Below are 85,482 nucleotides of genomic sequence, written 5' to 3'. Positions count from 1 at the left end.
GCGATTTCGTCAAAGGGGTTCATGCTCATCTTGACGTTGGCGATGTCCACACCCGTGCCGTCCGACTTCACGCGGACCTTGACGTTGTAGTCCACCACGCGCTTGACAGGGACCAATACCTTCATTGCTGCGGCTCCTTAATGATTACTGCATTGACGTTTACGTAAACTGGATTCATTTTATGCGGCACCGCAACACTCTCTGCACAATTTTCCAGACAATCTGCCCGGAGATCTGTGCAGCAGCCTTCGCAGATGGAATGGCATAAAAAAGAACGACCGTTCAATTTTATGCACAAGCCTTGCGAAATCATGGGTCTCAGATGGGTCAAATCAGGGTAAAACCTAGGAATTGAGTCCATCAGTGCCATGCCTGCATCCAGATAGGCCTGACAGTAACACTGCCGAAAAGCGGCCTCGTCGTTCAAATGGACGGGCCGAAAACACAAGGTTTAGCGCGGCAAACAACGCCATCCATGCAGCTCAGCCTGCCCAACAACGAAGGCAGGAGAGCGCAAATCCAGGGTTTAAGGCCAACGAGGCCTGCGCTTTTGTGCAAAAGCCTGAGCGCCTTCCTGCGCGTAGGAATCCAGCATATTGGTTGCCATGGTCTGCCCCGCCAGCTGATAGGCTGACTCCAGGCCCATTTCACGCTGACGATAGACCAGTTCCTTGCCCATTCTGATGGCCACCCGGGGCTTGCTCACAATGGCAGACACCAGCTCCTCCACGGCAGCCTCGAGCCGCTCCGGTTCGACCACACGATTGAGCAGACCGTAGTGCAGAGCCGTCTGCGCATCGATGAACTCACCCGTCAGCAGCATTTCCATGGACTGTTTGATGGGCATGTTGCGCACCAGGGGCACGCTGGGCGTGGAGCAGAACAAGCCGTATTGAATACCGCTGGTGGCAAAGCGAGCCTCGCTGCTGGCCACGGCCAGATCACACTGCGCCACCAACTGGCAACCTGCAGCCGTTGCAATGCCCTGTACTCTTGCAATGACGGGAACGGGCAGCTTCTGAATCGAGAGCATCATGCGGCTGCACTGGGCAAACAGCTGCTGGTAGTAAGCCAGCTCCGTATGGGCCGCCATGTCCTTGAGGTTATGCCCGGCGCAAAAGGCCTTGCCTTGTGCGGCCAGCACCACTACACGCGCCTGCTCGTTCTTGGCCACAGCATCCAGCGCCGACTGAAGAGCCACGAGCATTTCACTGCTCAAGGCATTGAAACGCTGCGCGTCGCTCAGCGTGATGCGTGCCACGCCGCGCTCGTCCTGAGTCAGTTGCACCAAGGAATCGCTCATTGCTGTCACCCTGCTTTCGGACTAGATATCGGCCAATACGCGCAGATGCGCTTCCACGCTGCGCGCCAGCGGGTCCATCACGTAACCGCCTTCGAGACAGGAAACAATGCGGCCCTTCGAAAAACGCCGTGCAATGTCCTTGATGCGAGCCGTGATCCAGGCAAAGTCGTTTTCCGTCATGCCGAGCTGGCCCATATCATCTTCGCGATGCGCATCAAAGCCGGCGCTGATGAAGATCATCTCTGGCTTGAATGCCTCAAGGCGTGGAATCCACATCATCTCGATGATCTCGCGAATGTCCATGCCCTTGGTGTAAGCAGCCACAGGGACGTTGAGCATATTGGAGGCAGGATCCTTGTCGCCGCTGAACGGGTAGAACGGGTGCTGGAAGATGCCGCACATCAGCACGCGCGGATCTCCAGCCAGGATGTCTTCCGTGCCATTGCCGTGATGTACATCAAAGTCGATCACGGCCACGCGCTTGAGATGGTGGCGCTCCAGCGCATACTTGACGCCCACGGCCACATTGTTGAAAAAGCAAAAACCCATGGCCTGGTTGCGCGTGGCATGGTGACCAGGCGGGCGCACGCTGCAAAAGGCATTTTCCAGTTCGCCAGCCAGCACGGCATCGGTAGCAGCCAGTGTGGCCCCCGCAGCGCGCAGTGCGGCCTTGAAGGTGTGGCGGTTGATGGAGGTATCGGTGTCGAGCTGCCTGTGCTCTGGCCCGCCAGCCGCCAGCTCCTGCTCCAGCCGGTCGGTCAGGCCCTGCAGGGCGGCAATATGCATAGGGTCATGCGCCAGCTCGATCTCGGCCAATGATGCCAGCGGCACATTGCAGCGCTCCAGTGCATCGCCCACGCCGCTGACCAGCAGCCTGTCTTCTATCGCGTCCAGCCGCGCCGGGCATTCAGGGTGGCCCGGGCCCATCTCGTGCAACCAGCAATCCCGGTGGGTGAAATAACCTGTCTTGCCCACAGTCATGTCTCCGCTATCGCTTATTTAGGATATGTTTCTGCCATGCATGCACAGAACACAATTAATGCGCTTTTGAGTCAGCTTAACACGGTGATGGAGGGCAAGCCGGATCAGGTCAGAGACGGTGTCGCCTGTTTGCTGGCAGGCGGTCACTTGCTGATCGAAGACGTTCCCGGTGTAGGCAAGACCACCCTGGCCCATGCGCTGGCACGCAGTTTCGGCCTGCAGTTCTCACGTGTGCAGTTCACCGCCGATCTCATGCCCAGCGACCTCACGGGGGTCTCCATCTACGATCGTGGACAAGAGGCTTTTGTGTTCCACCCCGGGCCGGTGTTTGCCCAGGTATTGCTGGCCGACGAAATCAACCGTGCCAGCCCCAAGACCCAGAGTGCGCTGCTCGAAGCCATGGAGGAGCGCCAGGTCACGACCGAAGGCAAGACCCACAGCCTGCCCGCCCCCTTCTTTGTGATTGCCACCCAGAACCCTCTGGAGCAGCTGGGCACCTTTCCGTTGCCCGAAAGCCAGCTGGACCGATTTCTCATGCGCATCAGCCTGGGCTATCCCTCGCGCGATGCCGAGCGCAAGCTGCTCGCGGGCAACGGCCGCCGCGCCGCTGCCGATGCACTGCTGCCCGTCATCTCCCTGCAGCAGCTGCAGCAACTGCAGGCTGCTGCGCTTGCCGTGCATGCCAGCAACGCCCTGCTCGACTACGTGCAGGACCTGATTGCCGCCACACGCAACGGCCAGTGGTTTGCCCAGGGTCTGTCTCCACGCGCAGGCATCGCGCTGCTGCGTGCGGCCAAGACCATCGCGCTGATGGAAGGGCGCGACTATGTGGCGCCCGACGATGTGCAAGTCATATTGCCTCAGGTGATCGCCCACCGTCTGGTTCCCGTGGGCCATGCCGGCCGTGGTGCCGTGGAGCAGGTGCGCGCCATGATGCAAGCTGTGCCGCTATCTTGATGCTGCTGATGTATTTCGTCATGAATTTCATCGCATGAAGCGCTCTGCATCAAAGGGCGAGCAGCCAGAGACATCCAATATCTTCCAGCGGCTCTCACCCCGCGCCAGGGTGCGCGAGTGGATGTTTGCACGTCTGCCACGCAGCGACCAGCTCACGCTGACCCAGGGCAATGTCTACATCCTGCCCTCGCGTGCGGGCTGGGCCATGCTCGCCACGCTGATCGTGCTGTTGATTGCGGCCATCAACTACCAGCTCAACCTGGGCTACCTGCTCACGTTCCTGCTGGCAGGCAGCGCGGCCGCCAGCATGGTTGTAGGCCATAACAATTTGCGTGGCCTGCAGCTGAGCCTCAGTGGCGCAGGCACTCAAGGCAACGCGTCGGGCGGCTGTTTTGCCCATGCGCCCTGCCCCATGCATATCAGCCTGCACAATGCCCGCCGCTCGCGCCGCTGGGGCATAGGCCTCGCCTTGCACCAGACCCGGCAAAGCGCCGATCACTCCGATGCCTGGACCTGGATCGATATTCCCGAGCAGGGCAGCACCGCCGTGCAGCTGAGCTTCATGCCCACGCGCCGCGGCCGGCAGGAGCTGCCCTCCATCTCCATACTCACGCGCTACCCGCTGGGCGCATTTCGCGTCTGGGCCCTGTGGCGGCCCCAAACCTTGGTCTGGGTCTATCCCGCACCTGAAACCCATGCCCCGCCACTGCCTGCCGCCAGCCCCGAAGCCGGCGGCCGCAGCAGTGCGCAGGCACGTAGCGGTGATGAATTCGATGGCGTGCGCAGCTATCAGAATGGCGACCCGCTCAAGCTAGTGGTGTGGAAGAAAGCGGCCCAAGCCTTTGCCGCAGGCAGCCACCAGCTCGTCAGCCGCGACCGGCCCATGGCTCACCATCACAGGCTCTGGCTCGATGTGCGCCAGACCGGACTTGCCGACCATGAGGCGCGTCTGTCACGCCTTGCCGCCTGGGTGCTGATGGCTCAGCAACAAGGCCGCACCTGGGGCCTGCGCCTGCCGGGCGGGCAGGAAATCGCGCCCGCCAGCGGCGCACAGCACACCACGCGCTGCCTCGAAGCATTGGCGGCCTGCCCATGAAAGCAACTGCCTCTTCTGTCGGCAGCAACTGGCTGCAACGCCTGACGACCCTACCGCGCGATGCACGAGACACTCTGTTTCTGCTCGCCGTCATCGCCTGGATCATGCTGCCGCAGATTCAGCACACACCTTGGTGGACCAGCGCCTTTGCCGCAGCTCTGTTGCTGTGGCGTGCTCGCCTGGCATTGACCGGCGCACCTCTGCCCGGCCGCTGGGTGCTGGCGGGCGCACTAGCCATCGCCATTGGAGCTACCTGGGCCACGCACAAAACGATTGTGGGCCGCGATGCCGGTGTGACTCTGATCGTGATGCTGCTGGCGCTCAAGACGCTGGAGCTGCGCGCCCGGCGCGATGCCATGGTGGTGTTCTTTCTGGGCTTCTTCGTGTTGCTCAGCAATTTTTTCTATTCGCAGTCCCTGCCCACTGCTGCGGCCATGGTGCTGGGACTGATGGGCTTGCTCACTGCCCTGGTCAACGCCCATATGACAGCGGGCAAGCCGCCATTGATGCAGGCACTTCGCACCGCCAGCTGGCTTGCACTCTGGGGCGCTCCTGTAATGGTGGCGCTGTTTCTGTTCTTTCCACGCATGGCGCCGCTATGGGGCGTACCGTCCGACGATATGGCCGGCCGCTCGGGCCTGTCCGAGAACATGCGTGTGGGCGAAGTCGCCGCACTGGCACTCGACGATAGCGTGGCCCTGCGCATCCGCTTCGATACTCCTGGAGGCCAGGAGCCGCCCGCCAACACCCTGTACTTTCGCGGCCCCGTGCTCAGCCAGTTCGATGGCCGCAACTGGCAAGCCGACCCTGTGCTTGACGCCATGGCCATGCCTCAGCTGCGCGTGAGCGGTGAACCCGTCCGCTACCAGATGCTGATCGAGCCCAGCAAGCGCCGCTGGCTGACGCTGCTGGACGTTGTCAGGACCGAGCCCCAGATTCCGCCGGGCGCCTCGGTAGGCAGGCTGCGCATGAGCTCCAGCCTTCAGTGGCTGAGCTGGCGCCCGATTACCGATGTGCTGCGTGTCGATGCCCAAAGCTATCTCGACTTCAACCACGGACCGCTGCAGCTCACGCCCGAGCTCAAGCGCTATCTGCTGCTGCCGGCCGGCAGCAACCCGCGCACACGGGCTTTGGGGGAACAATTGCAGGCCGAACTGCGCGCCCAGGCAGGCGCGGATACGGATACGGATACGGATACGGACAGATTGATTGCCGCCGCCCTGCAGCGCCTGAAAACCGGCGGCTACACCTACACACTGGAGCCCGGCGTGGTGGACAGCATCCACACGGCCGATGACTTCTGGTTTGACAGCAGGCAAGGCTTTTGCGAGCACATCGCCTCCGCCTTTGTCGTGCTCATGCGCGGCATGGGAGTGCCCGCGCGCATCGTGACCGGCTACCAGGGCGGTGACCGCAACCGCGTGGACAATTACTGGACCGTGCGCAACAGCGATGCCCATGCCTGGACCGAAGTCTGGATTGCCGGCCGGGGCTGGGTCCGAGTAGATCCCACGGGCGCTGTTGCACCCAGCCGGGTCGGCCAGTTCCAGCGCCTGAGTGCCCCCCCCGGCGCCTTTGCCAGCGCCGTTGGCAACTTCGTCGATACCGGCACGCTTGAGAAGCTGCGCTCCGTCTGGGAGGCCGTCAACAACCGCTGGAACCAATGGGTGATCAATTACACACAAACCCGTCAGCTCAATCTGCTGCAGAGCCTAGGCTTTGAATCGCCGAGCTGGACGGATCTGATGCGCCTGCTGGCAGGCAGCTTGAGTGCGATGGCGCTGCTGTGGCTGATCTGGGCCCGCGCCACACGTCTACAGCGCGATGGCTGGAGCCAGCTCATGCACGCCGCCAGGCTGCGGCTGCAGCGCGCAGGCGTGGCGAGCGGCGCCAGCGACTCTGCACGCAGCCTCTCGCGCCGCGTGCAGGAGCGTTGGGCCGAGGAATCAGCATCTGCCCCCCTCGCTGCGGCCTTATCCGACTGGTTGCTGGACATGGAGAGGCTACGCTATGCGCCATCCTCCAGCACCGAAACCAACGAACTGAAGACCTTGCGCCGACGCTGGCTGTCCATCCGGAAGCAGCGCTGGCCCTATCTCTCAAGAAATAAAACATGAGCAGCACCCTCAATAGCATCAAGCACCTTAAAGCTACAACACTGAGTACTCTGGCCCTGTGCCTGCTGACCGCCGGCGCCATCGCCGCACCGGCCAAAAAGGTCGTCCGCAAGGCGGCTCCGGCAGCAGCAGTCACGGCTGCAGCCGCTACGGCCGTGGCCTATGCCGGCCGCAGCGACGCCATGCAACTGGCCGACGAAATCGCTGCCCGCCGCGATCTGCCTGTCGACTGGGTGCGCGCACAACTGAGCGAGGCACGCAATCTGCCCGTGGTCACACGCCTGATGACGCCGGCCGGCAAGACCTTTGTGAAGAACTGGACGGTGTACCGCAGCCGCTTCATCGACCCCGTACGCATACGCGCAGGCGTGCAGTTCTGGCAGGCCAACCGCCAGGCACTCGCGCGAGCCGAGCAGCAGTTCGGCGTGCCCGCAGAGATCATCGTCGGCATCATCGGCGTGGAAACCATTTACGGTCGCAACATGGGCAACTTTCGCGTGATGGATGCGCTGGCCACGTTGGCACTGGATTTTCCGCAGGCCCACCCTCGTGCACAAGCACGCAGCGACTACTTCCGTGGCGAGCTTGAGCAGGTACTGGTCACGGCCAGCCGCACGGGCAGCGACCCGTTTGCGCTACGCGGCAGCTATGCCGGCGCCATGGGCCTGGGTCAGTTCATGCCCACCAGCTGGGACAAATACGCGGTCGACTTTGACGGTGACGGCCGCATAGACCTGTTTAACAGCGCCACCGACGCCATCGGCTCGGTCGCCAACTACTTCGTCGGCCATGGCTGGAAGCCGGGCCTGCCCACGGCCTTTACCGTGGACATGCGCGCCCAGGGCGAGAATCTGGCAACCCTGCTGGCACCCGATATCAACCCCACGTTCACGGCCACGCAGATGGCAGAACGCGAAGTACGTGTACTGGGCGCCGACAACTATGAGCGTCCGCTGGCACTGATCGAGCTGAAGAACGGCAGCTCCGGCCCCACGGAGTACATCGCGGGCACAGAGAACTTCTACGCCATCACGCGCTATAACTGGTCGGCGTTCTATGCGCTGTCGGTGATTGAGCTGGGGCGCGAGGTACATGAAGCCTATCTGGCCAGCCAGACCGCCTCTGCTACACGCAACTAGATTAATTCGGGCTGCAGCGCTTTTTCCAACAAGCGCTGACAGCTATTGATTCAATAGTTCTCCTGCCACTCAAAAGCGCTTCATCTGGCACTGACTTGGCATCTCTGCCCTGGCTGCAGAGATCTCGCGCACTACCTTGAAGCCGTAGCCCGAGCCTTCCACATCGAAGTCCACGCCTGAGCTACCTCTCTTTTCCATCATGCCCACCACCAGCGATTGCTGAAACTGGTGGTCTGCCGCCCGCATGCTGCCCGAGCGTCCCGCCAGCTGGACCCTGGCATGCTCCAAGGCATGGGCCACGGCGACGGTGTCCGTGCTGCCAGCTTTTTCGAGGCTCTGTGCAAGAGCCTCGATCATGAGCTGCATGCGCATATGCACATAGTCGTCCTGCGGCCTGGGAAAGCGCTGACGGAAGGACTGATAGAAGGCTCGGCTCTCGGCCGTTGGCACATTGGGCAGCCAGTCGGCCACGGCCAGCACCTTGCCCACGCCGGCATCGCCCAAGGCCGCTGGAGCTCCCAAGGCATTGCCGTAGAAGGTGTAGAAGCGCCCCTCGTAGCCTGCCTCGCGCGCAGCCTTGACGAGCAGCATCAGATCATTGCCCCAGTTGCCCGTGATCACGGCCTGGGCACCGCTTTGCTTGATCTTGACCGCATAGGGCGCAAAGTCCTTGACGCGGCCCACAGGGTGCAACTCGTCGCCCACAATGCGCACATCAGGCCGTTGCATGCCAAGCTGACGCCTTGCTTCGCGCAACACGGCCTGGCCAAAGCTGTAGTCCTGCCCAATCAGATAGGCACTGTGTACGGCCTTGTCGTCCTTGATGACCTCCATCAGCGCAGCCATGCGCATATCGGCATGGGCATCGAAGCGGAAATGCCAGAAGCTACAGCGCTCGTTGGTCAGCGCCGGGTCTACGGCCGAATAGTTCAGATACAGCACACGGCGCGAAGGGTCCCGGCTGTTGTGCTTGTCGATGGCGTCGAGAAGCGCCGCCGCCGTGGCCGACGAGTTGCCCTGCATGATGATGCGTGCACCGCTGTCTATGGCCGCGCGCAGCGCCGACAGTGCCTCTTCGTTCTGGCCCTTGCTGTCATAGCGCTCTATCACCAACTCATGCAGACCGTCGGCCAGGCGCACGCCGCCGCGCGCATTCACTCGCTCGGTCGCCCACAGCACATTGCGGAAAACGGCTTCGCCCGTGTTTGCAAACGGGCCCGAAAGACTCTCCACCAGTGCCAGCTTGATGGGTTGCGCAAGCTTGGCCTTGGCTGCCGCCACAGCAGCGCCAGCAATGCCGAACGGCGCGCATAGTAGTGGCAACTGCAGGTATTTCAAGGCATCACGGCGCAATTTATTCATCAAAAAAACCTCTTGAAATGTGCTTGCCACCACCTACCTATGAACCAAGCGGCAACAACGCAAGCCGCGCAGTTTAAAGGAGTTAAACACCATGTTCTTCGCCCCTGTGATGAGCCGTAATACCTTTGTATCCCCTCGCGCCGCCGACTTGGCCCTGCAACGCTTTTTGCAGGAAACCCTGGGCGCTGCAAGCCCCGTACAACGCCAGGTTCAAGTCAGCCGCGATGACCAATTCACGACCCTGACCCTGGATGTGCCAGGCCTGGCACGCGAGCAACTCAAACTCTCGCTGGAAGGTTCCGTCGCAAAGCTTGAAAGCGTGGAAGGCGCATCCCGCCAGGTCAAATACAGCTGGGATCTGGGCCATGAAATCGATGCTGCCAAAAGCAAAGCCAAGCTCGAGCATGGAGTGCTCACGCTGACCCTGGCCAAACTTGAGCCCCAGAGCAAAGCCATGACGCTGAGCATCGAATAAGCGCTGTTTACGCCGACCGGCCAGCCTCATCCTTTCTTCCATCTCCTCTTAGCAAGAGGTCGGCCGGAAAGCACAAAGCCCGCAATGCCTATGCACTGCGGGCTTTCTTGTTGAGGCAATCTCAACGCCTATCTATAGGCCAGTGGCTCGCTTAAGAAGCGCCTGGGATAGCCATCGGCACCCGCAGTAAGCAGGTCGCCCATAAACAACTGGTTGTTGGCAATACCTAGAATTGTTTTTCCGTTATCTTCATATTCGTCCGTCGCGTGGGCCTCATCCACCGCAATATTGCCCGTCGCTTTCGAGCCGGTGTAGGTCAACTCGGCACGCACGGCCGACTTCCAGCCATCTATCGTCACCGCAGCCCAGCTGATCTTCCCAGTCAGCGTCACCGAGCCCTCCAGCTGCTTGCACTGCAAATCGGAGTAGATATTGTGCGTGTACGACATGGTGGACTCCGTGAACTCATAGCTCACCGGCATCACACCTTTCTGATCTGTCTATAACGCTCCGATGCAGGAACCACTCCCCAGTTAGCGGTGCAATAGTTGTCCGGATAGTTTTTCCAGACACCGAGAAACGGACTGACAACACCAGGAGCTGCGACCTCGGGGACGTGACTCGGCGTCTGAGGCTGTCCGTCATTGCTGCTCCCTCCTTCGAGACCTCCATCGCTCCCCCCACCGCCACAACCAGCCAGTGCAGCGGCCATCAGGCCCGCAACCATCCACCCAGTTCTTGGGTACTTCATATATCGCTCCCTCGTTTAACTATTCAGCGCCATCTTGGACTGTAGGCCTGACTCCCGTACTTAGACCAGCAACGATCACTCAGATCGCAGCGATATTGACTTTCGCAAACAATGAAGCGATTTTTAAGTCGGCATGTTTCCTTACCCAAGCGCAATTCAGGAATAGGTTTACGGCTCCTTAAAAAGTAGCAGTTCCTCCTCAATCATCAGTACCTTTGACGAAAGGCTCTTGTTTAATGCACCTTTTTGGTGCATTCGGATCTACGGGTTTGATTGGCTTGTTGACCTACAGCCATGCGCTCCAAACTTGTGGGCGCAGACGCTGTGCTCTGCCCAACAATGCTCCGCATGCCGCTAGACGGCATTCCTCCCCGGTCCCATTTTTCAAGGCTGCTCAAAATGGCAAAAGTGCTGGTTCTCTACTACTCCCTGTACGGTCATATCGAAACCATGGCGCAGGCCGTGGCCGAAGGCGCCCGCAGCGTCAGCGGTGCCGAGGTCACCGTCAAGCGCGTGCCCGAAACCATGCCCGAGGATGTCTTCAAGAACGCAGGCGGCAAGGCCAATCAGACCGCAGAGGTCGCCAGCCCAGCCGAACTGGCCGACTACGATGCCATCCTGTTTGGCGTGCCCACGCGCTTTGGCAATATGCCGGGCCAGATGCGCAGCTTTCTCGACCAGACCGGCGGTCTCTGGGTCAAGGGGGCCTTGATCAACAAGATCGGCAGCGTCTTCACTTCGACCGGCACCGGCGGCGGCCAGGAAATGACGGCCACTACCACCTGGGCGACGCTGGCTCATCACGGCATGATCATCGTGCCGCTGGGCTATCCGCTGCCCGAGCAGACCAATCTGAGCGCGGTCAAGGGCGGCAATTCGCCCTATGGGGCCTCGACGATTGCGGGCGCCGACGGTTCGCGCCAGCCTCATCCCGACGAGCTGAGCATTGCCCGCTACCAGGGCCAGAATGTAGCGAAACTGGCCGTAAAGCTTGCAGGATAAGCGCAGGCAGCCATGAAAAAAGCAGCCACCTGGGCTGCTTTTTTGCTGCACGAGCTCACCTGAGCGAATCCAGCGGCCAGCGCGGCTTCACATCAAACGCGTATTCATGCAGGGCCTGCTCGCGTCCCGCCTGTATGCGCATGGCGGCAGCCATGGCAATCATGGCGCCGTTGTCGGTACACAGATGCAGCTCGGGGTAATGCACGCGAATCTTGTGCTTGGCGCAGGCTTCATTGAGCTGCTCGCGCAGCTGCTTGTTGGCCCCCACACCTCCCGCCACCACCACGCGCTTCATGCCGGTCTGCTTGAGTGCGGCCATGGTTTTCTTGACCAGCACATCCACAATAGCGGCCTGCGTGCTGGCGGCCAGATCGGCCTTGCGCGCTTCGAGCTCGTCACCCAGCTTCTTGGCCTGGGTCAGTACGGCCGTCTTGAGGCCGGCAAACGAGAAGTCCAGATCGCCCGAATGCAGCAGGGGACGAGGCAGCTTGAAGGCTTCGGGATCGCCTGCCTCTGCCAGCTTCGAGAGCACGGGGCCGCCCGGATAGGGCAAGCCCATGAGCTTGGCGGACTTGTCGAAAGCCTCGCCCGCCGCATCGTCGATAGTTTCGCCGAGGATTTCGTATTCGCCCACGCCGTCCACACGCATGAGCTGGGTATGCCCCCCCGAGACCAGCAAGGCAACGAACGGGAACTCCGGCGGGTCGGCACTCAGGAAAGGCGAGAGCAGGTGGCCTTCGAGGTGGTGCACACCCAGGACGGGCTTGTCCAGTGCGGCGGCCATGGCGCAGGCGGCACCGGAGCCGACCAGCAAAGCCCCGGCAAGGCCGGGTCCGCGCGTAAAGGCAATCACATCGACGTTTTCGAGCTGCTCCCCGGATTCGGCCAGCACCTTCTCGGTCAGCGGCAGCACACGGCGAATATGGTCACGGCTGGCCAGCTCGGGCACCACGCCGCCATAGGCGCGGTGCATTTCAATCTGGCTGTGCAGCGCATGGCTCAGCAAGGTGGGCACACCTTGGCCGTCCGGGGTGCGCACCAGGGCCACACCGGTTTCATCACAAGAGGATTCGATTCCCAGGATCAGCAAACTCATGGCCGCAAGTGTAGGACTTGCGCCCTCCAGATGCAGAAAAGGCGGACATTAGCCCTGCCCGCCTTCACTATTCAATTAATAGCAACCTACGGTTGATTCACATTGGGTGTCCCGGAAATATAGTGTTCCAGCTGATGGATCGTGAACTGCTGGGCCGAGATGATTTCCTTGACGATGTCGCCAATCGAAATCAGCCCCTGCAGTTCGCGGGTCTCGCTGATCACGGGCAGATGGCGCATGCGATTGCTGGTCATCAGCGACATGCACTCCTCGCTGGTCTGGCGCGGCAGCACGCAATGCACCTTGCGCGTCATGACCTCGTCCACGCGCGTGCTGGCCGAGCTTCGGCCCTGCAGCGCGATCTTGCGCGCGTAGTCGCGCTCGGTCACGATACCGGCGATCTCGCCACCTTCGAGCACCAGCAGCGCGCCGATGCTTTTTTCCGCCATGAGCTGCAGCGCAGCCAGCATGGTGTCGGAGGGAGAAACGCTGTAGATAGTGCTGTTGCCCTTGGCGCGCAGAATTTCGGCGACGGTCGTCATCTGGTTCTCCTTTCTGGATCGGCCTGTCATGCAAAACGCATGACGACATGACCAGTGTGAGAATCCTGCTGCATTGCGGCAATCAGGCTATGCCCGTATACAAAAACAAAAAAAGGCAGCCAACGCTGCCTTGATACTGTCACCGAGTCCTGTGCTCAGCGCCGACCGCCCAGCAGACCCGCGCCCAGCTTGAACAGATCTCCAGCATCAAGCTTGCCGTCGCCATTCTGATCGAGCAGGCTGCCGAGGATGCCGCCCGCCATGCCGCCTTGCGACTGGATCTGGCCGCGCTCCTGATCCAGGGCATTACCCAGGTCGCCGGCTCCCATGCCCTGCGCCTGGACCCGATTGGCCAGGAAGGACATCACCAGCGGAGCCAGCAGGGCCAGCAACTGACCTGCATTGCCACCCAGGCCCGTGGCCTGACCCAGCCGGGACTCGGCCTGCTGCTGCTGACCGCCAAAGATATTGCCCAGGATGGCGCCCGCATCCAGCTGCGAGTTGCCGGCACCGGAGCCACCTCCCAGCACCGAGCCCAGAATGCTGCCCAGCCCACCCAGGCCGCCAGCCGTACCGCCGCCGCCCGCTCCGCCGAGCAGGCCACCGAGCCCGCCCAGCAAACCGCCCATATCCATCGCGCCATTGGCACTGCTGTGATCGCGCTGCAGCGCACCGAACAGATCGGCAGCTCCCTGAGGCTGGGCCGTGTTCTGGCCCAGCGCACCAAACAGCATGGGCAGCGCCACGCCCACGGCCTGCTCGGCCTGCACGGAGTCAATGCCCAATTGCTGGGCCAGGCCCTGCATGGGAGCGCCCTGCAGCTGGCCCATGAGTTCGTCGGTCAAAGATGCGTTAGCGGTCATTTCAACACTCCTCAAAAAACAGCGCACATGGTACGCGCGCCCCGTGTCCCGAAATGTGATCAATGTTCATCCACTGCGCAAGCCCCTCCCGGGCTATAGACCATTGAGGCGGCCTGCGCCCTGGACAGGGCCTCCTGCAAGCCACAGCGTCTGGCGACGACTCGGCTCAGAAGGAGTGCGAGATGCCGACCAGCAGCGAGCGCGGCTTGCTGCCCTTGGGAACCGAAGGCCCGGCATTGCTGGCGCTATTGATGGTGAAAGCTGCATCCGCCTCATTGCGGATCGCGGAGACGCCTGCATACAGCTTGGTGCGCTTGGACAGCGCATGGTCGTAGCGCACGCTCAAGGCGCGGGCATCGCTGTTCGCGCGCGCACGCCCCTGGAACTGCCCATAGGACAGCAGCACCTGCCCTGCCGCGCTGACCGGTATGGTCATGCTGGCTTCAAAGAAACGCCCGCGCTTGCTGGCGGCATCCGGCAGATCATCTTCGCGGGTGGACAGCAGCAAGGCCGCTCGCGCCAGCTTGAAGTCATAGGAGCCGCCCAGCAAGCGATAGCGGTCGGTGTTCTGGGCTGTGGTGCGACGCTCCCACAGCGAGGCCCCCAGGCTCCAGGGGCCACGCGTGTAGTCCAGCGAGCCGCCAAACTGGCGCCCGACATTGGTGCCGGCGTTCTCCCCGAACGAGTACATGCCTCGCACCACCAGCCCCGCCATGGAGGCCGACTGAAAGCGCAGCGAGTTGTCAGCGCGCAGCACCGTGCCATCACGGAAATAGTTGGCGGCATTGCCCCAGATCAGGCCCGTCAGGGCATAGGAAGCCAGCGAGGTATGAAACGTGGTGTAGTGGCGACCCACCGTCAGCTGACCCCAGTCGCCGCCCATGCCGACAAAGATCTGTCGACCAAAGGCGAGCCCGCCTTGACCGCGCTCGCCGGTATCGGCATTCAGTCCGGCTTCCATCACGTACAGCGCACGCAGGCCGCCGCCCAGATCCTCGGAGCCGCGAACGCCCCAGCGCGATCCCGCCAGGACACCGCTTTCCGCACGCAGGGTGCGGCCCGCGCCGGTGGACACCGACTCGGCGGCCATGTCCACCACGCCGTACAGAGTGACCTGGGATGTGGCGGGCGCAGCGGTCTGGGCCAGCGAACATGTGGAGATGAAGGCAGCGGCCACGGCCAAGCCTCCCGATTGCAAGGATGTCATGAAGTCTCTCTTTTTAATAATGGATGGGGCTCACGGCAGAGCCCTGCCGCTGTCGAGCCGCTGACAGCGGCATCCGCCGCAGTTGCGTGGATGCCGTGTGGGAGTCCGGCGCCTCAGATGGCGTCGGCCGCGCTCATTCGAGGCGGATGTTCTTTTGCGTGATCAGGCTGCCGTAGATGCGTGCATCGTTTTCGATGCGCCTGGCCAGCGAGGCAGCGCTGGTGTCGTCGATACGCCAGCCCTGAGCCAGCAGCTTGCTGCGGATATCGGGAGCATGAAGAATCTTCTCCAGGGCCGCAGCCAGCTTGGCGCGATGCTCGGCGGGCATGGAGGCCGGTGCCATGACCGCATTCCAGACTTCGATGTCCACATTGCCGGCACCGATCTCGGGCATGGCCGGGACGCCGGGCGCCAGCGGGCTGCGCTTGCTGGAACTCACAGCCAGGGCGGCCAGCTTGCCGGACTGGACCAGCGGCATGACGGTGGAGGCCGGCAGCAAGGCCATCTGCACCTGATCGCCCATCAAGGCGTTGACCACAGCCGGGCCGCCGTTATAGGGCACATGCTGCAGATTCAGGCCCATGGCTTCCTTGATCAGTTCCACGCCCAGATGGCCGCCGGACCCCGTGCCCACCGAGCCGTAGTTGCCCTGGGTCCCGGTCTTGAGCGCCTTGAAATAGGCGCCCGCATTCGCTGCCATGGACTTGGGAGCCACCAGCACCAGAGGGGCCGAACCGATCATGGCCAGCGGCGCCAGATCCTTGATCGGATCGTAGGGCAGCTTGCTGTAGAGAAACTTGGAGCTGGTCAGCGGGCCGTTGCCGATCACGCCTATGGTGTGGCCGTCGCTGGCCTTGGCCACGGCGTCAGCACCGATATTGCCACTGGCGCCCCCTTTGTTCTCCACCACCACGGGCTGCCCCAGGGCCTTGGTCAAGGGCTCGGCCAGCAGACGGGCCTGCACATCGGGCGAAGAGCCGCTGGCATAGCCGACGATCAGACGTATGGGGCGGGTGGGCCAGTCAGCCTTGCCCTGGGCCTGAGCCGCCAAGGGCAGGCAGGCAGCGGCGCACAGCAGCAGGGCAGCCCGGCGCACGGGCATCGATTTTCTTGTCATCTTTATGTCTCCAGAATCTCAGTCTCAGTCTCGGATCAACAATCGGCGTATCCAGCCATCAGTTCCATCAAGGGCGGCAGGCGTCCGCTGGCGGGCAGGGCCAGCTGCGAACGGCACACCCGGGTTTGCAGGCCAAAAGCCTGCTGTGCAGGCGTTTCGAGGTGATGCGCCTGCATTCGGTCGGCCCACCATTGGGCGCCTTGGGTGCATGCCGGTCCGTCCAGATGCTCGGCCAGCATGATCACCGTGACTTCCCCCTGGGCCTGCTCGGCAATGCGCTCCCCGCCAACGGGGTAGTGCAAGGAACGCTCGACCGGCACCACACCCGCCATGACCCGCAGCAGACGCCCTTGCTGCACCGCCTGCTCCGCCCAGCGGGCTGCCTGCGCGGCCCAGGCCTGTACATCGGTGGTGACGGCCTTGAGCGTCGTCAGCACCGCACCGCTGGACGCTCCAGCCTGCACCTGCAATATGCAGGGCCTTCGCATGAAGGCACTCAGGCGCGGCCTCATGCGTGCCGACCAGGGCGTGGGATTGGCGATCACATCCGCGTACTCGGCCGAGTCCAGGGCCGCCAAAGACTCCAGGCCGTAGAGCGTGAAGTATCCGCAGGCGCCGACATAGCGATGGCCGTAGACAAAGCCCGGCAAACCCACGCGCTCGGGAACATGCTCGAGGGCATGCCAAGCCTCGTATTCTGCGCGAGCCTCGGGCCGGTCTATGTCGTTCCACAAGGCCAGAAAGGCGGTGCTCATGATGCAGAACCCGCGCCAGGCTGAATCAGCACCTTGCTCGCCAGCCGCGCCCGCGCCATGTCAAACCCCTGCCCGGCCTGCGCAAGCGGCACGCGATGGGTGATCATGAGGCGCAGCTGATCCTGATGGGTCTGCATGAATGCAACGACCTCCAGCCAGCAGCGCTCCGGCGTGCGATAGGAGCCGCGCAGCTGCTGATGACGTCGCACCAGGGCCGTCAGATCCAGCGGCACGGGGGCCGAATGAATGCCGGCAATCACAAGCACACCGTGGGTCTTGAGTGCACGCAGGGCCGGCGCCAGCACGGCGGCCGCCCCGGTGGCTTCAATCACCACGTCAAAGAAAGCTTCCTGCGTATACACGGCAAGGGCTTGGTCAATGTCCTGCCCCTCGAAGTCCAGCAAATCGTCGAACCCCATGGAGCGCAGGACCTCCAGCCGCGCGGCATCGCCATGGCCGGCAACCACCACCTGGGCCGCCCCTGCGGCACGCGCAAACAGCGCAATGCCCTGGCCGATATTGCCGGGCCCCAGGATCAGCACGCGATCGCCGGGCTGGACATTGCCCGTGCGCACGGCTTCGAAGCTCACCGACAGCGGCTCGGCCAATGCGGCAACCTCGGGGTCCACGCCGTGTGGAATCGGCACGCAATTGCGCAGGGGCACGGCCACATACTCGGCAAAGCCGCCATGGCGCATGACACCGATGCCACGGCGGGTGGTGCAGGCATCGAAGTCGCCGGCACTGCAACAGGGGCATCTGCCGCAGGTGACCGAAGGCCGCACGGCCACCAACTGGCCCAGGGGCAGATGCTCGGCCCCCTCGCCTCTGGCCACGACCACTCCGCTGAACTCGTGACCCACGGTCACCGGCAGCGCGGCCTGCAAAAAGTGATAGCTCGCCGTCCAGGCATCGATATGCAGATCCGTGCCACAGACACCTGTGGAATGAACCCGCAGCAGCACCTCGCCTGCGGCAGGCGACGGCATGTCGACCTCGTTGAGCTTCAGTCCCTTGGCGGACTCGGTTTTTTGCAAGGCTTGCATGAGACAGGCAATGCATGCGTGGACATGCATCTCAAAACGAACAGGATCGGCAGTGTTGCCGCCCTTCACTCATATGTCCAACACTGATTTAATATAAAAATCATACTTTTGAAATATGGATTGATTCAGGCATGGAACTGAGACATCTGCGCTACTTCGTGGCGGTTGCCGAGCAGGGCAACGTCAGCAGGGCCGCCCGCAAGCTATTCATCGCCCAGCCGCCGCTGTCACAGCAGCTCAAGCAACTCGAGGACGAGGTCGGCGCGCAGCTCTTCACCCGCCTGCCGCGCGGCATGCAGCTCACCGCTGCGGGCGAGTCGCTGCTGGAAGATGCGCGCGTCATCTTGGCGCGCGCCGAGCAAGCCCCCTTGCGCGCGCGCGAACGAGAGCGCAGCAGCCAGACCGTGCTGCGCCTGGGGCTGGTGCCCTCGGCCATGCAGTCCCTGCTGCCCGGCTTGCTGCTGGCTGTGGCACAGGCCGGCTGTGACGTGCAGATCGAAGCCCGTGAAATGATTTCCTCGCAGCAACAGCGGGCCTTGCGCCAGGGCGAGCTGGAACTCGGCTTTGCCCGCCCCGGGCACAGGGAGGCCGACGAGCTTGAGCTGGCCAGCATCGATGACCCCTATTGCCTGGCAGTTCCGGCCTCGCACCCGCTGGCCGGAGGCAGTGGAATGCTGGATCTTCAAGCCGCCGTGCATCAACCCTTTGTGGGCTTCACCCGCTATCAGGACACCGACTACTTCGACCGCACGGTCGCGCTGTGCGCCGAGGCCGGCTTCACTCCGCTGATACGCCACGAGGCCGGTCAGCTGGTGAATGTGCTGGCGCTCGTGGCCTGCGGTCTTGGCGTGGCCATCGTGCCGGCGTCCTTTGCGATGTTCCACCGCGAGCAGATCGTGTTCCGGCCGCTTCGGGCTTCGCGCCAGGCCAGCCGGCTCGCCGTTCTGGCGTCTGCCCAAGCGCTCAAGCGCAACCCCATGCTGGAGCTTGTCGCCCAGCTCGCGCAATCCCAGCTACAGGCCCTGGCTGCACAGCTGGCGCAACAGGGAGCGACGGTTTTCCGACCACGGCCGGTTTGATTTATATAACCAAATCGTCTGACAACTCATGGTTTTTATAGCGACAATTACGTTAATCATGAGCATCAGCCACTACATCAAGGAAATCGGTCGCGGCACCAAGGGCGCGCGCTCTCTTTCGCGGGCCCAGGCCTGCGATCTGATGGGGCAGGTGCTGGACGGCAAGGTCAGCGATCTGGAGCTGGGCGGCTTTTGCATTGCCATGCGCTTCAAGGGCGAAAGCGCCGAGGAACTGGCAGGCTTTCTCGACGCCACCCAGCAACGTCTGCCTGTGTGGCCGCAGGCTCACAAAGCCCTGCCCGTGGTCGTCATCCCCAGCTATAACGGCTCGCGCAAGCTGGCCAATCTCACGCCGCTGCTGGCAGGTCTACTGGCGCAGCAAGGCCTGCCCGTGCTCGTGCACGGCAGCCATACCGAGGACAAGCGCCTGGGCACAGCCGAGGTGTGGCAGCAACTGGGCTGGACAGCCATCGAGCGCCCCGTCGCTCTGGAGCCTGGCGACAAGGTCTGGATGCAGACCCGTCACCTGCTGGCACCACTGGATCGACTGCTGCAGATTCGCCGCCAGATGGGCCTGCGCAACCCCTCGCACAGCATCGTCAAACTGCTGGACCCTATCCATGGCAGCAGCACCGCACAATCCGGGCTGGTGCTGGCCAGCTATACCCACCCCGCCTATGCCCAGCCCATGATCCAGACACTGGCCCTGCGCGCGACCAGTGCGCTGCTGGTGCGTGGCACGGAAGGTGAGGCCGTGGCCGCCCCTCACCGCGAACCCGTGAGCACGGGCGTGATCGCCGGAGAAATCTGCTTTGAGCGCTCTTCCCTGCACAGCAGCCAGCTCCCATCCGGCGCTGAGAGCAGCGCCCCCGAACAAAATCTGAATGCCGAGCAGACAGCCCGGCTGACGCAGGACATTCTGAACGGCCAGCTGCCTGTGCCGACTCCGATCGCGCAACAATTGGAACAGATACAAGCCCTGCACCAGGCCATGCAGGTCACCGGTGCCGACGCTGCCGCCAGCCGCGCCGCACTGCAAGCCTATAACCGCAGCTCCGACTGCCGCAGCCCCGACTGAGACCCCCACAATGACTGCCATTTCCCACAACCCCAATCAGCGCGGCTCCTGCACCCTGGTGGGTGCCGGCCCCGGAGACCCCGAGCTGCTGACCATCAAGGCCGCCAAGGCCATTGCCGCAGCCAGCGTGCTGTTTGTCGACGATCTGGTCAGCGATGGCGTGATGAGCCACGCCTCGCCCTCTGCCCGTGTGGTCTATGTGGGCAAGCGCGGCGGCTGCAAGAGCACCCCCCAGGCCTTTATCGAAAAGCTCATGATTGCGGCCGTGCAGGACGGCGAACGCGTGGTGCGCCTCAAGGGCGGCGACCCCTTCATCTTTGGTCGTGGCGGCGAAGAGGTCGAACATCTGCGTGAGGCCGGTATCGAGGTGGATGTCATCAACGGCATCACCTCCGGCCTCGCAGGGCTGACCAGCCTGGGCGCCCCGCTGACCCACCGCGACCGCGCGCACGGCGTGCTTTTCATGACCGGCCATGCCAAGCCTGGCGACAGCGGCCCCGACTGGCGCCAGATCTCCGCCACGGCCCATGCCGCCAAGCTGACGCTGGTGATCTATATGGGAGTGAGCAGCGTGGAGCGCATCAGCAGCGAGTTGCTCAGCGGCCTGCCCGGCAGCACGCCAGTGGCAGTGATCCAGCATGCCAGCCTGCCGCAGCAGCGCCATGCGCTGACTTTCCTGAAGGATTTGCCGCAGAGCATTGCCGACCATCAGCTGGGCAGCCCCAGCATCATCGTCGTCGGCGATGTGGTCCAGGGCATCGCCGCCTGGCAGAACCAGCCTCAGGCCTTGCAGCAATCAGCGGCGGCCTGAGCCAGCACCGTCCCGGGCTGTCCCGCAGCCCGGGCTAGCGGCGACCCGACTCAGGGTGTACGAGTCTCGGCGAAGCGCTCGGCCAGCTCCTTGCGCAGTTCCTTGCGGATGATGGCGGCGTCCCAGCGGCGCTTTTCCTCGTCGGTTTCGAGCTGCAGCGGGGGCACGGGAGCAGGCTTTTTGTCATCGTCCACGGCCACCATGGTGAAGAAGCAGCTGTTCACATGGCGCACCACCTGGCTGCGAATCTCCTCGGCAATCACCTTGATGCCGATTTCCATGGACGACTTGCCGGTGTGGTTCACGCTGGCCAGAAAAGTCACCAGCTCACCTACGTGGATAGGCTGCAGAAACATCACCTGATCCACGCTCAGCGTCACGACATAGCGGCCCGCATAGCGGCTGGCGCAGGCATAGGCGACCTGGTCCAGCAATTTCAAGATGGCGCCCCCGTGCACATTGCCGGAGAAGTTGGCCATGTCAGGCGACATGAGCACGGTCATGCTCAGCTGGTGGGATGGTGTATTCATGGGGCGCGATTCTAGAAGTGATCCAGGACGCACGCTGAGCCCTTGCGCATACCCCAATGGGACAACGGGCTGCAGGTATAAACAAGTATCGACTTACACCGTGCTGTAAGCCTCAGGAGTGCGTCTTGCAAGTTCTGTTTCCCAACCCCTTCGGCCAGCCTGCCGCCAGCGCACAGGAAGTTGCAGCGCTGCAGGCGCACATTGGCTTCTCAGATGCTTATGCGCAGTTTCTGATCACACAGAACGGCTTTTCCATGTATGCGCTGGAGCAGGCCTCAGACCACGCCAGCTATCTTCAGCACAGCACCGAGATTGCCAGCGAAAGCCACGCCAACTTTGCCGACCTCTTCAGCTTTGGCGCGCAACAGCATCAGGAAGACCTGAAGACCGTGCAGTCCGAATTTCTGCTGGCCCGCTGGTTCGTAGCCATTGGCCACGACCAGGGTGGCAACCCATTTGTGGAAGTTCTGCACGGCCGGCACAAAGGAAAGATCGGCAGTCTGGACCACGACCTTTTTCTGGGCGCCAGCGATCTGCAGGAGTTCTTCGGCGATATGGAGCTGGAGCATATTGCGGCACTCAGCCTCGCAGATCAGGCTGACGCACTGTGCGACCCCACGCTGGGCCTGATCTGGTTTCACGCCAGTGACCTGAATCACTTTACGGCCTGCTGCATTCACTGCGACGACGGTTTCTGGGGCTTTGTGGTGGACGAGCCCAAAATCTGAGGCATCTGGGACAATCGCGGCCTTGTTCTTGCTCCATCGCCCTGCCCGCCGTGTCCTCCTCTTCACAGGTCCCTTTCCAGATTTTTGACGCCATCATCATCGGCGCCGGTGCCGCCGGCCTGTTCTGCGCGGCCCAGGCCGGCCAGCAGGGCCTGAAGGTGCTGCTGATCGATCATGCGCCCAAGGTGGCCGAGAAGATCCGCATCTCGGGCGGCGGGCGCTGCAACTTCACCAACCGCGATCTGGACGTGCGTGCGCCGCACAAGCATTTTGTGGGGCAGAACCCTCAGTTCTGCCGCTCGGCCCTGTCGCGCTTCACGCCTGCCGACTTCATCACACTGATGGACAGACACGGCATTGCCCACCACGAAAAGCACAAGGGCCAGCTGTTTGCCGACCATTCGGCCGAGGACATCATCGCCATGCTGCTGGCCGAGTGCACAGCGGGCGGCGTGCAGCGCTGGCAGCCTTGCCAGGTCAAGAAAGTCGTGCTTTCGCCGTCAAACTCAGACACAGAAAGCGATTGCAGCTATCAAATTGAAACCGATCGCGGCCTGGTGCAGGCCGCCAATCTGGTCATTGCCACCGGCGGTCTGAGCATTCCCAAGATTGGCGCCACCGACTTCGGCTACCGGCTGGCCCAGCAGTTCGATCTGCCGCTGATCGAGCGCACGCCCGGCCTGGTGCCCATGACCTTCGACGGCGAAGGCTGGCAGCCCTACGCGGGCCTGGCCGGTCTGGCCCTGCCCGTGGAAATCAGCACCGGCAGCAAAAAGGAGCGCATGAGCTTCCACGAGGATTTGCTGTTTACCCACCGCGGCCTCTCGGGTCCCGCCGTGTTGCAGATCTCCAGCTACTGGAAGCCCGGCACCCCGCTTCAGATCAATCTGCTGCCTGGCGTGGATCTGGCCGAGGTGCTGGCCCAGGCCAAGCTCCACTCGCGCAAGCTGGTGGCCAACGAGCTGGCCGCCCACCTGCCCGCGCGCCTGGCCGATGCCTGGGTCAGCCGCATGCCCGAGCTGCAGCGCCCCATCAACGAGGCCGGCGACAAGGCCCTGGCCAGACTGGCCGAACAGCTGTCGCGCTGGGAGATCACCCCCACGGGCACCGAAGGCTACAAAAAAGCCGAGGTCACCTTGGGCGGCGTGGACACCAAGGTGCTGTCCCAGCAAACCATGGAGTGCAAGAGCCGGCCGGGCCTGTACTTTATCGGCGAGGTGGTGGACATCACCGGCTGGCTGGGGGGCTACAACTTCCAGTGGGCCTGGGCCAGTGCCGCAGCCTGCGCCCAGGCCATGGCGGAAAAGCAACCCGTCATGGCTTGAACGACTGGGACCGAATCGGCAGCCGCCATGAAAAAAGGATGGTTCAACCATCCTTTTTTGCGGCTGCCCCCAGACTCATCATCCGGTCAGGCGGAAAACTCCTTGCCTTCATAGTGTTCGGGGACCTTGAGCTGCCCCGAGGCGATGGCAGCCGACGCCTTGGCCACGCGCTCGCGCACAGCGGCGGCCACGCCCTGGCCCATGGTCAGACGTACGGCGGCCGGATCGCTCAGGCCGATCTTGCGAATGCCCGGGCCGGGCGCGCCGCGCTGCTGCATGTCCTTGACGGCCAAAAACGCGCCAATGCCCACATCGGCCCAGGCGGAAGCAACGAACACCTGCGGGTCCACCGTGGTCCAGTCGATCACATTGCCGATCTGGCGCGTGCCCGCCTCGCGACAGGCCTGGGTCACGCCATCGCGGCCGGAGTTGAGCATGGTGAAGATCACATCGGCACCGGCAGCCATCTGGGCCCTGGCGATGCGGTGCGACAAGGCGTTGTCGTCCTGATCGCCCGAGAAATTCGTCAACAGCTTGACCCTGGGGTCGGTATCGCGCACGCCGGCCGCATAGGCTGCGCGCCCCTTGAGCCCCGGGGGCACGCGAATGCCCGACATATGGCCGACCACACCGGTTTTGGTGGTCAGGGCCGCCAGCACGCCGGCCAGATAGGCCGACTCCTCCTGCAGCACGTCATAGCTGCAGAGATTGCTCCCCTGCACCGCGCCCTGGGTCACGACAAACTGGGTCCTGGGAAAGCGCGCCGCGACTTCGGCTGCGGCCTGATTGTTCTGCCCGCCATGGGCAATCACCAGTTGCGCCCCCTGCTCCGCGAGCTGCGCGAGAGCCGGTACCAGCAGCTCCTTCCTGGGCGCCATGCCGTCGAGAAAACGGGTCTGCACACCCAGCTCCTGGCGCGCTTTTTCCAGACCGCGCCAGCCGGCCTCCATGAAACCCTTGTCGCTGCGCGAGCCCGCAAACAGACCGCCCACCACCAGGGAACCGCCGGACGCGGCAGGCCCGGAAACTCCGGCTCTGCCGGCACATGCCGTCAATACCAGCAAGCCCGGCACGGCGACGGCCGAAGCCATCCATTGACGACGCGAAATAAATGAGCGATGAGAAGCGCTGGACAAGATGGAAGCTCCTTGAACACAGAAAAACACGGCGCGCACAGGCACGAAACCCGCTTACTCCTTGACCTCGGTCACGAAATAAAGCCTCCAAACTGTATGCAATTTTCGTGCACACAATACTCCCAAGAAACCCCTGCACCGAGCTTGGCCGTCCTGGCGCCTGGCAAGCACCGTGCTCATGCATTGCGCATCCGGCCTTGCTCTGCAATACACGCGACTTGAACGCGCCGATAGGCCAAAAGGCGCAATGGCGGTGCTTGGATCAGGCCTGCGACAACGCCCTGCCTGCAGCCGCAAAACCATGCACGCGCGGCTTACGCCGCATTGCCTCACGCCCCATTCGAGACGCAGCCCAAGTCTTGGTCTATAATGCTCGACTTTGCTGGCATTACCCCGTCGGCCATACTAGTTAAAAAGTGGCGGGGAAACCGCTGTACACGGCTCTCAGGCCCGATCTTCCCGAGAACCCTCTGTCAGCACAGATATATCTGGAAATTAAATGACTACCATCCGCGTCAAAGAAAACGAGCCCTATGAAGTTGCCCTGCGCCGCTTCAAGCGCACCATCGAAAAGCTGGGTCTGCTGACCGATCTGCGTGCTCGCGAGTTCTACGAAAAGCCCACAGCCGAGCGCAAGCGCAAGAAGGCTGCTGCCGTGAAGCGTCACTACAAGCGCGTTCGCAGCATGCAACTGCCTAAGAAGCTGTACTAATCGTTGATTAGGACCAGTCGGCCTTAAAACAGCCGCAAACCCGCGCTCGGGACGCCAGGCGCGGGTTTTTTGTTTTCTGGCCACTGCCAAGCCTGCCCGGCCGCGCAGTGACCTCCCAGCGCATGGATAGTCAACGCCGTTCACACGGCGCACCACCATTCGCCCACCCCAAGGAGAAAGCCATGAGCCTGAAAGCCCAGATTACCGAAGACATGAAGACCGCCATGCGTGCCAAGGACAGCGCACGCCTGGGCACCATCCGCCTGCTGCAGGCCGCGATGAAGCAAAAGGAAGTGGACGAGCGCATCGAGCTCGACGACGCAGCCGTCATCGCCATCGTCGACAAGCTGATCAAGCAGCGCAAGGACTCCATCGCCGCCTTCGAAGCCGCCAATCGCAGCGATCTGGCCGATGTGGAAAAGGCCGAAATGGAAGTGCTCAAGGTCTATCTGCCCGAACGCATGGGCGAAGCCGAGATCACCGCTGCCGTGCAGGCCATCGTGGCCGAGCTGGGCGCCTCCGGCCCCGGCGACATGGGCAAGGTGATGGGCGCCGTCAAGACCCAGCTGGCCGGCAAGGCCGATATGGGCCTGGTGTCCGCTGCCGTGAAGGCCGCGCTGACAAAGTAATTGGCCACCGGCCTGAGCCGCCATGCGGCATCAGGCTCAAAAACAGAAGCTGCTTGCGCTTGCTGTGCATATCTTTCAGATTCAAAAGACTCTGAAATTCATGTACATCATTCGATAGCAGCTTCTTTTTTGATAGCATTTCGAAATCCCGTGGGAGCCTGTTTGCTGAAGAACTCCTGCAGGAACTCGACGCAGACCCGCACCTTGGCCGAGCGCTCCAGCCGCGTCGGATAGACGGCCCAGATATTCGCCTGCTGCTGCCACTCAGGCAGCAACTGCAGCAGACTGCCGGCCTGCAGATCGGCCGCCACATCCCACAGCGAGCGCAGCACGATGCCATGGCCATCGCGCGCCCATTGCACGGCCATCTCGCCATGATTGGTGGACAGCGGCCCGGTCACTTTCACGCTGCGCTCCTGATTGCCCGAGCGCAGTTTCCAGACACCGAAGGGATGGTCGCGCTCCTTGATGACCAGGCAGTCATGCCCAGCCAGCTCGTCGAGCGTGCGCGGACTGCCACGCCGCTGCACATAGGCCGGGGCCGCGCACAGCACGCGGTGGTTGTCGGCCAGATGTCGCGCAATCAGGTGCGGCGCGATCTCGTCGCCCACGCGCACATCGAGATCGAAGCCCTCGGCCGCGACATCGACGATGCGGTCAAACACCTCCAGGCGCAGCTGCAGCGCCGGGTATTGCGCAATCAGCTGCGACAGCGCGGGCGCCACCACATTGCGGCCAAAGCCGAAGCTGGTGGACACCCGCAGCAGGCCGCGCGGCTGGCGACGCGTCACATCGACTTCCTGCAGCAGATGCTCGACCTCGTCCAGAATGCGCTGCGCCCAGTGGTAGACGCGCTCGCCCTGCTCGGTGACAGCGACCCGCCGTGTGGTGCGATGCAGCAGCTTCACGCCCAGCTCCTGCTCCAGCAGGCGGATGCGCTTGCTGACAAAGGCCGGCGAAGCATTGTGCGCGGCCGCAGCTTCGGCAAAGCTGGCTTTGCGCACCACGGTGGTGAAGACACGCAGGTCTTCGGGCGAAGGCATTTTCTGCACGATCTGTAAACAATCAGGCCACGATCAGTCAATTGTATTCATTTATGCAAGGTGCAAAAATACCACCAGGCACAGGCTGAGCCGCTGCCTCGCCACCCAACACATTCACGAGAGAGCACCATGTCCACTCCCAAAAAGATTGCAGTCATCGCCGGCGACGGCATCGGCAAGGAAGTCATGCCCGAAGGCCTGCGCGCACTGGAAGCCGCAGCCAGGCGCTTCGACCTGCCGCTGGAGTTCCACCATTTCGACTGGGCCCACTGCGACTACTACGCCGAACACGGCCAGATGATGCCCGACGACTGGAAGGCCCAGCTCTCGGGCATGGATGCCATCTTCTTCGGCGCCGTGGGCTGGCCCGCCACCGTGCCCGACCATGTCTCGCTGTGGGGGTCTCTCCTCAAGTTCCGCCGCGAATTCGACCAGTACATCAATCTGCGCCCGGTGCGCCTGTTCGAAGGCGTGCCCTGCCCCCTGGCCGGCCGCAAGCCCGGTGACATCGACTACTACGTGGTGCGCGAGAACACCGAGGGCGAGTACACCGCCCTGGGCGGCATCATGTTTGAAGGTACGGACCGCGAGATCTGCATCCAGGAATCGGTCTATAGCAAGCATGGAGCCGACCGCCTGCTCAAGTACGCCTTCGATCTGGCCCAGAGCCGCGCCAAGAAGCACGTGACCCTGGCCACCAAGAGCAACGGCATCGCCATCAGCATGCCCTGGTGGGACAAGCGCGCCGACGATGTGGCCAAGGACTACCCCGAAGTCACGCTGGACAAACAGCACATCGACATCCTGACCGCGCGCTTCGTGCTGCAGCCCGGCCGCTTCGACGTGGTGGCCGCCACCAATCTGTTTGGCGACATCCTGTCCGACCTGGGCCCTGCCACCACGGGCACCATCGGCCTGGCACCATCGGCCAACCTCAACCCCGACCGCAGCTTCCCCTCGCTGTTCGAGCCCGTGCACGGCTCGGCGCCCGACATCTACGGCAAGAACATCGCCAACCCCATCGCCATGGTCTGGTCGGGCGCGCTGATGCTGGACTTCCTGGGCCGCAGCGAAGGAGCCTGGCGCCAGGCCCACGACACCATCGTGGCCGCCATCGAGCACACGATCAAGGCCGGCCCGCTGACGCCCGATCTGGGCGGCAAGGCCGACACCACCGAGGTGGGCAAAGCCATCGCGGCGGCCATCGCCAACGCCTGATGGCTCCAGGCTGGCTACAGCCAGCCTGATTCAAGATGAGAAGCACCCCGTGCAGGCAGGACCCGCACTGGGGTGCTTTTACACGCCTGCACGCCCAGGGCCACCTGCTGCGGCGACCTAGGCTTCAGACCGCGGTCTGGCTTTGGCTTGCGAAGCCGGTTTTCTGGCCGCCCGGGCCTGGGCATTGCGCTGTGCGGCGGCCTGCACCAGCGCCTGAAACGCTGCGCCGTCGAGCGCATCGCCCACATGCAGGTCTATGGCCCGGCGCGTGGCGCCTTCAAGACTGGCATTGAAAAGGCCGGCCGGATCGGCCAGGGCCGCGCCATGCGCAAAGGTCAGCTTGACCACGGCCTTGTAGGTCTCGCCCGTGCACAGAATGCCGTCCTGCGACCAAACTGGCGTACCGCGCCATTTCAGCTCCTCCTCCACGGCAGGCAAAGCCTCGCGGATCAGCGCGCGCACGCGGGCCAGCGTGGCGCCGCGCCAGTCATCCAGGCTGGCAATCCTGGCATCGATCAGAGCCGAAGCCTCGGGGCCGCTGACAGGCTCGACCGGAGGTGCTGGCGTGGATGGCAAGGCAGTCATAGATGGGTCTCCATGGTTGGACCTGGAATCATGTCCGGCACAAAGCATAAGGTACAAGGCACAGGGCTCAAGACATGGGACAAGGATTGCACCACGGTAGCACGCCAGCGCAGAGCGGCCCCAGAGGGCCGGCCCGCCCTATATCAGGCTCAGCCCAGCTCCCCCGCAACCTCGCGCAGGCATTGGAGCAGCAAGCCCGTGGTCGGCGTCAGCGGCTGGCCACGCAAGGTGATCAGCCCCACGGGCGGCAGATCGATGGGCACGGCGAGATCCAGCATGGCCAGCGTACCCAGGGCGGCATGACAGCGGGCCACACCACGCGCCATGAAGGCCACGGCGCCGCGCTGGTGCACAAAGGTCAGCTGCGAGAGAAAGGACGCAGTCTCCACGATGTCGACCGGCGGGTGCAGGCCGTGGGCATAGAACTGCTGCTCCAGCTTCACGCGCAGCGAGGCCCAGGGCGGCGGCAGGACGCAGGGCTGGCCCGCCAGGGCCTGCCAGCTGGCCGCGCCCGGCGCCAGCAGTGCATGACCGGGCCGCACCACGGCCACCATGGGATCGTCATACAGCGCCTCGGTCTCCAGATCGGGCGCGGCATAGCCGGGCTCCAGCCGTCCGACGAACAGATCCAGCTCGCCCAGGCGCAGCTTGGGCAGCAGGCGTGCCAGATCCCCCTCCTCCACCATCACCGTGGTCTGGTCCGAACGCGCTTTTAACCGCTCCACCGCGCGCGCCAGCAACACGGGCGTGGCCACCACCATGGCGCCCACGCTGGTGCGCCCACGGGCACCGCTGGCCTCGGCTGCCATCTCGTCGCGCGTGCGCTCGAAACCGGCCAGCACCGAGCGCGCAAACCGCACCATGCTGACACCGGCTGCCGTGGGCTCGGTGCCGCGCGTGGAGCGCTCGAACAGCGCCATGCCGAGCATGCGTTCGACCTCGGCCAGAGTCTTGGAGACAGCGGGCTGGGTCACTGCCAGAAACTCGGCCGCACGGCCCAGGTGACGGAACTGGTCCAGCGCCACCAGCAGCTGCAAATGGCGCAGCTTGAGGTTGGAGCGCAGCACACGATCGATCTTGCTCATGGGGCTTCATTACCTAATAGTTATGAAGAGAGTCTATCTTTTCATTGGATTGTCATGGAGCAGTTTTGAACAATCGGGGCTAGCAGTTCAAATAACGACAGGAGACAAGCGATGATCCCCCCACGCAGCAGCCGGCGCAGCTTTGTGCTCGGCGCCCTCGGCGCAGCCACGCTCGGAACTTCCACCCGCCTGCTGGCCCAGACCTGGCCCGAGCGCCCCATCACCTTCATCTGCCCCTGGCCTGCAGGCGGCACGGCCGACCAGTCGATGCGCGCGCTGTGCACCGTGGCCAGCCGCATCCTGGGCCAGGCGATTGCGGTGGAAAACCGCGCCGGAGCCTCCGGCATGATCGGCTCCAAGGCCCTGGCCTCGGCCAAGCCCGACGGCTACACCATCGGCCAGATCCCCATCTCGGTCACGCGCTTTTCCCAGCTGGGCACGCTGCAGGCCGATCCGCGCAAGGACTACACCTATATCGCGCGTACTTCGGGCCAGACCTTCGGTATTGCCGTGCCGGCCAACTCGCGCTTCAAGACCCTGCAGGACTTCGTCGCCGCCGCCAAGGCCAAGCCTGGCAGCATCACCTACGCCCACGCCGGCGTGGGCGGCGCCACGCATGTGGGCATGGAGGAATTTGCGGCCGCAGCGGGCATACAGCTCAGCCACGTTCCCTACAAGGGCGGCGCCGAGGCACTGCAAGGCGTGCTGGGCGGCCATGTGGACGCACTGGCCGACTCCAGCTCCTGGGCTCCGCATGTGGAGGCCGGCAAGCTGCGCCTGCTGGCCACCTGGGGCGAGCAGCGCACGCCACGCTTCAAGGACGTGCCCACGCTCAAGGACCTGGGCTACAACGTGGTCGTCGATGCGCCCAACGGCATCGGCGCGCCCAAGGGCCTGCCGCCCGCCGTCGAAGCCAAGCTGCGCGATGCCTTCCGCCAGGCCGTGGCCAGCCCCGAGTTCAAGTCCGTGGCCGACCGGCTGGACGCGCCCTTGCTCTACCTGGACGGCCCTGACTACGCCAAATATGTGAACACGGTCTACCAGAAGGAAACCGTGCTCATCGACAAACTCAAACTGCGCGAGCTGATGCGCTGACGCGCCGCGTCCCAACCGCGTCCTCACCGCGACCCAACCGCCTCAGGCCCGCCATCCCCGGACTCCAAGATGCTCTCCTCCTCTTCTTCCCTGCTGCACCTGCACCCCAACGACAACGTGCTGGTGGCCAAGACCGCCCTGGCCCTGGGCCAGGACATTCCCGAGCTGGGAGTGCGCACGCGCGCCCAGGTGCCGGCCGGCCACAAGATCGCGGCGCGCCGCATCGCCGAAGGCGAGCAGGTCAAGAAGTACGACACGGTGATCGGCGTCGCCACCCGCGATCTGGAGCCAGGCGACTATGTGCACAGCCACAACCTCAAGCTGGTGGACTACTACCGCGACCCGTCGTTCGGTGCCGACGTACGGCCCGTGGACTACGTCCCCGAGGAAGAGCGCGCCACTTTCCAGGGGTTTGTGCGAGCGGGCGGCGGCGTGGGCACGCGCAACTTCATCGGCATCCTGTCCTCGGTCAACTGCTCGGCCACCGTGATCAAGCGCATCGCCGCGCACTTCACGCCCGAGCGGCTGGCAGCCTTTCCCAATGTGGATGGCGTGGCCGCCTTTGCCCAGAGCAGCGGCTGCGGCATGTCCTCACCCAGTGAGCACTTCGACGTGCTGCGCCGTACTCTGGCCGGCTATGCGCGCCACCCCAACCTGGCGGGCGTGCTCATCGTGGGACTGGGCTGCGAGCGCAACCAGGTCGATGCGCTGGTGGACTCGCAAGGCCTCAAGGAAGGCCAGTTGCTGCGCACCCTGGTGATGCAGGAAGTGGGCGGCACGCGCGCCACCATCGAGGCCGGCATTACTGCCATCGAAGAAATGCTGCCGATCGCCAACCAGGCGCAGCGCAGCACCGTCAGCGCCGCCCATCTCAAGATCGGCCTGGAATGCGGCGGCTCGGATGGGTTTTCGGGCATCACGGCCAACCCCGGCCTGGGCGCGGCCATGGACATTCTGGTGCGCCACGGCGGCACGGCCATTCTGTCCGAGACGCCCGAGATCCACGGCGTGGAGTTCATGCTCACGCGCCGCGCCATCAGTCCCGAAGTCGGCCAGAAGCTTCTGGACCGCCTGGCCTGGTGGGAACGCTACGCAGCCGGCCAGAACGCCCAGTTCAACGGCGTGGTCGGCCATGGCAACCAGGCTGGCGGCCTGGCCAACATCTTTGAAAAATCCCTGGGCAGCGCCATGAAGGGCGGCACCACACCGCTGCGCGCCGTCTATGAATATGCCGAGCCCATCACCGAACACGGCTTCGTCTTCATGGACTCGCCGGGCTACGACCCCGTGGCCTCTACGGGCCAGATCGCCAGCGGCGCCCAATTGATCTGCTTCACTACGGGTCGCGGCTCCATGTTCGGCAGCAAGCCCGCACCCACCATCAAGCTGGCCAGCAACACGCCCATGTACCAGCGCCTGCAGGAAGACATGGACATCAACTGCGGCGTGGTCGTCGACGGAGAGCTGACCGTGCCCGAGCTGGGCCAGCAGATCTTCGAGCAGATCCTGCACCATGCCAGCGGCGAACCAACCAAAAGCGAAGCCCTGGGTCTGGGCGACCACGAATTCGTGCCTTGGCATCTGGGCATCGTGAGCTGAGGAAAACGCATCTTCCAGAGCTTTGCGCCCTTATCCGATCTTCACTTTCTGCGATTTTCACCATGAACGCCACGCCACTCAGACTGCAACGCACCGAACTGCAGCGCAGCGCCAACTTCATCGCCGGCGCCTGGACGCCCGCTGCCAGCGGCGCCAGCTTTGCCGTGACCGATCCGGCCACCGGCAACACCATCACCAGCGTTCCCGATTCAGGTGCGGCTGATGCGCGCGCCGCCGTGGACGCTGCCCAGGCGGCCCTGCCTGCCTGGCGCAAGCTGCCGGCCAAGCAGCGCGCCGCCATCATCAAGCGCTGGAACGACCTGGTGCTGGCCCATCAGGACGATCTGGGCACGCTGATCTCGCTGGAGCAGGGCAAGCCGCTGGCCGAAGGCAAGGGCGAAGTGGCCTATGCCGCCAGCTATATCGAATGGTTCGGCGAGGCCGCTACGCGCATGAACGGCGAAGTCATTCCCGCGCCCGTGCCGGGCCGGCGCATGTTCGCCCTGCGCGAGCCCGTGGGCGTGGTCGCCGCCATCACACCCTGGAACTTCCCGGCCGCCATGATCGCACGCAAGATCGCGCCGGCCCTGGCTGCGGGCTGCACCGTGGTCTGCAAGCCGGCCGAAGACACGCCGCTGACCTCGCTGGCCCTGGTGCTGCTGGCACATGAAGCCGGCGTGCCGGCCGGCGTGCTCAACATCGTCACAGCCTCGCGCGAGCGCACGCCCGAGGTGGTGGACATGTGGCTAGACGACAGCCGCGTGCGCAAGATCACCTTCACCGGCTCCACGCCCGTGGGCAAGCATCTGGCGCGCCGCAGCGCCGACACGCTCAAAAAGCTCTCGCTGGAGCTGGGCGGCAATGCGCCCTTCATCGTCTTCGAGGATGCCGATGTGGCGGCCGCCGTGGACGGCTTCATGGCCGCCAAGTTCCGCAACGGCGGCCAGACCTGCGTCTGCCCCAATCGCGTCTTTGTGCACCGCTCGGTTTATGAGGCCTTTGCCCAGCAGCTCAGCGCCCGCGTGGCAGCCCTGCACGTGGGCCCGGCCAGCGACCCGGCCTCGCAGATCGGCCCCATGATCAATGACCGCGCGGTCGAGAAGATCGCCCGACATGTGGAGGACGCGGTGGCCAAGGGCGCCAAGGTGCTCACCGGCGGCAAGCGCCTGACGGATCTGGGCCCCACCTACTACGCCCCCACCGTGCTCTCGGGCGCCACGGCCTCCATGGCCTGCGCCTGCGAGGAAACCTTCGGCCCCGTGGCTCCGCTGACCATGTTCGACGACGAGGCCGAGGTCATCGCCGCCGCCAACGACACGCCGTTCGGTCTGGCCGCCTATTTCTACAGCCAGGACATACGCCGCATTTGGCGTGTCGCCGATGCCCTGGAGTCGGGCATCGTGGGCATCAACGAAGGCGCTCTGGCCGCAGAGGCCGCCCCCTTTGGCGGCGTCAAGGAGTCGGGCTACGGCCGCGAAGGCTCCACTCACGGACTCGACGATTACCTGCATATCAAATACGTCTGCCAGGGACAACTGGATTGACGCAACACGGTCGCTAGAACCATTCACAACAGGAGACAAACCATGAGCAAATCCCGATACCTCACCCGCAGGCCCGTGCTGGGCGCGCTGGCAGCACTGGCCCTGACCGGTGCCATGCCGCTGGCACAGGCCCAGGGAAACTTCCCGAGCAAGCCCATCACCTTTGTGGTGCCCTATCCTGCGGGCGGCGCCAATGACATGCTGGGGCGGCTGGTCGGCCAGAAGATGGGCGAGGTACTGGGAACCGCCAGCGTGGTGGACAACCGGCCCGGTGCCGGCGCCTTGCTGGGCGCTGGCATCGTGGCGCGCGCGCCGGCCGACGGCTACACGCTGCTTGTCGGCGGCCTGGCCACGCACGCCGCCAGCCCGCATCTGATCAAGACCGAGTACGACCCCGTCAAGGACTTCGAGCCCATCGGCATGATCGGTAGCGCCCCCATCATCGCCATCACCGCCAACGACTCGCCCTACAAATCGCTCAAGGATGTGGCGGAAGCGGCCCGCAAGGACCCGCAGGCCGTGATGTACGGCTCCTCGGGCAACGGCTCGCCGCTGCACCTGGCCGGCGAACTGTTCGTGTCCATTGCCAAGGTCCCCATGACCCACGTGCCCTACAAGGGCGGCAATGCCCACATCGTGGATCTGATCGGCGGGCGCATTCCGGTCATCTTTGATACCGCGACCAACTCCATGCCCCTGCTGCGCGGCGGCAAGGTGCGCGCCCTGGCCGTGGGCTCCACCACCCGTCTGCCCGAGCTGCCCAATGTGCCGACCTTCGCCGAAGCCGGCTACCCGCAGTTCGAGTTCTCGGCCTGGTACGCACTGTTTGCTCCGTCCAAGACCAGCGCCGATATCAGCGCCAAGCTCTCCGGTGCACTGGCCAAGGCCCTCAAGCAGCCAGAGGTGGCCTCCAAGCTGCGCGATCTGGGCGTGACCCCGGGCAGCGGCGACGCCACAGAGCTGCGTGCCTTCGTGCCGCGTGAATACCAGCGCGTGGGCGGTCTCATCAAGACAGCGAAGATCAAGGCCGATTGACATGCCAGAGCGGCTATGCCGCTTCCCCGCAGCAGATGAAACTCCCACGTCTACTCGCTGCGGGGTGGCACGGGCTGCATGGGCGGCACTGGCTCTTGCCAGGCCCCATCCATCGGCCCGCACCGCAAACAGGAACATTGAAGACAGCACACTGTCATGACAAACCAAGGAAAACCAATGCTTGATGGATTGCTGCGCCCACATGCCGAGGACCCGGACCGCCTGGTGGCGGACCTGCCCTCGCCCTGTGTGCAGGCCCATGCCGCCAATCTGATGGTGCTGGACGACGGCACCCTGGGCTGCGTGTGGTTCGGCGGCTCCATGGAGGGCCGCTCCGACATCTCGGTCTTCATGTCGCGCCTTGCCCCCGGTGCCGCTCAGTGGACCGAGCCCACCCAGCTCTCCCACGATGCCGAACGCTCGGAACAGAACCCCGTGCTGTTTCCCGCACCGGGCGGCGAACTGTGGCTGCTGCACACGGCCCAGCACTCGGGGCATCAGAACACCTCGGTGGTGCGCCGGCGCCTGTCTCGCGACCAGGGCCTGAGCTGGGAGCCCACCGAGACGCTGGCCGATGCGCCAGCCGGCACCTTCGTGCGCCAACCCATCCATGTACATACGGACGGCAGCTGGCTGCTGCCGGTCTTCCACTGCCGCGCCCAGCCGGGCCAGGCCTGGGACGGCAGCCACGACGACAGCGGCGTGCTGCGCTCGGCAGATCAGGGACGCAGCTGGCAGCGCATTGCCGTGCCCGGCAGCCTGGGCTGCGTTCACATGAACATCGTGCAGGCTTCGGACGGCGGCCTGCTGGCGTTCTTTCGCAGTCGCTGGGCCGACCATGTCTACCGCAGCCGCAGCGACGACGGCGGCCTGAGCTGGCAGGAGCCCGAGGCCACGGAGCTGCCGAACAACAACTCATCCATCCAGGCCCTGCGCCTGGCCGACGGGCGTCTGGCCATGATCTTCAACGCCAGCAGCGCCGCCGATGCCACTGAGCGGCGCGAGTCACTGTATGACGAGCTGGGCGACAGCTCGGCAACACCAGCCAAGGCTGCAGCCGGCGAGCGCCGTGCGTTCTGGGGCGCTCCGCGTGCGCCCATGACGCTGGCCCTGTCGGCCGACGACGGTCTGAGCTGGCCCTGGCAACGCAACCTCGAGGTGGGCGACGGCTGGTGCATGAGCAATGATTCCGAGCGCGGCCGCAACCGCGAATACTCCTACCCCTCCATCCGCCAAGGCGCCGACGGCGCGCTGCATCTGGCCTATACCGTGTTCCGCCAGCATATCCGCCATGTGCGCGTGCAGCCGGACTGGGTGAACGAACAAGCATGACCACAACCTCCACTTCATTCAATGTTCTCGTCACCGCCGAGCACTGGGCACCCGAAGCCCAGGCCGTGGTGCAGCAAGCCGGCGGACAGATCCATTTCATGGCCGAGCCCATCACTGAGCAAAGCCTGGCCCAGCGGCTGCCGCAGACCGGCGCCCAGGCCCTGGTGCTGCGCGGCTCCAAGCCTGTGAGCGCTGCCGTGTTGCGAGCAGCCCCCGACTTGCGCATCGTGGCCAAGAACGGAGCCGGCGTGGACAGCGTGGACATGGAAGCTGCGCGCGCCCAAGGCGTGGCCGTGGCCGTGGCACAGGCCGCCAATGCCCCTGCTGTTGCCGAGCATGCACTGGCGCTGATGCTGGCGCTGGTGCGCCAGTTGCCTCAGCTGGACCAGCAGGTGCGCGCCGGCGGCTGGGCCGGCAGCAACTGGCAGGGCCGCGACTTCCGCGGCGCCACGGTGGGCATCGTCGGCTATGGCGCCATAGGCCGCGCCACCGCTCAGCTGGCTGCGGCCCTGGGCGCCAAGGTACTGGTGCTGCGCCCCGCGGGCCAGGCTGACGACTTTGACTGCGAGCCCGATCTGCGCCAGTTGCTTCCCCGCGTGGACATACTGAGCCTGCACTGCCCCCTGACCGAGCAGACACGCGGCCTGATAGGCGCGAAGGAACTGGCGCTGCTGCGCCCGGGCAGCCTGCTGATCAACACAGCGCGCGGCCCCGTGGTCGACGAGGCCGCGCTGCTGGCAGCACTGGAAAGCGGCCACCTGGGCGGCGCCGGACTCGACACCTTCGACATCGAGCCGCTGCCCCAGGGCCATCCGCTGGCCCGGCTGCCGCAGGTGCTGCTGACGCCGCATGTGGCCGGCGTGACGCGCCAGGCAGCGCTGCGCGTGGCGACGCTGACCGCCGCCAATATCGTCGACCACCTGGCTGGCAGGCCGCTGCCCGCCGGCCACCTGCTGTGAACCAGTGCCTCCTGCATCGCCGTGGCCCCATGCCACGCCATGAATAGTCAAACCGAGAAAAGCATGCCTGCATACAACCCGTTCAAGACCGCCCTCTCCGCCCGCCAGCCCCAGATCGGACTATGGCTGTCCATGGCCGACCCCTATCTGGCCGAAGCCGCCGCCACCACGGGCTACGACTGGCTGCTGATCGACGGCGAGCATGCGCCCAACGATCTGCGCAGCACCCTGGCGGCCCTGCAGGCCGTGGCCCCGCACCCAGCTCAGCCGGTGGTGCGAGTCGTGGAAGGCAGCACGGCCCTGATCAAGCAGATGCTGGACATAGGCGTCAAGACGTTGCTCGTGCCCATGGTCGATACAGCAGACCAGGCCCGGGCCATCGTGGCCGCCACGCAATACCCGCCCCTGGGCGTGCGCGGCGTCGGCAGTGCCGTGGGACGTGCCTCTCAGTGGAGCAGCCGCGCCGACTATCTGAATGTGGCCGACGACGAGGTCTGCCTGCTGGTGCAGGCCGAGACCACCACGGCCCTGAAAAATCTCGAAGCCATCTGCGCCGTGGACGGCGTGCACGGCGTCTTCATAGGCCCGGCCGACCTGGCGGCCTCCATGGGCCATCGCGGCAACCCCGGCCACCCCGAAGTGCAGGCCGCCATCGAGGCAGCGATGCGAACCATCGTTGCCAGCGGCAAGGCGGCAGGTACGCTGACCTCGGACCCCGCGCTGGCACAGCGCTACCTTCAACTCGGCTGCAGCTTTGTCGCCGTGGGGGTGGATGTGCTGATGTTCGTGAATGCCGCGCGCAAGCTGCGTACCCAGTTTGCCGGCTCCACAGTGGCGGCCCCGGCGCTGCCAGGAGCCGCCTACTGAAGTCTTGAGGCACAACGTTGAAGCTGCAACCATGCCCGCATAGCCATGATGGCCATGCCGCAATGCCGCAATGCCGCAATGCCGCCAAAGCCTCGGCCGCGCCACAATACGCGCGGCCTCTCAGCCACGTCTGCGCATCACGTCATCGCTGCCGGAGCGATCTGCGCCGAACCTCGGCACCGCAAGTTCATGCGGCGACGGCGCCTTGCACGGTCGGCACCGGGGAAGCCGGGTTGGCAGCCAGCCAGTGCTCAAACTCTTTTGGAGCCAGCGGCCGGGCGAACAGAAAGCCTTGCGCCACCGGGTAGCCCTGCTCGCAAAGCATCACGCTCTGCGTTGGCGTCTCCACTCCTTCCGCCACCACGGTCAGGTGCAGACTCTTGCCAATGCCCAAAATGGCACTGCTCAACGCCCGAGCCGCCTCGTCGTGCTCAAGATCGGCCACGAAGCTGCGATCGAGCTTGAGCTCACTGACCGGCAGGCGGCGCAGATAGCTGAGGCTGGAGTAGCCGGTGCCGAAATCATCCATGGACAGGCGCACGCCATGTGCATGCACCTCGTTGATGGTCTTCATGGTGCTGGGGTTGGTGTCCAGCAAAATGCTTTCCGTCAGCTCCAGGGTCAGGTCCTGCGGCGCCAGATCGTTGCGGTCCAGCGTATCGGCGATCATCCGTGGCAAATCCAGATTGTGAAAGCTCGATGGCGACAGATTGACCGACACTGCGGGGACTTCCATTCCCTTGGCCCGCCACTGCGACAGCTGGCGACAGGCCTCTTCCAGTGCCCAGTTTCCAAGATCGGCGATCAGCCCGCACTCTTCGGCCAGCGGGATAAAGCGGGCGGGCGAAATCTCGCCAAGCTCTGCATGGGTCCAGCGCGCCAGGGCCTCCACGCCATACAGACGGCCGGTGGCCATTTCGATCTGAGGCTGATAGTGCAGGCGCAGGCCACCGCTTTTGAGCGCCTTGCGCAGGGCAGTCTCCAGTGCCAGACGCTCCTGGGCCAAGCGGTTCATTTCGCTGCTGAAGAAACAGAAACGGCCGCGCCCCTTGCTCTTGGCCTGGTACATGGCCATGTCGGCACGGTGCACCAGGGTCTCCATATCCCTGCCGTCCATGGGAAACATTGCAATGCCCACGCTGGCGGATATGGACAGCGAGGTGTCGGCAATATTCAGGGGCTCTGCCAGCAGCTCCTGCAGGCGTTCGATGGTATTGGCAACATGCTCCGCATCGCATTGCGGCAGCACGGCAACAAACTCGTCGCCCGACAAACGCCCGGCAATATCGCAGCTGCGCAGCACGCACTGCAATCGCGTCGCGACATTGCGCAGCAATTCATCCCCCACAGGATGACCCAGAGAGTCATTGACCTGCTTGAACCGGTCCAGGTCGATGAACAGCACCGCCAGCTGTTCGTCATTGCCGGCAGCTGACGCAATCGCCTGATCGGCCTTGGCCTGCAGCAGACTTCGATTGGGCAATCCGGTCAGGCCGTCGTAGAAGGCCAGCTGACGAATGCGCGCACGCGACAGCTCGCGCTCCAGCGCCAGGGCGCACAGATGGATGCAGGCATCCACCAGTTGCTGGTGAAAAGTCGAGGCACCCCCGCTCAGCTGCTCCCGGTAATAGAACGCGAAAGTGCCGATCGGCTTGCCGCCGCTGTTGCAAATGGGAGTGGACCAGCAGGCTCTGAACCCCAGCGGCAGGATCAGGTGCTTGAAATCCGTCCACAGCGGGTCATCTGCAATATCGTCCACCAGCACCGGCGCGTTGCGCCAGGCCGCCGTTCCGCAGGAGCCCACATTCGGCCCTATGGCCACCCCGTCCAGCAGCGCTGAATAAGAATGCGGCAGGCTTGGTCCGGCCAGCGGATGGAGCAGCCCCTGAGCATCCACCTCGAGAATCGATGCCGTCACCTCCGGAGCAATCCTCTCGACCTCCAGACACACCATCTCCAGCACTTCCACCAGCGGCCGCTCGCGCGCCATGGCCTCCAGCACGCGGTGCTGCAAGGCCTCATGCATCTTGGAACGCGTGATATCGGTCAGCATCGAAACCGTGTATTGCCAGCGCCCGTCCGCGTCGAGAATGGGGTTGCTGATGACCTTGGCCCAGTAGCGCTGCCCATGTTTGCCGACCACGATCTCCTCACGCCCCACAGGCTGGCCGGCGCGCAATTCCGAGCGATATTGGTCCACAAAGGCCTCGGACGCCTGAGGAGCCAGCAAGGTAATCGGCATGTGCCCCGCGACCTCCTCGGTGCACCAGCCGAACATGCGCGTAAAGCCGCCGTTGACATGCACGATGCGCGAGCTTCCATCACTGATGACCACTGCCGTGTCGGAGGCATCGGCCACCAGGGACAAGCGATGCAGGTGCTCCTGCTGCGCCTGCTCCCGGGCTCGCCGCTGCGTGACGTCGGTAGCGATCTTCAGGATATGCATCACCCGGCCCTGGGCATCCATCACCGGTGAATAGGTAGCTTCCAGCCAGCAACTGCTGCCATCGCTGCGTAGTCGCTCCACCACGCCGGAGTAGGCATTGCCTGCACACAGATGCGTCCAGATTTCCCGATACCTGGCACTGTCGGCCAGACGCGCAGAGCAAAAGCTGCGATGTGGGCGACCCAGAGACTGCTCACGCGTAAACCCCATGAGCTGCAGATAGTTGTCATTGGCACGGTGCAACGACCCATCCAGGCCAAATTCAGCCATGGCCATGACCCTGTCCAAGGCCTGCAGCTGGGCCAGCTGCAGCTCAGGAGGCATCGCGCCAATATCTCCCTCACGCATCATTATTCCTTTGCATATTCGCATCCCAGGCCGGCTCGAATCCGGAATAGGAAAGTCATGCTTTTATATGGATGATGGCAATAATAATGACGAAAACGGGGTTCAATATTCGTGATTCAGGCCGAGTGATCAAAAAAACTTTGATCGACAACAGCTATGACTTGCGAGCCTGAGCTGCAGTGGCAAAGCGCTCTGACGGGCAGTCACAGGCCGCCGCAGCAGTGCGGCGGATGTGCCCTGCTATCAGCCAGCCAGCCAGTGTCTCAGCGCCGCCATTTGCCGCCAAACTGGTTGACCACCATGCCCAGCAGAACACCCAGCGTACCCAGCCATTGCAGGCCGTTGGGGGCTTCCCCCAGCAGCAGCATGGCCGACAGCAGACCGATCACCGGCACCAGCAGCGACAAAGGGGCCACGGTGCTGGCCGCATAGCGCTGCAGCAACCGCGTCCACAGGCCATAGCCCAGCAAGGTGGACAAAAAGGCCAGATAGGCAATCACTCCAAGCTCGCTCCAGCCTATGGACTGCAGCTGCGAAGTCACCGAATCCACGCCATCCACCCACAGGGACAGCAACAGCAGGGGCAGCATGGGGAAGACGCTGGTCCAGACGATGAAGGACACCGGCTCATACGAGCCTTGCCTGGCCGCCATCCGCGTCAGCAGGTTCGAGCCGGCCCACATGGCTGCGGCGCCCACGGTCAGCACAAAACCGATCAGCGTCATATCCGATGTCCCCTCACCATGGGCTGCACCGATCAGCAGCAGCCCTGCAAGAGCGATGAGCAAGCCCATCCATTGCCAGCGCTGCGGTTTCTCGTGCAAAAACGCAGCCGCCAGCAGCATGGTAATGAAGGCCTGGGTCTGAAGCACCACGGATGCCATGCCGGCAGGCATGCCCAGCTTCATGCCGGTGAACAGCAGGCCGAATTGCCCAACCCCCTGCACCAGCCCGTAGGCGGCCAGCAAGCCCCAGGAAAGATTTTTGGGCGGGCGCACGAACAGCAGAAACGGCAGCGATGCCGCGGCAAAGCGCAGCGCGCACAGCAGCAGGGGCGAGAGCTTGGCCAGCCCCCACTTCATGACCACGAAATTAAGACCCCAGACCACGATGACGATGATGGCGCTGAGCCAGTCCGGACGACTCATGCCGGAGGTGGGTGAGGATGCAGAACTCATGACACTGACAACTGATATTGGATTTTCTAGATCAAGCCCCCTAGTATGACTTGCCATCAGTCATGGCTGGCGGCGAAAGCGGTCAAATCGAACGCCGGGACGGAAAACGGTCTTACTTGAGCAGGTACCGGTCCGTTTTGATCGGCAGCATAAGCAAGGCCTTGAATACATACAGGACGATCAAAGTGCCGCTGAAATCGCCCAGAATCATCACCAGAAGCTGGTCCAGCTGAAAGCCTTCCCCTCTGACGACGGACCAGGCCTGGTGCAGCAAGGCATTGCTCAGTCCGTAAATGACACTGAGCCACAGCAGGCGACGCGGCGTGAGATCACTGAGAGATCGCCCGAGCCCCATCCATTTGCGAGCTGCGCAATAAGTGCCATAGGGGGCAAGCGTGGCCATGATGCCGCCCGCAAATGCCCGCAACCAGTCATCCGGGAAAAAGTAAAAGTTGCAGACCAGCCATGACACGACGAAAAGCCCGACCACGCCCGCCTCCGCAAAAAGGAGGGTACAAAGCAGACGAGCACCGGCAGGCAGGTAAATCCAGTTGACGCCTCTGACAAATTCCAGTTCGGAGAAAATCCACTGATTCAGAGCCAGCATTGCCAGGAACAGCAAAGCCGTGATAACCGCCACCGAAAATTGCGTCCAAATGTTCTTCATGCGCTACCGCCGAGCTTGTTCACTGTCTGCGCAGTATTATGAGTGCCGTTTATTCGCTCTTCGTTAGCGGCACGTCGTCTGTTTTTGCCTTCTCATGCCTAAGTCCCTGTCTGCCGATATCTATCTACGCTTTCTGCACCTGGCAGCGACCATCCGCAATCTGCCCATGCTGCCCGCGCTGGATCCACTGGAGGAGCGCCTGCTGGAGCAAATTGCCAATGCCGGCACGCGTCAGGAGCGTCTTTGCGTCAGAGACCTGATGGCCCAGCGTGAACTGGGGTCTCCGGCCACGATTCACACCCGTCTGAAGTCCATGCGCCAGAAAGGCTGGATCCTGCTGGCTGATACCGAGGATGCCAGACGCAAGCAGATCGAACTCAGTGCCGATGCCCACAAGCATTTCGAGAAACTCTCGCACTGCATAGTTCAGGCCGCAGCCGAGAGCTGATGCAGAAATGAAAAAAAGCAGCCGCCTGGCTGCTTTTTTCATGGAGCGACCGACAGCGATCAGCTGCCCGCCACCTTCATGCGATTGACAAGAATGGAGCCCACGGTCTTGGCACCGTAGTTATAGGCATCGGCTCCGATGGCCTCGATGCCCTTGAACATGTCCTTCATATTGCCGGCAATCGTGATTTCGTCCACGGGGAAGGCGATCTCGCCGTTTTCCACCCAGAAACCGCTGGCGCCGCGCGAATAGTCGCCGGTCACATAGTTCACGCCCTGGCCCATCAGCTCGACCACGAACAGCCCCGTACCCAGCTTCTTGAGCATGGCATCCAGATCGTCGCCCGCCTTGGTGCGGCGCGAAGTCATGACCAGATTGTGCGAACCGCCGGCATTGCCCGTGGTCTTCATGCCCAGCTTGCGCGCCGAGTAGCTGGACAGGAAATAGCCTTCCACGCGGCCGGCATCGACCACCTTGCGGGCCTGCACGCGCACGCCTTCCTCATCGAAGGGCGAGCTGCCCTTGCCGCCCAGAATGAAGGGGTCTTCCTCGATATCGATGTGCTTGGGGAAGATGGGCTTGCCCATGGAGTCGAGCAAAAAGGTGCTTTTGCGATAGAGGGCACTGCCGCTGACAGCCTGCACAAAGCTGCCCAGCAGGCCGGCAGCCAGGGGCGACTCGAACAGCACCGGGCATTCGGTGGTCGGGATCTTGCGGCTGCCCAGACGGCTCAGCGTGCGCTCTGCGGCGTAGCGGCCCACGGCCTCTGGCGAGGCCAGATCGGCAGCATTGCGCATGGAGCTATACCAGTAGTCGCGCTGCATCTCGCCATTCTTGCCGGGCAGCTTCGCGATGGGCGCCACCGACATGCTGTGGCGCGAGCTGGCGTAGCCGCCACGAAAACCGTTGGTATGGGCCGTGAAGAAATGGCTTTGCTGGGCCGAGACACCCGCACCTTCGCTGTTGCTCACACGGCGGTGGGTCTTGAAGGCGGCCTCCTCGCAGCGCAGCGCCATCTCGGCAGCCTGCTCGCTGGTGATATCCCATGGATGGAACAGGTCCAGATCGCGGTGCGTGCCGGGCAGCGCGATATCGGCGCTGTCGGGCAGGCGGGCAAACGGGTCTTCGGCCGTGAAGCGGGCAATGTCGAAGGCGGCCTGCACGGTCTGCTTGATGGCGGCCTCGGAGAAGTCCGAGGTGCTGGCATTGCCCCGGCGCTGGCCCAGATAGACGGTCACGCCAAGCGACTTGTCGCGGTTGCGCTCCACGGTCTCCAGCTGGCCCTTGCGCACGCTGACCGACAGGCCGCAGCCTTCGGAAGCCTCGGAGCCTGCATCCGTCGCACCCAGCTTCTTGGCGTGGCTCAGAGCCTGGTCCACCAGGCCTTCAAAAAAGGCTTGGCTGAAGCTGAAACCGGCTTGCGGTGCGGATTGGGCCTGTGCACTGGAAGTGCTTGTATTGCTGGAGCGAGGTTTTTTCATAGCGGCGGATATGATAGCCGCCACTGCGGCGCCCTCTGCGCTGCCACCGATATTGCCCCCTTACCATGTCACGCAAACCCACCAAAGGCTATTTTGTTCGCGGAAAGTTCGTTGCCGAAGGCAGCGAACTGGACCTTGAACTGAAGGCCGAACTCAAAGGCACCTACGACTCCACCAAGACCGACCTCAAGCGCGAAAGTGATGCGCTGCAGGATCTGGGCAAGGAGCTGATGACGCTGCGCAGCGACCTCTTCAAGCGCCTGCAGCTATCCGATCAACTGATCGACGCGCTGGCCGAGGCCAAGCGCATCACCAACTTCGAAGGCAAGCGCCGCCAGATGCAATATGTCGGCAAGCTCATGCGCAAGCTGACGCCTGAACAGGTCGCGGCCGTGAAGCAGGCTCTGGACGAGCAGCGCAATGGCTCGGCCAGCGAAAAAATGTCGCTGCAGGTGGCCGAGCAATGGCGCGACCGCCTCATCGTCGAGGAAGCGGCCCTGTCCATCTGGCTGGAGCATTTCCCCGGCTCCGACGTGCAACAGCTGCGCTCGCTGATTCGCCAGTCGCGCAAGGACATCGAGAAAGCCAAGGAACAAGCCGCCGCAGCGGCTGCTGCCGCCGGCCCCGATGCCGAGCCCAAGGAAGTCAGCAAGGGCCGCGCCTACCGCGACCTGTTCCAGCTGGTGCGCGAGCAGCTGGCCAACGCCGGCAAGGCCGATGCGGCTGCCCAGGACGACGGCGATGAGTGATGCGCCCGTATATCTTCACGATGCCGTGAAGATCGGCATTGTCTCCATCAGCGACCGCGCCAGCAGCGGTGTCTATGAAGACAAGGGCCTGCCCGCGCTGCAGGAATGGCTGAGCCGCGCGCTCAAGAACCCCATCCAGTTCGAGCCTCGCCTGATTCCCGACGAGCAGGCCGGCATCAGCGCGGCGCTGATCGAGCTGGTCGATGCGGGCTGCAGCCTGGTGCTGACCACCGGCGGCACCGGCCCCGCGCTGCGCGATGTGACGCCCGAGGCCACTTTGGCCGTGGCCCACAAGGAGATGCCGGGCTTTGGCGAGCAGATGCGCCAGATCAGCCTGGCCTTTGTGCCCACGGCCATCCTCTCGCGCCAGGTAGCGGTGATACGCGGCAGCAGCCTGATCATCAATCTGCCGGGCCAGCCCAAGGCGATTGCCGAGACGCTGGAAGGCCTCAAGGACGCGGACGGCAAGCAAAAGGTCAACGGCATTTTTGCCGCCGTGCCCTATTGCATCGACCTGATCGGCGGCCCCTATCTCGAGACCCATGACGAGATCTGCAAGGCCTTCCGCCCCAAGACCGCGATTCGCGCGCCTCGCACGGCATAGCCTGCAGCGCCAGGTGCAATCCCTGCCAAAACATCTACCAAAGCAGCCTGCGGGCTGCTTTTTTCATGGCGCTGGCGCGGTATGGCTAGCAAGGGTATCTCGCTGCAGCCGCTATCAGAATAAAAGCACATTGCTCTTTTTACCCATAGATTTCAGCAATAAAACGATCTGAAATCGATTAAATACAAGCGATAGAAGCTATCAAAGTAGATGGATCCCTTGGGATTTCCCGCAAGTGCTTGCCCCGATGCCAGACGCAATAGCCGCCCCTAGCATGTTTGCTGCGATGCAGCGACGGTGGCCACCCGCCGACCGGATGCTGCACGCTCTCTCCACATTTCTCATAATTTTCAGGAGACTCCATGCATCGCTTGTCCCAGTCTGCGCCCACTGCTTCCCTGCTGGCTCTCGCCCTGACGGCGGCCTTCGCGGCTCCCGCCATGGCACAGGAGAAAGTCAAGATCGGCTTCATCACCGACATGTCCAGCCTTTATGCCGATGTGGAAGGCAAGAACGGTGCCGTTGCCATACAGATGGCAATTGACGACTTTGGCGGCAAGGTACTGGGCAAGCCCATTGAGCTGCTGACGGCCGACCACCAGAACAAGGCCGATATCGCGGCCAGCAAGGCCCGCGAGTGGATAGACACGCAAGGCATCAGCCTGGTGTTCGGCGGCACCAACTCCGCCACGGCCCTGGCCATGGCCAAGGTCGCCCAGGAGAAAAAGCGCGTCTTCATCGACAACGGTGCGGGCAGCTCGGCGCTGACCAATGAACAATGCAGTCCCTATACCGTGCATTACGCCTTCGATACCGTGGCCCTGGCCAAGGGCACGGGCGGCGCGGTGGTGGATACGGGCGGCAAGAGCTGGTTCTTTGTGACGGCCGACTATGCCTTCGGCCATGCCCTGGAAGCGGACACCAGCAAGATCATCGAAGCGCGTGGCGGCAAGGTGCTGGGCTCGGTCAAGACGCCGCTCAACGCCAGCGACTTCTCCAGCTTCATGCTGCAGGCACAGAACAGCAAGGCGCAGATTCTGGGCCTGGCCAATGCGGGCGGCGACACCATCAACTCCATCAAGGCGGCCAAGGAGTTCGGCGTCACCAAGAACATGAAGCTGGCCGGCCTGCTGGTCTTCTTCAGCGACATCCACAGCCTGGGCCTGAAGAACACCGAAGGCATGCAGTTCACCGCCCCCTGGTACTGGGACATGAACGACGGCTCGCGCAAGTTTGCCGACGCCTTCATGGCCAAGACCCAGCGCCGCCCCAGCGAGATCCAGGCTGCCGACTACTCGGCCACCATGAACTACCTCAAGGCCGTGGAAAAAGCCGGCACGCTCGATGCCGACAAGGTCATGGCCACCTTGAAAAGCACCAAGATCGACGACTTCTTCGGCCAGGGCTACATCCGTGAAGATGGCCGCTATGTGCACGATATGTATCTGATGCAGGTCAAGTCGCCGGCAGAGTCCAAGGGCACCTGGGACTATTACAAGATCATCAAGAAGCTGCCTGCCGAGCAGATCTGGACCACCAAGGCGGAAAGCAAATGCCAGTACTGGCGATAAAGCGTATTGGCACGGACAGATAAAACATGGGAGCTCAGGCTCCCATTTTCTTTACTGCCTTGAGCAGTGCGAATAGCAAGCCAGGGCCGTGCCGTCTGAAAACTCCGCCGCTGAAATCAATTCGCCCAAAATACCAAATCAATGAATAAGTCACATATTTAAAACATAAATTACAAAATTAAACACTCGAATTTTTCATTGAATTATTTTGCTATTGATTTAGAAGCATCAATTCTTTATCAGCATTACATTTCAATCAATTTTTTAACAAATAGTCCTGAGTCACTCAGGACTTATCAGTTATTAACAAAACACCTGGATGCAGCCTATTTCGCGATTGACATTTGTGCTGAGTCAATAACTGGTTGCCACGCCATGTTTCGGATTGGGTCGTCTCGTTGGGCCATGCTCAATAAAGCTCACGGACAGGGCTACACTGCGCCGCGCTTTATCGGCTTTACGCCCGTTTCACTACCTAAAAATAGGTAGTTTCTTTGACCGCAGCGACGCAGCATGACTGCCAGTTGCGGCGCCCTGACTTCCAAACCCATGTTTCCACGCTGGACTCTGACTCTCCTGGCAAGCCTTGCCCTGACCGCCTGCGGCGGCGGTGGCTCCGGTGACACCTCCCCTGCCACGCCTCCTGGCACCGAAACCCCTGCGCAGCCCGGCACTCCCGGCGTCCCGCCTCCCGATGTTGCGCCTCCTGAAGTCGATCCGCCTGCGGTGCTCCCGCCGGTCACCGAGCCGCCGACCAGCAGCCGCATTGAACAGGCCCTGCGCGCCGGCGACAGCCGCCTGCTGCTGGCCGAGGACCAGACGGAGCTGCTGCAATCGGCAACGCAGCTGATCCAGCAGACCCGCTTTCAGCAGCAAAGACTGCTCGCCCAGTTGCTGGACGACAGCACGGCTGCGGCCCTGGACTTCGGCAACAACAGCCAGCGCGTCAGTCCCTTGCTGTCGACCAGCGCCAGCCCACTGCTGGTGGCCAACAACGGCAACGTGCTGGCCAGCATAGCAACGGCCCAGAATGGCCGTGCGCTGGCTTATGGCAAAGATCTGATGGGGCAGCTCGCCACGGCCTCGGGCGCCAATCAGACGCAGCTGCCTCTGTTCAGACGCAGCTTCACCTGGCTGGCCACCGGCCAGGCACAGGGCCCGCTGCCAGCCACACTGCGCATGGCGACGCAGAACTACAGCCAGGCCTCGGTCACTAACCTGGTCGCCCGCCTGGGCAGCAAGGCCGAGATGGTGAGCTGCGCCATCACCGACCCCGCCAACAGCTGCTGGGAAAGCATCGATGTCTTTGTCTTCGGCCAGGACACGCCGTTCTCGGCGTCGCTGAGCAACCAGGTCAGCCGTTACCTGCAGGCCGGCAAGGGCGTGATCTATCTGCACAGCAACTGGGGCGACTCGGCCGGCGGCCGGCAGGTGCTTCAGGCCATGGGCATGGAGCTGGGCGGCTATGCCGGCAATTACTGGGCGCCCGCCGACGGCTACCAGATCGGCGGCAGGACCGCTGCCCAGCAGCGCCAGGCGGCCGATAGACTGGGAGCGCATGAGTCCGCTCTCGCAGCCCTGAAAAACGGCAGCAGTGCCGACTTCTCTGCGGACACCAGCCTGATCGGCGCTCTCGACGGCATCCGCAACGACCTGCTCGGCCAGGAAGGCCAGGGCATCAACCTGTTTGCCGACAACTACTATCTCAAGCCCTATATGGCGGCGCATCGCCGCCTCGTGCTCTGGGCCGACCTGGCACGCCAGCAGGTGGACTACGCGCAGGTTAGACGATCGGATGCCAATACTTTTCTGCGCACCATGGCGGCCGACACGCTGAGCTATGCCGTGCGCGCGCATGAAAGCACGCCGCTGAATTTTGCCGACTGGATGCCAAAGGCCTCGACCAGCCTGGCCACCAGCGACAGCTGGGAAACCATTGATGTCACCATTACCCAGACCGATGGCCGCACAGCCATAGGCCGCGGCGCCGTGCCGGGCAAGACCGTGCAGGTGCAGATCGTGGATGCCGCGGATGCAGCACTGGCGCTGCGGGTCGGCAATATCCGCACGCGTGGCAATCCCCTGGCGCAGGAAAACTACACCCGACCGCGCTTTCCCGATGGGCACCAGGCCCGCCTGAGCCCGGGCCAGACGCTGAGCTACAGCACCGCCTGGGGCGGTCCGCTGTTTCTCAACTACTCTGGGGCCAAGGCCGGCAGCGTGGTCAAGCTGCGCGTTCGTGGCAGCGTCAAATACGCGCATTTCGACTTCACGCGCAATCCCGGCGCACAGGAGATCGACGAGGCCGTGCAGGCGCTGCAACGCGGCGACTTTGGCTGGCAGACCTCCAAGATGGTGGGGGGCGAGGTACAGCAGACCATTGGCTACGCCCAAAGCGCCATCGGCAGCCACCATCCGCGCGCCTATGTCGTGGAGCGCCTCAAGGGCATGATCTTCGACAGCAACCACCTGGCCAACGGCTACAACAATATGAGTGCCAGTGCCAATGTGAACAATGTCTGCGCGACGCTGGGCTGGGACTGCAGCGGCAGCATCCAGCGCGCGCCCGGCGTGCAGCATTTTGTCGGCTGGCTCGCGGCATGCGGTTTTCTGTGCTCGGGCAATCCCTCGGATGGCGCCGCAGGCCTTGCCCCAGGTTGGGGCTGGTGGCATGAGCTGGGCCACAACACCGTGATGCGCCATATGACGCTGCTGACCGACAACGGCGGCGGCTGCCCTGTCGAATGCGACAACAACATCCTGGCCAATGCCAGTGCCCTGCGCCAGTACGCCATCACCAACGGCGCCGAGAACAATAGCGGCGAGCGCATAGACCACAAAAAGCTCTATCTGGACATCCAGGCGGCACGCGCCACGGGCAAGACCGGCGATGCTCTGCAGGCCGATATGTTCCAGCGCTTCTGGACCAAGGCCAACAAGTCCGACAACGCCATGCGCGCCGTGCACTTCCAGCTGGCCTTCATCTACACCCGGGAGCGCCTGGGCCAGGCCCAGCCGCAGCCTGCCGATGTAATCGACTTCCTGGGCCTGCTGGGTCGCGGCGAGCGCCTGATCTACAACGACGCCTACTGGAGTGCCAACAAGAACGCGCTGGGCATGAAAGACTATGCCAGCCGGAACATCAGCAACCATGAGCTGCTCTATGTGCTGTCCAGCCGCATCATCGGCCGCGACATGCGCCAGGTCTTTGCCCATTACGGCATTCCTCTGAGCCCTATCGCCCTGAGCTCGATTGCCGCGCACGGCATGGCCCAACTCGGCCCCGAGTTCTACGCCATGGTGCCGGGCAAGGGCAACCAGCTGGAGCTGGGCCGCTGGGTGGATCTGACGGGGGGCGTTCCCAGCTACCCTTTCTAAGCCGAACGCTGCATACTCTGCTCCATTACGGAGCAAAAAGGCAGGCCCTGCGGCTTGCCTTTTTCATTTCGACAACCAGTTGGCGCAGACTGCTGCCCGTCGCCGGACAATCAGCGCTTCTGAGCCCGAAAGAGGATCGCGTGCCTGCTGCGGTGCGCCTTGTGCGCTGGACTCGATAAATTCGCCTGACCCAAGATGCAACTGATCGATCAATACCTTCCCGCCTTCCAGTTCCAGGAGCGCCATACCCTCATCTCGGACCTGCCTCCCAAAATATTGCTGGATGCGGTCATGCACCCTGGCACAACGGAAGACCCATGGGCCAAGGGCTTTATCCGGCTGCGCGAGCTGCCCGACCGTCTGCTTGGCAGGCTGGGGGCAGCAAGCGAGCTGAGCCAGCGCCCGGCTTTCGGCCTCGACGACTTCATGCCCCTGGGTCGCGACGCGGATCGAGAGCTGGCCTTCGGTCTCCTGGGACGGTTCTGGCAGCGCGACTACGGTCTGGTCCGGCTGCAGGAACCTGAAGCGCAGTTTGCCCGCTACACCGAGGCCAACCTGGCCAAGCTGGTGCTCAACTTCAGCACGGAACCGACGCCCGAAGGCCGGACGAAGCTGGTGACACAAACCCGGGTGCATTGCACCGATGGCAGCGCCCTGCGCAGCTTCACCCCCTACTGGTGGTTGATCCGACCGGTCAGCGGTTTGATCCGGCGGCGCCTGCTAACCCGAATCCACAGGGTCGCAGGATCTCTCCATGAATAAGCACAGGCCGCAACAATGAGCTGGAAAAAACTGGCCGATCTGCCCGGGCAGAAAGTGATTGGCACTTACGGCAGCGAGCTCTGGACCTTGCGGGATGCCAAGGTCTGGCATCAGGGACGCAAGCTGGCGACCGCCGACGCGGCGAGCTTCGAGATTTTTGAACATCAGCCATTCATTGCCAGAGATGCCTGCAGCATCTTCCACGCCTGGAGCCGGCTGCCGAATATCGACCGGAACAGCTTTCGCCAGCTGGGCATATATTGGCAGGATCGCAGCAGTATCTATTTCGAATACGAAACCTCGCTCAAGCCGCTTGCGGGCAGCGACCCTCTGACTTTTCGCGACCTGGGCGGCGGCTACGGCTCCGATGCCCAGGCAGCGTGGTACTGGGGCAGAAGAATGAAAAACTGTACCCGCAGCCGCCATCTGCAGGTGGTGCCAGACAATGATCTCTATGCCAGCGACGGCGAACAAATCTATTGCGACGGCAAACCTCTGCGTGGTGCCGACCCTTTGCGCTGGCGGATTCTGAACTCCGGATTCTCCGGCGACGACCAGGCCATCTACTACCTGGAGCGCAAGCTGCCGCGTGCGGACCCGCCCTCATGGCAACATATTCATGGCGCGTGGTCCAGAGACAGAAAACATGTCTTCCATATGCATCTGATCGAGAAGAATGCCGTGCCGGAGTGCCCGAACCAGCCCTGCGCACCAAGCTGCGGCCGATAAGATCCCGTCCAGCGCAAGAAGCAATGACCCTGATGCGGAACGCTGCCTTGCAGCCCATACACAAGGAGAGATGATGAAGTACGACGACGCGTCCTGGCACTACGGCGGGGATTTTCCGGCCGATCTTCCGCAGGCCGCGGGCGCCACGCATATCGGCATGTTTCTGGCCTGGCTGATCCGCAACGACTACGCCAGCCAGGAGCTGGTCGAAGAAGCCGAAGAGGAAATCGAGCTGCTGAAGAGCGAGAAGCTGAGCGGCGCCCAGTTTCTGCTGCGCGTGCTCGACGAGAAGTTCACGAACCAGGAGCTGAATGAAGAGGGCAATGCCTTCGCCGTGGCCTATTACCGAGGCGAGGACCACGACAGCAGGTTTGTGGATGACTATTTCGAGGAGTTCGGTGTCGACGAACAGACCATGTATGGCGTGAGCGACGACTGGGAGCAGTTCCACCGCATTGCGCCGAAGATCAATGCCCGATATCAGGCCTGGGTTGCAGCCGGTCGCCCCGAATACGTGATCTGACCTTCGGGCTCAGCCAAGCCTCACTCGCCCCCCAAAAAAAGCGCAGCCAGGGGCTGCGCTTTTCATTGAATAGCTGCCAGCGCTTGATGACCAGGCGCTGCAGCCTCACACCATCTCAGATCAACGTGCCGTGGTGTCCGATGCGATGGGAATATAGAAATCCCCACCCGCCTTGTTGAACTCCTGGGCCTTGGCCTGCATGCCCACGGCAATGCTGTTTTCGGCGCTCACGCCTTGCTGCTTGGCAAAGTCGCGCACTTCCTGGGTGATCTTCATGGAGCAGAACTTGGGTCCGCACATGGAGCAGAAATGCGCCACCTTGGCGCTGTCCTTGGGCAGGGTTTCGTCGTGGTAGGCCTGGGCCGTGTCGGGGTCCAGGCCCAGGTTGAACTGGTCCTGCCAGCGGAAGTCGAAGCGCGCCTGGGAGAGAGCATCGTCACGCGAGCGCGCGCCCGGGTGGCCCTTGGCGACGTCGGCGGCATGGGCAGCAATCTTGTACGCAATGATGCCCTGCTTGACGTCGTCGCGGTCGGGCAGACCCAGATGCTCCTTGGGCGTGACATAGCACAGCATGGCTGTGCCGAACCAGCCGATCATGGCCGCACCGATGGCCGAAGCGATATGGTCGTAGCCGGGGGCGATGTCTATGGTCAGCGGGCCCAGGGTGTAGAACGGAGCCTCGTGGCAGTGCTTGAGCTGCTCGGTCATGTTCTGCTGGATCATGTGCATGGGCACATGGCCGGGACCTTCGATCATGGTCTGCACATCATGCTTCCAGGCGATCTGCGTCAGCTCGCCCAGCGTAGCCAGCTCGGCAAACTGGGCATCGTCGTTGGCGTCGCTGGCGCAGCCGGGACGCAGGCCGTCGCCCAGCGAGAAGCTCACGTCGTACTGCTTCATGATGTCGCAGATGTCTTCGAAATGCTCGTAGAGGAAGCTCTCGCGGTGGTGAGCCATGCACCACTTGGCCATGATGGAGCCGCCGCGCGAGACGATGCCGGTTCGGCGCTGGGCCGTGAGGTGGATGTAGGCCAGACGCACGCCCGCGTGGATGGTGAAGTAGTCCACGCCCTGCTCGGCTTGCTCGATCAACGTGTCGCGGAAGATGGGCCAGGTCAGGTCTTCGGCAATGCCGCCGACCTTCTCCAGCGCCTGATAGATAGGCACGGTGCCGATGGGCACGGGCGAGTTGCGCACAATCCAGTCGCGTGTGGTGTGGATGTTTTTGCCGGTGGACAGGTCCATGACATTGTCCGCACCCCAGCGAATGGCCCAGACCAGCTTTTCCACCTCTTCCTCGATGCTGGAAGTCACGGCCGAGTTGCCGATGTTGGCGTTGATCTTGACCTTGAAATTGCGGCCGATGGCCATGGGCTCGATTTCAGGGTGGTTGATATTGGCCGGAATGATGGCGCGGCCGCGCGCCACTTCGTCGCGCACGAATTCGGGCGTGATGATTTTGGGAATGGCCGCGCCCATGCTGTTGCCGGCCAGGCGCAGCTCGCGCGCCGCGTCCTGCTGGTACTGCGCCATCCATTCACGGCGGCCGTTTTCACGCAGGGCCACATATTCCATCTCGGGCGTGATGATGCCGCGCTTGGCATAGTGCATCTGGGTCACGTTCTGGCCAGATTTGGCACGGCGCGGCTGGCGCTGCAGCGCAGCCGCCTCGGCGCGCAGCTGGGCCACGCGAGCATCTTCCTCGCCGCGCTTGCCGCCGTCGTCCAGCGCCACGCGCTGGCGACCCACATAGTATTCGCTGTCGCCGCGCGCTTCGATCCAGGCTCCGCGCACACTTGGCAGGCCCTGGCGCACGTCGATCTGCACGGCGGGGTCGGTATAGGGGCCCGAGGTGTCGTAGACGCTGACCTGCTCTCCATTGGTGAGCGCAATATCGCGCACCGGCACACGCAGCTGGGGGTGCAGCGCGCCACTCAGATAGCTCTTGGTCGATGCCGGAAACGGCTGGCGCGACTGGGCCAGCAGCTCGGCAAAACGGGCGGCATCGGGGGCATGGCCTGCAGCAGGCGTGAAAATGGAATCAGGGGCGTTCATCGCAGTCTCCTCAAAGCGGTTGAAATGCATCAAACGCTCCGTGGAGTGCGGCCCTGCTCTGATCTTGCCCTGCACTGGCCCGGCCCACTATGGGGTATCCGGTCTGTGCCGCCGAAATTCTGCAATTTCGGCCTGGCTCTTCACGCACCGGCTGTCCAGAAAAGACAAAACCCCAGTGCGCGAGGCGCCTGGGGTTTGCTGTGCCTATGGCTTTCAGGCTTGGCACTCGTGCCAGTTGTCCTGTCAATCCACCGGCCCTGCGTCAGGGTCCCGCTCTTCTTCCGCCGGTATGAACCGGATCAAGTTCGTCGGGTTCGCCTGCACTGTTTTCACAGTGTCTGGCATCTCAGCGCTTTCGCACACCCCGGAGCTGCACGCAGTATAGGCTGGTTTTGCCACAATTTGCGCACCATTGAAGCTGTTTAACTATCCTGACCCTCAGGCGTCTAATCCGCCGTTCAATCCAGCCCCTGCAGCACCAGCCATTCGTTGCTGGCAGCACGGCTTGCGCGCCACTGGTTGATGGGCGCGCTGACATCTTCGTAGCCCAGGGCAATGCCAAAGGCAATCTGGTAGCCATCCGGCAATGCCAGCTGTTCGATCAGCATGTCGTTGTACATGCGCCAGAAGCCCTGGGCGCAGGTGGCCAGACCTTTTTCCACGGCCAGCAGCATGAAGGACTGCAGATAGATGCCCAGATCCACCCATTGCGCATAGCCCATGCGCTCCTCCACGGCCACGAAAATGCCCACGGGCGCACCGAACATCTGGCCGTTCTTGGCCAGTTGGGCCAGACGTGCGGCCTTGTCCTCGCGGCCGATATTGATTGCGCGGTACAGATCTTCGCCGTTTTCAAAGCGGCGACTGCGGTAGGGCTCCCACAAACCAGGTGGATAGGACAGGCCGGGGCGCTGCACGGCCTCGGTCTGTCTGGCCTTGGCGCACAAATCCTTGAGCGCCTGTCCGCCCACGGCGGTCACACGCCAGGGCTGCATATTGCCGCCGGACGGCGCCTGAGCTGCTGTCTCCAGCAAGTCCCGCACCGTGGCTGCAGCCACGGCCTGCGGCAGAAAGGCGCGCACCGAACGACGCTGCTGCAATGCTTGACGAATATCCATCTCTTGTTCTTTCCAAAATTGCTGCACTGCAGTGTAGAAGCTTGCGGCATTTTCCCGAGTCGCGCCGGATACCTTGTCACAGCCGCCCCGGTGCTTGCCCTGATGGCGCGCCCTGCTCCAGCTGCGACCATGCTGGCTGCCCGTCGCAGTGACCGGGCACTCACCACCTCAGGAGATGACTCTGATGAAGCCTCGCTCTGTTTGCTCCGCTACCGTTTTTTCCCCAAGAACATTGACGCTGGCACTGGGATGCCTGCTGACCGCTGCAGGCGCTCAGGCGCAGGACAAGATTCGCATCGGCTTCATCACCGACATGTCGGGCCTCTATGCCGATGTGGACGGCAAGGGCGGAGCCCTGGCCGTGCAGATGGCCGTGGACGACTTTGGCGGCAAGCTGCTGGGCAAGCCCGTCGAGGTACTGACGGCCGACCACCAGAACAAGGCCGATATCGCAGCGAGCAAGGCGCGCGAGTGGTTCGACACCCAGGGCATGAACATGCTGATCGGCGGCACCACCTCCAGTGCCGGTCTGGCCATGGGCAAGGTGGCCGATGAGAAGAAAAAGGTCTACATCATCAACGGCGCGGGCACTTCGGCCCTGACCAACGATCAGTGCAGCCCCTATTTTGTGCACTATGCCTATGACACCGTGGCGCTGGCCAAGGGCACGGGCAAGGCAGTGGTGGAGCTGGGTGGCAAGAGCTGGTTCTTTCTGACGGCCGACTACGCCTTTGGCCAGGCGCTGGAGGCCGACACCACCCGCGTGGTCAATGCCTCTGGCGGCAAGGTGCTGGGCAACGTCAGACACCCGCTGAACACAGCCGACTTCTCTTCCTTCCTGCTTCAGGCCCAGAACTCCAAGGCCCAGATTCTGGGCCTGGCCAATGCAGGCGGCGACACCATCAATGCCATCAAGTCGGCACGCGAGTTCGGCCTGACCAAGACCATGAAGCTGGCCGGCCTGCTGCTGTTCAGCTCCGACATCCACAGCCTGGGCCTCAAAGCCACGGAAGGCCTGATGTTCACCGACAGCTGGCATTGGGATCTGAACCCCGAGAGCCGCAAGTTCTCGGATCGTTTCTTTGCCAAGTTCAAGAAGATGCCCACCTCGCTGCAGGCAGCCAACTACTCGGCCGCCATGCAGTATCTGAAGCTGGCCGAGAAGCTGGGCACGACGGATGCCGACAAGATCATGGCCGGCTTCAAGGCCACGCCGCTATCGGACTTCTATGCCAAGGGCATGATCCGCCCCGACGGCCGCTACGCTCACGATATGTATCTGCTGCAGGTCAAGACGCCGGCCGAATCAAAGAAGGCATGGGATTACTTCAAGGTGCTCAAGACCCTGCCCGGCGACCAGGTCTTCACTACCAAGGAGGAGAGCAAGTGCGCTCTGTGGAAGTAGGCGGCCGGCATTGAGAAAAAGGAAGCCGGGCTGCCGCATTGGAGCCCGGCTTCGCCCCTGCGCTCCGGCATCTTTCCCGCTACTGCATGAAGAGAAGCATCCAGCACTAACTCATCCTGGATTGAAGTCAGTTTTCATTCAAAACCCCGCATCTCGCACCAGTCCCCAAGCTCGGCTCGGGTGGAGCGCCACTGGTTGATGGGTGCCCCGCTGTCCTCATAGCCCAGTGCCATGCCAAAAGCGATCCGGTAGCCCTGCGGCAGCGCCAGATGCTGGCTCACAAAATCGCTGTAATTGCGCCAGAAACCCTGGGCGCAGGTGGCCAGCCCCTTTCCGGTCGCCAGCAGCATCAGCGATTGCAGATAGATTCCCAGATCCACCCACTGCGCATGCAGCATGCGGCTCTCGACCGCGACGAACACACCCACAGGCGCGCCAAACATATGAGTGTTCCGGGCTAGCTGCAGCATCCGCCCATTCCTGTCCTCACGCCCTATGCCCAAGGAGCGATAGAGATCCTCGCCATTGTCAAAGCGGCGGCTGCGATAGGGCTCCCACAGCTGGGGTGGATAGACCAGGGGCGGGTCGGAGTTGGGGGTCGCCGCAGGCATGGCCTGGCGCAAGCCTTGAAGACTGTCCCCCGTCAGCGCTATCACACGCCAGGGCTGGAGGTTGCCGCCGGAAGCCGCCTGCCCGGCCTGCGCCAGCAAATCTCTGACCAGCGCCGCATCCAACATCCTTGGCAAAAAAGCACGCACCGAATGGCGCTGCTGCATGGCCTGTTCCACATTCATCATTGCTTGCCTCGGGTTTGAGTTGACAAGCAGTCTCGGCCGGATGGGCAAGGCTTTCGCCCCTCAAATCGACTACGGGCAAGCACCATGAAAAAAGCCAACGACAGGCGCTGGCTTTCACTGGCAGGGCACAAGCATCAGCGATTCATGGACAAGCACTTGTGTTTACTTACCCAGGATCTGATCGATCTTGTCCTTCTGGAAGGCCTCGGGGCGCTCGGACTCGCAAGGCACACAGTCCTTGACATGGCCTTGAATCGAAAGCTTCTCGATAGCGGCCCACAGCAGTGCAATCTGCTTTTCATGGCCGGCAGCGCCTTCGGACAGAGAGCGCATGGCCTGGGCCACGGGGTCGACTTCGGCCGTCACGCCATAGGCGGTGAAGCCGCTCTTGCCGCAATCCTCGTCAATCACGGCGGCCGTTTGCGCCTTGGCATCGACCTTGGGAGCCAGCTCATGCTCGGTCACATCGGCACTGTGCCCGGTCTTGCTGGGAATGATGCGCGCCGGAATGCCCACGGCCGTGGCACCTGCAGGCACTGGCTTGATGACAACGGCATTGCTGCCTATCTTGGCACCATCGCCTACCTCAAAGCCGCCCAGCACCTTGGCGCCGGCACTGACCACCACGTTCTTGCCCAGCGTAGGGTGGCGCTTGGCGCCCTTGTACAGCGAGGTACCGCCCAGGGTGACGCCGTGATAGATGGTGCAGCCATCGCCCACAACGGCGGTTTCACCGATCACGACACCCATGCCGTGATCGATGAAGACCTCGCGACCAATGACGGCACCGGGATGGATTTCAATGCCGGTGAACCAGCGCCCCATATGCGAGATGAAGCGGCCCAGCCATTTGAAGCCATGCGTCCAGCACCAGTGCGCAGGGCGCTGCAGCCAGATGGCGTGCAGCCCCGGATAACAGGTGATGACCTCCCAGGTGCTGCGGGCCGCAGGGTCGCGGTCAAGAATGCACTGGATGTCGGAGCGCAGGCGATCAAGCATCAAATAACAACGTGAGGAATGTTTAGCTTGTGAAGTCTAGCGGGTTGGTGGCTGGCTCTGCAGCATGGCTTTGGCAACACCGCGAAGAATATGGATTTCTTCCTGGGTCAGCTGCGCGCGGTTGAAAAGCTGGTTAAGCCGGGGCATGAGCTTCTTGGGCGCAGCCGGGTCCAGAAAGCCGATATGGGCCAGGGCCTGCTCCCAGTGGCCCAGCATGCCCTGCACCTGGGCCATGTCGGCGCGATGCGCCTCGGGCGTGTGCTCCACCACGGGAAAGCCACCCAGTGCCACCCGCCAGTCATAGGCAACGACCTGAATGGCCGAGCCCAGATTGAGCGAGCCGAACTGTGGATTGGACGGAATCGACAGCGCCACATCGCAGCGGTAGACATCGTCGTTGCTCATGCCAAAGCGCTCGCAGCCGAACAAAAAGGCCACGCCCTTCTGGTTGCAGACTGCGCCCGGCGTGGCGGCGCTATCCGTCAAATCGCCATCCACTGCAGGCACAGAGCGGACATCCAGCTCACCTTTGAGGAGCAAATCGAAATGCTCGCGCGGAGTGCGTGTGGGCGGGCCGAAGTCGCGTGGCGTCATCGCCGTCGCGCACATATGGCTGATGCCGTCCAGGGCTTCCTCCAGGGTGTCGACCACGCGAGCCTTGTCCAGCACATCCAGTGCGCCACTGGCACGCTGAATGGTTTCTTCCTTGCGCAGCACGTTCTTGTAGCGCGGGCGCACCAGCACCAGGTCGTCGAAGCCCATGGTCTTGAGCGCTCGGGCAGCTGCGCCCACATTGCCGGCATGGCTGGTTTCAATCAGTACGAATCGGGTTTTCATCAACGCAGAACAATGCAAAAGGCCCCACTTGTGGCCTTGATAAGACAGCAGACTACGCCACCTGTTCTCTCTCGCATCCGCAAGCGCCGCAGAGAAGACCCTCGGGTCGCCGGGACGAACAAGCAAAAAAAGCGCAGGCTGGGTAGAATTGCGCCCATTGTCGCCGCCCCGCATCGCCGGTCGCGGCTTTTACGTTCTTACCCGCGTAGTTCAGCCCAGTTTTGCTCCGGGCTGCATCGCCAACGCACTCACAATTTATGTCGAACTCCCTGCACCCCATGCTCAACGTGGCCATCAAGGCTGCTCGCGCCGCTGGCGCCCTCATCAACCGTGCCGCACTGGATGTGGAATCGGTGCGCGTTGCGCAAAAGCAGGTGAACGACTTTGTGACCGAGGTAGACCAGGCGGCCGAGCGCATCATCATCGAGACGCTGCTCAACGCCTACCCCCAGCATTCCATCCTGGCCGAAGAATCGGGCAGCGAGCACGGTGCCAAGAACTCCGACCATGTCTGGATCATCGATCCCCTGGACGGCACCACCAACTTCATCCACGGCTTCCCCGTGTACTGCGTGAGCATTGCCCTGGCCTACAAGGGCAAGATCGAGCACGCCGTGATCTATGACCCCAGCCGCAACGACCTGTTCACGGCCACCAAGGGCCGTGGTGCCTATCTGAACGAGCGCCGCATCCGCGTCTCCAAGCGCACCCAGCTGCGTGATTGCCTGATCTCCACAGGCTTCCCCTTCCGCCGTGGCGACAACTTCAAGCAATACATGCTGATGCTGGGCGAAGTCATGCAGCGCACGGCCGGCGTTCGTCGCCCCGGCTCCGCCGCCCTGGACCTGGCCTATGTGGCTGCCGGCTTTGCCGACGGCTTCTTTGAATCCGGCCTGTCCATCTGGGACGTGGCTGCCGGCTCTCTGCTGGTCAGCGAAGCCGGTGGTCTGGTGGGCAATTTCACAGGCGAAGCTGACTTCCTGGAACAACGCGAAATCCTGGCGGCCAACCCACGTATCTATGGCTCGCTGATTCCCGTGCTGGGCAAGTTCAGCAAGTTCGCCACCGCTGGCGAAAAAGCGGCTGTGCGTCAGGCTGTCAAGACTGGCGAATTCGAAGCCCCCGCCGAAGAAGACACCGAAGCGGCGGCCGAAGAAGGCCAGAAGAGCGCAGAATAAAAAAGGCGGTCGCCCCACGACTGCGGAAAGGGCCTGGTCCGGTGGACCGGGCCCTTTTTTTATGCCGCCAGGCCGCCCCCAGGCAATAAACACTGCTTGGGGGCCGAGTCCACAAGCAGTGGACAAGCGCTGGAGGTGTACGTCTCTCCACAGAATCCACAAACTCCCGGTCCAGAATCTGCCCGACGATAAACGGGCACAACAATATGATGGACTTCTTCAGCCAGCACTGGGCGCTGGCCATTGACTGGGTATCCGTGCATGCGGTGACTCCCGTGGTCAACGCACTCCATATTGCCGAGGCAGCGGGCGATCCGCGCGAGATAGCCGCCGGCATCCTGATCGCGCTGCTGCAGCTGTTTCTGATCGGCTGTGTGATGCGGCCGCTGGAGAGCCTGATTCCCGCCGAACGCTGGGCCGACCGCCGCCACACCACGGTGGATCGCAACTACACCCTGCTCATGCTGCTGGGCCTGTTTCCGCTGTTCAGCTTTTTGATCCTCATGCCGGTCGCCCATATGCTGGGCGGGGGCCCGTCCACCTCGGAAGCCAGCGGCCTCAAGGCCTGGCTGCCCTGGTTTGAAGACCACCCCTATGTCTTGTTTGCCGTGTACTACGTGGTCTACGACCTCACGTATTACTGGATGCACCGCGCACAGCACGTCATTCCCTGGTGGTGGGCCATGCACAGCATGCACCACAGTCAGCGCCAGATGAGCTGCTGGAGCAACGACCGCAGCAACTATCTGGACGGCATGCTGCAAAGCTTTGTGCTGGCCAGCGTAGGTCTGGCCATGGGTGTGGAGCCATCCGAGTTCGCCATGCTGGGTCTGCTCAGCGAGCTGGTGCAGAACTTCTCCCATGCCAATGTAGCGCTGCGTCTGGGCTGGTTGGGCAAAATGGGCGAGCGCCTGCTGGTCGGCCCACGCTTTCACCGCAACCACCATATGCTGCGCGATGCAGAGCGGCCCGAGCGCCACAATTGCAACTTCGGCCAGGTTCTTCCCTGGTGGGATCAGTTGTTCGGCACCGCCCTCTATCACGACGAGGAACTACGCCCCACGGGCGTGAGTGACCCGGAAGTGGATGCCGACAACGAGCGCGGCCTGATCGCCATGCAGTGGTACACCCTGAAGCGCTTCTGGGGCGCGGTGAGCTGCCGCGCAGGCTGGCGGCTGGGCGATGTGTCCTTCGGCCCGGGCTACCGCCCCATTCATGACGACGATCAAGGCTCCGGCTCTCAATCCGAGCAAGGCGTGCAGACCGCCTCTGCCAAATAGCCCAAAAAACAGCCATGCCCCCTGCTATTGGGCATCACGGATAATGCAGCATTCGGCGCCCGCCCAGCACCGGCGCGGCGCCCCCTGTATTGCATACCGCTGAAGCGATGACCCAGAAAAGCACAGAATCCCCGTCGCTGCCCTACTCCCCAGACATGACTGACCTCTCGGCGCATACGCCGATGATGCAGCAGTACTTCAAGCTCAAAGCCGATCACCCAGACACGCTGGTTTTCTACCGCATGGGTGACTTCTACGAGCTGTTCTTTGGCGATGCCGAAAAAGTCACGCGCCTGCTGGACATCACGCTGACCACGCGCGGCCAGACCGCAGGCCAGCCCATTCCCATGGCCGGCGTGCCTTTCCACGCCCTGGAAAACTATCTGGGCCGCCTGATCAAGATGGGCGAGTCGGTGGCGATCTGCGAGCAGGTCGGCGAGATCGGCGTGGGCAAGGGTCCGGTGGAGCGCAAGGTGGTGCGCGTGGTCACGCCCGGCACGCTGACGGACAGCGAACTACTTTCCGACAAGAGCGAAGCCATTCTGGTGGCCCTGCACACCGCCGGTCGCCAGCGCGTGGGACTGGCCTGGATGGCCGTGACCCAGGGCCGCATCCATATGGCCGAATGCGCGGCCGATGATCTCGGCGCCTGGCTGTCGCGCATTGCGCCCAGCGAGGTGATCTACAGCGCAGGCGTGACCGAGCGCTTTGAGCAGGCATTGTTTGCCGTCAAGCACAGCGGCTCCATCAGCTGCCCTCTGTCGCCCCGCCCTGACTGGCAGTTTGACTCGGGCCTGGGCGAGCGCAAGCTGCTGGAGCTGCTGGGCGCGGCCAGCCTCAAGGCCTGGGAGGCCGAAGGTCTGCCGCTGGCCCATGGAGCCAGCGCCGCCCTGCTTTCCTATGCCGAACACACCCAGGGCCGCAACCTGACCCACATCCACGCCATCCAGGTGCAGCGCGACGACGAGCTGATTGCCCTGCCGCTGGCCACGCGCCGCAATCTGGAGCTGGTCAAGACGCTGCGCGGCGAAGATTCGCCCACGCTGTTTTCGCTGCTGGACAGCTGCATGACCGGCATGGGCAGCCGCCTGCTCAAGACCTGGCTGCTGGAGCCCGAGCGCAATCGCAAGGCAGCCATGCAGCGTCTGGAAGCGATTGGCGTGCTGCGCGGCACAGGGGCTGGCATGCCCCCCTGGCAAGCCCTGCGTGCCGAACTCAAGGGCGTGAGCGATGTGGAGCGCATCACGGCCCGCATCGCCCTGCGCCAGGTGCGCCCGCGCGAGCTGGTGGGCCTGTCCAAAACGCTGGAAAAAGCAAAGCTGCTGGCGCAGTCCGGACAGGCTCCGTCGGCCTATCTGACGCAGATATTCAGCGACCTGATGCCACCCGAAGGCTGCGCCGAGCTGCTGGCGCGCGCTATTCATGAGGAGCCCGCAGCCCTGGTGCGCGACGGCGGCGTGATTGCCACGGGCTTTGATGCCGAACTCGACGAGCTGCGCGCCATTCAGAACAACTGTGACGAGTTTCTGCTGGAGCTGGAAGCCAAGGAAAAGCTGCTCACCGGCATTCCCAACCTGCGCGTGCAGTTCAACAAGGTGCATGGCTTCTATATCGAGGTCACCAACAGCTACAAGGATGCGGTACCCGAGCGCTTTCGCCGCCGCCAGACGCTCAAGAACGCCGAGCGCTACATCACGCCCGAGCTCAAGGCCTTTGAGGACAAGGCCTTGTCGGCCCAGGAGCGAGCGCTGCAGCGCGAGAAGTTCCTGTTCGAGCAGCTGCTCGACCAGCTTCAGCCCCATGTCCCCCAGCTCACGCGCGTGGCCCAGGCGATTGCCGCACTGGACGTTCTGTGCACACTGGCCGAGCGCTCTCTGACACTGAACTGGGCCGAGCCGCAGTTCGTCAGCCAGCCCTGCATCGAGATCGAGGGCGGCCGCCACCCCGTGGTGGAAGCACGCATGGCCGAGACCTCCAGCGGCAGCTTCATCGCCAACCACACGCGCATGAACCTCAACACGCGCATGCAGATCATTACCGGCCCGAACATGGGCGGTAAATCGACCTATATGCGCCAGGTGGCCTTGATCGTGCTGCTGGCCAGCATGGGCAGCTATGTGCCCGCCAGCGCTTGCCGCCTGGGGCCCATCGATGCCATTCACACGCGCATCGGCGCCGCCGACGACCTGGCCAATGCCCAGTCCACCTTCATGATGGAGATGACCGAGGCCGCGCAGATTCTGCATTCGGCCACGCCCCACTCCCTGGTGCTGATGGACGAGATCGGTCGCGGCACCAGCACCTTCGACGGACTGGCCCTGGCCAGCGGCATTGCCAGCCAGCTGCATGACAAGACCAAGGCGTTCACGCTGTTTGCCACGCACTATTTCGAGCTGACCGAGCTGCCCGCCAAGGCCAAGGCCGCCGTCAACGTGCATGTCAGCGCCGCAGAGTCGGGCAGCGACATCGTGTTTCTGCACGAGATCCAGGCCGGCCCCGCCAGCCGCAGCTACGGTATTCAGGTGGCCAAGCTGGCTGGCATGCCCGCAGGCGTTCTCAACCATGCGCGCCACGCGCTGGAAGCACTCGAATCCCAGGCCGGCGAGAACGAGCTGCAGGTCAATCTGTTCGATGCACCGGAGCTGGTGGACGCAAGCGCCGCCCTCAGCCCGCTGGATCAGGCCATGGCCGACGTCAACCCCGATGCGCTGAGCCCGCGCGAAGCGCTGGAGGTGCTCTACCAGCTCAAGAAACTGAGCACCAGCGCCGCCTAAGAACACGTTCCAGGCGTTACGCACTCAAGCCCGGGCCTGATCTCTTCAGGCCCGGCTTGCGTTCAGGCCTCCAGCAGTTGCGGCTGCCGCTCCTGCACGGACGGGCGACTCTGGGGCCTGTCACCCAGCTTGAAGGCAGACACCTCGCCCATCAAGCGTGCAGCCTGCTCGCGCAGGCTGACTGCAGCAGCAGCCGACTGCTCGACCAGGGCAGAGTTCTGCTGCGTGGCATCGTCCAGCCCGGCCACGGACTGGTTGATTTCGGCGATGCCGCGCCCCTGGGTCTGCGAAGCATCGCTGATCTCCTCGATGATCCGCGTCACCCTGGCCACGGCCTCCAGCAACTCCCGCATGGTGCCCCCCGCATGCGCTACCTGCTGCGATCCACTGCCCACCTGGGTCACCGAGTCAGTGATGAGCTGACGCACTTCCTTTGCAGCCTCAGCCGAGCGCTGAGCCAGGCTGCGCACCTCGGCCGCCACCACGGAAAAGCCCCGGCCCTGCTCGCCGGCACGCGCGGCCTCGACGGCTGCGTTCAGCGCCAGGATGTTGGTCTGGAAGGCGATGGAGTCGATCACGCCGATGATGTCGGCAATCTTGCGCGACGAGTGATTGATGCCCTCCATGGTCATCACCACCTGCTCGAAGGCCGCACCGCCACGCTCGGCCACGCCGCGCGCCGACTGTGCCAGATCGCCCGCGCTGCGCGTGGCCTCGGTATTGGCCTGCACGCTGTCCGTCAGCACCGACAGCGATGCCGCCGTCTGCTGCAGGGCGCTGGCCGCTTGTTCGGTGCGCTGGCTCAGGTCCTGGTTGCCCTGGGCCACCTCTGAGCTGGCCACTGAAATCGAATCGGCGGCCTGGCGTACGGCCCCCACCATGCGCTCCAGTGACGAGACAAAGCGGTTGAAGGCCGAGGCCAGCGCCCCCACCTCGTCATTGCTCTCCACCGGCATGCGGCGGCTCAGGTCGCCATGGCCGTCGGCAATCTCCTCCAGCATGCGCGCCGCGCGCCCCACGGGTGCCGCAATCGCCCGGCTCACCAGCCAGATCACCAGCAGGCCGATGCCGCCGCCCACCAGGCCGGCCACGGCCGAGGTCAGCGCAATGGTTCGCCGCACGCCGCCCAGCACCTGGGCCTCGGGCAGCTCGGCAACCACGTACAGGTCCAGCTCGGGCACATAGGAGGAAGCAATCAGTTGGCGGCCCGACGGCGCCTCGTACATGGAATGGGCAAAGCGCTCGCGGTTCAGCAGCGCAGCGCTGAGCTCGGTGCTGAAACCGGGCCGGTCCTTGAGCCAGTGCTTGCCATCCACCAGGGCCGGGTCGCGGTGCACGAGAATGCTGCCGTTGCCACGCACCAGGGAGACCGAGCCGGACTCACCGACCTTGTAGGCACGCACGGCCTGGGCCAGCCCGTCCACCGACAGGCCCAGGCCCGCAATGCCCTGCCTGCCCTGGCCCGCATCGAAGCGGACATTGATGAACAGCATATAGGCGCTGGAGCTGACGTCCTTGTCGATCTCCAGCACCTGCGACTTGTCGCCGGCCAGCAGGTCGTAGAACCATTGGTCACCCTGGCCCTTGGGCGCCAGCTTGCGCACCGGCCCCTGCTCGCCGAAATACTGGCCCGTGGTGCCCGACACCCAGAACACCGATGAGGCCCCGGCCTGCTGCTTGACGGCCTGAGCGTATCTGGCCCATGCGGCATTGCCCTCCTCGGGCTCGCCCGCGGCCTCCCAGTCCAGCACAAAGCTGTTGCCAGCCACCGACCTGGCCATGGCCAGCGGCGTGCCGATCTGGCGCAGGATGTCGTTGCGAATCTCCCCCACCACGGCCGGAAGCTCCTGCCCCACCACACGTTCGCGCAGGCTGGTGCCCGTCAGCACAAAGCCCAGCGCCGTGGAAATCGCCACGAACAGCAACAGGCAGGCCAGCATGCTGGACATGAGCTTGGTCCGTATCGACAGGTTGCGGAATGCGTGCATGGGAGTCCCTCTTCTAGCCAGCTGTAAGCAAGTGTTCTATCAAGGGGCGGCATCTTCTCACGCATCCCGGGCGTGCATCTCAGGGACTTCCTCAGCCGGGCCCCGCAGCCGGGCCTGGGCAGGGCATTGGCAACAGTGACAGGGCCGCCAACGGCACTATTAAAACCCTTCTAAAATCACGTGGCAGCCTACGTTTTAAGCTATCTATTTTGAAGCACAAAGCACTTGCTGCGCCTGGCATTCATACGTTTTTCATTATTGTCTTTATCACCCATGACATACTGCGTCGCCCTCAAGCTCAACGCCGGCCTGGTGTTTCTGTCCGACTCCCGCACCAATGCCGGACTCGACCAGATCAGCACCTTCCGCAAGGTCATGCTGTATGAGCAACCGGGCGAGCGCTTCATGGTGCTGCAATCGGCCGGCAATCTGTCCATCACCCAGTCGGTGCGCGAGTTGCTGGAGAGCTTTCAGCTGCACGACACGACCACGGACGAGATGCTGACCATCTGGAATGTGCGCAGCATGTTCGATGCCGCGCGCGTGCTGGGCGCTGCCGTGCGCCATGTGCATGAGCGCGAGGCCGCAGCCCTGCAGCGCGCCGGGGTGGACTTCAATGTCTCCATGATTTTTGGCGGACAGATCCAGGGCGAGCGCATGCGCCTGTTCCAGGTCTATTCGGCGGGCAACTTCATCGAGGCCACGGGCGAGACGCCCTACTTCCAGATCGGCGAATCCAAGTACGGCAAGCCCGTGCTGGACCGCGTCATCACCTCCGAGACCCCGCTGGACGAAGCCGCCAAATGCGCTCTGGTGTCCATGGACAGCACGCTCAAGTCCAACCTCTCGGTGGGCCTGCCGCTGGATCTGATCGTCTACGAGAACAACCGCTTCGCCACCGACCGCATTGTCTGCCTGGACGCCGACAACCCCTATCTGCGCATGCTGCACGACAGCTGGGGCGAGCGCCTGCGCCATGTCTTCGACAGCATCGACGATCCGGCCTGGGACGGCGGCCAGACCGATACGCCGATCCGCATTCACAGCCCGCGCGCCCATCCGCTGATCAAAGTGGGAGCCCCCGTTGCATCACGCTCGGCCCACGGGCTGGGTGCAGGCAATATCCCCCCCGCCGCGCTGCGCCAGCCCGTGGTGCCGGCTCAGGCCGGCCTGAGCATGGCCGATGAATACCAGCGCCTTCAGACGGCAGAAGAGCAGGCGCGCATGCAAAGACAGGCAGCCCTGTCCAAGCGCTAAACTGATCGACGCATCCAACGCCCCTTCGGGGCGTTTTTCCTGTCCAGCCCGTCCCGCGCCATGTCCCAACCCACTACCAGCACCAGCACGACGAACACCCTGCCCGTGGTCTTCGCGCATGCCAACAGCTTTCCCATAGGTACCTATCGCCTGCTGTTTTCGCTGCTGCGCCAGCGCGGTATCGAGGCTGGCGGCGTGCAGCGCTTCGGCCACGACCCGCAGCGCCCGGTCACCAACCACTGGCCGCATCTGGTGGACGAGCTCATCGAATATATCGAGCAGCAGGTCGAGCAGCACGGCCGGCCGGTCTATCTGGTGGGCCACTCGCTGGGCGGCATTCTGAGTTTTCAGGCCGCCTCCAAACGCCCCGATCTGGCGCGCGGCGTTCTGCTCATCGACTCGCCCCTGCTGGGCGGCTGGAAGGCGAACGCCGTGGGCCTGGCCAAGCAGACGCAGATCGTGGCCTCTGTCTCCCCCGGCAAGATCAGCCAGCGCCGGCGCACCACCTGGGCCAGCAACGAAGAGGCGCTGGAGTACTTTCGCGGTAAGAAGGCGTTTGCCCAGTGGCACCCGCAGGTGCTGCAGGACTATGTGCAGCTCGGCCTGGAGGACGACCAGGGCAAGCGCAGCCTGCTGTTCAGGCGCGAGGTGGAGACCGCCATCTACAACACCCTGCCCAGCAATCTCAACAATCAGCTCAGGCGTCACCCCGTGCGCTGCCCGGTGGCCTTCATCGGCGGTCGCTCGTCGGTGGAGATGCGCCAGGTGGGCATGGAGATGACGCAGCGCATCACCCGCGGGCGCATCACCATGCTGGACGGCGGTCATCTGTTTCCCATGGAGCGCCCCGAGGCCACAGCCGCCGCCATCGAGGCGTCGCTGCTCAATATGGAGCAGACCATTTTGCAGAAACTCGCGGCAAGCACTCATAAATAGATAGCTTCTTGCGCTTATCAGATAACGATTTCATCATCAAAACTATCTGAAATTCAATCAGAACAAGCGCTGTTAGCTATTAAAAAAGCCGCTTGCGATCACGCAAGCGGCTTTTTTGTGGGCAGCGCCAGGCAGCTCAATGGTGCCAGTCGACGATGCCGGTATAGGCCGTCACCAGCACGATGATGCCGAAAACGATGCGGTACCAGGCAAATGGCACAAAGCTGTTGGTGGAGATAAAGCGCAGCAGCCAGCGCACGCACAGCCAGGCGCTGATGAACGAGAAGATCAGGCCCACGGCAAACAGCGGCACATCCGCCATGGACAGCAGCGCGCGCTCCTTGTAGAGGCTGTAGACGCCCGCGCCGATCAGCGTGGGCATGGCCAGAAAGAACGAGAAGTCCGTGGCCGCCTTGCGCGACAGGCCCATGAGCATGCCGCCGATGATGGTGGAGCCGCTGCGGCTGGTGCCGGGCACCAGGGCAAAGCACTGCACCAGGCCGACCTTGAGCGCATCGAGAGCCGTCATATCATCCACCGACTGCACGCGGGTGGCGGCGGCGGGCCGCTTCTCGGCCCACAGGATCACGAAGCCGCCGAGGATGAAGGTGGTCGCCACGATGACCGGCGTGAACAGATGCTCCTGCACATATTTGCCGAACAACAGTGCCAGCACCACGGCAGGCAAAAAGCCGATGAGGACATTGAGCGCGAACTTTTGCGCCTGGCGGCTGCTGGGCAGCTCCACCAGCGTGTCCCGGATCTTCTGCCAGTACACCAGCATCACGGCAAAGATGGCCCCGGTCTGGATCGCAATCTCAAACACCTTGGCCTTGCCGCCGACAAAACCCATCAGCGAACCGGCCAGGATCAGGTGGCCGGTTGAGGAAATCGGCAAGAACTCGGTCAGCCCCTCCACAATGCCCATGATGGCGGCCTTGACCAGCAATAAAGTATCCACGCGAATCGTCCTTTGGATGCAGGGTTGAAGCAAAGCCGCCCATTATCCGCTCGCCATTTTCCCGCTCGCGCTCACAAGACCTTTTCCGGCCACCAATCGACAGACAATCGCAAACTTTTACAAGACACGGTCGGCGCTTCTGGGCAAAGTCACGCGCTTGTGCTGCAATAGCTGCGCGCCGGTTGTCGGCGTTTTTTCAAAAATCACACCATCATGAAAAAATTTGTGGTCCTGGCTGTCGTGTCCCTGGCCTGCAGCATGAGCATGGCTGCCGGCGACAAACCCAAAACCGCCCAGCAGCAGCTCATGGGCACCTGCAACACCGAAGCCACCGGCAAGAAGGGCGATGAGCGCAAGGAGTTCATGAAGTCCTGCCTGTCCGACGGCAAGAAGCGCCAGCAGGAACGCATGAAGAGCTGCAATGTCGACGCTGCGGGCAAAAAGGGCGACGAGCGCAAGGCCTTCATGAGCGAGTGCCTGAAGAAGGACTGAAGGGCCTGAGCGGCTTTGCCGCTCCCGCGCGCAGCGCGCAATGCACAAAGCCACCGCAGGGTGGCTTTGTGGTTTCAGGCTGAGGCAGCTGCCAGGGCCGTTCGCCGGGCACGGCGTTTTTTCCACCAGATGATGACGCCGGTGATGGACAGCATGGCCACCATCACGCCGACCACCGATATCAGCACACGTCCGAAGGTGCCCAGAATGCGGCCGCTGTGCAGCGGCAGCTGCAGCTGCACGAACACATCGGCCCCCGTGCCGTGCCAGGGGCGATAGCTGCCCAGCACCTCACCGCTTTCCGAGCTCACATAGACATTGGACAACCCCATGCCCATGGCCCCGGTTTCGTCGTCGGGATCGAAGAAGGACACGTTGTAGAACGGGAAATCCCCGCCATACCAGATGCCTCCGGCCTCGGTCTTGATACCCAGCCTCACCGCTTCCTGGCGCGCGATCTCGATGGCCGTGGCAAAGCCGATCTTGGGCTCGATAAAGCTGCCCAAAGGTGCCGGCTTGAGCGTCTCGTAGGGGCCGGGCGTGGTGGTCGAGACCTTGCTCATTACGGGATAGAACACCTCGCGGTAGAGATTGATCGAGAACGAGGTAAAGGCCACGATGACGATCACGCCCCAGATCCACAGCGCACCCGCGCGGTGCAGATCGAAGTTGAGCTTGTAGGCACCAGCGCCCCAGCGTATGCGCCAGGACGGCATCCAGCGTGCCCACCAGGACTTGCCGCCAGCCTTGGCGGGGGCGTCCTGCGCCCCGGCCGCAGCCGCCTTCTTCTTCACCGGCAGGGTCAGCACCAGCGCCCAGAAGCTGTCGGCCAGCCACAACAGCGCGAGACCGCCCATGAACCAGTAGCCCCAGCGGTTGCTGCCCGCAAACGTGGGGCTGAGCAGGCTTTCATGCAGATGGCGCAGCCAGGGCATGAGATTGCGCCAGCTCAGGGCCAGGCTCTTGGAGTCTCGGTGGCCGGTGATGGCTCCCGTCACCGGGTCCACGAACACCGTGTTGTAGCCCAGCACATGGGGCTTGCCCGTGCCCTGGTCCAGCAGCGGGCGCACCAGAAAGGAGGCCGCCTCGCCCTCGCGCAGGCCCAGGCTCATATACGAGATCTCGGCGCGCGCATCGGCCGCCTGCACGGCCTGGGCCAGTTGCAGCGGCGTCTGCAGCGGGCCGCGTCCCGGCGTGTGCAGCATGTCGGCGTTGAGCCAGTCGTCGATTTCATGATCCCACGAGAGCACCGCCCCCGTGAGACCGGTCATGACCAGAAAGGCCGCGAGAAACAGGCCGACCCAGCGATGAACCACAGTCCACAGAGCGCGCATCAGAAGTCCACGCTGGCGGTCAGCGAGAAGGTACGCGGCGCGCCCTGGACCAGATAGCCGTTGGTGGCGTAGCCGCCGACCGAGGCCCAGTAGTTGCGGTTGGCCACGTTGTCCACGCGTGCATTCAGGGTCACCAGCTTGCCGCCGACGTCCATCAGATAGCGGGCGCCCAGGTCAAAGCGGGTCCAGGCCGGCACGCGCTGGGTGTTGCCGGCATTGGCGTACTGCGCGCCGGTATACATCAGCCGTGCGTTCAATGCCAGGCCGCGCACGCCCGGCACATCCCAGTCAGCGCCGATATTGGCCTGGCTGCGGGGCACGCCCACCACGCGTTTGCCGTCATTGGCGCCACTCGCCGTGGTCAGGTATTTGGCGTCCAGCAGGGTCAGGCCGCCGAGCACGCGCAGGCCCTTGACGGGCTCGCCGAACACATTGAACTCCAGACCGCGGTTGCGCTGCTTGCCGAACACGCCGTAGACATTGTTCTGCACATAGGCGCTGGGCATGCTGGTGGTGAAGAAGGAGGCGCTGGCGCCGATATTGCCGCCGTCGTATTTGAGACCCACCTCCTTCTGGCGGGAGACATAGGGAGCGAACACCTGGCCAGCATTGCTGACGACCTGGCCCCCGTTGGTCATGGGCGCGCTGCCGCCCTTGGCCAGACCTTCAATGTAGTTGGCATAAGCCGACACCTCGGGGGTCAGCTTGAACACCAGGCCCGCCACCGGAGTCACGCGGCTCTTGTCGTAGCTGCCCGAGCTTGCGCCCGTCGTGGCATCGAAACCGTCGACCTTGATGCTCTGGTAGCGCATGCCCACTGTCAGCAGCAGGCGCTCGTCCATGAAGCCCAGGGTATCGGCCAGCGCCAGGCTGCTGGTCTTGATGCGCTCGGTCTCGCGCGGGCTGCCCAGTATGCCGCCCAGTCCGGTATAGCCAGGCGCAGGCAGGGCCACCGGGTTGTAGATGTTGTTGCTCTGGCCGGTTGCGTAGTTGTAACCCCAGGCATTGCGCTCGCTGGAATCGAAGGCCGACAGGGAAGCCACCACCGAATGCTTGACCGAGCCGGTCTCGAACTTGCCGCGCAGCCCCAGCTCGCCGGTCTTGACGCGGTTCTTGCGGGTGTTGTCGAAGCGGTTGACCGTGGCATCGCCAGCCGCGCTGGACAGCGTCAGGCCCGACAGCGCGTTGTCCTCGCTGCCCCGGCGCATGCCCACAGCGGCCCAGCCGGTCCATTGGTCATTGAAGTCGTATTCCCCGCGCACCGTGCCGAACAGGTCGCGGCTGTTGGAGTAGGTCCAGGGCTGGGCGTAGTTGGTCTTGCTGTCAGGAGCTGCCGGAATGGGCAGATTGCCCGAAGGTGTCAGCGATGGACGCGGCGCCGTCAGCTTGTGCTCCTGCCAGCCCAGATCGGCCGACAGGCGTGCACGGCTGCTGCGCCAGTCCAGGCCCAGCGAACCGACAGTGGTGTGGACCTTCTCGTTGCTCACGCCGGTGCCGCCGCTGCGACGCGCAAGATTCAGGCGTACACCGGCTGCATCATCGGGGCCGAAACGGCGCGCCACATCGGCAGCGGCGTAGGTCTGGCCGCCGCTGGCACCGCCCAGGGTGACACGATTGAGCGGCTCGTTGCCAGCGCGCTTGGGCACCACATTGATGAGGCCGCCCAGACCGCCGCCGCTGACGCTGCCCGCACCCGCACCGCTGAGAAAGGCATTCGCTCCGCGAAACACTTCCACACGCTCCACGAACTCCGACGCCATGTACTGGCGCGGCACCAGACCGTACAGGCCGTTATAGGCCACATCGTCGGAATACAGCACAAAGCCGCGCACAAAGTAGGCCTGCTGGAAGTTGCCGAAGCCGCGCGCCGAGCGCACGCCCGCATCGTTGAGCAGCACATCGCCCACGCTCTTGGCCTGCTGATCCTGAATCAGATCGCTGGTATAGCTGGTGGCGGAAAACGGGGTCTCCATCATGTCCTGGTTTCCGAGCACGCCGACACGCGCGCCGCGTGCCACCTGCCCACCCGCAAAAGGCTTGGCCAGACCCTGGGCCGAAGCATCGGCGCTGGCCTCCACGGTCACGGTCTGCAGGGCAGCTTCTGATTCAGCGCTGGAAGTCTGGGCAAAAACACTCTGCTGGCTGCACAGTGCGAGGGCAGCCAGGGAAATCGGTCGGAGCAGGAACATTATTGAAGTTATTGAGAATGATTTTCAGAATCGTTAATTTTAGTAATCAATCTCATTGCCGGTATCAAACACCCTGAAATTTCAACGGGATCCAAGGCAGGCTGCATGCCCTGACGCTGCTGCGTGATATGTGTGCGCGCACAAACAAACACAAGCAAAACCAGTACACCACTCACACCTGCTGAGGTGCAGCTGGCTCCCGTGTCTGGTCATTTCGTCGCAAAGCGCTGGTCGGCAGCAGGCCCGGCTTGCACAGTCATGTGCAACCACCAGGAGCCAGCCATGCAACTCACGCCCTTGATTGCCTTTCACATGGGTTCCGCCATCGCGGCCACTCTTGCCGGAGCCATCGCCCTGTGGGCCAGGCGCCATGCCAGCCCGCTGCCCTGGCTGCACAGAATCGCAGGCTATGGCTTTGTGCTGCTCATGCTGGCCACTGCCATCTCCGCATTGTTCATACGCGACTTCAAGCTGCCCAACTGGGCAGGCTTCACGCCCGTTCATCTGCTGATCCCCGTGACGCTGGGAGGCCTGGCCTTGTCTTTCTGGCATCTGGCCCATCGACGCATTGCCCAGCACCGCAGCGTCATGCGCAAGCTGTACTTCGGCAGCTGCGTCGTCGCGGGACTGTTCACGCTGCTTCCGGGCCGGCTGCTCGGCAATCTGCTGTGGCAGCAATTGGCCTGAAACCCACCCTCATTCCACGCTCGACAAGAAAAAGACATGAACCCGATCTCTGAAGACGCTCTGCACCGGCAGGCACGCCGCCGCGCCGGCATGAAGCTGGGCTGGTATATCCATGCTGCGGTCTATGCCGCAGTGAATCTGGGACTGATGGCCCTGGCTCTGAGCCAGGGACGGCACTGGGCCGTCTACCCGGCTCTGGGCTGGGGCCTGGGCCTGCTGATTCATGGAGTCGTGGTCTGGCTGCTGGCGCCCGGCAGTCCGCTCTTTCAGCAACTGCTGGAGCACGAGCTGAAAGCGCTGCAGCGCAGCGAAAAGCGCTAGATGCCAGGCCCCCCATCACCTACCATGCCCGTCATGTCCATGTTTGCGCCCGCTCCCCTCTTTCGTCACGCCGGCATCACCGTGGCTGCCTGTCTGCTGATCGCTGCGGCCCTGACGGCACTCGGCCAGGGCCTGTGGGATGTCAACCTTGCCTATTCGCTGACCATCGGCCTGATCAGTTGGCTGAGCATCGATCTGCTAAGGCTGCGCTGGCGCGAGTCCGACGACATTCCCTGGCCGCGCGGCATGCGCGGCATGGCCGTGGTGCCGCTGGGAATTGCAGCAGGTCTGGTTCTGGGCAATCCGCTGGGGCACCTTTACGTTCAGCAGTTCCATCCCGAACTGCCAGCCGCAGCCCGGCCCTCCCTATGGCTGCCGCTTGCCATCACCATGGCGACCAGCATTGCCATGTCCTGGGGCTTTTACGTGGTGGGCAAGTCGCGCCATCTGCAAATGCAGGCAGAGCAGGCCCAGCGCCAGGCCGCCGAAGCCCGGCTCAGCCTGCTGCAGGCCCAGCTGGAGCCGCATATGCTGTTCAACACCCTGGCCAATCTGCGTGTGCTGATCGCCACCGATGCGCCACGCGCCGAGCAGATGCTCGATCATCTGATTGCCTACCTGCGTGCCACGCTGGCCGGCTCGCGCAGCGGCACCCATAGTCTTGCCAGCGAATTTGCCTTGCTGGCCGACTATCTGGCCCTGATGCAGATCCGCATGGGCGACCGGCTCAGCTATGGCCTGCATCTGCCCGCTGAACTGGCCGAACTGCCCGTGCCAACCCTGCTGCTGCAGCCGCTGGTGGAGAACAGCATTCGCCACGGACTGGAGCCCCAGCTGGCCGGCGGCCACATCGCCGTTCAGGCAAGCATGCTGGATGACCGCCATCTCCTGCTCAGCGTGCATGACAATGGCCTGGGCCTGCCAGTGCGGCCTGGCCAGCCGCCTTCCGGCTCCGGCTTTGGCCTGCAGCAGATTCGCGAACGTCTGGCCAGCCGCTACGGCGGCACTGCCCGCTTCGATCTGACAGCAGACAGCGCAGGCGGAACCAGGGCCTGCATCGTATTACCCCTGAAGTCCCAGCCATGAACACCAGTCCGCCGCGCGCCCTGATTGCCGAAGATGAACCGCTGCTGGCCCTGGCATTGCAGCAGTTGCTGGGCCAGCTCTGGCCCCAGTTGCATATCGAGGCCAGCGTGGCCGACGGCATCAGTGCCGTGCAGCAGGCGCTGACTAGACTGCCCGATCTGCTGTTCCTGGACATTCGCATGCCTGGCCAGACGGGGCTGGAAGCCGCCGCCGAAATCGCCGATGCCTGGCCTGAGGAGCAAGCACTGCCGGCGATTGTCTTTGTCACCGCCTACGACCAGTACGCCCTGGCGGCCTTCGAGGCCTGCGCCATGGACTATGTGCTCAAGCCGGTGCAGGCGGCGCGCCTGGGCCAGACCGTGCAGCGCCTGCAGCAGTGGTGGCAGCAGCGCCAGCAGGTACAGGGCACGGACCTTGCCATGCACAATCACCGTCAGCTCGAACAGCTGCTCGGGCTGCAGCAGCAACTGCTGGGGCAGGGCCCCGCCGCCCTGCAGATCATTCAGGCCAGCATCGGCAACCAGATCCATATGGTGAGGGTGCAGGACATCATCTACCTCGAAGCCGCCGACAAATACCTGCGCGTGCTGACGGCCGCTCAGGAGTATCTGATCCGCACTCCGCTCAAGGATTTGCTGCCGCAGCTGGACGCCCGCGAGTTCTGGCAGATCCATCGCGGCACCGTGGTGCGCGCTCAAGCCATTGCCAGCGCCCAGCGTGACGAGTCCGGGCGCCTGAGCCTGCTGCTGCGCGAGCGCCCTGAAAAGCTGGCCGTCAGCCGTCTCTACGCAGCGCGCTTCAAGGCGATGTAGCCAGCTCCATCACATCCTCCCACTCCACACCCTGCATGGCATCCCAATGCGCCACGATGACGCTGCGGGGCCGCGCCGGGTTCTTGAGCTCGGCGGACATGGCAGCCAGCGCATGCTGCACATAGCGCTCGGACGGCTTGTCCAGCGCCGCCAGCGGCTCGTCGATCAGTACCAGCTCGGCGGCGCTGGCCCAGCCCGCTGCCATCCACAGCTTGCGCTGCGTGCCCGAAGACAGGGCCAGCAGCGGCTTGTGCAAATGCGGCTCCAGCCCGAAGCCCTGCACATGCTGCTCGAACTGCTTCTGCGACCAATGCGGATACAGCGTGCGCTGCAAAGCCACCCAGCTCTGGGCCGACATCTGGCTGTAGACATCGTTGAGCGGCTGGCGCGGGTCCTGCCAGAAGCAGGAACTGGCAGCCAGGCGGCCGTTGTCGGCGAACGGATAGTGCAGCAAGCCCATGCGCAGGGGCAATTGCCCGGCCAATGCCTTGAGCCAGCTGGTCTTGCCCGTGCCCTCGTCGCCCTGCAGCAGGCACAGCCCGGCATGCCAGCAATGCGAGGCCTCCTGGGCCACAACGCGGCCGGGGTAGCCAAAGCTCACCTGCAGGGCCTGCACCATGCAGCGAGATTCGCAATCTTCATCGATATCAGAATTCATAGCTGACAATGCCTTGTATATCTAGGTGTACGGCTGTTTACTGCCAAAGAACCCACAGCCAAGCGAGAAGCAAGGCACAGGCACAATGACGTCCCCTCAATAGCGCGCAATATGCCATGGCCCTGGATTATCTGGAATTCGATTACAGCGAAGATGAAGAAGGCACGGGCACCTGGGACGCAATGGCCAGCGTCAAGGCCGAGCGCGTGCCGGAACTGACTGGCGAAATCGAAGCTCTGCTGTGCTGGGCCAGCCAGAAGTTTGCGGGCCGCCAGGGGCCCCTGGAAGATGGCAATGACTGGGACTATGACCTGCAGGCGCAGGACGACGACGGCGAGCCCTTGAGCGCCCGCTTCGACAAGGCGGCAGGCAAGCTGGAGCTGCAGGCCTCGGCCATGGGCCGCACCACGGTCAGCCTCTGTCTTTCGGGCTCCACCCAGTTCGGCGATGCACTGCGCCAGGCCTTTGACCTCGAAGCCTGACATCCAAGCCAGAGACTGCGGCACTTGAAGTCAGGTGCGCACTGTGCACAATGGACGGCTCCAAGCGATTTGCAAAGGCAATGCCATGACCGAGCGACTCTCTGCCCCGTTTGTCATCGAGCAATTCATCAAGGCACCGTGCGAACTGGTCTACGCGGCCTTCACGCAAGGCGAGCACCTGAGCCACTGGATGCGCCCACCGGGTATGGTGATGACGCAATGCGAAGTGGATGCACGCGAAGGAGGCAGCTTTCATTACGGCATGCGTGCCGAGGCCATGCCCCAGGCGCCTGCCATGTGGGGCAAATGGAGCTTCAGGGAGCTCAAAGCGCCCGAGCGCATTGTCGTCGTGGTGCAGTTCAGCGATGCCGCCGGCGGTGTCACGCGCCACCCGATGGCGCCGCAATGGCCGCTCCATACCTTGTCGACCACCACGCTCAGCGAGGAAGCTGGCGGCACGCGCCTGCATCTGGAGTGGCGCGCCCTCAACGCAAGTGCCGTGGAAGAAGCGGTGTTCGACAGCTCGCACGCCAGCATGAACATGGGCTGGAGCGGCAGCATGCAGTTGCTGGCCGGCTATCTGGCCAAGGTACAGGCGGCCTAGTCAGCCATTTCCGGCCTAGCAATCCATATCCTGGCGCTGCCTGGGCGGCTCGGCCGCATTTCTGCGACTGGCCCCGGCACGCCCGGCCTTGCTCCACTGATAGTCCACTCCGTCGGGCGTCTTGCCGTCCTCGACCGCAGACACGCCCACAGGCCCGACCATATCGCGCAACTCCGACGAAATCACCACATGGGCATGGCGCTCGTCCTTGCGCAGTTGCTGGCACAGGGCCAGCGCCTCGCTCATCTGCGCATCGGAGAAGGCCCGGCATTGCGGCTGCCAGACCGGTGTCTGGCCCTCGGGCTCGGAATTGCGCAGGTAGAAAACAGCAATGCTCATGGTTTGATCTTCACAACAACAGAGCCACCGTTGTAACCCAGACCACAAGCCTGCACGACGCGCTCACTCTTTGCGCTGCCCCGCATCCAGCGACTCCCAGCGCCCTGCCACATTCTTGAGCAAGGTGTTCACGGCCGTCAGCCTGCGGTTTCTGACGCTGTTGAGGCTGTTCTGGGCGCTGAGCACCGTCGTCTGGGCCGAGAGCACATTCAGATAGGCCACGATGCCGGCCTGGTACTGGTTGTTGGCCACGGTCAGCGATTTCTGCGCTGCGGCCAGGGCCTCGGTCTGCACCTGCTCCTCCTGCGCCAGATTGACGGCGGCGACCAGGTTGTCCTCCACCTCCTGCAGCGCCGTCAGCACGGTCTGCTTGTAGGTGGCGGCATTCAGGTCCAGCGCGGCACGGGCCGATTCCACGGCCGCCGAACGCGCGCCGCCGTCAAACAGACTCATGGCCAGGGCCGGGCCCAGCGACCAGAACAGATTCGGTGCATTGAGCAGATCGGAGAGCACGGAGTTGCGATAGCCGGTCGATGCCGACAAGGTCAGCGAGGGGAAATAGGCCGCACGCGCGACGCCGATCTGCGCATTGGCCATGGCCACGCGGCGCTCGGCAGCAGCGATGTCGGGGCGCCTCTCCAGCAAGGAGGAGGCCAGCATCTCTGGCACTGCAGGCGGCGTCGGCAGGTGGCCGGTCACCGGCAGGCTGAAATTGGCCGGAGCCTTGCCCAGCAAGGCCGCCAACGCATGCTCGTACTGGGCACGCGTGATGCTGGCCTCCAGCAGGCTGGCCTGGGTGCTCTTGTACTGGGACTGGGCCTGGGCCACATCGGCCGACGACACCACGCCCGCCTGGTAGCGGTTCTGCGTGAGCTTCAGGCTTTGCTCATAGGCCTCAAGGCTCTCCTGCAGATACTTCATCTGCGCCTCGGCGGCACGCAGCGAGAAATAAGTCTGGGCCACCGATGCCTGGGCCGACAGACGGGCAGCAGCCAGATCGTCGGCACTGGCCTGGGCCGAAGCGCGGCTGGCGTCCACCGCGCCCGAGAGCTTTCCCCAGAGATCCAGCTCCCAGCTAGCGCTCAGGCCCAGCGAGAAGTTGTTGTTGATGCTGCCGCTGCGCGCCACGTTCTCGCCGTTGGTGTTGCTGTAGGTGCCGCCGCCGGTCAAGGCACGCGAGCCGCTGCCCGTGGTGCTGAGCGTGGGCAATTGCGCGGCGCGACTGCTGGCAACGGCCGCCTGGGCCGAGCGCAGACGAGCCACGGCCTGCTCCACGCTGGGATTGCCTGCGGCTGCCGCTTGCTGCAGCTGATCGAGCGTGCTGTCGCCATACACCGTCCACCACTGATCGGGCACTGCCGCGGCCGGGCTGGCCGCCGAGCTCTGCGCCGGTTGCCAGATGCCGAACTGCGCCGCCTCAGGCGTGGCCTCCTTGAACTGGGCCGGCACATCCAGCCGAGGCGGCTGATAGGCTGGCTGGGTGGAACAGGCCGCCAGCGCCAGCGCCGTGGCAAGCGGCAGCAGACGCGGCATCCAGCGGGGCAGTGCCCGGGGAGAATTCTTCATAAAAGTGAGCTTCTTACGCTTACCCTGATTGAGGTTGAAGCCGATTTGATTCAAAAACTGTGCTGGCATATTCATCTCACTTCGCCTCAGCCATGGCAGAGGCCCGGCCGCCGCGCCTTCTGGCCGGACGGCGCGCCCAGAGGCGCAACACACGCAGACGCACACGGTCCAGCAGCACATAGACCACGGGCGTGGTGTAGAGCGTGAGCAACTGGCTCAGCAGCAGACCGCCCACGATCGCAATGCCCAGGGGCTGGCGCAGTTCGGCACCGTCGCCCCGGCCCAGGGCCAGGGGCAGCGCACCGAACAGGGCTGCCATGGTGGTCATCAGAATGGGGCGCAGGCGCAGGTGGCATGCGCGATAGATGGCCTGGGCCGCCGTGGCATGGCCGCCTTTCTCGCGCTCCAGCGCGAAGTCGATCATCATGATGGCGTTCTTCTTGACGAGGCCAATCAGCAGGATCACGCCGATGAAGGCGATCAGCGAGAACTCGGTCTTGAACCACATCAGCGCCAGCAGCGCCCCCACGCCGGCCGAGGGCAAGGTGGACAGAATCGTCAGCGGGTGGACCAGGTTCTCGTAGAGGATGCCCAGCACCAGATAGATGGTGATGATGGCCGCGAGAATCAGCAGGGGCTGGCCCGCCAGCGCCTGCTGGAAGGCCCCGGCCGAGCCGCTGAAGCTGCCGCGAATGGACACCGGAACGCCCAGCTCCAGCATGGCATTGCGGATCGCGTCATTGGCCTGCGACAGCGAGACATTGGGCGCCAGGTTGTAGCTCACGGTGCTGGCCGGCGTGCCGCTCTGGTGCTGCACGGACAGCGGCGTGGTCGAGGTGGTGATCCTGGCAAAGGCCGTCAGCGGAATCTGCAGGCCCGCACTGTTGACGAAGAAGAAGCCGCGCAGCGTCTCAGGGCTTTGCAGATACTGGGACGAGGCCGTCATCACCACACGGTACTGGTTGAGCGGGTTGTAGATCACGCCCACCTGGCGCTGGCCGAAGGCATCGTTGAGCGTGTTGTCGATCTGCGCCACCGTCAGGCCCAGGCGCGTGGCCTGGTCGCGGTCTATGACCAGCTTGGTCTGCATACCGTTGTCCTGCACATCGCTGTTGACATCGGTCAACTCCGGCAGGGTGGACAGCACCTGACGGATGCGCGGCTCCCACAGGCGCAGCTCGGCCGTATCGTCGGCTTGCAGCGTGTACTGATAGGAGGACATGCTCTGGCGCCCGCCGATGCGCACATCGCTCTGGGTCATCATGAACAGGCGCGCGCCGGGTTCGTCCTTGAGCTTTTCACGCAGGCGGTTGATGACCTCGTCGCTGGACACCTTGCGCTCGGCCATGGGCTTGAGCGACATGAACATATTGGCCGAATTGGCCTGGCCGCCGCCGGTAAAGCCGGTCACATACTCCACCGCCGGGTCCTGCTGCACCACATCGAGAAAACGCTTGATGCGGCGCTCCATGGCCTGAAAGGACGTGGACTGGTCGGCACGGATGAAGCCCATGACGCGGCCCGTGTCCTCGCTGGGCATGAAGCCCTTGTCTATGGTCTGGTAGAGATGGATGTTGAGGCCGATGACCGCCACCAGACTGAGCAGCACCACCGGCTGGTGGCGCAAACCCCAGGCCAGGGTGCGGCGGTACAGCGCCGTCACACGCGCCTCGAAGCGATCCATGGCCAGCGAGACGCGCAGCCAAAAGGCATCCCAGCGGCGCGTGAACGGGCGCCGGGCACGCTCGGCGCGGCGGCGCTCCTCCTCTGCCGGTGTGCGCAGCAGGGCCGCACACATCATGGGCGTGGTGGTCAGCGAGATGATCATGGAGACCAGAATCGCCGCCGACATGACCACGGCAAATTCACGAAAGAACCGCCCCACGATGCCGGCCATGAACAGAATGGGCACGAACACCGCAATCAGCGACAGGCTCATGGAGACCACGGTAAAGCCGATCTCGCGCGCGCCTTCGATGGCTGCCTGCATGGCGGTCTTGCCGCGCTCCATGTGGCGCATCACGTTCTCCAGCACCACGATGGCATCGTCCACCACAAAGCCTGCGGCCACCGTCAGCGCCATCAGCGAGAGATTGTCCAGCGTGTAGCCGCACAGATACATGACGCCGAAGGTGCCCATCAGTGAGGCAGGCACGGCCACAGCCGGAATCAGCGTGGCGCGCAGCCGGCGCAGAAAGACGAACACCACCATGATGACCAGCGCTATCGAGATCAGCAGCGCGTTCTGCACCTCCTTGACCGAGGCGCGCAGCGTGGGCGTGCGGTCCGAGATCACCGTGACATCGATGGCCGGATTGATGGAGGCCCTGAGCTGGGGCAGCATGGCGCGCACCTTGTCCACGGCCTGCAGGATGTTGGCATCGGGCTGCTTGAACACCTGCAGCAGCACGGCGGGCTTGCCGTTCATGACGCCGTAGTTGCGTATGTCCTGCACGGAGTCGGTGACATCGGCCACATCGGACAGCCGCACCGCATTGCCGTTGTTCCAGCGCAGCACCAGCGGCGCGTACTCGGCGGCGGTGCGAGCCTGGTCGTTGGTCGCAACCTGCCAGTAATGGTCTTCACGCTCCACGGCGCCAAGGGGGCGATTGGCATTGGTGGCGGTGATGGCCGTGCGCACCGCATCCAGCGATACGCCGTTGGCGGCCAGCCGCACCGGGTCCAGCTCCACCCGCACGGCCGGCAGCGCGCCGCCGTTGATCGATGCCTGACCCACACCCTCCACCTGGGCCAGCTTCTGCGCCAGCACCGTGGAGGCCGCGTCATACATCTGGCCGCGCGTGAGGGATTCGGACGTCAGCGCCAGAATCATGATGGGCGCATCGGCCGGGTTGACCTTGCGATAGGTCGGGTTGCCCGGCATGCCCGAAGGCAGCAGCGTGCGCGCCGCATTGATGGCGGCCTGCACATCGTGGGCCGCGCTGTCCACCGTGCGCGTCAGATCGAACTGCAGCGTGATGCGCGTGCTGCCCATGCTGGAGCTGGAGGTCATCTCGTTGACGCCCGCAATCGCACCCAGGGCGCGCTCCAGCGGCGTGGCCACGGTGGCCGCCATGGTGTCCGGCGCCGCGCCGGGCAGGCTGGCGGTCACCGAAATCGTTGGATAGTCCACCTGAGGCAGCGGTGCCACCGGCAGCTGGAAATAGGCCACGCCGCCCACCAGGGCCATGCCGATGGTCAGCAGCAGGGTCGCAATGGGCCGGAAGATGAAGGGCGTGGAGATGCTCATGGACGCGCCCCGTCCTGGCCGCCGTCGCCTGCCCCGCCCATGACTTCGGCTTCGGAATGCGGCACATGCTTGACAGCCGGCAGGCCGCGCCTGGTGCGCCAGCCCTCGGCCCAGCTTTCAAAGGTCAGATAGATCACCGGCGTGGTAAACAGGGTCAGCAACTGACTCAGCAGCAGGCCGCCCACCAGGGTCACGCCCAGGGGCTGGCGCAGCTCGCTGCCCACGCCCGTTCCCAGCATCATGGGCAGCGCGCTCAGCAGGGCTGCCAGCGTGGTCATGAGAATCGGGCGGAAGCGCAGCAGACAGGCCTGGAAGATCGCGTCGCGCGCATTCATGCCTTCCTCGCGCTGGGCGTCCAGCGCGAAGTCGATCATCATGATGGCGTTCTTCTTGACGATGCCGATCAGCAAGATGATGCCGATGATGGCGATGATGTCCAGGTCCAGCCCCGACACCAGCAGCGCCAGCAGCGCACCCACGCCCGCCGACGGCAGTGTGGAGAGAATCGTGATCGGGTGAATCGTGCTCTCGTAGAGCACGCCCAGCACGATGTACATGGTGATGATGGCGGCCAAAACCAGCAGCAGGGTGTTGGACAGCGAGGCCTGGAAAGCCAGCGCCGCGCCCTGGAACTGCGTATCCACCGACAGCGGGATCTGCCCCTCGTCGCGCAGCTGTGCAATGATGGTCTGCGCCGCCTCCACCGCATGACCCAGCGACACGCCGGATGCGGTGTTGAACGAAATGGTGGCCGCAGGCAGCTGCCCCACATGGTTGACGGCCAGCGCCATCGGGCGCTCGCTCACCGTGGCAATCGAGGACAGCGGCACCGGTGCGCCATTGCTCGATGCAGCATAGATGTTCTGCAGGGCTTCGGGCCCGATCTTGAACTGCGGCGCCACCTCCAGCACCACACGGTACTGGTTTGACTGCGTGAAGATGGTGGAGATCAGGCGCTGGCCGAAAGCGTTGTAGAGAGCCGAGTCCACCGACG

The 85,482-nt window shown here is 63.5% G+C and carries 76 protein-coding genes, 1 pseudogene and 1 riboswitch (1 of these 78 only partly in view); of the genes and pseudogenes, 42 read left to right on the top strand and 35 right to left on the bottom strand.

From position 1 onward, the window contains the following. The 3 genes and pseudogenes from DFO48_RS22470 to DFO48_RS22460 form a co-directional block, all read right to left on the bottom strand. A pseudogene (locus DFO48_RS22470) lies at window positions 1-125 on the bottom strand (electron transfer flavoprotein subunit beta/FixA family protein); the annotation flags it as partial. 401 nt (window positions 126-526) lie between these two features. After that, window positions 527-1,303, bottom strand: a complete 777-nt coding sequence (locus DFO48_RS22465) for an enoyl-CoA hydratase (protein WP_114864813.1) — start codon at window positions 1,301-1,303, stop codon at window positions 527-529. Between the two features lie 21 nt (window positions 1,304-1,324). Beyond that, entirely contained in the window at window positions 1,325-2,284 is a 960-nt protein-coding gene (locus DFO48_RS22460; protein WP_034349582.1) for a histone deacetylase family protein, read from the bottom strand. 36 nt (window positions 2,285-2,320) lie between these two features. On the opposite strand from DFO48_RS22460, the gene DFO48_RS22455 reads away from it, so the two are divergent. Genes DFO48_RS22455 through mltB form a run of 4 tightly spaced genes read left to right on the top strand, consistent with a single transcriptional unit; the run spans window position 2,321 to window position 7,593 of the window. Continuing rightward, complete coding sequence (locus tag DFO48_RS22455; RefSeq protein ID WP_114864812.1) at window positions 2,321-3,241, top strand: MoxR family ATPase; 921 nt, start codon at window positions 2,321-2,323, stop codon at window positions 3,239-3,241. Between the two features lie 34 nt (window positions 3,242-3,275). Then, a complete protein-coding gene (locus tag DFO48_RS22450; protein ID WP_114864811.1) occupies window positions 3,276-4,337 on the top strand; it encodes a DUF58 domain-containing protein in 1,062 nt (353 codons plus the stop codon). Continuing rightward, window positions 4,334-6,454 (top strand): DUF3488 and transglutaminase-like domain-containing protein, encoded by a 2,121-nt coding sequence (locus DFO48_RS22445; protein ID WP_114864810.1) that lies wholly within the window; start codon window positions 4,334-4,336, stop codon window positions 6,452-6,454. Before DFO48_RS22450 ends, DFO48_RS22445 begins: the two co-directional genes overlap by 4 nt. After that, the gene (gene mltB, locus DFO48_RS22440) at window positions 6,451-7,593 is read left to right on the top strand and encodes a lytic murein transglycosylase B (RefSeq protein ID WP_114864809.1); all 1,143 of its coding nucleotides are present in this window, start codon (window positions 6,451-6,453) and stop codon (window positions 7,591-7,593) included. The genes DFO48_RS22445 and mltB overlap by 4 nt, the downstream gene beginning before the upstream one ends. Before the next feature lie 69 nt (window positions 7,594-7,662). On the opposite strand, the gene DFO48_RS22435 is transcribed toward mltB, so the two are convergent. Beyond that, on the bottom strand, window positions 7,663-8,955 hold the full coding sequence (locus tag DFO48_RS22435) for a branched-chain amino acid ABC transporter substrate-binding protein (RefSeq protein WP_003079061.1): 1,293 nt from the start codon (window positions 8,953-8,955) through the stop codon (window positions 7,663-7,665). A 91-nt stretch (window positions 8,956-9,046) separates the two neighbouring features. Between DFO48_RS22435 and DFO48_RS22430 the strand changes: the two genes are divergently transcribed. Beyond that, the gene (locus tag DFO48_RS22430) at window positions 9,047-9,430 is read left to right on the top strand and encodes an Hsp20/alpha crystallin family protein (protein ID WP_114864808.1); all 384 of its coding nucleotides are present in this window, start codon (window positions 9,047-9,049) and stop codon (window positions 9,428-9,430) included. A 128-nt stretch (window positions 9,431-9,558) separates the two neighbouring features. On the opposite strand, the gene DFO48_RS22425 is transcribed toward DFO48_RS22430, so the two are convergent. After that, a complete protein-coding gene (locus DFO48_RS22425; RefSeq protein ID WP_233506493.1) occupies window positions 9,559-9,879 on the bottom strand; it encodes a hypothetical protein in 321 nt (106 codons plus the stop codon). 701 nt (window positions 9,880-10,580) lie between these two features. Here DFO48_RS22425 and wrbA point away from each other — a divergent pair. Next, window positions 10,581-11,183 (top strand): NAD(P)H:quinone oxidoreductase, encoded by a 603-nt coding sequence (gene wrbA, locus DFO48_RS22420; protein ID WP_114864806.1) that lies wholly within the window; start codon window positions 10,581-10,583, stop codon window positions 11,181-11,183. 55 nt (window positions 11,184-11,238) lie between these two features. On the opposite strand, the gene tsaD is transcribed toward wrbA, so the two are convergent. From tsaD to DFO48_RS22385, 7 genes are all read right to left on the bottom strand, one after another. Next, window positions 11,239-12,279 (bottom strand): tRNA (adenosine(37)-N6)-threonylcarbamoyltransferase complex transferase subunit TsaD, encoded by a 1,041-nt coding sequence (gene tsaD / locus DFO48_RS22415; RefSeq protein ID WP_114864805.1) that lies wholly within the window; start codon window positions 12,277-12,279, stop codon window positions 11,239-11,241. 86 nt (window positions 12,280-12,365) lie between these two features. Beyond that, the gene (locus tag DFO48_RS22410) at window positions 12,366-12,821 is read right to left on the bottom strand and encodes a CBS domain-containing protein (protein ID WP_003079039.1); all 456 of its coding nucleotides are present in this window, start codon (window positions 12,819-12,821) and stop codon (window positions 12,366-12,368) included. Between the two features lie 155 nt (window positions 12,822-12,976). Further along, a complete protein-coding gene (locus DFO48_RS22405) occupies window positions 12,977-13,684 on the bottom strand; it encodes a DUF937 domain-containing protein (RefSeq protein WP_003079036.1) in 708 nt (235 codons plus the stop codon). A 166-nt stretch (window positions 13,685-13,850) separates the two neighbouring features. Beyond that, window positions 13,851-14,891: a porin gene (locus tag DFO48_RS22400; protein ID WP_114864804.1), complete on the bottom strand. Its 1,041-nt coding sequence runs from the start codon at window positions 14,889-14,891 to the stop codon at window positions 13,851-13,853. A gap of 133 nt (window positions 14,892-15,024) precedes the next feature. Beyond that, the gene (locus DFO48_RS22395) at window positions 15,025-15,993 is read right to left on the bottom strand and encodes a tripartite tricarboxylate transporter substrate binding protein (protein WP_114864803.1); all 969 of its coding nucleotides are present in this window, start codon (window positions 15,991-15,993) and stop codon (window positions 15,025-15,027) included. Between the two features lie 50 nt (window positions 15,994-16,043). Then, window positions 16,044-16,763 (bottom strand): hypothetical protein, encoded by a 720-nt coding sequence (locus DFO48_RS22390; protein WP_114864802.1) that lies wholly within the window; start codon window positions 16,761-16,763, stop codon window positions 16,044-16,046. Further along, the gene (locus tag DFO48_RS22385; protein ID WP_233506492.1) at window positions 16,760-17,809 is read right to left on the bottom strand and encodes a zinc-binding dehydrogenase; all 1,050 of its coding nucleotides are present in this window, start codon (window positions 17,807-17,809) and stop codon (window positions 16,760-16,762) included. Before DFO48_RS22385 ends, DFO48_RS22390 begins: the two co-directional genes overlap by 4 nt. Before the next feature lie 131 nt (window positions 17,810-17,940). Here DFO48_RS22385 and DFO48_RS22380 point away from each other — a divergent pair, with 131 nt between their 5' ends. Genes DFO48_RS22380 through cobA form a run of 3 tightly spaced genes read left to right on the top strand, consistent with a single transcriptional unit; the run spans window position 17,941 to window position 20,777 of the window. Beyond that, window positions 17,941-18,888 carry a LysR substrate-binding domain-containing protein gene (locus DFO48_RS22380; protein WP_114864800.1) on the top strand — a complete coding sequence of 316 codons (948 nt, stop codon included), beginning with the start codon at window positions 17,941-17,943 and terminating at the stop codon, window positions 18,886-18,888. 58 nt (window positions 18,889-18,946) lie between these two features. Beyond that, a complete protein-coding gene (ybiB, locus tag DFO48_RS22375; RefSeq protein ID WP_114864799.1) occupies window positions 18,947-19,966 on the top strand; it encodes a DNA-binding protein YbiB in 1,020 nt (339 codons plus the stop codon). Window positions 19,967-19,976: 10 nt separating this feature from the next. Beyond that, a complete protein-coding gene (gene cobA / locus DFO48_RS22370; protein WP_003079013.1) occupies window positions 19,977-20,777 on the top strand; it encodes a uroporphyrinogen-III C-methyltransferase in 801 nt (266 codons plus the stop codon). Window positions 20,778-20,827: 50 nt separating this feature from the next. On the opposite strand, the gene DFO48_RS22365 is transcribed toward cobA, so the two are convergent. Next, a complete protein-coding gene (locus tag DFO48_RS22365; RefSeq protein ID WP_003069412.1) occupies window positions 20,828-21,307 on the bottom strand; it encodes an acyl-CoA thioesterase in 480 nt (159 codons plus the stop codon). Window positions 21,308-21,432: 125 nt separating this feature from the next. On the opposite strand from DFO48_RS22365, the gene DFO48_RS22360 reads away from it, so the two are divergent. After that, entirely contained in the window at window positions 21,433-22,035 is a 603-nt protein-coding gene (locus DFO48_RS22360; RefSeq protein WP_114864798.1) for an SMI1/KNR4 family protein, read from the top strand. Between the two features lie 50 nt (window positions 22,036-22,085). Continuing rightward, the gene (locus DFO48_RS22355; RefSeq protein WP_034349579.1) at window positions 22,086-23,360 is read left to right on the top strand and encodes an NAD(P)/FAD-dependent oxidoreductase; all 1,275 of its coding nucleotides are present in this window, start codon (window positions 22,086-22,088) and stop codon (window positions 23,358-23,360) included. Window positions 23,361-23,446: 86 nt separating this feature from the next. Here DFO48_RS22355 and DFO48_RS22350 read toward each other — a convergent pair whose 3' ends face one another. Continuing rightward, the gene (locus tag DFO48_RS22350; RefSeq protein WP_003079003.1) at window positions 23,447-24,496 is read right to left on the bottom strand and encodes a BMP family protein; all 1,050 of its coding nucleotides are present in this window, start codon (window positions 24,494-24,496) and stop codon (window positions 23,447-23,449) included. Window positions 24,497-24,995: 499 nt separating this feature from the next. Between DFO48_RS22350 and rpsU the strand changes: the two genes are divergently transcribed. Together rpsU and DFO48_RS22340 are read left to right on the top strand one after the other, a co-directional pair. Further along, window positions 24,996-25,208, top strand: coding sequence for a 30S ribosomal protein S21 (gene rpsU / locus DFO48_RS22345; RefSeq protein WP_003052999.1), 213 nt, complete (start codon window positions 24,996-24,998; stop codon window positions 25,206-25,208). Window positions 25,209-25,390: 182 nt separating this feature from the next. Beyond that, window positions 25,391-25,837, top strand: a complete 447-nt coding sequence (locus tag DFO48_RS22340) for a GatB/YqeY domain-containing protein (protein WP_003079000.1) — start codon at window positions 25,391-25,393, stop codon at window positions 25,835-25,837. Window positions 25,838-25,944: 107 nt separating this feature from the next. On the opposite strand, the gene DFO48_RS22335 is transcribed toward DFO48_RS22340, so the two are convergent. Next, the gene (locus tag DFO48_RS22335; protein ID WP_003078997.1) at window positions 25,945-26,880 is read right to left on the bottom strand and encodes a LysR substrate-binding domain-containing protein; all 936 of its coding nucleotides are present in this window, start codon (window positions 26,878-26,880) and stop codon (window positions 25,945-25,947) included. A 129-nt stretch (window positions 26,881-27,009) separates the two neighbouring features. Between DFO48_RS22335 and DFO48_RS22330 the strand changes: the two genes are divergently transcribed. Then, window positions 27,010-28,098 carry a tartrate dehydrogenase gene (locus tag DFO48_RS22330; protein ID WP_114864797.1) on the top strand — a complete coding sequence of 363 codons (1,089 nt, stop codon included), beginning with the start codon at window positions 27,010-27,012 and terminating at the stop codon, window positions 28,096-28,098. Window positions 28,099-28,215: 117 nt separating this feature from the next. On the opposite strand, the gene DFO48_RS22325 is transcribed toward DFO48_RS22330, so the two are convergent. Beyond that, entirely contained in the window at window positions 28,216-28,683 is a 468-nt protein-coding gene (locus DFO48_RS22325) for a DUF1801 domain-containing protein (RefSeq protein ID WP_003078992.1), read from the bottom strand. Window positions 28,684-28,832: 149 nt separating this feature from the next. Continuing rightward, window positions 28,833-29,768: a LysR substrate-binding domain-containing protein gene (locus DFO48_RS22320; protein WP_003078988.1), complete on the bottom strand. Its 936-nt coding sequence runs from the start codon at window positions 29,766-29,768 to the stop codon at window positions 28,833-28,835. Between the two features lie 111 nt (window positions 29,769-29,879). On the opposite strand from DFO48_RS22320, the gene DFO48_RS22315 reads away from it, so the two are divergent. From DFO48_RS22315 to hpaI, 7 genes are all read left to right on the top strand, one after another. After that, window positions 29,880-30,863 carry a tripartite tricarboxylate transporter substrate binding protein gene (locus DFO48_RS22315; RefSeq protein WP_114864796.1) on the top strand — a complete coding sequence of 328 codons (984 nt, stop codon included), beginning with the start codon at window positions 29,880-29,882 and terminating at the stop codon, window positions 30,861-30,863. Window positions 30,864-30,932: 69 nt separating this feature from the next. After that, window positions 30,933-32,462 carry a UxaA family hydrolase gene (locus tag DFO48_RS22310; RefSeq protein ID WP_114864795.1) on the top strand — a complete coding sequence of 510 codons (1,530 nt, stop codon included), beginning with the start codon at window positions 30,933-30,935 and terminating at the stop codon, window positions 32,460-32,462. A 62-nt stretch (window positions 32,463-32,524) separates the two neighbouring features. Beyond that, window positions 32,525-34,006, top strand: a complete 1,482-nt coding sequence (locus DFO48_RS22305; RefSeq protein WP_114864794.1) for an NAD-dependent succinate-semialdehyde dehydrogenase — start codon at window positions 32,525-32,527, stop codon at window positions 34,004-34,006. A gap of 42 nt (window positions 34,007-34,048) precedes the next feature. Continuing rightward, window positions 34,049-35,041, top strand: coding sequence for a tripartite tricarboxylate transporter substrate binding protein (locus tag DFO48_RS22300; RefSeq protein WP_114864793.1), 993 nt, complete (start codon window positions 34,049-34,051; stop codon window positions 35,039-35,041). A gap of 177 nt (window positions 35,042-35,218) precedes the next feature. Further along, window positions 35,219-36,373 (top strand): exo-alpha-sialidase, encoded by a 1,155-nt coding sequence (locus tag DFO48_RS22295; protein WP_114864792.1) that lies wholly within the window; start codon window positions 35,219-35,221, stop codon window positions 36,371-36,373. Then, entirely contained in the window at window positions 36,370-37,332 is a 963-nt protein-coding gene (locus DFO48_RS22290) for a D-isomer specific 2-hydroxyacid dehydrogenase family protein (protein ID WP_114864791.1), read from the top strand. Before DFO48_RS22295 ends, DFO48_RS22290 begins: the two co-directional genes overlap by 4 nt. A 63-nt stretch (window positions 37,333-37,395) precedes the next feature. Beyond that, window positions 37,396-38,199, top strand: a complete 804-nt coding sequence (gene hpaI, locus DFO48_RS22285; protein WP_114864790.1) for a 4-hydroxy-2-oxoheptanedioate aldolase — start codon at window positions 37,396-37,398, stop codon at window positions 38,197-38,199. Between the two features lie 187 nt (window positions 38,200-38,386). Here hpaI and DFO48_RS22280 read toward each other — a convergent pair whose 3' ends face one another. From DFO48_RS22280 to DFO48_RS22270, 3 genes are all read right to left on the bottom strand, one after another. Continuing rightward, window positions 38,387-40,993, bottom strand: a complete 2,607-nt coding sequence (locus tag DFO48_RS22280) for an EAL domain-containing protein (protein ID WP_114864819.1) — start codon at window positions 40,991-40,993, stop codon at window positions 38,387-38,389. A 263-nt stretch (window positions 40,994-41,256) separates the two neighbouring features. Next, complete coding sequence (locus DFO48_RS22275; RefSeq protein WP_034349576.1) at window positions 41,257-42,171, bottom strand: EamA family transporter; 915 nt, start codon at window positions 42,169-42,171, stop codon at window positions 41,257-41,259. A 112-nt stretch (window positions 42,172-42,283) separates the two neighbouring features. After that, entirely contained in the window at window positions 42,284-42,838 is a 555-nt protein-coding gene (locus DFO48_RS22270; RefSeq protein ID WP_003078965.1) for a hypothetical protein, read from the bottom strand. A 94-nt stretch (window positions 42,839-42,932) separates the two neighbouring features. Between DFO48_RS22270 and DFO48_RS22265 the strand changes: the two genes are divergently transcribed. Then, window positions 42,933-43,286 (top strand): hypothetical protein, encoded by a 354-nt coding sequence (locus tag DFO48_RS22265; RefSeq protein WP_003078963.1) that lies wholly within the window; start codon window positions 42,933-42,935, stop codon window positions 43,284-43,286. A gap of 59 nt (window positions 43,287-43,345) precedes the next feature. Here the strand turns inward: DFO48_RS22265 and pmbA are convergent, their stop codons facing one another. Beyond that, window positions 43,346-44,767 (bottom strand): metalloprotease PmbA, encoded by a 1,422-nt coding sequence (gene pmbA, locus DFO48_RS22260; RefSeq protein ID WP_003078961.1) that lies wholly within the window; start codon window positions 44,765-44,767, stop codon window positions 43,346-43,348. A 65-nt stretch (window positions 44,768-44,832) separates the two neighbouring features. Here pmbA and yjgA point away from each other — a divergent pair, with 65 nt between their 5' ends. The 7 genes from yjgA to DFO48_RS22225 all read left to right on the top strand — a co-directional run bounded on the left by yjgA (window position 44,833) and on the right by DFO48_RS22225 (window position 53,083). Further along, entirely contained in the window at window positions 44,833-45,516 is a 684-nt protein-coding gene (gene yjgA, locus DFO48_RS22255) for a ribosome biogenesis factor YjgA (RefSeq protein ID WP_003078958.1), read from the top strand. Then, window positions 45,509-46,120, top strand: a complete 612-nt coding sequence (mog, locus tag DFO48_RS22250) for a molybdopterin adenylyltransferase (RefSeq protein ID WP_087081530.1) — start codon at window positions 45,509-45,511, stop codon at window positions 46,118-46,120. Before yjgA ends, mog begins: the two co-directional genes overlap by 8 nt. A gap of 362 nt (window positions 46,121-46,482) precedes the next feature. Further along, on the top strand, window positions 46,483-47,691 hold the full coding sequence (locus DFO48_RS22245) for an ABC transporter substrate-binding protein (RefSeq protein ID WP_003069356.1): 1,209 nt from the start codon (window positions 46,483-46,485) through the stop codon (window positions 47,689-47,691). A 513-nt stretch (window positions 47,692-48,204) separates the two neighbouring features. Then, entirely contained in the window at window positions 48,205-51,069 is a 2,865-nt protein-coding gene (locus DFO48_RS22240) for an ImpA family metalloprotease (protein ID WP_233506491.1), read from the top strand. Between the two features lie 195 nt (window positions 51,070-51,264). Beyond that, entirely contained in the window at window positions 51,265-51,831 is a 567-nt protein-coding gene (locus DFO48_RS22235) for a hypothetical protein (RefSeq protein ID WP_114864788.1), read from the top strand. 15 nt (window positions 51,832-51,846) lie between these two features. Further along, window positions 51,847-52,560, top strand: a complete 714-nt coding sequence (locus tag DFO48_RS22230; protein WP_114864787.1) for a DKNYY domain-containing protein — start codon at window positions 51,847-51,849, stop codon at window positions 52,558-52,560. Between the two features lie 73 nt (window positions 52,561-52,633). After that, entirely contained in the window at window positions 52,634-53,083 is a 450-nt protein-coding gene (locus tag DFO48_RS22225; RefSeq protein ID WP_114864786.1) for a hypothetical protein, read from the top strand. A 120-nt stretch (window positions 53,084-53,203) separates the two neighbouring features. Here DFO48_RS22225 and thiC read toward each other — a convergent pair whose 3' ends face one another. Further along, a complete protein-coding gene (gene thiC / locus DFO48_RS22220) occupies window positions 53,204-55,138 on the bottom strand; it encodes a phosphomethylpyrimidine synthase ThiC (protein ID WP_034349574.1) in 1,935 nt (644 codons plus the stop codon). Window positions 55,139-55,397: 259 nt separating this feature from the next. After that, window positions 55,398-55,515, bottom strand: a riboswitch (TPP riboswitch). Between the two features lie 81 nt (window positions 55,516-55,596). Next, entirely contained in the window at window positions 55,597-56,256 is a 660-nt protein-coding gene (locus DFO48_RS22215) for a nitroreductase (protein ID WP_114864785.1), read from the bottom strand. A 184-nt stretch (window positions 56,257-56,440) separates the two neighbouring features. Here DFO48_RS22215 and DFO48_RS22210 point away from each other — a divergent pair, with 184 nt between their 5' ends. Continuing rightward, window positions 56,441-57,661: an ABC transporter substrate-binding protein gene (locus DFO48_RS22210; protein ID WP_034349605.1), complete on the top strand. Its 1,221-nt coding sequence runs from the start codon at window positions 56,441-56,443 to the stop codon at window positions 57,659-57,661. 134 nt (window positions 57,662-57,795) lie between these two features. Here DFO48_RS22210 and DFO48_RS22205 read toward each other — a convergent pair whose 3' ends face one another. The 3 genes from DFO48_RS22205 to DFO48_RS22195 all read right to left on the bottom strand — a co-directional run bounded on the left by DFO48_RS22205 (window position 57,796) and on the right by DFO48_RS22195 (window position 60,294). Continuing rightward, a complete protein-coding gene (locus tag DFO48_RS22205; RefSeq protein WP_114864818.1) occupies window positions 57,796-58,455 on the bottom strand; it encodes a nitroreductase in 660 nt (219 codons plus the stop codon). Window positions 58,456-58,620: 165 nt separating this feature from the next. Further along, window positions 58,621-59,457, bottom strand: coding sequence for a serine O-acetyltransferase (cysE, locus tag DFO48_RS22200; RefSeq protein WP_003078936.1), 837 nt, complete (start codon window positions 59,455-59,457; stop codon window positions 58,621-58,623). A 36-nt stretch (window positions 59,458-59,493) separates the two neighbouring features. Then, the gene (locus DFO48_RS22195; RefSeq protein ID WP_114864784.1) at window positions 59,494-60,294 is read right to left on the bottom strand and encodes an RNA methyltransferase; all 801 of its coding nucleotides are present in this window, start codon (window positions 60,292-60,294) and stop codon (window positions 59,494-59,496) included. A 257-nt stretch (window positions 60,295-60,551) separates the two neighbouring features. On the opposite strand from DFO48_RS22195, the gene DFO48_RS22190 reads away from it, so the two are divergent. The 3 genes from DFO48_RS22190 (at window position 60,552) to mutS (ending at window position 65,526) form a co-directional block, all read left to right on the top strand. Next, on the top strand, window positions 60,552-61,472 hold the full coding sequence (locus DFO48_RS22190; RefSeq protein WP_114864783.1) for an inositol monophosphatase family protein: 921 nt from the start codon (window positions 60,552-60,554) through the stop codon (window positions 61,470-61,472). A 206-nt stretch (window positions 61,473-61,678) separates the two neighbouring features. Continuing rightward, a complete protein-coding gene (locus tag DFO48_RS22185; RefSeq protein ID WP_114864782.1) occupies window positions 61,679-62,752 on the top strand; it encodes a sterol desaturase family protein in 1,074 nt (357 codons plus the stop codon). 182 nt (window positions 62,753-62,934) lie between these two features. Further along, window positions 62,935-65,526, top strand: a complete 2,592-nt coding sequence (gene mutS / locus DFO48_RS22180) for a DNA mismatch repair protein MutS (RefSeq protein WP_199407039.1) — start codon at window positions 62,935-62,937, stop codon at window positions 65,524-65,526. Between the two features lie 62 nt (window positions 65,527-65,588). Here mutS and DFO48_RS22175 read toward each other — a convergent pair whose 3' ends face one another. After that, window positions 65,589-67,514, bottom strand: coding sequence for a methyl-accepting chemotaxis protein (locus DFO48_RS22175; protein ID WP_114864780.1), 1,926 nt, complete (start codon window positions 67,512-67,514; stop codon window positions 65,589-65,591). 273 nt (window positions 67,515-67,787) lie between these two features. Between DFO48_RS22175 and DFO48_RS22170 the strand changes: the two genes are divergently transcribed. Further along, window positions 67,788-68,771, top strand: coding sequence for a proteasome-type protease (locus DFO48_RS22170; protein ID WP_003078832.1), 984 nt, complete (start codon window positions 67,788-67,790; stop codon window positions 68,769-68,771). 60 nt (window positions 68,772-68,831) lie between these two features. Then, the gene (locus tag DFO48_RS22165) at window positions 68,832-69,707 is read left to right on the top strand and encodes an alpha/beta fold hydrolase (protein ID WP_003078830.1); all 876 of its coding nucleotides are present in this window, start codon (window positions 68,832-68,834) and stop codon (window positions 69,705-69,707) included. 136 nt (window positions 69,708-69,843) lie between these two features. Here the strand turns inward: DFO48_RS22165 and DFO48_RS22160 are convergent, their stop codons facing one another. Further along, the gene (locus tag DFO48_RS22160) at window positions 69,844-70,668 is read right to left on the bottom strand and encodes an undecaprenyl-diphosphate phosphatase (RefSeq protein WP_003078828.1); all 825 of its coding nucleotides are present in this window, start codon (window positions 70,666-70,668) and stop codon (window positions 69,844-69,846) included. A gap of 213 nt (window positions 70,669-70,881) precedes the next feature. Here DFO48_RS22160 and DFO48_RS22155 point away from each other — a divergent pair, with 213 nt between their 5' ends. Next, a complete protein-coding gene (locus DFO48_RS22155) occupies window positions 70,882-71,160 on the top strand; it encodes a PsiF family protein (RefSeq protein WP_003078826.1) in 279 nt (92 codons plus the stop codon). 74 nt (window positions 71,161-71,234) lie between these two features. Here DFO48_RS22155 and DFO48_RS22150 read toward each other — a convergent pair whose 3' ends face one another. Together DFO48_RS22150 and DFO48_RS22145 are read right to left on the bottom strand one after the other, a co-directional pair. Next, window positions 71,235-72,494: a PepSY domain-containing protein gene (locus DFO48_RS22150; protein ID WP_114864779.1), complete on the bottom strand. Its 1,260-nt coding sequence runs from the start codon at window positions 72,492-72,494 to the stop codon at window positions 71,235-71,237. Further along, entirely contained in the window at window positions 72,494-74,683 is a 2,190-nt protein-coding gene (locus DFO48_RS22145) for a TonB-dependent siderophore receptor (protein WP_003078822.1), read from the bottom strand. The genes DFO48_RS22150 and DFO48_RS22145 overlap by 1 nt, the downstream gene beginning before the upstream one ends. A gap of 282 nt (window positions 74,684-74,965) precedes the next feature. Here DFO48_RS22145 and DFO48_RS22140 point away from each other — a divergent pair, with 282 nt between their 5' ends. The 4 genes from DFO48_RS22140 to DFO48_RS22125 are packed head-to-tail and all read left to right on the top strand — an operon-like array spanning window position 74,966 to window position 77,589. Next, window positions 74,966-75,370 (top strand): DUF2306 domain-containing protein, encoded by a 405-nt coding sequence (locus DFO48_RS22140; RefSeq protein ID WP_114864817.1) that lies wholly within the window; start codon window positions 74,966-74,968, stop codon window positions 75,368-75,370. A 36-nt stretch (window positions 75,371-75,406) separates the two neighbouring features. Beyond that, window positions 75,407-75,691: a 2TM domain-containing protein gene (locus DFO48_RS22135; RefSeq protein ID WP_003078818.1), complete on the top strand. Its 285-nt coding sequence runs from the start codon at window positions 75,407-75,409 to the stop codon at window positions 75,689-75,691. A gap of 24 nt (window positions 75,692-75,715) precedes the next feature. Then, entirely contained in the window at window positions 75,716-76,777 is a 1,062-nt protein-coding gene (locus tag DFO48_RS22130; RefSeq protein WP_003078816.1) for a sensor histidine kinase, read from the top strand. Further along, complete coding sequence (locus DFO48_RS22125) at window positions 76,774-77,589, top strand: LytTR family DNA-binding domain-containing protein (protein WP_114864778.1); 816 nt, start codon at window positions 76,774-76,776, stop codon at window positions 77,587-77,589. The genes DFO48_RS22130 and DFO48_RS22125 overlap by 4 nt, the downstream gene beginning before the upstream one ends. On the opposite strand, the gene DFO48_RS22120 is transcribed toward DFO48_RS22125, so the two are convergent. Continuing rightward, window positions 77,576-78,247: an ATP-binding cassette domain-containing protein gene (locus tag DFO48_RS22120; RefSeq protein WP_114864777.1), complete on the bottom strand. Its 672-nt coding sequence runs from the start codon at window positions 78,245-78,247 to the stop codon at window positions 77,576-77,578. The genes DFO48_RS22125 and DFO48_RS22120 overlap by 14 nt on opposite strands. A gap of 116 nt (window positions 78,248-78,363) precedes the next feature. Between DFO48_RS22120 and DFO48_RS22115 the strand changes: the two genes are divergently transcribed. Beyond that, window positions 78,364-78,729: a hypothetical protein gene (locus DFO48_RS22115; RefSeq protein ID WP_114864776.1), complete on the top strand. Its 366-nt coding sequence runs from the start codon at window positions 78,364-78,366 to the stop codon at window positions 78,727-78,729. An 85-nt stretch (window positions 78,730-78,814) separates the two neighbouring features. Beyond that, complete coding sequence (locus DFO48_RS22110) at window positions 78,815-79,333, top strand: SRPBCC domain-containing protein (RefSeq protein WP_114864775.1); 519 nt, start codon at window positions 78,815-78,817, stop codon at window positions 79,331-79,333. 15 nt (window positions 79,334-79,348) lie between these two features. Here the strand turns inward: DFO48_RS22110 and DFO48_RS22105 are convergent, their stop codons facing one another. From DFO48_RS22105 to DFO48_RS22090, 4 genes are all read right to left on the bottom strand, one after another. Next, a complete protein-coding gene (locus DFO48_RS22105; protein WP_003052881.1) occupies window positions 79,349-79,672 on the bottom strand; it encodes a hypothetical protein in 324 nt (107 codons plus the stop codon). A gap of 63 nt (window positions 79,673-79,735) precedes the next feature. Then, a complete protein-coding gene (locus DFO48_RS22100; protein ID WP_114864774.1) occupies window positions 79,736-81,313 on the bottom strand; it encodes an efflux transporter outer membrane subunit in 1,578 nt (525 codons plus the stop codon). A 1-nt stretch (window position 81,314) separates the two neighbouring features. Continuing rightward, a complete protein-coding gene (locus tag DFO48_RS22095; RefSeq protein ID WP_114864773.1) occupies window positions 81,315-84,488 on the bottom strand; it encodes an efflux RND transporter permease subunit in 3,174 nt (1,057 codons plus the stop codon). Next, on the bottom strand, window positions 84,485-85,482 hold the final stretch of the coding sequence (locus DFO48_RS22090) for an MdtB/MuxB family multidrug efflux RND transporter permease subunit (RefSeq protein ID WP_114864772.1). It continues 2,203 nt past the right edge of the window; 998 of the gene's 3,201 nt are visible here — the last part of the coding sequence; its start codon lies off the right edge, out of view; the stop codon is at window positions 84,485-84,487. The genes DFO48_RS22095 and DFO48_RS22090 overlap by 4 nt, the downstream gene beginning before the upstream one ends.

The organism is Comamonas sp. AG1104 (assembly GCF_003350425.1).
Lineage (GTDB): Bacteria > Pseudomonadota > Gammaproteobacteria > Burkholderiales > Burkholderiaceae_C > Comamonas > Comamonas testosteroni.
Note: the sequence above shows the minus strand (reverse complement) of the source record. Positions and strands in the feature narration are given on the sequence as shown.

What these genes read in the sequence shown, in the direction of transcription:
- DFO48_RS22215 (WP_114864785.1), bottom strand. Translation starts at nt 56,256, where the DNA reads ATGGATATTCGTCAAGCATTGCAGCAGCGTCGTTCGGTGCGCGCCTTT.
- DFO48_RS22170 (WP_003078832.1), top strand. Translation starts at nt 67,788, where the DNA reads ATGACATACTGCGTCGCCCTCAAGCTCAACGCCGGCCTGGTGTTTCTG.
- DFO48_RS22455 (WP_114864812.1), top strand. Translation starts at nt 2,321, where the DNA reads ATGCATGCACAGAACACAATTAATGCGCTTTTGAGTCAGCTTAACACG.
- DFO48_RS22265 (WP_003078963.1), top strand. Translation starts at nt 42,933, where the DNA reads ATGCCTAAGTCCCTGTCTGCCGATATCTATCTACGCTTTCTGCACCTG.
- DFO48_RS22095 (WP_114864773.1), bottom strand. Translation starts at nt 84,488, where the DNA reads ATGAGCATCTCCACGCCCTTCATCTTCCGGCCCATTGCGACCCTGCTG.
- DFO48_RS22410 (WP_003079039.1), bottom strand. Translation starts at nt 12,821, where the DNA reads ATGACGACCGTCGCCGAAATTCTGCGCGCCAAGGGCAACAGCACTATC.
- DFO48_RS22340 (WP_003079000.1), top strand. Translation starts at nt 25,391, where the DNA reads ATGAGCCTGAAAGCCCAGATTACCGAAGACATGAAGACCGCCATGCGT.
- DFO48_RS22235 (WP_114864788.1), top strand. Translation starts at nt 51,265, where the DNA reads ATGCAACTGATCGATCAATACCTTCCCGCCTTCCAGTTCCAGGAGCGC.
- DFO48_RS22400 (WP_114864804.1), bottom strand. Translation starts at nt 14,891, where the DNA reads ATGACATCCTTGCAATCGGGAGGCTTGGCCGTGGCCGCTGCCTTCATC.
- DFO48_RS22270 (WP_003078965.1), bottom strand. Translation starts at nt 42,838, where the DNA reads ATGAAGAACATTTGGACGCAATTTTCGGTGGCGGTTATCACGGCTTTG.
- DFO48_RS22465 (WP_114864813.1), bottom strand. Translation starts at nt 1,303, where the DNA reads ATGAGCGATTCCTTGGTGCAACTGACTCAGGACGAGCGCGGCGTGGCA.
- DFO48_RS22380 (WP_114864800.1), top strand. Translation starts at nt 17,941, where the DNA reads ATGGAACTGAGACATCTGCGCTACTTCGTGGCGGTTGCCGAGCAGGGC.
- DFO48_RS22140 (WP_114864817.1), top strand. Translation starts at nt 74,966, where the DNA reads ATGCAACTCACGCCCTTGATTGCCTTTCACATGGGTTCCGCCATCGCG.
- DFO48_RS22105 (WP_003052881.1), bottom strand. Translation starts at nt 79,672, where the DNA reads ATGAGCATTGCTGTTTTCTACCTGCGCAATTCCGAGCCCGAGGGCCAG.
- DFO48_RS22450 (WP_114864811.1), top strand. Translation starts at nt 3,276, where the DNA reads ATGAAGCGCTCTGCATCAAAGGGCGAGCAGCCAGAGACATCCAATATC.
- DFO48_RS22145 (WP_003078822.1), bottom strand. Translation starts at nt 74,683, where the DNA reads ATGTTCCTGCTCCGACCGATTTCCCTGGCTGCCCTCGCACTGTGCAGC.
- DFO48_RS22300 (WP_114864793.1), top strand. Translation starts at nt 34,049, where the DNA reads ATGAGCAAATCCCGATACCTCACCCGCAGGCCCGTGCTGGGCGCGCTG.
- DFO48_RS22445 (WP_114864810.1), top strand. Translation starts at nt 4,334, where the DNA reads ATGAAAGCAACTGCCTCTTCTGTCGGCAGCAACTGGCTGCAACGCCTG.
- DFO48_RS22335 (WP_003078997.1), bottom strand. Translation starts at nt 26,880, where the DNA reads ATGCCTTCGCCCGAAGACCTGCGTGTCTTCACCACCGTGGTGCGCAAA.
- DFO48_RS22310 (WP_114864795.1), top strand. Translation starts at nt 30,933, where the DNA reads ATGCTCTCCTCCTCTTCTTCCCTGCTGCACCTGCACCCCAACGACAAC.
- DFO48_RS22150 (WP_114864779.1), bottom strand. Translation starts at nt 72,494, where the DNA reads ATGCGCGCTCTGTGGACTGTGGTTCATCGCTGGGTCGGCCTGTTTCTC.
- mltB (WP_114864809.1), top strand. Translation starts at nt 6,451, where the DNA reads ATGAGCAGCACCCTCAATAGCATCAAGCACCTTAAAGCTACAACACTG.
- DFO48_RS22135 (WP_003078818.1), top strand. Translation starts at nt 75,407, where the DNA reads ATGAACCCGATCTCTGAAGACGCTCTGCACCGGCAGGCACGCCGCCGC.
- yjgA (WP_003078958.1), top strand. Translation starts at nt 44,833, where the DNA reads ATGTCACGCAAACCCACCAAAGGCTATTTTGTTCGCGGAAAGTTCGTT.
- DFO48_RS22155 (WP_003078826.1), top strand. Translation starts at nt 70,882, where the DNA reads ATGAAAAAATTTGTGGTCCTGGCTGTCGTGTCCCTGGCCTGCAGCATG.
- wrbA (WP_114864806.1), top strand. Translation starts at nt 10,581, where the DNA reads ATGGCAAAAGTGCTGGTTCTCTACTACTCCCTGTACGGTCATATCGAA.
- thiC (WP_034349574.1), bottom strand. Translation starts at nt 55,138, where the DNA reads ATGAACGCCCCTGATTCCATTTTCACGCCTGCTGCAGGCCATGCCCCC.
- DFO48_RS22130 (WP_003078816.1), top strand. Translation starts at nt 75,716, where the DNA reads ATGCCCGTCATGTCCATGTTTGCGCCCGCTCCCCTCTTTCGTCACGCC.
- DFO48_RS22195 (WP_114864784.1), bottom strand. Translation starts at nt 60,294, where the DNA reads ATGAAAACCCGATTCGTACTGATTGAAACCAGCCATGCCGGCAATGTG.
- DFO48_RS22290 (WP_114864791.1), top strand. Translation starts at nt 36,370, where the DNA reads ATGACCACAACCTCCACTTCATTCAATGTTCTCGTCACCGCCGAGCAC.
- cobA (WP_003079013.1), top strand. Translation starts at nt 19,977, where the DNA reads ATGACTGCCATTTCCCACAACCCCAATCAGCGCGGCTCCTGCACCCTG.
- DFO48_RS22205 (WP_114864818.1), bottom strand. Translation starts at nt 58,455, where the DNA reads ATGAATGTGGAACAGGCCATGCAGCAGCGCCATTCGGTGCGTGCTTTT.
- pmbA (WP_003078961.1), bottom strand. Translation starts at nt 44,767, where the DNA reads ATGAAAAAACCTCGCTCCAGCAATACAAGCACTTCCAGTGCACAGGCC.
- DFO48_RS22435 (WP_003079061.1), bottom strand. Translation starts at nt 8,955, where the DNA reads ATGAATAAATTGCGCCGTGATGCCTTGAAATACCTGCAGTTGCCACTA.
- DFO48_RS22120 (WP_114864777.1), bottom strand. Translation starts at nt 78,247, where the DNA reads ATGAATTCTGATATCGATGAAGATTGCGAATCTCGCTGCATGGTGCAG.
- DFO48_RS22365 (WP_003069412.1), bottom strand. Translation starts at nt 21,307, where the DNA reads ATGAATACACCATCCCACCAGCTGAGCATGACCGTGCTCATGTCGCCT.
- DFO48_RS22325 (WP_003078992.1), bottom strand. Translation starts at nt 28,683, where the DNA reads ATGACTGCCTTGCCATCCACGCCAGCACCTCCGGTCGAGCCTGTCAGC.
- DFO48_RS22405 (WP_003079036.1), bottom strand. Translation starts at nt 13,684, where the DNA reads ATGACCGCTAACGCATCTTTGACCGACGAACTCATGGGCCAGCTGCAG.
- DFO48_RS22230 (WP_114864787.1), top strand. Translation starts at nt 51,847, where the DNA reads ATGAGCTGGAAAAAACTGGCCGATCTGCCCGGGCAGAAAGTGATTGGC.
- DFO48_RS22385 (WP_233506492.1), bottom strand. Translation starts at nt 17,809, where the DNA reads ATGCAAGCCTTGCAAAAAACCGAGTCCGCCAAGGGACTGAAGCTCAAC.
- mog (WP_087081530.1), top strand. Translation starts at nt 45,509, where the DNA reads ATGAGTGATGCGCCCGTATATCTTCACGATGCCGTGAAGATCGGCATT.
- DFO48_RS22175 (WP_114864780.1), bottom strand. Translation starts at nt 67,514, where the DNA reads ATGCACGCATTCCGCAACCTGTCGATACGGACCAAGCTCATGTCCAGC.
- DFO48_RS22320 (WP_003078988.1), bottom strand. Translation starts at nt 29,768, where the DNA reads ATGAGCAAGATCGATCGTGTGCTGCGCTCCAACCTCAAGCTGCGCCAT.
- DFO48_RS22115 (WP_114864776.1), top strand. Translation starts at nt 78,364, where the DNA reads ATGGCCCTGGATTATCTGGAATTCGATTACAGCGAAGATGAAGAAGGC.
- DFO48_RS22165 (WP_003078830.1), top strand. Translation starts at nt 68,832, where the DNA reads ATGTCCCAACCCACTACCAGCACCAGCACGACGAACACCCTGCCCGTG.
- DFO48_RS22330 (WP_114864797.1), top strand. Translation starts at nt 27,010, where the DNA reads ATGTCCACTCCCAAAAAGATTGCAGTCATCGCCGGCGACGGCATCGGC.
- DFO48_RS22110 (WP_114864775.1), top strand. Translation starts at nt 78,815, where the DNA reads ATGACCGAGCGACTCTCTGCCCCGTTTGTCATCGAGCAATTCATCAAG.
- DFO48_RS22295 (WP_114864792.1), top strand. Translation starts at nt 35,219, where the DNA reads ATGCTTGATGGATTGCTGCGCCCACATGCCGAGGACCCGGACCGCCTG.
- DFO48_RS22430 (WP_114864808.1), top strand. Translation starts at nt 9,047, where the DNA reads ATGTTCTTCGCCCCTGTGATGAGCCGTAATACCTTTGTATCCCCTCGC.
- DFO48_RS22185 (WP_114864782.1), top strand. Translation starts at nt 61,679, where the DNA reads ATGATGGACTTCTTCAGCCAGCACTGGGCGCTGGCCATTGACTGGGTA.
- DFO48_RS22240 (WP_233506491.1), top strand. Translation starts at nt 48,205, where the DNA reads ATGACTGCCAGTTGCGGCGCCCTGACTTCCAAACCCATGTTTCCACGC.
- DFO48_RS22225 (WP_114864786.1), top strand. Translation starts at nt 52,634, where the DNA reads ATGAAGTACGACGACGCGTCCTGGCACTACGGCGGGGATTTTCCGGCC.
- DFO48_RS22210 (WP_034349605.1), top strand. Translation starts at nt 56,441, where the DNA reads ATGAAGCCTCGCTCTGTTTGCTCCGCTACCGTTTTTTCCCCAAGAACA.
- DFO48_RS22425 (WP_233506493.1), bottom strand. Translation starts at nt 9,879, where the DNA reads ATGTCGTACACGCACAATATCTACTCCGATTTGCAGTGCAAGCAGCTG.
- DFO48_RS22125 (WP_114864778.1), top strand. Translation starts at nt 76,774, where the DNA reads ATGAACACCAGTCCGCCGCGCGCCCTGATTGCCGAAGATGAACCGCTG.
- DFO48_RS22100 (WP_114864774.1), bottom strand. Translation starts at nt 81,313, where the DNA reads ATGAATATGCCAGCACAGTTTTTGAATCAAATCGGCTTCAACCTCAAT.
- rpsU (WP_003052999.1), top strand. Translation starts at nt 24,996, where the DNA reads ATGACTACCATCCGCGTCAAAGAAAACGAGCCCTATGAAGTTGCCCTG.
- mutS (WP_199407039.1), top strand. Translation starts at nt 62,935, where the DNA reads ATGATGCAGCAGTACTTCAAGCTCAAAGCCGATCACCCAGACACGCTG.
- ybiB (WP_114864799.1), top strand. Translation starts at nt 18,947, where the DNA reads ATGAGCATCAGCCACTACATCAAGGAAATCGGTCGCGGCACCAAGGGC.
- DFO48_RS22395 (WP_114864803.1), bottom strand. Translation starts at nt 15,993, where the DNA reads ATGCCCGTGCGCCGGGCTGCCCTGCTGCTGTGCGCCGCTGCCTGCCTG.
- DFO48_RS22390 (WP_114864802.1), bottom strand. Translation starts at nt 16,763, where the DNA reads ATGAGCACCGCCTTTCTGGCCTTGTGGAACGACATAGACCGGCCCGAG.
- DFO48_RS22190 (WP_114864783.1), top strand. Translation starts at nt 60,552, where the DNA reads ATGTCGAACTCCCTGCACCCCATGCTCAACGTGGCCATCAAGGCTGCT.
- DFO48_RS22275 (WP_034349576.1), bottom strand. Translation starts at nt 42,171, where the DNA reads ATGAGTTCTGCATCCTCACCCACCTCCGGCATGAGTCGTCCGGACTGG.
- tsaD (WP_114864805.1), bottom strand. Translation starts at nt 12,279, where the DNA reads ATGAGTTTGCTGATCCTGGGAATCGAATCCTCTTGTGATGAAACCGGT.
- DFO48_RS22245 (WP_003069356.1), top strand. Translation starts at nt 46,483, where the DNA reads ATGCATCGCTTGTCCCAGTCTGCGCCCACTGCTTCCCTGCTGGCTCTC.
- DFO48_RS22280 (WP_114864819.1), bottom strand. Translation starts at nt 40,993, where the DNA reads ATGCGTGAGGGAGATATTGGCGCGATGCCTCCTGAGCTGCAGCTGGCC.
- DFO48_RS22460 (WP_034349582.1), bottom strand. Translation starts at nt 2,284, where the DNA reads ATGACTGTGGGCAAGACAGGTTATTTCACCCACCGGGATTGCTGGTTG.
- DFO48_RS22315 (WP_114864796.1), top strand. Translation starts at nt 29,880, where the DNA reads ATGATCCCCCCACGCAGCAGCCGGCGCAGCTTTGTGCTCGGCGCCCTC.
- hpaI (WP_114864790.1), top strand. Translation starts at nt 37,396, where the DNA reads ATGCCTGCATACAACCCGTTCAAGACCGCCCTCTCCGCCCGCCAGCCC.
- DFO48_RS22305 (WP_114864794.1), top strand. Translation starts at nt 32,525, where the DNA reads ATGAACGCCACGCCACTCAGACTGCAACGCACCGAACTGCAGCGCAGC.
- cysE (WP_003078936.1), bottom strand. Translation starts at nt 59,457, where the DNA reads ATGCTTGATCGCCTGCGCTCCGACATCCAGTGCATTCTTGACCGCGAC.